Source organism: Mucilaginibacter celer, assembly GCF_003576455.2.
In the GTDB taxonomy this organism is placed as follows: domain Bacteria; phylum Bacteroidota; class Bacteroidia; order Sphingobacteriales; family Sphingobacteriaceae; genus Mucilaginibacter; species Mucilaginibacter celer.
In genome coordinates this window covers 5,243,304-5,358,646 of the sequence record NZ_CP032869.1, presented here as the reverse complement: position 1 = coordinate 5,358,646, position 115,343 = coordinate 5,243,304, and the positions used below count along the sequence as shown (strand labels likewise).

99 protein-coding genes, 2 tRNA genes, 1 pseudogene and 1 riboswitch (2 of these 103 cut by a window edge) are annotated in these 115,343 nt (G+C 44.3%); of the genes and pseudogenes, 50 read left to right on the top strand and 52 right to left on the bottom strand.

Features of this window, described 5'->3' with window-relative positions:
- From HYN43_RS22075 to HYN43_RS22055, 5 genes are all read left to right on the top strand, one after another.
- On the top strand, positions 1–150 hold the end of the coding sequence (locus HYN43_RS22075) for an ankyrin repeat domain-containing protein (protein WP_119406097.1). The gene continues 822 nt to the left of window position 1, outside the view; the window shows 150 of its 972 coding nt (coding positions 823–972); its start codon lies off the left edge, out of view; its stop codon occupies positions 148–150.
- Entirely contained in the window at positions 150–587 is a 438-nt protein-coding gene (locus tag HYN43_RS22070) for a VOC family protein (RefSeq protein WP_119406096.1), read from the top strand. The genes HYN43_RS22075 and HYN43_RS22070 overlap by 1 nt, the downstream gene beginning before the upstream one ends.
- Positions 588–1,062: 475 nt before the next feature.
- The gene (locus HYN43_RS22065) at positions 1,063–4,404 is read left to right on the top strand and encodes a transglutaminase family protein (protein ID WP_119406095.1); all 3,342 of its coding nucleotides are present in this window, start codon (positions 1,063–1,065) and stop codon (positions 4,402–4,404) included.
- Positions 4,405–4,533: 129 nt separating this feature from the next.
- Positions 4,534–7,086 carry a circularly permuted type 2 ATP-grasp protein gene (locus HYN43_RS22060; protein ID WP_119406094.1) on the top strand — a complete coding sequence of 851 codons (2,553 nt, stop codon included), beginning with the start codon at positions 4,534–4,536 and terminating at the stop codon, positions 7,084–7,086.
- Complete coding sequence (locus HYN43_RS22055; RefSeq protein ID WP_119406093.1) at positions 7,086–7,961, top strand: transglutaminase family protein; 876 nt, start codon at positions 7,086–7,088, stop codon at positions 7,959–7,961. The genes HYN43_RS22060 and HYN43_RS22055 overlap by 1 nt, the downstream gene beginning before the upstream one ends.
- A gap of 66 nt (positions 7,962–8,027) precedes the next feature.
- Here HYN43_RS22055 and HYN43_RS22050 read toward each other — a convergent pair whose 3' ends face one another.
- The 4 genes from HYN43_RS22050 to HYN43_RS22035 all read right to left on the bottom strand — a co-directional run bounded on the left by HYN43_RS22050 (position 8,028) and on the right by HYN43_RS22035 (position 12,583).
- Positions 8,028–9,122, bottom strand: coding sequence for a zinc-binding metallopeptidase family protein (locus HYN43_RS22050; protein ID WP_119406092.1), 1,095 nt, complete (start codon positions 9,120–9,122; stop codon positions 8,028–8,030).
- 177 nt (positions 9,123–9,299) lie between these two features.
- The gene (locus HYN43_RS22045) at positions 9,300–10,505 is read right to left on the bottom strand and encodes a bifunctional 3,4-dihydroxy-2-butanone-4-phosphate synthase/GTP cyclohydrolase II (protein ID WP_119406091.1); all 1,206 of its coding nucleotides are present in this window, start codon (positions 10,503–10,505) and stop codon (positions 9,300–9,302) included.
- A 138-nt stretch (positions 10,506–10,643) separates the two neighbouring features.
- Positions 10,644–12,095 (bottom strand): LptF/LptG family permease, encoded by a 1,452-nt coding sequence (locus HYN43_RS22040; RefSeq protein ID WP_119406090.1) that lies wholly within the window; start codon positions 12,093–12,095, stop codon positions 10,644–10,646.
- 107 nt (positions 12,096–12,202) lie between these two features.
- A complete protein-coding gene (locus tag HYN43_RS22035; RefSeq protein ID WP_119406089.1) occupies positions 12,203–12,583 on the bottom strand; it encodes an START-like domain-containing protein in 381 nt (126 codons plus the stop codon).
- Between the two features lie 280 nt (positions 12,584–12,863).
- Between HYN43_RS22035 and HYN43_RS22030 the strand changes: the two genes are divergently transcribed.
- A tRNA-Met gene (locus HYN43_RS22030) sits at positions 12,864–12,937 on the top strand.
- Between the two features lie 50 nt (positions 12,938–12,987).
- Positions 12,988–13,254, top strand: coding sequence for a GIY-YIG nuclease family protein (locus HYN43_RS22025; protein ID WP_119406088.1), 267 nt, complete (start codon positions 12,988–12,990; stop codon positions 13,252–13,254).
- Positions 13,255–13,407: 153 nt separating this feature from the next.
- On the opposite strand, the gene HYN43_RS22020 is transcribed toward HYN43_RS22025, so the two are convergent.
- The 5 genes and pseudogenes from HYN43_RS22020 to HYN43_RS22000 all read right to left on the bottom strand — a co-directional run bounded on the left by HYN43_RS22020 (position 13,408) and on the right by HYN43_RS22000 (position 21,282).
- A complete protein-coding gene (locus tag HYN43_RS22020) occupies positions 13,408–16,554 on the bottom strand; it encodes a type I restriction endonuclease subunit R (protein ID WP_119406087.1) in 3,147 nt (1,048 codons plus the stop codon).
- A 14-nt stretch (positions 16,555–16,568) separates the two neighbouring features.
- Positions 16,569–17,729 carry a restriction endonuclease subunit S gene (locus HYN43_RS22015; RefSeq protein WP_119406086.1) on the bottom strand — a complete coding sequence of 387 codons (1,161 nt, stop codon included), beginning with the start codon at positions 17,727–17,729 and terminating at the stop codon, positions 16,569–16,571.
- A pseudogene (locus tag HYN43_RS30825) lies at positions 17,716–20,309 on the bottom strand (type I restriction-modification system subunit M). Before HYN43_RS30825 ends, HYN43_RS22015 begins: the two are co-directional and overlap by 14 nt.
- 212 nt (positions 20,310–20,521) lie before the next feature.
- Positions 20,522–20,986: a hypothetical protein gene (locus HYN43_RS22005; protein WP_119406085.1), complete on the bottom strand. Its 465-nt coding sequence runs from the start codon at positions 20,984–20,986 to the stop codon at positions 20,522–20,524.
- A complete protein-coding gene (locus HYN43_RS22000; RefSeq protein WP_119406084.1) occupies positions 20,983–21,282 on the bottom strand; it encodes a hypothetical protein in 300 nt (99 codons plus the stop codon). Before HYN43_RS22000 ends, HYN43_RS22005 begins: the two co-directional genes overlap by 4 nt.
- 174 nt (positions 21,283–21,456) lie before the next feature.
- Here HYN43_RS22000 and HYN43_RS21995 point away from each other — a divergent pair, with 174 nt between their 5' ends.
- The 5 genes from HYN43_RS21995 to HYN43_RS21975 all read left to right on the top strand — a co-directional run bounded on the left by HYN43_RS21995 (position 21,457) and on the right by HYN43_RS21975 (position 27,566).
- On the top strand, positions 21,457–22,359 hold the full coding sequence (locus HYN43_RS21995; protein WP_119406083.1) for a DNA-3-methyladenine glycosylase family protein: 903 nt from the start codon (positions 21,457–21,459) through the stop codon (positions 22,357–22,359).
- A gap of 80 nt (positions 22,360–22,439) precedes the next feature.
- Positions 22,440–23,258 carry an AraC family transcriptional regulator gene (locus HYN43_RS21990; RefSeq protein WP_119406082.1) on the top strand — a complete coding sequence of 273 codons (819 nt, stop codon included), beginning with the start codon at positions 22,440–22,442 and terminating at the stop codon, positions 23,256–23,258.
- Positions 23,259–23,300: 42 nt separating this feature from the next.
- The gene (locus HYN43_RS21985) at positions 23,301–24,827 is read left to right on the top strand and encodes an FAD-dependent monooxygenase (protein WP_119406081.1); all 1,527 of its coding nucleotides are present in this window, start codon (positions 23,301–23,303) and stop codon (positions 24,825–24,827) included.
- 190 nt (positions 24,828–25,017) lie between these two features.
- Positions 25,018–26,808, top strand: a complete 1,791-nt coding sequence (locus HYN43_RS21980; protein ID WP_119406080.1) for a sensor histidine kinase — start codon at positions 25,018–25,020, stop codon at positions 26,806–26,808.
- 2 nt (positions 26,809–26,810) lie between these two features.
- Positions 26,811–27,566: a LytR/AlgR family response regulator transcription factor gene (locus HYN43_RS21975; RefSeq protein ID WP_119406079.1), complete on the top strand. Its 756-nt coding sequence runs from the start codon at positions 26,811–26,813 to the stop codon at positions 27,564–27,566.
- Here HYN43_RS21975 and HYN43_RS21970 read toward each other — a convergent pair.
- Together HYN43_RS21970 and HYN43_RS21965 are read right to left on the bottom strand one after the other, a co-directional pair.
- Positions 27,556–28,254 (bottom strand): alpha/beta fold hydrolase, encoded by a 699-nt coding sequence (locus HYN43_RS21970; protein WP_162996582.1) that lies wholly within the window; start codon positions 28,252–28,254, stop codon positions 27,556–27,558. The two genes, HYN43_RS21975 and HYN43_RS21970, sit on opposite strands and share 11 nt — an antisense overlap.
- Positions 28,255–28,324: 70 nt before the next feature.
- Positions 28,325–28,912, bottom strand: coding sequence for a Crp/Fnr family transcriptional regulator (locus tag HYN43_RS21965; RefSeq protein ID WP_119406078.1), 588 nt, complete (start codon positions 28,910–28,912; stop codon positions 28,325–28,327).
- Between the two features lie 206 nt (positions 28,913–29,118).
- Between HYN43_RS21965 and HYN43_RS21960 the strand changes: the two genes are divergently transcribed.
- On the top strand, positions 29,119–30,090 hold the full coding sequence (locus HYN43_RS21960) for an aldo/keto reductase (protein WP_119406077.1): 972 nt from the start codon (positions 29,119–29,121) through the stop codon (positions 30,088–30,090).
- Positions 30,091–30,139: 49 nt separating this feature from the next.
- Entirely contained in the window at positions 30,140–30,946 is an 807-nt protein-coding gene (locus HYN43_RS21955) for a helix-turn-helix domain-containing protein (RefSeq protein ID WP_119406076.1), read from the top strand.
- A gap of 22 nt (positions 30,947–30,968) precedes the next feature.
- Here the strand turns inward: HYN43_RS21955 and HYN43_RS21950 are convergent, their stop codons facing one another.
- Entirely contained in the window at positions 30,969–33,251 is a 2,283-nt protein-coding gene (locus tag HYN43_RS21950) for an nSTAND1 domain-containing NTPase (RefSeq protein WP_119406075.1), read from the bottom strand.
- 43 nt (positions 33,252–33,294) lie between these two features.
- Positions 33,295–34,965 (bottom strand): hypothetical protein, encoded by a 1,671-nt coding sequence (locus HYN43_RS21945; protein WP_119406074.1) that lies wholly within the window; start codon positions 34,963–34,965, stop codon positions 33,295–33,297.
- A 118-nt stretch (positions 34,966–35,083) separates the two neighbouring features.
- Here HYN43_RS21945 and HYN43_RS21940 point away from each other — a divergent pair, with 118 nt between their 5' ends.
- Positions 35,084–35,785, top strand: a complete 702-nt coding sequence (locus tag HYN43_RS21940; protein WP_119406073.1) for a DUF4231 domain-containing protein — start codon at positions 35,084–35,086, stop codon at positions 35,783–35,785.
- Between the two features lie 78 nt (positions 35,786–35,863).
- Here HYN43_RS21940 and HYN43_RS21935 read toward each other — a convergent pair whose 3' ends face one another.
- Positions 35,864–36,580 (bottom strand): hypothetical protein, encoded by a 717-nt coding sequence (locus HYN43_RS21935; RefSeq protein ID WP_162996581.1) that lies wholly within the window; start codon positions 36,578–36,580, stop codon positions 35,864–35,866.
- Between the two features lie 177 nt (positions 36,581–36,757).
- On the opposite strand from HYN43_RS21935, the gene HYN43_RS21930 reads away from it, so the two are divergent.
- The 8 genes from HYN43_RS21930 (at position 36,758) to lpxB (ending at position 44,343) form a co-directional block, all read left to right on the top strand.
- On the top strand, positions 36,758–37,174 hold the full coding sequence (locus HYN43_RS21930) for a nucleoside deaminase (protein ID WP_205589803.1): 417 nt from the start codon (positions 36,758–36,760) through the stop codon (positions 37,172–37,174).
- Positions 37,175–37,499: 325 nt separating this feature from the next.
- Positions 37,500–38,063 (top strand): Crp/Fnr family transcriptional regulator, encoded by a 564-nt coding sequence (locus HYN43_RS21925; RefSeq protein WP_119406070.1) that lies wholly within the window; start codon positions 37,500–37,502, stop codon positions 38,061–38,063.
- Between the two features lie 118 nt (positions 38,064–38,181).
- Positions 38,182–38,862 carry a type 1 glutamine amidotransferase domain-containing protein gene (locus tag HYN43_RS21920; RefSeq protein WP_119406069.1) on the top strand — a complete coding sequence of 227 codons (681 nt, stop codon included), beginning with the start codon at positions 38,182–38,184 and terminating at the stop codon, positions 38,860–38,862.
- A gap of 4 nt (positions 38,863–38,866) precedes the next feature.
- On the top strand, positions 38,867–39,172 hold the full coding sequence (locus HYN43_RS21915; protein ID WP_119406068.1) for a putative quinol monooxygenase: 306 nt from the start codon (positions 38,867–38,869) through the stop codon (positions 39,170–39,172).
- A gap of 344 nt (positions 39,173–39,516) precedes the next feature.
- On the top strand, positions 39,517–42,012 hold the full coding sequence (locus tag HYN43_RS21910; RefSeq protein WP_119406067.1) for a M1 family metallopeptidase: 2,496 nt from the start codon (positions 39,517–39,519) through the stop codon (positions 42,010–42,012).
- A 178-nt stretch (positions 42,013–42,190) separates the two neighbouring features.
- Positions 42,191–42,964, top strand: coding sequence for a 5'/3'-nucleotidase SurE (gene surE, locus HYN43_RS21905; protein ID WP_119406066.1), 774 nt, complete (start codon positions 42,191–42,193; stop codon positions 42,962–42,964).
- Between the two features lie 108 nt (positions 42,965–43,072).
- Complete coding sequence (locus tag HYN43_RS30495; protein WP_162996580.1) at positions 43,073–43,234, top strand: hypothetical protein; 162 nt, start codon at positions 43,073–43,075, stop codon at positions 43,232–43,234.
- The gene (gene lpxB / locus HYN43_RS21895) at positions 43,234–44,343 is read left to right on the top strand and encodes a lipid-A-disaccharide synthase (protein WP_119406064.1); all 1,110 of its coding nucleotides are present in this window, start codon (positions 43,234–43,236) and stop codon (positions 44,341–44,343) included. The genes HYN43_RS30495 and lpxB overlap by 1 nt, the downstream gene beginning before the upstream one ends.
- A 187-nt stretch (positions 44,344–44,530) precedes the next feature.
- On the opposite strand, the gene HYN43_RS21890 is transcribed toward lpxB, so the two are convergent.
- The 9 genes from HYN43_RS21890 to HYN43_RS21865 all read right to left on the bottom strand — a co-directional run bounded on the left by HYN43_RS21890 (position 44,531) and on the right by HYN43_RS21865 (position 52,825).
- The gene (locus tag HYN43_RS21890; RefSeq protein ID WP_119406063.1) at positions 44,531–45,850 is read right to left on the bottom strand and encodes an IS110 family RNA-guided transposase; all 1,320 of its coding nucleotides are present in this window, start codon (positions 45,848–45,850) and stop codon (positions 44,531–44,533) included.
- 478 nt (positions 45,851–46,328) lie between these two features.
- Complete coding sequence (locus tag HYN43_RS21885; RefSeq protein WP_119406063.1) at positions 46,329–47,648, bottom strand: IS110 family RNA-guided transposase; 1,320 nt, start codon at positions 47,646–47,648, stop codon at positions 46,329–46,331.
- A gap of 384 nt (positions 47,649–48,032) precedes the next feature.
- Positions 48,033–48,200 (bottom strand): hypothetical protein, encoded by a 168-nt coding sequence (locus tag HYN43_RS30490; RefSeq protein WP_162996579.1) that lies wholly within the window; start codon positions 48,198–48,200, stop codon positions 48,033–48,035.
- 17 nt (positions 48,201–48,217) lie between these two features.
- On the bottom strand, positions 48,218–49,039 hold the full coding sequence (locus HYN43_RS21880) for a universal stress protein (RefSeq protein WP_119406062.1): 822 nt from the start codon (positions 49,037–49,039) through the stop codon (positions 48,218–48,220).
- Positions 49,040–49,052: 13 nt separating this feature from the next.
- Positions 49,053–50,477: an inorganic phosphate transporter gene (locus tag HYN43_RS21875; protein ID WP_119406061.1), complete on the bottom strand. Its 1,425-nt coding sequence runs from the start codon at positions 50,475–50,477 to the stop codon at positions 49,053–49,055.
- A 386-nt stretch (positions 50,478–50,863) separates the two neighbouring features.
- A complete protein-coding gene (locus tag HYN43_RS30485; protein WP_162996578.1) occupies positions 50,864–51,025 on the bottom strand; it encodes a hypothetical protein in 162 nt (53 codons plus the stop codon).
- A 40-nt stretch (positions 51,026–51,065) separates the two neighbouring features.
- The gene (locus HYN43_RS30920; RefSeq protein WP_281024302.1) at positions 51,066–51,191 is read right to left on the bottom strand and encodes a hypothetical protein; all 126 of its coding nucleotides are present in this window, start codon (positions 51,189–51,191) and stop codon (positions 51,066–51,068) included.
- A gap of 42 nt (positions 51,192–51,233) precedes the next feature.
- Positions 51,234–51,413, bottom strand: coding sequence for a hypothetical protein (locus tag HYN43_RS21870; RefSeq protein ID WP_119406060.1), 180 nt, complete (start codon positions 51,411–51,413; stop codon positions 51,234–51,236).
- 200 nt (positions 51,414–51,613) lie between these two features.
- Positions 51,614–52,825 carry an MFS transporter gene (locus HYN43_RS21865; RefSeq protein WP_205589802.1) on the bottom strand — a complete coding sequence of 404 codons (1,212 nt, stop codon included), beginning with the start codon at positions 52,823–52,825 and terminating at the stop codon, positions 51,614–51,616.
- A gap of 827 nt (positions 52,826–53,652) precedes the next feature.
- Here HYN43_RS21865 and HYN43_RS21860 point away from each other — a divergent pair.
- Positions 53,653–55,425, top strand: a complete 1,773-nt coding sequence (locus tag HYN43_RS21860) for a T9SS type A sorting domain-containing protein (RefSeq protein WP_119406059.1) — start codon at positions 53,653–53,655, stop codon at positions 55,423–55,425.
- A gap of 77 nt (positions 55,426–55,502) precedes the next feature.
- Here the strand turns inward: HYN43_RS21860 and HYN43_RS21855 are convergent, their stop codons facing one another.
- The 6 genes from HYN43_RS21855 to HYN43_RS21830 all read right to left on the bottom strand — a co-directional run bounded on the left by HYN43_RS21855 (position 55,503) and on the right by HYN43_RS21830 (position 63,977).
- Positions 55,503–56,627: a DUF5074 domain-containing protein gene (locus HYN43_RS21855; protein ID WP_119406058.1), complete on the bottom strand. Its 1,125-nt coding sequence runs from the start codon at positions 56,625–56,627 to the stop codon at positions 55,503–55,505.
- 25 nt (positions 56,628–56,652) lie between these two features.
- Entirely contained in the window at positions 56,653–57,978 is a 1,326-nt protein-coding gene (locus HYN43_RS21850; protein ID WP_119406057.1) for a DUF5074 domain-containing protein, read from the bottom strand.
- Positions 57,979–58,010: 32 nt separating this feature from the next.
- Positions 58,011–58,898, bottom strand: coding sequence for a cell surface protein (locus HYN43_RS21845; protein WP_119406056.1), 888 nt, complete (start codon positions 58,896–58,898; stop codon positions 58,011–58,013).
- Between the two features lie 30 nt (positions 58,899–58,928).
- Positions 58,929–60,074 (bottom strand): YncE family protein, encoded by a 1,146-nt coding sequence (locus HYN43_RS21840; protein WP_119406055.1) that lies wholly within the window; start codon positions 60,072–60,074, stop codon positions 58,929–58,931.
- Position 60,075: 1 nt separating this feature from the next.
- Entirely contained in the window at positions 60,076–62,151 is a 2,076-nt protein-coding gene (locus HYN43_RS21835) for a TonB-dependent receptor plug domain-containing protein (protein ID WP_119406054.1), read from the bottom strand.
- Between the two features lie 105 nt (positions 62,152–62,256).
- A riboswitch (cobalamin riboswitch) is annotated at positions 62,257–62,458 on the bottom strand.
- A gap of 343 nt (positions 62,459–62,801) precedes the next feature.
- Complete coding sequence (locus tag HYN43_RS21830; protein WP_245446979.1) at positions 62,802–63,977, bottom strand: PQQ-dependent sugar dehydrogenase; 1,176 nt, start codon at positions 63,975–63,977, stop codon at positions 62,802–62,804.
- Positions 63,978–64,240: 263 nt separating this feature from the next.
- Here HYN43_RS21830 and HYN43_RS21825 point away from each other — a divergent pair.
- Positions 64,241–64,317 (top strand) — tRNA-Ala (locus HYN43_RS21825).
- 62 nt (positions 64,318–64,379) lie between these two features.
- Here HYN43_RS21825 and HYN43_RS21820 read toward each other — a convergent pair.
- Positions 64,380–68,795, bottom strand: a complete 4,416-nt coding sequence (locus HYN43_RS21820) for a translocation/assembly module TamB domain-containing protein (protein ID WP_162996577.1) — start codon at positions 68,793–68,795, stop codon at positions 64,380–64,382.
- 228 nt (positions 68,796–69,023) lie between these two features.
- On the opposite strand from HYN43_RS21820, the gene tsaD reads away from it, so the two are divergent.
- Both tsaD and HYN43_RS21810 read left to right on the top strand, forming a co-directional pair.
- Entirely contained in the window at positions 69,024–70,025 is a 1,002-nt protein-coding gene (gene tsaD, locus HYN43_RS21815; RefSeq protein WP_119406051.1) for a tRNA (adenosine(37)-N6)-threonylcarbamoyltransferase complex transferase subunit TsaD, read from the top strand.
- A 117-nt stretch (positions 70,026–70,142) separates the two neighbouring features.
- The gene (locus HYN43_RS21810) at positions 70,143–70,328 is read left to right on the top strand and encodes a hypothetical protein (RefSeq protein WP_119406050.1); all 186 of its coding nucleotides are present in this window, start codon (positions 70,143–70,145) and stop codon (positions 70,326–70,328) included.
- Between the two features lie 141 nt (positions 70,329–70,469).
- Here the strand turns inward: HYN43_RS21810 and bshC are convergent, their stop codons facing one another.
- From bshC to HYN43_RS21775, 7 genes are all read right to left on the bottom strand, one after another.
- Positions 70,470–72,086, bottom strand: coding sequence for a bacillithiol biosynthesis cysteine-adding enzyme BshC (gene bshC / locus HYN43_RS21805; RefSeq protein WP_119409068.1), 1,617 nt, complete (start codon positions 72,084–72,086; stop codon positions 70,470–70,472).
- Positions 72,087–72,221: 135 nt separating this feature from the next.
- Positions 72,222–73,559, bottom strand: coding sequence for a 30S ribosomal protein S12 methylthiotransferase RimO (gene rimO / locus HYN43_RS21800; protein WP_119406049.1), 1,338 nt, complete (start codon positions 73,557–73,559; stop codon positions 72,222–72,224).
- A 103-nt stretch (positions 73,560–73,662) separates the two neighbouring features.
- On the bottom strand, positions 73,663–74,628 hold the full coding sequence (gene ftsY, locus HYN43_RS21795) for a signal recognition particle-docking protein FtsY (protein ID WP_119406048.1): 966 nt from the start codon (positions 74,626–74,628) through the stop codon (positions 73,663–73,665).
- Between the two features lie 184 nt (positions 74,629–74,812).
- Complete coding sequence (locus HYN43_RS21790) at positions 74,813–74,977, bottom strand: DUF4295 domain-containing protein (RefSeq protein WP_022830074.1); 165 nt, start codon at positions 74,975–74,977, stop codon at positions 74,813–74,815.
- Between the two features lie 95 nt (positions 74,978–75,072).
- Entirely contained in the window at positions 75,073–75,255 is a 183-nt protein-coding gene (rpmG, locus tag HYN43_RS21785) for a 50S ribosomal protein L33 (RefSeq protein ID WP_022830075.1), read from the bottom strand.
- A gap of 82 nt (positions 75,256–75,337) precedes the next feature.
- Positions 75,338–75,571 (bottom strand): 50S ribosomal protein L28, encoded by a 234-nt coding sequence (rpmB, locus tag HYN43_RS21780; RefSeq protein WP_022830076.1) that lies wholly within the window; start codon positions 75,569–75,571, stop codon positions 75,338–75,340.
- 274 nt (positions 75,572–75,845) lie between these two features.
- Positions 75,846–76,031 carry a hypothetical protein gene (locus HYN43_RS21775; protein WP_119406047.1) on the bottom strand — a complete coding sequence of 62 codons (186 nt, stop codon included), beginning with the start codon at positions 76,029–76,031 and terminating at the stop codon, positions 75,846–75,848.
- A gap of 409 nt (positions 76,032–76,440) precedes the next feature.
- On the opposite strand from HYN43_RS21775, the gene acs reads away from it, so the two are divergent.
- From acs to HYN43_RS21755, 4 genes are all read left to right on the top strand, one after another.
- Entirely contained in the window at positions 76,441–78,369 is a 1,929-nt protein-coding gene (acs, locus tag HYN43_RS21770; RefSeq protein ID WP_281024326.1) for an acetate--CoA ligase, read from the top strand.
- A gap of 336 nt (positions 78,370–78,705) precedes the next feature.
- Complete coding sequence (locus HYN43_RS21765; protein WP_162996576.1) at positions 78,706–79,236, top strand: hypothetical protein; 531 nt, start codon at positions 78,706–78,708, stop codon at positions 79,234–79,236.
- A gap of 8 nt (positions 79,237–79,244) precedes the next feature.
- Positions 79,245–79,790: a hypothetical protein gene (locus tag HYN43_RS21760; RefSeq protein WP_119406044.1), complete on the top strand. Its 546-nt coding sequence runs from the start codon at positions 79,245–79,247 to the stop codon at positions 79,788–79,790.
- A gap of 111 nt (positions 79,791–79,901) precedes the next feature.
- Positions 79,902–80,087 carry a CsbD family protein gene (locus tag HYN43_RS21755; RefSeq protein WP_091208858.1) on the top strand — a complete coding sequence of 62 codons (186 nt, stop codon included), beginning with the start codon at positions 79,902–79,904 and terminating at the stop codon, positions 80,085–80,087.
- 32 nt (positions 80,088–80,119) lie between these two features.
- On the opposite strand, the gene HYN43_RS21750 is transcribed toward HYN43_RS21755, so the two are convergent.
- Positions 80,120–80,671, bottom strand: coding sequence for a Uma2 family endonuclease (locus HYN43_RS21750; RefSeq protein ID WP_119406043.1), 552 nt, complete (start codon positions 80,669–80,671; stop codon positions 80,120–80,122).
- Positions 80,672–80,798: 127 nt separating this feature from the next.
- Between HYN43_RS21750 and HYN43_RS21745 the strand changes: the two genes are divergently transcribed.
- The gene (locus HYN43_RS21745) at positions 80,799–82,133 is read left to right on the top strand and encodes a hypothetical protein (RefSeq protein ID WP_119406042.1); all 1,335 of its coding nucleotides are present in this window, start codon (positions 80,799–80,801) and stop codon (positions 82,131–82,133) included.
- Between the two features lie 238 nt (positions 82,134–82,371).
- Complete coding sequence (locus HYN43_RS21740) at positions 82,372–84,213, top strand: PAS domain-containing sensor histidine kinase (protein ID WP_119406041.1); 1,842 nt, start codon at positions 82,372–82,374, stop codon at positions 84,211–84,213.
- A 573-nt stretch (positions 84,214–84,786) separates the two neighbouring features.
- On the opposite strand, the gene HYN43_RS21735 is transcribed toward HYN43_RS21740, so the two are convergent.
- The gene (locus tag HYN43_RS21735) at positions 84,787–87,348 is read right to left on the bottom strand and encodes a polynucleotide kinase-phosphatase (RefSeq protein ID WP_119406040.1); all 2,562 of its coding nucleotides are present in this window, start codon (positions 87,346–87,348) and stop codon (positions 84,787–84,789) included.
- The gene (locus tag HYN43_RS21730) at positions 87,335–88,795 is read right to left on the bottom strand and encodes a 3' terminal RNA ribose 2'-O-methyltransferase Hen1 (protein ID WP_119406039.1); all 1,461 of its coding nucleotides are present in this window, start codon (positions 88,793–88,795) and stop codon (positions 87,335–87,337) included. The genes HYN43_RS21735 and HYN43_RS21730 overlap by 14 nt, the downstream gene beginning before the upstream one ends.
- A gap of 536 nt (positions 88,796–89,331) precedes the next feature.
- Between HYN43_RS21730 and HYN43_RS21725 the strand changes: the two genes are divergently transcribed.
- Together HYN43_RS21725 and prfH are read left to right on the top strand one after the other, a co-directional pair.
- The gene (locus HYN43_RS21725) at positions 89,332–90,732 is read left to right on the top strand and encodes an RtcB family protein (protein ID WP_119406038.1); all 1,401 of its coding nucleotides are present in this window, start codon (positions 89,332–89,334) and stop codon (positions 90,730–90,732) included.
- A gap of 2 nt (positions 90,733–90,734) precedes the next feature.
- The gene (prfH, locus tag HYN43_RS21720) at positions 90,735–91,352 is read left to right on the top strand and encodes a peptide chain release factor H (RefSeq protein WP_119406037.1); all 618 of its coding nucleotides are present in this window, start codon (positions 90,735–90,737) and stop codon (positions 91,350–91,352) included.
- Between the two features lie 154 nt (positions 91,353–91,506).
- Here prfH and HYN43_RS21715 read toward each other — a convergent pair whose 3' ends face one another.
- A complete protein-coding gene (locus tag HYN43_RS21715) occupies positions 91,507–91,926 on the bottom strand; it encodes a helix-turn-helix domain-containing protein (protein ID WP_281024301.1) in 420 nt (139 codons plus the stop codon).
- 19 nt (positions 91,927–91,945) lie between these two features.
- Between HYN43_RS21715 and HYN43_RS21710 the strand changes: the two genes are divergently transcribed.
- Together HYN43_RS21710 and HYN43_RS21705 are read left to right on the top strand one after the other, a co-directional pair.
- Positions 91,946–92,212, top strand: a complete 267-nt coding sequence (locus tag HYN43_RS21710) for an aldo/keto reductase (protein ID WP_119406036.1) — start codon at positions 91,946–91,948, stop codon at positions 92,210–92,212.
- Between the two features lie 237 nt (positions 92,213–92,449).
- On the top strand, positions 92,450–92,794 hold the full coding sequence (locus HYN43_RS21705; protein WP_119406035.1) for a mannan-binding protein: 345 nt from the start codon (positions 92,450–92,452) through the stop codon (positions 92,792–92,794).
- Positions 92,795–92,864: 70 nt separating this feature from the next.
- On the opposite strand, the gene HYN43_RS21700 is transcribed toward HYN43_RS21705, so the two are convergent.
- The 3 genes from HYN43_RS21700 to HYN43_RS21690 all read right to left on the bottom strand — a co-directional run bounded on the left by HYN43_RS21700 (position 92,865) and on the right by HYN43_RS21690 (position 94,422).
- A complete protein-coding gene (locus tag HYN43_RS21700) occupies positions 92,865–93,629 on the bottom strand; it encodes an SDR family NAD(P)-dependent oxidoreductase (protein ID WP_119406034.1) in 765 nt (254 codons plus the stop codon).
- A gap of 104 nt (positions 93,630–93,733) precedes the next feature.
- Complete coding sequence (locus tag HYN43_RS31010) at positions 93,734–94,156, bottom strand: outer membrane beta-barrel protein (protein WP_483466617.1); 423 nt, start codon at positions 94,154–94,156, stop codon at positions 93,734–93,736.
- A gap of 35 nt (positions 94,157–94,191) precedes the next feature.
- Positions 94,192–94,422: a hypothetical protein gene (locus tag HYN43_RS21690; protein ID WP_119406033.1), complete on the bottom strand. Its 231-nt coding sequence runs from the start codon at positions 94,420–94,422 to the stop codon at positions 94,192–94,194.
- 139 nt (positions 94,423–94,561) lie between these two features.
- Between HYN43_RS21690 and HYN43_RS21685 the strand changes: the two genes are divergently transcribed.
- Entirely contained in the window at positions 94,562–94,993 is a 432-nt protein-coding gene (locus HYN43_RS21685) for a hypothetical protein (RefSeq protein ID WP_162996575.1), read from the top strand.
- Between the two features lie 129 nt (positions 94,994–95,122).
- Here the strand turns inward: HYN43_RS21685 and HYN43_RS21680 are convergent, their stop codons facing one another.
- Positions 95,123–97,543 carry a TonB-dependent receptor gene (locus tag HYN43_RS21680; protein ID WP_119406031.1) on the bottom strand — a complete coding sequence of 807 codons (2,421 nt, stop codon included), beginning with the start codon at positions 97,541–97,543 and terminating at the stop codon, positions 95,123–95,125.
- Between the two features lie 366 nt (positions 97,544–97,909).
- Between HYN43_RS21680 and HYN43_RS21675 the strand changes: the two genes are divergently transcribed.
- The 4 genes from HYN43_RS21675 (at position 97,910) to HYN43_RS21660 (ending at position 101,922) form a co-directional block, all read left to right on the top strand.
- Positions 97,910–100,567: a COR domain-containing protein gene (locus HYN43_RS21675; protein WP_119406030.1), complete on the top strand. Its 2,658-nt coding sequence runs from the start codon at positions 97,910–97,912 to the stop codon at positions 100,565–100,567.
- A 95-nt stretch (positions 100,568–100,662) separates the two neighbouring features.
- A complete protein-coding gene (locus HYN43_RS21670; RefSeq protein WP_119406029.1) occupies positions 100,663–101,226 on the top strand; it encodes a thioredoxin family protein in 564 nt (187 codons plus the stop codon).
- Position 101,227: 1 nt separating this feature from the next.
- Complete coding sequence (locus HYN43_RS21665; protein WP_119406028.1) at positions 101,228–101,620, top strand: VOC family protein; 393 nt, start codon at positions 101,228–101,230, stop codon at positions 101,618–101,620.
- Positions 101,617–101,922, top strand: coding sequence for a hypothetical protein (locus HYN43_RS21660; protein ID WP_119406027.1), 306 nt, complete (start codon positions 101,617–101,619; stop codon positions 101,920–101,922). The genes HYN43_RS21665 and HYN43_RS21660 overlap by 4 nt, the downstream gene beginning before the upstream one ends.
- Before the next feature lie 11 nt (positions 101,923–101,933).
- Here the strand turns inward: HYN43_RS21660 and HYN43_RS21655 are convergent, their stop codons facing one another.
- Entirely contained in the window at positions 101,934–102,947 is a 1,014-nt protein-coding gene (locus HYN43_RS21655; RefSeq protein WP_162996574.1) for an SWIM zinc finger family protein, read from the bottom strand.
- Between the two features lie 65 nt (positions 102,948–103,012).
- Here HYN43_RS21655 and HYN43_RS21650 point away from each other — a divergent pair, with 65 nt between their 5' ends.
- On the top strand, positions 103,013–103,450 hold the full coding sequence (locus tag HYN43_RS21650; protein ID WP_342633835.1) for a UPF0158 family protein: 438 nt from the start codon (positions 103,013–103,015) through the stop codon (positions 103,448–103,450).
- 288 nt (positions 103,451–103,738) lie between these two features.
- Here HYN43_RS21650 and HYN43_RS21645 read toward each other — a convergent pair whose 3' ends face one another.
- From HYN43_RS21645 to HYN43_RS21635, 3 genes are all read right to left on the bottom strand, one after another.
- Entirely contained in the window at positions 103,739–104,587 is an 849-nt protein-coding gene (locus HYN43_RS21645; protein WP_119406024.1) for a sulfotransferase, read from the bottom strand.
- Positions 104,584–105,147, bottom strand: a complete 564-nt coding sequence (locus tag HYN43_RS21640) for an adenylyl-sulfate kinase (RefSeq protein ID WP_119406023.1) — start codon at positions 105,145–105,147, stop codon at positions 104,584–104,586. The genes HYN43_RS21645 and HYN43_RS21640 overlap by 4 nt, the downstream gene beginning before the upstream one ends.
- A 238-nt stretch (positions 105,148–105,385) precedes the next feature.
- A complete protein-coding gene (locus HYN43_RS21635) occupies positions 105,386–105,997 on the bottom strand; it encodes a class I SAM-dependent methyltransferase (RefSeq protein ID WP_119406022.1) in 612 nt (203 codons plus the stop codon).
- 141 nt (positions 105,998–106,138) lie between these two features.
- Between HYN43_RS21635 and HYN43_RS21630 the strand changes: the two genes are divergently transcribed.
- The 6 genes from HYN43_RS21630 (at position 106,139) to HYN43_RS21605 (ending at position 110,207) form a co-directional block, all read left to right on the top strand.
- Positions 106,139–107,098, top strand: a complete 960-nt coding sequence (locus HYN43_RS21630) for a zinc-binding dehydrogenase (RefSeq protein ID WP_119406021.1) — start codon at positions 106,139–106,141, stop codon at positions 107,096–107,098.
- A 90-nt stretch (positions 107,099–107,188) separates the two neighbouring features.
- Entirely contained in the window at positions 107,189–108,022 is an 834-nt protein-coding gene (locus HYN43_RS21625; RefSeq protein WP_119406020.1) for a universal stress protein, read from the top strand.
- Between the two features lie 131 nt (positions 108,023–108,153).
- Positions 108,154–108,522, top strand: coding sequence for a hypothetical protein (locus HYN43_RS21620; protein ID WP_162996573.1), 369 nt, complete (start codon positions 108,154–108,156; stop codon positions 108,520–108,522).
- A gap of 161 nt (positions 108,523–108,683) precedes the next feature.
- Positions 108,684–109,013, top strand: coding sequence for a hypothetical protein (locus tag HYN43_RS21615; protein ID WP_119406018.1), 330 nt, complete (start codon positions 108,684–108,686; stop codon positions 109,011–109,013).
- 50 nt (positions 109,014–109,063) lie between these two features.
- Entirely contained in the window at positions 109,064–109,357 is a 294-nt protein-coding gene (locus tag HYN43_RS21610) for a GNAT family N-acetyltransferase (protein WP_119406017.1), read from the top strand.
- Between the two features lie 4 nt (positions 109,358–109,361).
- Complete coding sequence (locus tag HYN43_RS21605; RefSeq protein WP_119406016.1) at positions 109,362–110,207, top strand: NAD-dependent epimerase/dehydratase family protein; 846 nt, start codon at positions 109,362–109,364, stop codon at positions 110,205–110,207.
- 104 nt (positions 110,208–110,311) lie between these two features.
- On the opposite strand, the gene HYN43_RS21600 is transcribed toward HYN43_RS21605, so the two are convergent.
- The 3 genes from HYN43_RS21600 to HYN43_RS21590 are packed head-to-tail and all read right to left on the bottom strand — an operon-like array spanning position 110,312 to position 113,284.
- On the bottom strand, positions 110,312–110,752 hold the full coding sequence (locus HYN43_RS21600; protein WP_119406015.1) for a hypothetical protein: 441 nt from the start codon (positions 110,750–110,752) through the stop codon (positions 110,312–110,314).
- A gap of 31 nt (positions 110,753–110,783) precedes the next feature.
- Positions 110,784–111,551 carry an SDR family NAD(P)-dependent oxidoreductase gene (locus HYN43_RS21595; RefSeq protein WP_119406014.1) on the bottom strand — a complete coding sequence of 256 codons (768 nt, stop codon included), beginning with the start codon at positions 111,549–111,551 and terminating at the stop codon, positions 110,784–110,786.
- 17 nt (positions 111,552–111,568) lie between these two features.
- A complete protein-coding gene (locus HYN43_RS21590) occupies positions 111,569–113,284 on the bottom strand; it encodes an IlvD/Edd family dehydratase (protein WP_119406013.1) in 1,716 nt (571 codons plus the stop codon).
- 272 nt (positions 113,285–113,556) lie between these two features.
- Between HYN43_RS21590 and HYN43_RS21585 the strand changes: the two genes are divergently transcribed.
- Positions 113,557–115,343, top strand: partial view of a glycoside hydrolase family 31 protein gene (locus tag HYN43_RS21585; protein WP_119406012.1) — the 5' portion only. It continues 631 nt past the right edge of the window; 1,787 of the gene's 2,418 nt are visible here — the first part of the coding sequence; the start codon lies at positions 113,557–113,559; its stop codon lies off the right edge, out of view.

Below are 115,343 nucleotides of genomic sequence, written 5' to 3'. Positions count from 1 at the left end.
GCAGCCCGCTGGGGCCGCGCAGAAATGGTTGATTACCTTTTGCAACAAGGAGCCGACCCCGAACTGGCCGGAGCCGATTGGGCCAGGCCATTGGTTTGGGCCCAACGAAAAGGCTATACCGGGATTGCAAACCGTTTAAAAAATGCCTGATGGAAACAATTCCGCAAAATATTAAACTATCCGTACCATTTTTTATGGTGACGGATATGGAAATCTCGCTAAAGTTTTACCTTGATGGCCTTGGTTTTAAACTCGCCAACCAATGGGCGCCCCGGGGTAAAATTGAGTGGTGCTGGCTCACGCGCGACGCCGTAGCCATTATGCTTCAACAGCCGCGTGTACCTAACGCAGAACAATCCGGGCCGCGGGGCGCAGGCGTCACTATTTGCCATCAGTGTGTCGACGCGCTGGCTTTGTATCATGAATTTAAGCAAAACGGATTAAGCCTTGCCGAGCCTTTTGTTGGCAATAACATGTGGGTTGTGAGTGTAAAAGATCCGGATGGATACCGCCTTGAATTTGAAAGCCCCACTGATGTGGCGGAGGAAACAGCTTATGGTGATTGGATAAAAGAAAATCAATTGTAGAAAGCTGTTTTTATTAAAATATCCCCTTTAATATAAAGCATAGCCGTTAAGTTAAGAAACAGGCTTTTAAATTCCCCTCTTGAGAGGGGGCGCGACGGGTAAAAGCGAGAGCAGGGGGTGTGTTATGCGAGCGATAACCTCGCGCAGAGTAACACACCCCTCCATCCCTCTCAAGAGGGGAATCGCACAATTCCACCGCTTTTTTGCTTAAGTTGAAGGCTATACCCCACGGAAGGAAATGAAGAAATCTTCCAAAACAAATGAACTTGCGGAACTTTAAAAGGCTTTAAATTTAAATTCAACAATGCTTCGCAAAAATCGAGGCCTGACAAAACTATATTTTTATCAATTATCGCCTCTTATTTTGCCATTTTTTTGCAATAATGGCATTTGTTTAAAAATTTCATAAAAAACAACTTCTTTTATTGAGCATTTTACCACAAATAGGATATTTTTATAACATAAAACCCCATTTATGTCGATAAAAGTAGCTATCCGTCACTTCACAAGTTACAAATACGATAAACACATCTCGCTTTCGCCGCACGTTATCCGCTTACGCCCGGCGGCGCATTCGCGTACCATGATTAAAGGCTACTCGCTAAAAATCCTGCCCGAAAAACATTTTATCAACTGGCAGCAGGATCCCTTTGGCAATTACCTGGCCCGTATCGTTTTCCCCGAAAAGGTAAATGAGTTTAGCGTTGATGTAGAGGTGATAGCCGATATGGTGGTGATCAACCCATTTGATTTTTTTGTGGAGGAATATGCCGTTCACTACCCTTTTGATTATGATGAGGCATTGCAAAAAAACCTTGTGCCTTATTTGGAAGTAACCGAAAATGGGCCGCTGCTGATGGACTTGACCGAGAAAGCAAGCGAGCTGCTCAATAAAAATACGGTTACCCAAAACTTTCTGGTAGATGTAAATCAACTCCTGTATAAGGAAATAGCTTACCAAATCCGCATGGAGCCGGGCATCCAATCGTGCGAGGAAACCCTGGAGCTTAAATCCGGTTCGTGCCGGGATACAGCCTGGCTGTTGGTACAATTGCTCAGGCACTTTGGGTTAGCTGCTCGTTTTGCATCGGGCTACCTGGTGCAACTGAAGCCCGATATCAAATCATTAGACGGCCCATCGGGCGCAGCCGAAGATTTTACCGATCTGCATGCCTGGGCCGAGGTTTACCTACCCGGCGCCGGTTGGGTGGGGCTCGATCCTACATCGGGTTTGTTTGCCGGAGAGGGGCATATCCCGCTGGCCTGCACGCCCGATCCGCAAAGTGCCGCCCCTATCAGTGGTCTGGCCGATCCGGCCGATACCGAATTTCACTTCGAAAATACCATCACCCGTATTGAAGAAAAACCACGGGTAACCAAACCATTCTCAGACGAGCAATGGGACGATATCATGGCCCTGGGCGATCAGGTTGATGCCGAATTTGAGGCCAATAACGTACGCCTCACCATGGGCGGCGAACCAACTTTTGTATCGATAGATAATTATGAAGCCCCCGAATGGAACTCGGCTGCCGATGGCGAGCATAAACGCCGCCTGTCAAACATCCTGTTCCACAAACTTAAAAACGAGTACGGCAGTGGGGCCCTGATGCAATACGGACAAGGCAAATGGTACCCCGGCGAACCGCTGCCCCGCTGGAAACTGGCCTGTTACTGGCGTAAGGATAACGTGCCGATGTGGCATAATGATGAGCTGATGGCCGATCTGTCCAAAGATTATGGCTTTGGCCCCGAAGAGGCTGATCAGTTTATGCAAACCCTGGCACACGAACTGCACATCGACAAAAAAAATATTACCCCAACTTATGAAGACCCTTTTTATTTTTTGTGGGAAGAAAGCAAAACGCCCATCAATGTCGATCCGCTGAAGGTTGATTTAAAATCGCCCCTGGAAAGGCAAAAGCTGGCCGAGTTGCTGAATACCGGGCTTAACGAGCCGGTTGGATATGTGGTGCCTGTTAAGTGGGATATTTTTCAAAACAACTGGCAAAGCTGTAAATGGGCTTTCCGGCGCAATAACCTGTTTTTGGTACCGGGTAACTCGCCGGTTGGTTTACGTTTGCCGTTGGATTCGATACAATATACCGACCCTGCCGAACAGGAAGAGCTGGCCGAACGAAGCCTGTTTGCTGATGTAGATGCACTGCCCGATGCTATTGAAGAAGCAGCCGATAATACCCCTTTTAACAACACCGACATTATATTTAAAACCGCTTTAGTGGTTGAGGCAAGGCAGGGTAAGCTATTCGTGTTTTTCCCGCCAACCAGTTATTTTGAGCATTACTTAAGCCTGGTTAACGCGGTTGAACGTACCGCCGAAAAACTGAAAATGCCTGTATTGATAGAGGGCTACGATCCGCCTACGGATAACCGGGTTACCAAAATGATGATCACGCCCGATCCCGGCGTTATTGAAGTAAACATCCACCCGGCCAAAAGCTGGCGCGAACTGGCTACCAACTACGAGATCCTGTACAAAAAAGCAGCAGAATCGCGCCTGGCTACCGAAAAGTTCAATATCGACGGCAGGCATACCGGTACGGGCGGTGGTAACCACGTAACGCTCGGTGGCGAAACCCCGGCCGATAGCCCGCTGTTGCGCAGGCCGGATGTGTTGCGTAGTTTTATTACCTTCTGGCAGCACCATCCTTGTTTATCGTACCTGTTTTCCACACAATTTATCGGCCCAACCAGCCAGGCCCCGCGTGTTGATGAGGGCCGGATGGAAACACTTTATGAACTGGAGATAGCTTTTCAACAAATCCCCGATTTGAAGGAGAATGAGGTGCCGTTTTGGTTGGTGGACAGGATTTTCCGCCACTTTTTAACAGATATCACCGGCAATACCCACCGCTCGGAGTTTTGCATCGATAAACTTTATTCGCCCGATTCATCGAGCGGCCGCCTGGGCATCCTCGAGTTCAGGGGTTTTGATATGCCGCCGCATTACCGCATGAGTATGGTGCAGTTCCTGCTCATCCGTACGTTGCTGGCCTGGTTTTGGAAAACGCCATACAACCATAAACTGGTACGTTGGGGAACTGAACTGCATGATCGTTTCCTGTTGCCGCACTACTGTTATAAGGATATGACCGAGGTGGTTAACAGTCTTCGCGATGCCGGTTACGGTTTTGATATTTCGTGGTTCGAACCGTTTTTCAGCTTCCGCTTCCCTTTCCTGGGCGAATTGCAGGTTGATGATATCAACATCGAAATAAAAATGGCTATCGAACCATGGCACGTACTGGGCGAAGAAATGTCGAGTTCGGGCACTTCCCGCTTTGTTGATTCATCGCTGGAGCGGGTGCAGGTAAAAATTTCGGGGCTTACCGATTCGCGCTATACCTTTTTGTGCAACGGCTTAAAAATCCCCCTAAAAAGCACCGGTATACAAGGCGAATATATTGCTGGGGTAAGGTACCGCGCCTGGCAGCCACCATCGGCACTGCATCCAACCATAGGCATTGATACGCCGCTGGTGTTTGATTTGTATGATAACTGGACGCAAAAATCAATAGCCGCCTGCCAGTACCATGTTTCGCATCCGGGCGGGCGAAGCTATGATACCTTCCCGGTAAACAGTTACGAGGCCGAAGCGAGGGTAATTTCGCGTTTCTTTGATTTTGGGCATTCGGTTAACCTGGTTGAGCCGGCCGCAAGCCAGCAAACAGCCGGGGGCAGGTTTGTTACCAAAATGAATATCCTGCCGCAATACACCATTACGCAACAGGTGGTAAACCCTGAGTACCCGTATACTATGGATTTGAGGCGGTATAAAAATGCTACGAATTTGTAGTCTGAATCAGAATTTACAGAATTTTAGAATGCTCAGAATTGGAAATCCGACAGCATTCTGTTAATTTAAAAATTCTGTAAATTCTGATTCAGACAAATTTTTATAGCCGAAAAATAAGAGATTTGGAACATGATTGAAACGTACCTGCAGCAGGCCGGTAATACTGCCAAACCTTTTTTTGATGAGCTTGCCGCTCCGGGCGGCGAGGTGCGTGAACATTGGAAAAAAATAGCGCATGCCTACGACGAGCTGGGCCTCGAAAAAATGGAGCAGCGCAGCAGGGAAATTAGCCAGGAACTGCGGGATAACGGTGTTACCTATAACGTGTACAGCGACCCGGACGGCATTAACCGCCCCTGGAAGCTTGACCCGGTACCCATGGTTTTCAGCCAGCAGGAATGGGAAACCATTGAGCGGGGGTTAACTCAACGTGCCGAGTTGCTGAATTTGATTTTAACCGATATTTATGGCGACCGCAGGCTGATTAAAGAAGGTTTTATCCCTTTTGACCTGGTATTTACCCACAAAGGTTTTCTGCGCCAGGCCGATAAGATCAAGATCCCCGGTAAATTTCAGCTCATTCAATATTCCGCCGATCTGGTTCGGGGGCCGTTAGGCAAAATGTGGGTGCTGCATGACCGTACCGACGCCCCATCCGGAGCGGGTTATACATTAGAGAACCGTGCCGCCATGACAAGGGTGTTTCCGGATCTGATCCGTGAAAACCAGGTACGCAAGATCTCATCCTATTATCAAACATTAAAAAACACCCTAACCAAACTCGCACTCCAAAATAAAGAGAACCCACGGGTGGTGCTTTTATCGCCGGGTACGGCAAACGAAACCTATTTTGAGCATGCTTACCTGGCCTCCTCATTGGGTATCACGCTTGTTTTTGGCCAGGATCTTACCGTGAGCGATGGCTACGTATGGCTTAAAACCCTGCGAGGCCTTGAAAAAGTTGATGTTATTGTAAGGCGTGTAGATGATATTTTTTGCGATCCGCTGGAGTTTTTCGGCAAATCGCAGTTGGGTGTTGTAGGCCTGATGGAGGCCGTGAGGCAAAAAAAGGTTACGGTGATTAACCCGCTGGGCTGCCGTGTGTTAGAAAACCCCGGTCTGATGGCCTTTTTGCCGCGGTTAAGCCGCCACCTGTTAAATGAAGAACTGATATTGCCATCAGTAGCTACGTGGTGGTGCGGGCACGAAAAAGAAAGGAAATACGTGTTTGATAACCTGCCTTTTTTAATCATCCGCTCTACCTATCGCAGCAACGAAAACCGGCCATACATAGGCAGCGAGCTGAGCAAAAAGCAGATAGAAGAACTTAAAAAAGAGATCAATACCCGCCCTTATTTATATGTGGCGCAGGAAGTGGTAAACCTGAGCACCACCCCATCGCTTATTGATAATAACCTGGAGGCGAGCAACGCCATTTTCAGGAGCTATGTGGTGGCCGATACCGAAAAACAGGCCTACCATGTAATGCAGGGCGGCTTATCGCGCAGCTTTCCGGCTAAGGATGGATTTATTATTTCCAACCAGTCGGGCGGCATCAGTAAGGATACCTGGGTGTTGGGGCCTTTGCCGCAAAACCCGCCTCAGCAGCCGGTAAGCCGGCAACCGCTAAGGCAGGTTAAAAACATTTTACCAAGCCGCACCGGCGAAAGCCTTTTCTGGCTGGGCCGATACCTGGACAGGGCGGTGAGTAATGTGCGGATGATGCGCATCGTACTAAAAATTTACAACGAGCGCGATGACGAGATCCACCCGGAAACCGACCAGACACTGGTGATCCTGTTAAAAAGCCTGAGCGCATTAACCGGCACCCTCCCCGGTTTTGCCGACGAAGACCAGGTTAAACTAACCCAGCCCGAAAAGGAACTGCTTTCGCTTGCTGTTGAAACCGGCAGGCCAGGCACACTGGCCCAATCGCTGCAATCGTTTTTAACCAATGGCTACGCCGTGCGCGACAGGCTAAGCCTCGATACCTGGCGGATCCTGGACAGTATATCAGAAGAGTTGGACTTGATGAAGGAGAATGGCGATAACCTGCACAAAATCTATCACAATCTCGATCAGTTTATCATAAAGCTGATGGCCTTCATCGGCCTTAATAATGATAACATGACCCGGGCTTCGAGCTGGCGTTTACTCAATACGGGCCGCTTTTTAGAGCAGGCCATGAACACCTGCACCATTTTACAGGCCGCTTTAGCCATCGATGTAAAACCAGATGTGGAAAAGCAATTAATGGAGCTGGTGCTGATGAGCCACGAAAGTTTGGTTACCTACCGCTACCTTTACCGATCGACACTGCAGATGCAGGGTGTGCTTAATTTACTGCTGATAAATGAGGATAACCCCAAATCGGTAGCATTTTTGGTATCAAAAATTGATGAACACCTGAAGCAACTGCCCGATGATAACAGCGAAGGCAGTTTAAGCCCGGCAAGGAAAAAACTATTGGAGGCTTTAACCATGATCAGGCTTTGCGATGTGAATAAGCTGGTAACCCCCGATGCTGATGATGAGCTGAGCAAAAAGAAACTGCACGATTTTCTGCACCATTTAATTACTACGCTGGGGCAGGCATCGGGCGCTATTTACGAAAGCTATTTCAGCCCCACCCAAAGCCAGTACAGTTTTGTAAAAAGTAACAACCCGCTACCCGAATTATAATGAAATACCAGGTTACCCATATTACCCGCTACGAGTACCAGCAAAGGGCCTCGTTATGCCATAACCTGGTTTACCAGGTGCCGGTTGATCATAGTTTTCAGGAAGTAAAAAAGATCAACTACCAGATTCACCCCGAGCCACGCCTGCTGGCTACCCGCGAAGATTTTTTTGGTAACAAGTTTATTTATTTTTCGATAGAGGAGTTTCACCGCAAACTGAGTGTTGAGATAAAAAGCAATGTAGAGATAGCCGAGCCCGTTTGGATCAAAGCCAACCCCAAGGATACCATGCCCTGGGAAAACGTGGTAATCTGGCTGCGAAGCGCCGAGGCTGATAATGATATCCGCCAGTTTTATCTTGAATCGGCCCATATTCGGTTTATAGATGAGATCCGCGATTACACATTACAATCCTTTACCCCCGGCAAGCCGATTATGGAAGCCATGCTCGATCTCAACTCGCGCATATTTAATGATTTTGATTTTACACCCGGCTTTACTGATACAAGTACCCGGGTAGAAGATGTTTTTATGCACAAAAAAGGCGTTTGCCAGGATTTTGCGCATTTTTCGCTGGCTTGTTTGCGATCTATCGGTTTGGCGGCAAGGTATGTGAGCGGTTATATTGAAACCATTCCGCCGCCAGGCAAGCCCAAACTTTTTGGTGCCGATGCTTCGCACGCCTGGATAGCACTGTACATTCCTGAAATTGGCTGGACAGAGTTTGATGCCACCAACAACCTATTGGTTAATGACAGGCACGTGCGTACAGCCTTCGGGCGGGATTTTGCTGATGTTACGCCATTGAAAGGGATTGTGTATAGCGGCGCAGGGCAGCGGATGATTGTGAATGTGGATGTGCGGAGGGTGGAGTAAAAAATAAAAATCTTAAACCTTGCGCTCGTTTGTAACGAGCGCAAGAAAAAATTCATTTAATTGCGTTTACCCTACCTTCGATGCAAAACAAACCCTATGTATAAAACTCAGCTTCTCCACAACTTTAGGCGGAATAACAAAAGGGTACATATCGGCATTACCCATGCTGCGGTTCATGCTGTTCATGGCAAAGGTTAACGGAAGCCACAGGTCAAGCAGGCGCTCAAAATTTTGTTCCTGGTAAGGGCTTACATTGATGGCTGCTTTTAAGCCGCTGTCTTTATCGGCAACGCGGGGCGAAACTTTCATGCCGAAGGCATCGGCAGTTTCCAGCGTATCCATAATGTGCAGGTAGTGTGCCCAGGTTTCGGCCCAATCTTCCCATGGGTGCGAGCTGGCGTAGGTGCTGATGTAGTTCTGGTTCCAATCGGCAGGAGGGCCTTCGTTGTAGTTGCGTTGCAGGGCCTGGCTGTAATCTTCCCGCTCATCGCCAAATAGCCGGCGGTATTCATCAATAAACCCGCTGTTGTCAATCAACCTGTCCCAATAATAGTGGCCTACCTCATGCCTGAAATGGCCGAGCAGTGTACGATATGGTTCATTCATCTGCAGGCGCGATTGCTCGCGCTTGTCATCATCCGCTTCCTCTACATTTAAAGTAATCAAACCATTCTCATGCCCCGTTAACACTCTTTGCGAAGGATCAGCGTCGCTTAAAAAATCAAAACTCAGGCCTTTTTCGATGTCCTGTATTTTGCTTACCAACGGGAGTTTAAGCTGTAAAAGCGAGTAAATAAGCCGGTGCTTGGCAATTTCAATTAATCGCCACTGCCTTAAATGTTCCGGATCGGCAAGGTTGGGTACGATATGGTTCAATTCGCAAGCCTTGCAAAAAACAGCCGGGTCATTGGCCGGGATGAGCCAGTTGCAAACATCAAACTCGTGGTTTTTACAGTATTTGAACTTAGGCGGCTGATTTTTACCCGAACCAAAGAATGGTTTTTTATAACCGTGCAGGCTGTAAGTGCCATCGTCTCCGCCAACAAGGGTATGGAGGGTCATGTCTTCCGGGGTAAAGCCCAGTACATGTTTACAGCATTCGCATAAGCTGTTTTCAAAATATAATAGTTGCCCGCAATTGGTGCATTTAAATAGTTTCATAACCTGTTTCAGGCTATCTGGTTGTTATAGCCTGTGAGTTAACAGATTATATAGCCGCGGGTTTTAGGAGATTGAAAAATACACGGCAAATTGCAAAAGGGATATAATTAAACATTTCTACCATTAACATAGGCTATGTTAATGGTAGAAATGTTATCCCGGATAGTTTCCGGTAGTTTAATGATCACGCATAATGGCATGATCCATCCTGTCGCGTTTGGTACGCAGGTAAGCCTCGTTATGCGGGTTTGATGCTATTTCGATAGGTACGTTCTCAACCACTTCCAGGCCGTAACCAATAAGTCCGGCGCGTTTTTTGGGGTTGTTGCTCATCAGGCGCATTTTGGTGATGCCAAGGTTGCGTAAAATTTGGGCGCCAATGCCGTAATCGCGCTGATCCATCGGGAAACCCAGCTTAAGGTTGGCATCAACCGTATCATAGCCGTTCTCCTGCAGATGATAGGCACGCAGCTTATTGATAATACCTATGCCGCGGCCTTCCTGGTTCATGTACACAATAGCGCCTTTGCCCTCCTTGCTGATCATTTCCATAGCTTTATGCAACTGCGGACCGCAATCGCAGCGGCAGGAGCCAAAAATATCGCCCGTCATACATGAGCTATGAACACGTACTAAAACCGGTTCGCCGGGCTCCCAGCTGCCTTTAACCAAGGCAAGGTGGTTTTCGCCGGTATCCAGCTGGGTGTAGGCTGTCATATCAAAATCGCCCCACTCGGTAGGCATTTTTACCGTTACCTCACGTTTCACCATCGATTCGTGTTCCAGGCGATAAGCGATGAGGTCTTTTATAGAGATAATCTTAAGATCGAAATCTTTGGCAATTTGCAGCAGATCGGGCAGGCGGGCCATTTCGCCGTCTTCCTTCATAATTTCGCAAATCACACCGGCCGGTTCGTGCCCGGCTAATATGGCCAGGTCGATAGCTGCTTCGGTATGGCCGGCACGGCGCAGTACGCCGCCGTCTTTGGCTATTAAAGGAAAAATATGTCCCGGGCGGCCCAAATCTTCAGGCCGGGTATCCGGATCAATCAGGGCAAGCGTGGTTTTTGATCTGTCGCTTGCCGAAATGCCTGTTGTACAACCATGACCAAGCAAATCAACCGAAACAGTAAAATTTGTTTCGTGCGAGGTGGTGTTGTGGCTTACCATCGGCATCAGTTCAAGCTCTTTTGCCCTTTGTGCGGTAATTGGCGCACAAACCAGGCCGCGACCGTGCTTAACCATAAAGTTGATGGTTTCGGGAGTACCGTTGCGGGCGGAGGTTAAAAAATCGCCCTCATTTTCGCGATCTTCATCATCAACAACGATGATGGTTTTGCCGGCTTTAAGCTCGTCGATCGCTTCTTGTATGGTGTTTAACATTATATACTTGTTGGTTGGCGCCCTTAAACGCCTTTTAGTTTTAATCTGTATCAAATTTAATGCTTAATAGCATCACTTGGGTCGGCCTTGTGTAAAATGATTATGCCGCTATACTACAGGCTTGCTTAATAAATACCGTTAATGAAGATGCCGGGTTGCTTTGGGCTTAAACTTTTGTATCATGCGGTTTATAAAGCGTTTATAAACTTCCATATCAAATAAAGCCGAATCGGTAGCTGCCTTGTACGACAGGAACAGGCCGATAGGCAGCAGGGTGATAATAGAAATCCACATGCCCAGGTAATTATTGATCTCGCCGCCCTTTACTGCTTTTTCGCCAATGGTGGTGATGATATAGTAGATGAGGAAAAATACGACTGAAACCACCACAGGCAGGCCCAACCCGCCTTTACGGATGATGGAGCCCAGCGGGGCACCTATTAAAAACAATACCAGGCAGGCTACAGAAAGGTTGTATTTTTTTTGATACTCAACAAAATAGCGGCGGATGTTTTCAGAATCGTTACGGTATATGTCTGACCGGTTTTTGATAAAATCTTTAATTGACCGTACTTCCGACGAAGCGGTATTGAGCGCCATCTGCTGCTCGGGTGTTTTAAGGCCCTGCAGGGCTCCTTTCTTCGCATCGTAGGCAATAGGTTGTTTAATAACCTTTGATTGTGTTGGAATAGAATAGTATTTGATATATGATGAAACCATTTTATGGTTAGATGCGGCAACGCTATCAACCGAGCGCTGGGCCGAATCGAGGTAATGCGTAAGCTGCTTGATGTTCATCATTTGCGATGCCGACTTAAATTCGTTCTCGTCGGTACGGCTGATTTTAAAAGTTGAAAGATCAAACTTGGTTTCGGTTTCCTTAAAACGCTGCCGGTACAGCATCTGGCGGGTATTGTAGCTGGCATTCTGGCCGGGTGCCTCCTCATAACGTACGCCATCCTTCAGCTTCAGCACCAGGTATTTATCGCCCATGGTACGGAACATGGTACCCTCGCGCGCCAAAATTACGATGGTATTATTATCGCTTGGCGTTTTTGAGTAGATCATGATATCGTACAGGCGCTGCCCATCCGGATCTTTTCGTTTTACGCGGATGGTATAGCCCGGAAAGCTGGTGCTGAACACTCCCTCGGGCAATAAATCGGCCGATTTTTGCTTGCGGGCATCATACAGCAACGAAAAATACTTAAGGTTAGCCACCGGCAGCATATAATCCGAAAAAAAGAAAGCCGCTACGCTGAGTATGGTAACAATCACAATCATGGGGTACATAGCCCGGCGCAGGGAGATACCGGCGGCTTTGATGGCCACCAGTTCGTAATTTTCGCCAAGTGAGCCGTAAGTCATAATAGTGGATAGCAGCACCGAAAGCGGCAGGGCCATAGATACGTTGGTGGCCGAGTTGTACATCATCAGCTCGAGGATGGTGTACCAGGCAAAGCCCTTGCCAATCAAATCATCAATGTATTTAAACAAAAACAACATCAGCAACACAAACATCACAATGAAAAGCGTAACCAAAAAAGGCCTTATAAATGATTTAAGGAGTAAAAGGTGGATCTTTTTCATTAGTGCTATTTGTAATTAACCGGGGCAAAGCAGGGCTTGTGCACAGTTAAATCCATTAACGTGCAAACCATGGTTTGGCGTACAAAATTAGCTAAAATAAAGTTTTATCAGGCGCCTAATACGCTGATGAGGTAATCGATAGAGTTATCCCAGATCTGTTTACGTTCGGTAATGGTGTCTTCGACGGCAAAATCGGTAATGGCCAGGGCCACATCATTGGTGAGCTCATCCTGCATTATTTCCATTTCAAAATAATACTGAGCATCATCATCAAGCCATTTAAAACGTACGGATTTATTTTCTTTAACTGAACACAGTTTGGCCTTTTGCGACTCATCATCCCAGGTGAAAGTATAAACATGATCCCGGATACTAACCTCATCAGCAAACCATTGAGACAAGCCGTTAGGCTCGCTTAAGAATGAAAACAGGATACGTGGAGATGACTTAATCTCGTACTCAATGGTAAATTTTTTCTTTTCGGACATTTGGGTTTATACTATAAAAAGCAGGTCAGCACTAAATTTTGTAACATTTTTTCTAAAGAAAACGAATTTCTACTATATTTGCAAACCTTTTTAGGGACGGCCACTTGTTTTACAACGAAGCCACTCTTTTAAATAACCATTAAAAGAGGAAGATACACTAAAAAACGGCGGGGTAGCTCAGATGGTTAGAGCGTAGGATTCATATCCGTTAATTAACGGACGGCAGTCCTTAAAGATAAAATTAAAGTTCTCTTGCGATAAGAGATATAAAATAAAGAACGGCGGGGTAGCTCAGATGGTTAGAGCGTAGGATTCATAACCCTAAGGTCGGCAGTTCGATCCTGCTCCCCGCTACATTGGCAGAAAGCCCCTTGAAAAAGGGGCTTTTCTTGTATATTGTGGTTATGTTTACGGTATACGTTTTATATTCTCCAACCTTTGATCAAATCTATATCGGTTACACATCTGATTTAGAGAATCGTTTTCTCTCTCATAATCAACTGGCAACTAAGGGACATACTGTTAAATATCGCCCCTGGGTAATTGCATATACAGAAGAGTTCCCAACGAAATCGGAAGCTTTGATACGGGAAAAACAACTTAAATCGTCGAATGGAAGACAGTTTATTCGGAATATGATTAGCAAGAAATTTAATGCATCAAATGTTTAGAGCGATCGATTCATATCCGTTAGCCAACGGACGGCAGTTCGATCCTGCTCCCCGCTACTTGAAGCAAAATCCCTTTACGATTAGAATCGTAAAGGGATTTTTTGTTGCCGATGGTGTTTTTCACCTTATTAAATCAGTACAAATAACAAGTTATTACTCACCCAATTCAAACCCATCCTTTGTTATAAAATCCTTTAGTAGTTTGTCTATTTTAATGCTCACCCTAAAATCAGGCAATGGGTTACCTTCAATCTTTTCAAAATAAGCTTTTGCTTTAACTCTGTCTACCGTGGCTTTTAATTCATCAAAGCGGCCATATTCGTTAATGTTTAGCTCTGTGATATCGGCGCGCATTAAAATTTGAAGCTTGTTTTTATCAACGCCCAAAATACTTGTGAGCTTTAAAATTTGGCCGTATTTGGCCTGATATAAATAATCGGTAATATAGTCTCTTAAGGTTTTATCAGCTTTTAGCTCGGCATTGCCGCTCATTACATCATTAAGGAAGATGTTGGCAAATTTCTGCTCTTCCTGGGTTAAGGTAGCAAATGATTTGTGCAATTCGTCTAAAATTACCTTACGCTGCTCGTCGGTGATATTTGTTTGTTCTAACGATTTGATGTACTTCACAAACCGGGAGTTCATGTAATCGGCATCAATTTTACCGGTGTCAATTTCAACAATATAAGGCTCTATTTCAAAAGGCACATCTGGTAAACCGCCGCCGCCCGCACCGGGCACAAACATTTCTTTATAACGAGCAAGCAGGCTGTTATAATTATTCTCGTCAAACAGCAGTTCTATAACAAGTTTCGGCTTTCGGTCTTTAAACTCGTAGATGGATTTATTCCATTGAAAGCCCTGTACCTTTGCTGCTTCAAGGTATTGGTTAAGTACTTTAAAAAGTTTGGCAAAGCGCCCGCGTACGCCTAACTCATCAGGTAGCTTTTCAAAATTATCAATACCGGCGTTGGTAAACAGATCCGCTATCTGCATATAGGTGAAGTTTAGGTGTTGCAATTGCTTATCTAAGCGATCAACAAACAAACCATAGGGCCTATCGCCCGAGTAAAGTTTTACGGCCCTTTCTACATTTTGATGCATGGTATGCGGAAAGCGGTAATATTTTACAACGCCAAAGGGTTTTTCGGGGCCAAACAAGCGGTTGGTACGCGAAAATGCCTGGATTATATTTTCGTAGCGCAATACCTTATCAAGATATAAAGTATTTACCCATTTCGAGTCGAAGCCGGTTAGCATCTGGTCGACAACAATTAGCAGATCGATTTGCTTTTCGGGCGATTTCTCTAAGCGCTCGTAAGGCCTTTTATGAGCCAAACGATTGGAGATATCTTTTTTGAACCTGGCATGCGAGGCGAAAGTAAAATCCTGCTGGTAACGCTCGTTATAATCCTGCATCAGCTCAAGCAAGCCCTCTTCTTTAAATACAAAGCCTGCATTATTATCAATATGCGGATCAAACAAGGCGGTGGTTTTTAACGCCGGGAATTCCGCTTTTAGCAGCCGGTAATATTCAATAGCTTCGGCAATGCTGCTGGTGGCCAGCAGGGCGTGAAATTTTCCGTTATGGCTTAAGCGCAGCCAGTTATCTTTAATATCGGTAACTACGGCCTGCTGATGTTCCACCCGTTCGTACTGCGACCGGTTCAGGTAATCTTCTATACCTTTTACATACAGGCCGGCCTTGTCAAGCCCGCCAGCCATCGATACCTCGGCCGAATTCATAAAATGGTAATAGATGGCACTTTTATCCGCATCGGCAATAGCTTCGGCTTCGGTGGCGGCTTTGGCTTCCTGCAGGGCTACCGCTTTTCTGATATCCTTATCGCGATAGGTGAGCACTTTATAAGGGTCAAAACCCAGCACGTTTTTATCGCGGATGCCATCTGCCAGGCTGTAGCGGTGTAGTTCGTTACCAAAAATGGTGGCTGTAGTGGCGTCTTTACGCTGATTTTCGTCTTGTATGGGCGTACCGGTAAACCCAAAAAATACAGCGCGGGGAAACGCTTTGCGGATGGCGGGCAACATGGTTTCGCCAAAAACGGTGCGGTGTGCTTCATCTATAATGATTACCATTCGTTTGCGGCGCATCTGCTCCAGGTCTTTGGCGTTCAGGCCATCCTCTTCGGCTTCAATATTGCTCATTTTTTGGATAGAGGTAACAATCAGCGTATCGGCCGGATCATTGCTCTTAAGCTTGGTAACCAGTACGTAAGTATCTTCGGTTGCTTGCACCGATTGGTTATCATCGGCAAAACCCCGGTATTCGCGTAATGATTGTGTGCCCAGTTCAATCCTATCCATCAGGAAAATTACTTTATCGGCATCTTTGGAGTTGGCTATCAACTGGGCCGATTTAAAGCTGGTCATGGTTTTGCCCGAGCCGGTGGTATGCCATATATAACCGCCGCGCACGTCGGGGCTTTTCCAATCGGTTTTGGCTACACGATCGGATATCGCGTTAGCCGTGTAATATTGATAGCTTCGCATCACTTTCAGCACCCCGTCGGAGTTATCGGCCACCGTGTAAAAACCGATAAGTTGGTGGGCCATGGGTATGGAGATGAGCGAACTACAGATCTGCCGCCAATCGTTAACGGGTTCGTTATTAAAATCGGCCCAGTGAAAAAAGTAGTCTTTGTTAAATTTTCCTTCCGGGCCGGGATTGGCAAAGTAAATGCTTTCTTCGGGTGTGATGGCTACAAAAATCTGGATGAGTGAAAAGATGCCCGAAAAAATACCTTCGTAAGCGTATTTTTCAATTTGGGTACTTGCCTGGCTAATGTGCACGCCCGAGCGTTTAAGTTCGAGGTGGATAACGGGCATGCCGTTAATGAGCAGCACCAGATCGCCCCGGCGATCGTTCAGTATTTTTGATTTGCTTTTGTACCGGGGTTGCTGTGCTATTTGGTAGCGGCTTTGGCCGGCGGCAATCTCCAGCCTATCGTATATTTTTAAGCTTACTTCTTTACCAAAATGCAGGGCATCGGCAGGGTTATCGCGGGTAATGGCTACGCTTTTGCCGTTAATAAAACCGTTTAATTTAAGCGGCGTGCGCAGGGCCGTAATCTGCTCCAATACCTGCTGCATCTCGCCGGGGGTGAGCGGCGTATCATTAAGGCGGTCAATTTCCCGGTTGTTTTGAAAAAGGATGCCAGCCCAGTTGCTCAGCAAATCCTCTTCCGTTGGGTTTTTAAGTACCTCCGACTCCCATCCCTTGGTAGACAGGAGTTTTATCAACGCGTTTTCAAAATCTGCTTCACCGGTAAATGTAGTCATGGCTTAGGTTATTTTTAGATAAACATTTTTTGGAGCAAGGCCTGTTTGAGATGCTTTAGCTGCTGTATTTTTTGTTGGGATTGGTTGATTAGTTGATCGAGGTTTTGGAAATATATTGCAATTTTGTGTTGCTCTCCTATCTTTGGATATACAATTGCGACCTCTTCCAAATCAGAATTATGTAAATGCACTACAGATTTTCCTTTTGCTCTTTTAGATAAATCACTTTTTGATTTTCCATTTGTTAAACAAAGTGCTAAAAAAATTGGATATAGTTGAGAATTTGCATAAACGATATTTAAATCCCCGCCTAAAATAACACCAGCTTTTAGCACGGCTGAAGCCCTGGAGATATCCTCAGAAGTCTCACCTGAAGCAGGTACAATTACTTCGTTGCCTTTGCTCAAAATAGCATCCTTCTTGCTTTCAGCAAACGTATCCACATGATTTATTACCGTTTCATATTTTGTATATAATCTACCATAAAGAATAATTGGATAACCACTTTGGCTCAAGTCGTTTTTTGTATATCCTCTCCCTTTCGAAAAAGCTGCTACTTGGCCAAGCAAACTCTTTTCCCATTTCTCCGTAAACCCTTTAAAACGAATCTCAGGAACATCTTCTCCCTCTTTAGGAAACATTTTTTCGAGCATCGCTTTTTTTAGGTTGGTTACCTTTTCCAGTTTTTGCTCTTGTAGTTGAATTAAACTATCTAATTGTTTGAAATAGGTTCCGATTTGGGTTTGTTCCTCTTTGGAAGCGATAGCTATATTTAAGTTATTTATGGAGTTTTTTGATAAACTGGGAACTCCAGTCGATTCATCCTTTTGTTTCCAATTTATTCGTTGAAAAACGGGGTAGATAAACTCTAAATCATTGTTTTGTTTAGGTATCGCAAAAAACAGTGTATCAACCGTCCAAAAGGGTGCACGTAAAATATATGGTTTATCAATAGTTCCTTTTCTACCTATTCCGATCGCATCTTCTTTGTATGACAGTGCTTTATTCACATTAAGCATATAACCACCTGTCCCATAAACTGGAATATTTCCCAGAGATAAATGTTTATAATCTCTACCACTATTTAAATCTAAAATTTCCTCTAAGTTCTTCTCCTCCCATTCCTCCTCAAACCCTTTAAACCGAATCCCCGGCACCTTTTTAATCATTCCCATCACCTTCCCCTCTTAAAAGCTTTTGCCATTCGTTCAACCCCAACATGTCGTGTTCGCTGCCCGTTAGTTCACTCATCATTTGGGCTAATGCCAGCTCTGTATCCTGTAACTGGCTGCTCACATTATGCAAAGTAACGGTGTACTTCCCGGCCAGGTAGTTTACTTTTTGTGTAAGCGTAGCAACAGTATTGGCAGGTAACTCATGCAAAGTGCTTACCAGGGGGCTTATCCATTTGCGTTCAAGCAATGCTTTTACCTGCTCATCTGTCAATGCCTCAATAGTTTTTTTGGTGAGGATATGCAGGGCGTCCGCTTCTTCTTTAATATCTTTTTTAAGGGTTTTCTCCTCGGTTATCAGGTTGCTTACTTTCCAAATTTTGGTTTCGTCGTCGTCTTCGGTGTATTTCCCTTTTTTAATATCAGAGGCAATTTCTTTGGCGGCTTTAATAATTTCGGCGTTTACAAAGGCGTCTTTGGCTTCGTTGGTCAAATCGCTGTCTTTCGCTTCTTCGCTTAAAGCTTCTAACAGTTCGTCGTATTGGGCGGTAATTTCGGCCAGGCGGTTCTCTTTATCTAAAAGGCTTTGCAGTTGGGCGGTTAAATGCACCTGCTGTACCAGTTCAAAAGGTAAAATATGCCCTTTCCAGCCTTCCTGCACTTCAGTATCTTTACCTTTTTGTTTTTTAATTACCATGTTGGCATCTACCTGTTTAGCCGCTTCAAAGCCTTCGGTTTGCAGCATTTCCAAATCGCCGGAGATGCCTTGCCAACTGTTATCAAGCAATTGATAGGCTTCATACCTGTCAATGAGGGCTACCGGCTTTAAGCGGCTAAAAATATCGGCGCTCAATACGCTTTTTTCTTTAGGGATACTGAGCGTAGGCATTTCGTCTATCAGCCGTTTTTTGAGCGTTACATTAAAATTGGCAAAGGCATCTGTAAAAGTTGTTACAAAGGCCTTAACATCCGGGTGCGTTTGGATGCTGCCCGTAACATCTTCGGTTTTTAAAGCTGCCATATCGGCCGAGGTATTGGTAAACAGGCTTTCTTTCAGCCCCGGGAAAGCTTCCCAGTAAACCGAGAGCTCCCCAATTTCGCTGATGGGGATGCCGCCAAACATGGTGGCATAAATATCCCAGTTTTCGGCAGCCTCCGCGCTATCTACATACCGCGGGATATTGAGGTTGTAATCATTTTCCCTGATCTCGTTACGGCTTACCACTGCGGCGTATTTGGGGATGCTTTGGCGCCCGGCAACGGCGTCGGCTATGCGTTTAATATCCGATGCGCGGAGTTTGTTATTTTTCCCCTCTTTAACAAAACCCTTCGATGCATCAATGATCAATACATCGGTATTGGGGCGTTTTTGTTTCAACACCATTACAATGGTTGGGATGCCGGTGCCAAAAAATATATTGGCAGGCAAACCAATAATGGCATCAATGTGATTTTGCTCGATGAGGTTGCGGCGGATGGCCCCTTCTTCGCCTCCCTAAACAATACACCATGCGGCAATACAATGGTCATGATGCCATCAGGCTTTAAATGGTATAAATCGTGCAGTAAAAACGCGAAATCGGCCTTTGATTTTGGAGCCAGGCCAAAACGGGCATATCGCGGGTCGGCCTCCTTATCCGCCGGGTCCCATTGTTGCGAATAGGGCGGGTTGGATACCACGGCATCCAGGTATAGGGGATTGTATGAGTTTACCGGATCGTTTTCATCAAAATATGGCCAGTCCTCTTCTAAGGTATCGGCATTACGGGTTTGAATGTTTTCTATTTTAATGCCCCGCATAATCAGGTTCATGCGGGTAAGGTTATAAGTGTTTTGCTTAAGCTCCTGGGCGTAGTATTTAATTTTATTTTCGCCATCCATGTGCTTGGCCACACTTTTACCAATATTGATCAATAAAGATCCCGAACCGCTTGTGGGGTCATATATCTGAATTTCAGAGCGATCTTTAAGATGCCAGGCTATAATTTCCGACATTAAAACCGAAACCTCGTGCGGGGTATAAAACTCGCCGGCTTTTTTGCCTGCATTGGCGGCAAACTTTTCAATCAGGTATTCGTAAATAAAGCCCAGCACATCATAATCCTGCCGGCCATCCATCGGGATATCTTTAATAAGCTGTAGCAAATCGCTGATAGCTTTGGTTTGCTGTGCAGCGGTTTCGCCCAGTTTGCTCAGTCCGGTTTGTAAGGTATCAAAAACGCCGTCGAATAATTTCTTATGGGCCGGGTTAATTAAACGGCTAAAGGCCGATAACGCGTCGCGAACATTCGATACTTCAAAATCACTTTGTTTATCTATCCAGGTAGAAAACAAATCTTTGTGGGCAATAAAGTATCCTATACCCTTCCTGATAAAATCTACTACTTCGGTATCTGTTTCGGCAAGTTGTTTAATCTCGGCCTCCGTAATCCCCTCCTTTTTAGCAAACTTCAATTGGTTTTCTGAAAGGTATTTATAAAAAATAAATCCCAGTATATAATCTTTATATTCATTCGCCTCAATTTTGGAACGCATTTGATTTGCTGATTCCCATATTTTAGCGGCCAGTTGTTGTTTGTTCATTTATTTTATAGTATGATCTGATAGTATGCAATTTTATTAAAAAAAGATAGCCTGGTTGTATGCTGAAACTATCCAGACAAAAATGCAGGAATAATATTACTTTATTTCAAGTTATATTCAGTTGAAGCTGTTTATTCTTTTAAAATGTATTTTACTGTAAAATGTGGGGTATTTGAAATAAGGCATAACACGGAAGAAGACACTTAATCATACTACTTAATAGTAGTCCGGCCCCGGTAATTCTGAATAAGCCCGGGATTATAAAAGTTTATAAAAGATTTAACTGAAGCAACTATCGACTTCAAATTCAGATCAAGAATATCCTGATAAACATTATCATACGATGTAAAGCCATTTTTTCTTCTCTCTTTCAAATGTGTTAGTTCATCGCGAAGCATTTTTAGCTTTGATATCCTTCCCATCTTTTTTGGATATTTCAGCCCAAAATCTTTATTGGTTAATTTGGGAATGATACTATTTATTTTATCCTCAAATGACGCCCACCGTTGAATACGATCCTTTTCTACCAGTTTGCCGTTATAATTAATTAGCGCATAATCTGGCAGCATCTGATTCATGAAAGCCTCTAAAGCCAGGAAGGAAAATATAACGCCTATCGATGACACTTTGAATACATAGCTAAATGCTACGGTTTTAGAAGCTGAGCTTTCGTTCAATGCCACAGTGAGCCATTCCTTGCATCCTCTAATTGAGGTACAACATCAAACGCTAACGAAAAATAAAAGGTGACCGGATTGGGTTCCAGCATTAAAAAATGTTTCTGTTTAAATTTTAGCCTGTTAATTCCATAAAGTTCCTTATAGCCTATTTGTAGGAATACAAGACTTTTATCCCGAAGAATTTTTTTTAACTGTTTTTCAGAGGTTACTTTTGGGACATCATTTAGCTGTACCGGGCGATCTCCATCAGTGTTATATTCGTGACCCTTGAAATTTATTTTTGTGCCTTTCATCTATTCTCTTTTTTTAAAATTAAGAAATAGTACAGCATATGTATTGATAATCAATCTACTCTATAAATTAGATGAGAGAAAGGAAATGAAGCTTTTCTATAAATAGCCCTGCATTCAGGTGTTACCATTATTTTTGAAAAACAATAGTAGTTTAAAATATCGCCCCCAACCTCCATGCTATCCCCCTCCATCAATATCCCCGCCCATCGTCCATTCAACTGGTCCGAGTGCCTCTGGTACCTCGATCGTGAATTTGATGATTGCATATACCGCGTTTATCCTTATAAAGTACGAAGAGCGTTCCATGTGAATGGGCAAAACCTGCTTGTTGATATCCTGTTTACAGGTGAGGCCTTAGAAGTTGAATGGCTTACCGGCGAGCCAGGGCCTGGCCAAATCAACCATATAAAAAACTTTATTGCAGATTGGTTTGATGTTGAAACCGATCTGGCTCCATTTTATAAACTGCTCGGCAACCAAAAAGAATTATCTTATATGCCGGAAGCTTTTGCCGGTTTACGTTTTATCGGGATGCCAGATTTATTTGAAGCATTGGTGTGGGCTATTACCGGGCAGCAGATCAACCTTAGGTTTGCGTATAAAATAAAAAGGCGCATGGTTGAAGCTTATGGTTCAGCCATCGGGTTTGAAGGAGATAAATATTGGATTTTTCCACCGCCTGAAGTTATAGCCTCGCTTTCGGTTGCCGAACTGAAAGACTTACAATTATCGGCCAAAAAAGCCGAATATATTTTGAATATAGCCAACGCTTTTTTAGATAGAACCTTAAGTAAACAAATTCTGCAAAATTTGCCAACTTTCGAAGCCCGGTTAAGTTTGCTAACCGGCATAAAAGGCATTGGCGTTTGGACGGCAAACTACGTGCTGATGAAAAGTTTAAACGAACAGTCGGCCGTTCCGTATGGCGACGCAGGTTTGCAGAAAGCCCTGGTAAATCACAATATAATCATAGATAAAAACGACAAGGAAGGGATCAGCCGTTTTTATAAAAGCGTTGGCGGATGGGAGTCATACACTTCGTTGTATTTATGGAGAAGCATGGCCGGGCGGGTCTGATCTGTTTTGTGAAGAATAAGGAAATGCCGGTAATGATAGTGCTTTTGGCTATTAACCCGCAAACATCCTATATTTAAATTATGTACCATCAGGAGTTTCTGCCGCCGGATGAACTGCGCGATATCATCAAATGCTTTTGGCATAACAGGAGGGATGCCGATGAGCAGCAACGCACATTTGAGGTGCAGCCCGATGGTTATGCCGAAATAATTTTTTATTTCGGAGATCTGCACAGGCTTGCTGCCGGCGGAGAGCTACAATCATTACCTTCTCCTTTTATGATGGGCCTGCTTAACCAGCCCGTTATTTTTCACACGCAAAGCCTCCTGGAAATTATCGGCATCAGGTGTTATCCCTGGACGATTTTTGATTTGCTGAATCTCTCCTCCGGAAATAACGGCGTGCAAACATTTCAACACCCTATAGCCGGGCTTCAATCCTCATTAACAAAATCCGTCGAAGCGGGAAATATAACAGAGGCTATGGCTCAACTGAAGCAATACTTTCTTTCGGCACAAACCGGTATTGCGGCAAACAGCATGTTGTTTAAAGCCGGGCTTGCCATGCGCCGGGCAAAAGGCACTATGCCGGTAAGCCAGGTAGCTGAGGCCGCGCATGCAACCGTGCGTACGCTTGAGCGCAATTTTAAGCAGTCATCAGGCCATACGGTTAAAGATGTATCGGCGCTGATGCGTTTTGAACAGGTACGCAACCGGTTGTGGCATAGCCCGGAGGTTAACCTGGCTGGTTTGGCGCACGAACTGGGCTATACCGATCAATCGCATTTAAGCCGTGAGTTTAAGCGTTTCAGTGGTACTACGCCGGCCGCGTTTGCACGGGAGGCTAAAAAAGGCAGGCGAATTTTACCCGGCGATTTTGTCGCGTTTGTACAATCCTAAGGCCATGGCATTCCTCAATTTTGTGTATCAAATTATTATAATATGAAAGCTACACAAAATCAAAATACTTACGATGTAATTATTGCAGGTGCCGGCCCGGTGGGCCTTTTCCTGGCCTGCGAACTGGCTTTGGCCAAATGTTCGGTGTTAATACTTGAAAAAGCGGCAGATCCTCATTCTCCCATAAAGCAACTGCCCTTCGGGTTGCGCGGCCTTTCGGCTCCATCCATCGAAGCACTGTATCGTCGCGGACTGCTCGAGCAGCTCGAAGTGCATAAAAAACTTAAAAATCCTCATCAAAATGCCAAACAGGGAGCGGAGCGCCAGGTTGGCCATTTCGCGGGGATCCCTTTTACCGAGGGTAACGTAGATCAATCGCGATGGGAGCACCGCTTACCGGGATCGCCCGGGCCCAGCCTTATGACTACCATGGATGAGATGGAAACCGTATTAACCCGCCGCGCCGAAGCACTTGGCGTTGAAATTAAACGCGGATTAGCCATTACCGGTTTTGAGCAGAACGATAGCGGCGTAACGGTTCTGTGGGATAGTTATTCCTTTAACAGCAAATGGCTGGTAGGGTGCGACGGTGCCCGCAGTGCAGTACGCAAGCTGGGCGGCTTTGAATTTGCCGGTACCGAACCCGAGTTTACCGGCTACTCTACCCGGATAGATCTTGCCGATCCGGAGAAGCTGAACCCCGGTCGTAATGTAACCTCCCGGGGCATGTACCTGCAATCGCAGCCGGGTTATGTGTTGATGCAGGATTTTGACGGCGGTGCTTTTCACAGCTCAGAGCAGCCTGTTACCCTGCAACACATACAGGAGGTATTGCGCCGCGTTTCAGGTACCGATGTTACCGTAACAGCCCTGCACATGGCTACCACCTGGACCGACCGTGCCCGCCAGGCAACTACCTATCGCAACGGCCGCATATTTTTAGCGGGTGATGCTGCGCACATCCACGCCCCGCTGGGTGGCCAGGGCCTTAACCTTGGCCTGGGCGATGCCATGAACCTGGGCTGGAAACTGGCTGCAGCCATTCATCAGCAAGCACCCGGGAGTTTGCTGGATACTTATTATGATGAGCGTTATCCGGTAGGCATGCAAGTGCTGGATTGGTCGCGGGCGCAGGTGGCCATTATGAAGCCCGATGCATCAAGCCGCGCCCTCTATGCCATCATCAGCGATTTGATGAACACCAACGATGGGGCTACCTATTTTGCAGGGCGTGTATGGGGTATCCATACGCATTACAATCTGGGTGATGACCAACCATTACTGGGTTACAGCGTGCCGGATTTTGAGCTGGCAGATGGCACAAGGATAGGTAAATTGATGAGCGACGGCCGGGGATTATTGATTGATTTTGGCGGAGATGCATCCCTTAAAGCTTTAGCAGCCACCTACAGCCATCAGCTTAAATACGTTTCAGGCCCTGCCAAAGATCAGTTGGGTTTAAGCGCGGTATTAGTCCGTCCGGATGGTATTATCGCGTGGGTTGCCGGCAATGAACCAGATTTTTCCAAGCTTCAGAAAGCCGCAGAGCGATGGTTTGTACGTAATTGATTATTGAAGCCGCTTGCCGGGGTAATCTCATTTTTCACCGTTAAGCCGGCATACGTTGTTCCTGGTTTAACGGTTATTTGAGCTAAATACTAAGCCATTAATGCCGCCTGCTGTTTGATGATTGTTTAATGATGTAAACCAACACAAATTTATACCAGATAACACAATCAAAGTATAATTTTAAAACATCATGAAAACCTTTATCAAATCATTACCGGTAACCTTGTTTTGCACGCTTATTTGTATAGTTCAACCCGGTTGGGCGCAATCCTGGCGAAATGACCCTAACGTTGTTTTTTACAAAGGCATGCCCGTTGATACCACCAAAGAAACTTTAACACCGCAAATGCGCGCGTTTATTACCCGCGCCGGCCGTATAAAACAATTGGGGCACGAGCACTTTTTAGTAAGTAATTTGGGGGCTCAAAACATTGGTGTTCGTTTTGATAAAAAGAGTGAGCTTTATGAGGGGCTGGAAACCATTACTCCAAACAATGATTTTACAAGTATTTTAGTTGACGGCGAGGCCGGCATAGAACTAATAGCCCAGGATGTAAACCCACAAAACGCTAAAAATTACCTCTTCCGCGTAATCCAAAATGACAGGCGTGAGCTGGTTGGATGGACCATGCCAAACCAGTTTAAAACTACCACAGATGGCAGATATACTTATGCTTACTTAGGCAAATTCGGCTATCAACCCAACCAGGTTTTACGGGTTGAAATATACAATGTTAAAAATTTCAGAGAGCAGGATGCTGTAACTATCGATTGGCGTAAAGTTGTTAAGCCAAATGTTACAGCATACGCCGAATTCTGGAGCCGCATGTATCCCACAGTTGATAATGGTGTTGTTGACAGATCTTTTTATCCTAAGGACAAAAATACACGCCTGATAAAGGGCAAGGAAGTGCCGATGACCCCACCCGAACTGGATTTTATCAAATCGCCATCATCGCAGGATTTAAAGATCAGGCTTGCCGATTCGGTGCAGCGGCTCTGGTTCATGATTGGTAACGCGAAGAGGATCTATAACTACAAAGTATCATTAAAACGAGATGCAGACGGCTTGAAAGACAGCATCAATCTTGGTGAAACCAACTATGATTTTTATCTGTACAAAGAGTTTTGGAAAACGCCCGGTAAATATCAAATAACCTTCACCCCAAAAATACACCGTCACGGCGGCAGGCCGGTTTACCTGTTACGAGGTTTAGCCACCAGCATCCCTTTTACGGTTTTGCCGGCTGTTAATGTACCGCTTACCGTATCTGCAACGGTATTAATAACTATAGTTGCCGGTGTAGTTTTAGCAGCCCTGCTCATTCTCGTTTTTTATCGCCGAAGGCAAAAGCGCAAATTGTTTCAGCAGGCTCAGGGTAAAGAGATCATTAACCTGCAATTAGCGTCGGTAAGGGCGCAGCTAAACCCGCATTTTGTGTTTAACGCGCTGGCCGGGATCCAAAACCTGGTTAATAAAAACGAGATGGAAAATGCCAATAAGTATCTTGTACGTTTTGCCCGCATCACCCGTAATGTATTGGATGAGGGTAACCGCGAACTAACGTCCATACAGCACGAAATGGCCTTGTTAAATGATTACCTGGAGATGGAGCAGATGCGTTTCGGCTTTGCGTTTAATATTAACACCAATCACGATGTGATTGATCAGCAAATTGAAATACCTGCCATGCTGCTACAGCCTTTTGCCGAAAATGCGGTTAAACACGGCGTATCAGCCCTGCAGCAGGCAGGCGCTATCCGGATAGGCGTTGACCAGGTTGATAATACCTTGCTATTAACAGTATGGGACAATGGCAAAGGATTTGACCAAACCGTTAAAGCAGGTATCGGGATTGAACTGTGCGAAAAAAGGATCCGCCTACTCAATAGCATCTATAAAAATACCACTATATTGCTGCATAAAGGCCGCGAAAACAATGGTACGTTAATTACCATCGAGCTAAAAAACTGGTTGTAAAAATGAAAGCGTTGCTTATTGATGATGAACCGTCAAACCTCGAAAACCTGCAACAACTGTTGGGTGCTTATACTCATGGCATAGAAGTTTGCGCCATAGCAACCAATGTTGATGAGGCTATTGATGCAATTGCCAAACATAAACCTCAACTGGTGTTTTTAGATATCCAGCTGCACCAGCAAACAGGTTTTGATTTACTGAAACAACTGGGCCGGATTGATTTCGAGATTATATTTGTAACCGCGTATAACCAATATGGCATACAGGCTATCAAATTTTCGGCCTTAGATTATCTGCTTAAACCAATAGACCCTGATGAGCTGAAAGCCGCCGTTGATAAAGCCCGGAAAGCGATAAGTTTAAAATGGGATAATGAGCGAATAGCTTACATGCTCGGGTACCTGAAGGATGGCAATAAAAACCAGGGCCGCATAGCCTTGCCGCTTTTTGGCGAAACCCGCTTTGTTGACATTAAAGATATTGTGCGCTGCATGGCCGAAAACTCATACACCCGTTTCGCCCTACGAGGCGGCGAGCAGGTACTGGTATCCAAAACGTTGAAAGAATACGCGGACCTGCTATCCGATCACGGCTTTCTGCGGGCGCATCAATCGCACCTGGTAAACGTGGCATTTATAAAAAGTTTGTTGAAAGAAGATGGCGGAACCCTGCTGCTTACAGATAACACCAAAATACCGGTATCAAAACTTAACCGGGATAAAGTGAAAGAAAGGATTATGGTCGAGTTTAAACTGTAATAAACGGCTCTAATCCTTTATTAAACTCATCCGGTTTTTCCATCATCGGCGCGTGCCCGCATTGATTCAGCATAATGAGTTGCGATTTTGGCAACAGGCTTTTAAACTCAACTGCAACTTCAGGGGGAGTGATGCGATCGTCATTTCCCCAAATCAATAAAACGGGCGTTGATATTTCAGGGAGCCGGGCAGCAACATTATCCCGCTGTGCCGATTTTGCAGCTTTTATAGCGCACAAGCATTTATAATTATCGGTAGTAACGCGCATTACTTCATCAACCAATTCATCTGTAGCGATAGCCGGATCGTAAAATGTATAGGCCACACGCTCGTGGATGTATTTGCGGTTGCCGCGTTTAAGGAAACTGCCAAACTGTGTATTTTCATACAGGCCCGAGCTGCCGGTAAGCACCAATTTTGAAACTTTCTGCGGATACCTGTGGGCATAGCGGATAGCCAGGTGCCCACCAAGTGAGTTACCAATAAGGATGGGGTTTTGCAAATTGCCCGAAGTAATCAGGTTGTCAAGAAATTCCATCAGGTATTCTAAAGTGTCGCCTTTATATTTCTCATAAAGTGGCAACTGCGGCACAATGATATTAAACCGGTTTTCAAAATACCGGATAACGCCGTTCCAGTTGCTCAGGCTACCAAACAGCCCGTGAAGTAAAATGATGCTTTGTTTCATTGTTTTAATAAAACAAAGCTATCACGCCACACAATTTGAGGTTGTGACTTCAGTCACAAAACGCAACGGGCTATTTTAGTAGTAACAACCGCGCCCTGCTAAGCGCTTCACGGCTAATGTAAAGGTAACGGGCAATATTGGTGAGTGATATTTTACGGATAATAACCGGGCGGCGCTCCATCAGGTACCGGTAACGCTGCAAGGGGCTTTTTAACGAAAGCATGTACTGATGCTCTGATTGTTGCTCAGAAATTTCCTGGTACAACTGCAGATTAACGTGCAGCAAATTCATATGCAGGCCGTACAGTGGTTGTAGTTTTTTGATGTTGATGCGGAGTATAACAGCATCCTCAAGTGCAACGATATTAACTGCTGATGGCGTTTTTTTATTATAGCTTTCGCAATTGGCCAAAAAGTCATCGGCGAAGGCAAATTTGATGATCTTTTCCTGCCCGTCCTCATCCGGAATGTTGTACTTGAATGATCCTGATATCACAAAAGCCGAAAAACGGGCAACTTTACCATATTTTAAAAAAGTATCCCCCTTTTTTATGTGCTTTACAACAGCCATTACATCCAGCAAGCGCCATTCATCATCGGTTACTATGGGATACTTGTTTTTTAGCTGGTTATACCAGTAAGGCAGTTCTTGCTTCATCGGGCTGATTAAGTATAAATTATAGGCGATACCAAAATCTAAGATAAATGATAGCCGAATATTTGCGGTTACATGATGTAAACTTTACGTGTTGCTGATAATAACAAAAGTTTGAGCTATGCAGACAACAAAATTGAGCCATACAAGAAAACGGCACCCCCGCAAACACCCTGATTTTTGTATCGTTAAACTTTTAAAAAACAATTATGACAACCATATCAAAAATACAACTCGGCAATAATGGTCCGCTGGTTTCTAAGCTGGGCTTAGGCTGCATGCGCATGTCGTCTGTTTGGGGGAGTAAAGCTAACGATGAAAATGAAAGCATCGCCACTATTCAGGCGGCATTAGATAACGGTATCAATTTTTTAAACACCGGCGATTTTTATGGTGCCGGTCATAACGAGCTGCTGGTTGGTAAGGCCATTAAAGGCAGGCGCGATGACGCTTTTATCAGCGTAAAATTTGGTGCCATTTTTCATAACGGGCAGTGGCTGGGGCTTGATCTGCGTCCCATAGCCATTAAAAATTTCATTAACTATTCGCTGGTGCGTTTGGGTGTAGATACCATAGATCTTTATCAACCCTGCCGCATGGATAACAGTGTTCCGGTAGAAGATATAGTGGGCACCGTAGCCGACCTGATTAAAGAAGGCAAAGTGCGCCACCTCGGCGTATCCGAAATCACACCCGATCAGTTGCGCAAAGCCAATAACGAATACCCCGTATCGGCACTTGAAATAGGTTACTCCCTGGCCGACCGCCAGATAGAGTCCGACCTGTTGCCAACTGCTAAAGAACTGGGCATCGCTGTTGTCGCATTTGCCAATACAGCCGAAGGCCTGCTAACCGGCGATATGAAAGCACCCCTGCCTGCCGATAGCTACCACAACCACTTCTCCCGTTTTCAGGGAGATAACCTGGTAAAAAACCTTGAAAAGGTGGAGGTACTGAAACAGATGGCAAGTGATAAAGGCTTTACACCAACCCAACTGGCTATTGCCTGGGTAAATGCACAGGGCGATCATATTATGCCATTGGTAAGCATGAGCCGCCGCACAAGGCTGCCCGAAAATATGAAAGCCATGGAAATTGAATTTACAGCCGCCGAAATGGATGTACTCAATACCCAATTTGCCCCCGGAGCTATATTAGGAGGTACATACCTGCAACGATAACAGGAGAGGGGCTTGCGGCTAAGCCCCTCCTGTTTTTTATATTTACATAATGATCAACCCAACCGAAATAGTTCCGGGAGTTATTTTTTACTCATACCTCTCGGCCATGCGAAAAGATAAAGTAGGCTTTCTGAATCACAACACGCTGGTGATGCAGGTTTCGGGATTGTTCACGATGGAAACATCGGGCCAAACCATATCCATGCGGGGCGGGCAAATGCTGCTGATAGGCAAAAACCAGCTGGCGCAGATCATTAAAACGCCATTGCCCGGCGAGAATTATGAAACCATCGTAATTTCGTTGCAGGAAGATCTGCTCAGGAAGATAGCCCTTGAAGAGCAGATAGAAATAAAGGAAAAATACGTTGGTTCGCCAAATATACTGATACCGCGGGATGCTTTTTTGCAGGGATATTTTCAATCGGTAATTCCATACGTACGTAACCCGGCCGAAAAAATAACGAGCGAGATGGGGATGCTAAAAGTGAGGGAAGGAGTAAAGCTGCTGTTGAATGCGATGCCCGAGCTTAGCACGTTTCTGTTCGATTTTTCGGATCCTTACAAAATTGATCTCGAAAAATTTATGCTCAGCAATTTTCATTTCAACCTGCCGGTCGAGAAATTTGCACAGCTTACCGGCCGTAGCCTTGCCGGCTTTAAGCGCGATTTTCAAAAAACCTTTGGCTCCTCGCCCCGGCATTGGCTGCAGGAACGCAGGTTAATCGAGGCGCTGCATCTCATCGAACATAAAAACAAAAAGCCATCGGCCATTTATCTCGACCTGGGTTTTGAAAGTCTTTCGCATTTTTCGCATTCGTTTAAAAAGCGGTTTGGTAAAGCGCCTACGGCGTTTTGATAGTACCACTCTGTCAAAACCATTAATAGGCCTGGTTCCCTTTCCATATAATTTTGCATTTTGGGTTAGCTGCCAACAGCGTTTTAATGCCTGTATCTGTTTCTTTCACCCCTGTACCCGATACATCAAGCCATCGCAGCGATTTTATATTGCTGAGATCGGGCGGGAGTTTTTTCAGCTTGTCGTTCCAATATAGCTGCAGTTCGCGCAGTTTTTGAAGCTGGTCAATATCTTTCGGGATCTCTGTAAGATCGTTACCCGATATGTTTAATGACACTAAATTATTTAACTTCAAAACAGCAGAGGGGATTTTGCTAAAGTAATTTTGAGCCAGATCCAGTAGTTTCAGGTTGGTTAGCTTTTTTATATCCGGAGGTAATTCATAAAGGTTACAATCGGATAAAATCAGTACTTTCAAATTAGCATGATCAAAAATCTGTTCAGGAAACGTTTTAAAATCCTGATCGCTTAAAAAAAGTGCTTCGGTATTATCTGTCAATGAATCTACGCTGGTACTTGCAAGGTATTCATTGCCTTCAACATCAACCAGGTATTGTTTTCCGTTTCGTTTAACTTTGGCAAAGCCGGTATCGTCAAAGGTTTCGGCTTCGGTGTATTTATAGGGAATTACCAGCTTTAAATCTTTATTTATAAAGCCGTATAGTAATTTGCCGTTTTTCTCCACCTTTGACAGGCCTATCTTATCCCGGTAAAAATATACGGATGCAATCAGCTTTTTGGTGTTCTCCTGCGAGATTTTGGCTTTTTGGTAAAGACTTGCATTTTTTTTTGCTACAGCACGTGCCTGCTTTTCGGCCTGATAAGCTTCATACCCCAGGAAACAGGCTACAAAACACGATACCACCGAAGCCAAAAGCATCATCCTTAACCGGTTATTATATTTGCGCAGCCGTAATTCTTCCGATTTTCTTTGCTGTTGTACGGCATCCTTGCTCTCCGTAAAAAGGCGAATTTCTGTGTCCGAGAGTTTCAAATCTTTTAGAAGCGGTTCGATAAAAAAAAGATCGCTTTCAGATAGCGCTTCGCCCATTCCGTTACTACGTGCCGCTTTAAATTTTAAAATGCTTTTTGCCTCCAGTAAATCCTTTTCCTTTTTGCTCCGTTTTTCGGCAATGCGTTTGGCAAGCGAATCATGCATCAGTTCGTACATGTCGGTGTCTTCGTCATAGCGGATTATACGGCTGTTATCAAATTCTTTAATCACGATCTCTATAGATGCCGGCTTACAATTGGGAAACCGGCCATAAAGATTGCTTTTGCTGATTGGCTCTTTGGTGCCCTCAAGTGTGGCGAAAGGCGACATGATGCTCCATATCATTTCCTGTGTGAAATCACTATAGTCAGGAAGCATTTTTTCGCTGATGCGGGCCACTTGTTCTTCCAAAAACTTTTGAAGTATATCTCCAATTTTACCTTGTGAGTTAAGTTTCTCTAAATCAAAAACAACTTCTGTTTCCCTTGACTCATCGCCCGTAGCAGCCATGTAAAATCTATCCAAAAATACGTGCAGATAAGGCAACTGGATGGTTTTAGCCCGTTCGGTGATTTTTAGTTTTTCAAAAATTGCCTTCGCCACTTTTGCTTCCTCGCCCGGTTTGATGGTTACCAGTGATGTTTCTGCACAGGTAGCGCTCTCAATCACCTGTTTAACTTTGGCGTCATTCATCGGCTCCACCCTTAGCTTTTTACGGGTAAGTTGCGGTACCGCCCGCTCAAACTCATCCAAATAACCCAAAAACTCTTCACGTATGGAGAAGATCATTTTAACAGGCTGCTCAACCAAAAGGATTTGTTGTACCGTACGGATAAATTTGGTTTGCTCCTCTTTCGAACCCAAAATATAAAGCTCTTCAAATTGATCGAAAATAAGGTATAGTGGCTTAAAGCAGTTGAGGTAAATATTTTTAATGGCACCGGTAACCCCGCTATCGGCTTCTTCAATGCTTGCAGGTGTGTGCTTCTCCCTAAAATTACTAAGCCAGTCTGGTTCTGTCACACTGGTGTTCTTCTGCCCGCCGGCATCGGTAAGTACCTTTTGCAAACTCTGATTTATGTCTTTGCCACGCCTTACGGGAAGATCCATCCAATCGTGCGCTGCAAATTTGCTGGCAAGACCGCATTGAATTAAGCTGGTTTTGCCTGTGCCAGATGCACCATAAACCAATAAAACGGGCGATTGGAAAACCATTTCATAAAGCCGGGCTATCTCCTCGTCTCTGCCCGAAAAAAAAGCCACCTCGTTTTTGTTATAAGGACGTAAAAATTTAAATGGGTATTGTTTCATTTGGCAATAACGGTTTAATCAGGATTTGATTTAGGCGTGTTTATTAGGCTACCTGCGGCGCTGTACCTGTGATAGCTTGCAGTGCGTCTTTAAATAAAGTAACAACATCTAACGAGCGGCTGGCGTCAAAATGTTTTGAACCCTGGTTATAGTCATTTTCGGCAGATGGCTGGTTTATAACAATGGTTTTATCCTTATCTTCCCAAAAACTGTATTTTAAGCTCCCATCAGTATTGGCCGACGAGTAAAAATAAATCTGCGCACCTTGCTCTGATGTCAGCGCATTGGCATCAATGATAAACGGAAACAGGTTTAATTTAGGCTGATACGTTATTTTGGTATTTTTTAGTAAAACCGCGTAAGTGTTAAGTGGTACATCCTGCTGTTTAACCAGGTCGATGAGGGTGTTTTCATCACATCCCAGCGCGGTGTATTTATGTATATAGTATTGCCTGATGTTACGTAATCCAAAATACTCCACGTTTTTAATAGATTCCATGGTGTAATTTGTTAAAAAACTTAAATGCTCCAGCACAATCGTGAGGCTATTCTCTGCCTCAACGCAATCAGTTTCGGTATATGCTGAGCCCGGGAGGGAATTTAAAAAATTGCACGCCTTAACAAAATCGCTTTCAGGCTGCATTTTGTCCGAAATGCCTTTTAGCTCACTGATGGGATATTCCAGGTTGTTTTCGTCAAACATAAGCAGCAGCGTTGATAACAAATTTCTATAAGCGGTAAGCGACATCTCCAGGGGGCTGTTAAAAAAAAGCCTGATCTTGTTAATCTGTGTCTCATCATAGTGGCGCTCACTGTTTTTTTCATCCCATAACTTAGAGAGCAGTGCAAAACACAGCAGCTGCAAAGCCCGCAGTGCTGTAAGATGGCAGATAACGATGTAGTTTTTTTTATTTTCGGCCACGTCGCCCTGCACACCTATGGCCATTAACTTGCGCAATTTTACGCCCAGTACGCCATAGGCACTAATGATAATAGCCTTGGCCTCTTTGCGGTAACCGGCATCATTTTCCCAAAGTGCGCCGTTCATTTCGGCGGCGCCAAACAATGCCCTGGCCCGCTCGTTGGTTTTTTTTATCGTTTCAAACAGTCTGAAACTGAGTACTTCATTGTACGCTGTTTTTTGTTCGGAACTCGGCAGCTGTGTTTTTTCATCATTTTGTATAGGTACCGGAGTTGTAGTTTCTTCAGTTTCTTCGCGGGCGGGCATATTAGGGAAGCAGCGGTCAAGCTCGGTTTTAAACTGGTATTTTAAATGATCGATGTTATTGTAACGGGTAGGGTAGTGTTGCAACTGCCGCAGCTTTCTTTTAAAATCAAAGAGGGATTTGATGTCGTCCTCTTCTACCGCATCAAGATAAACGGCCTCGTTTTTTAAGTAAGTCCATATTTTGGGGGCCTGCCCTGTCGAGAAAGCATCCATGGCCACATCAAACTCCTGGTTGGTGTATTTACCAACTTTCGAGAATACCAGGAAAACGGCCATATCACAACCCCGCAATGCGTTATTGTACTCGGCCTGTAAGCCCGCTGCCGACATGGCGTTGGGAAAATTTTCCCAGCATACTACTTTCAAAAATATGCCGGCTGCATTAAGCCTGATATTTTCATCGTTAATGAACAGCATAAACTGTTCCCGGTCGGCTTTTAATTCTGATGATGATGCCAGGAAAATCTGTATAGTTTGTCGTGACATAAGCTTAAAGGTTAGGAATTACAACAGAGGGAATAAATGTCAGATTTTTTTTAAACTTATATATAAATAGCTAATTGACAAATATTTATTTTTTTATATTTATCAAAAATCTAAACCAATGGACAAAGAGCTTTTTGACAAATATGTAGAGGAACGCTACCAGGGGCAAATGAAATTTTACAGCGATTCTTCCAGGAAGAACCAAGGTAAATACCGGAAATTTCAATGGGCGCTCATCATCCTCTCGGCATTAACGCCTGTTTTTGCAGCGTTAAGCAATTTTAAATTTGATTTTTTATGTGCTGACTCTAAAGCAATACTAAACATGCTGGTAATTATCGTATCGGTGATAGTGGCAATTTTAACAACCGGTTTAAAAACCTTTAGTTACCAGGAACTTTGGGTTACCTACAGATCGACCAACGAGCTGCTTAAGCCCGAAATATATTATTACCGTTTTAATGTTGGGCCTTATGGAGTAGCGGGAGTTGACAAAGAATCGCTTTTTGTTACCCGTGTAGAGAAAATTTTAGGTGCCGAGCATGTAAACTGGCCACCGGCCAAACAACAAACCGAAGGAGACGGAAAGCAGAAGCCGGGCGAGGGTGGGCAGCAAGCAGGAGCAGAGGCCGGCGGGCAGGAAGTTAAACCTGAAAGCCAGGCCGGCGATAATGCAAACCCAACTACAGGAGAAGAAAAGCCTGGTACCGGCGAAACCGAACAACAGTCAACAACCGGAGCTGATGAATCGCAAACTAAGGGCGAAGATTCAACAAGTGATAGTGGCGAAAAGCCGGCGGAACCTGAAGGAGGTGCTTAAGTTTTGGTGCCTGTTATTCTACAGGCACGCGAGCTTCCGGTTAATGGGCATTTGCATTGCCTTTAGGTTTGGTACGTATTAATAGGTATACTCTTTTAATGGGCGATAATTTTTAAAACGACTAAAGTTATCCCGGTCGGTTGGTTTTTTTGATATCACTTTTCTGTTTCCGGTTTTATCATAAACAGATACAACAAGGCTATCGCATTGATCAACACCGGCAAATTGGCGTAAACTGTCTGCTTCAAGTTTCAGGAAAACCGTGGTATTGCAGCCGGATACAAGCAAAGCGTCGATGCAGTTTAATTCCTGGTTATATAGCATATTTGGAAAATTTGCTGAATTTTTGATATATACCAGGGCATCGGTTTTTTTATTGTAGATTAAAAGCGTTCGTATTTCATTGGCGCCACGCGCTGCTACGGCCGAAACATAAGTGATATCGTTCAAGCCATCCTTGTTAAAATCTGATATCTGAGGGTCGCAATCGGCAAATCCATCCTTAGGGAAATGGAATTCATTTTTTATTATCCATTTATTGTTTTGTTTCGCGCTAAACCGGATAATTACGTAGTTGCTATCAGTAATAGTGTATCTGTTCAGCTCAAATTTATTGCGTCCTTTTCGCCCTATATTTAAACTATCGGTAAACGACTCGAGCAGTTCGGGCTGTACATGAAGTTGCCCGGCTTTTATTGATGATTTGGTTGTTTCTCCGTTTTGTAATACAGGTGCAGGGTGGTTTGGTCCACAGGCAGTTATCACCAATGCTATTGGTACAATATACTTGTGCATAGGTTTGGTTTTTTTAACTTTAGGCAAAGGTAGTTCAAAATATAAGCAAACTGAAATAGCTCTGCGTCTGAATTTTTTTGTAAAAAAACGGGGCGATAAAAATTAAATTGGTGCCAATCCGGTCGCCGGTAATAACAAACCGTGGCGGGCTTTTGCTATTTTGCACCTTTATTACCGATGATGGATACAGATTTACATAAACCATTTATGGATCGCTGCCTGGAGCTGGCAATGGTGGCCATGCTGGAAGGTGAAAGCCCGGTTGGCAGCGTTGTAGTGAACAATGGCCGCATTATTGGCGAGGGCTGCGAAAAAAGCCGCCAGCTTAAGGATGTTACCCGCCATGCCGAAGTAGTTGCCATTTTAGATGCCCTGCAAAAAAACGAAAGCTGTGAAGGAGCTATACTGTATTCAAATGTTGAGCCCTGCATCTTGTGCTCGTACGTGCTGAGGCATCATAAAATAGCCAAAGTAGTATTCAGTAAATATTGCGGTGAGCTTGGCGGCACTAATGAGGAATTTAATATTATAACTACGGATAAGATAACCAAATGGGCAGAGCCTCCCGCTATTATTGTTTACGGTGGCAAATAGCATAATTGCCGAACGTAAAAAAAGTGCGTAGGGCTGACAGAAAATCGGGCCGGGAGTATGGCCCGCGATGGGCATCGGGGCAGGCTCTGTGGGGGGAAGCTTTTTTCTGTCTTGGGTTTTTGGTTACTTTTGGGCCAAGCCAAAAGTAACAGCCTCCGCGGCAAATGAGCGGCCAATGCTGTTATGTTAGCACAAACATCCGTTAAATAATGAGAATAGCGAATGCCTTATGCACGGGCTGCTTTCGCCCGATGACTGACAACGTTGAATCATACCATCATCTGTAATCAATCTTTTCTCTATTTTTAATCGCCGCTACATACCCATGGATAAACTAAGAAAACATATTGAAGAAGTTACTCCCCTTACTGATGACGAGTTTGAGCATATAAAAACTTTCTTTACCCTAAAAAGGGTTAAAAAACATCAGTACCTGAGCCAGGAGGGCGACGAGGCTAAATTTGAATATCTTATTCTCTCGGGCATCTTCAGGATGTTTCACCTGGATGGCGATGGCAAAGAGCACATTGTGCAGTTTGCAGGCGAAAACTGGTGGATGGCCGATTACCAGGCCTATTTTAAAGCAAAAAAGGCCGATTTGTATATAACCTGTATGGAAGATGCCGAAGTACTTTGCCTCACCCTTGAAGGCCGCGAAAAACTATCGGCCGAAATGCATAAAATGGAACACTTTTTCAGGGTAAAACTTACGAACGGTTTTGTGGCATTGCAGCGCCGCATTATCTCATTACTTGCCGGTAATCCCCAACAGCGATATGAGGAGTTTGGGCGCCTGTACCCGCACCTTATGCAGCAAATTCCTAAAAAATATATTGCCGAATACCTCGGCGTAAGCCGCGAAACCCTGAGCCGACTATACGCTAAATAAAGGAGTGTGATTTGCATCACACTTTTTTTGTGATTTGCCTCCTCGGCAGGAGGGACCCTGATTTCCGAAATTTGAAGTATCAAAACAAAAAAAAACAACACTTTAAATTTTAGAAATCATGAAAAAGAATATTTTAATCATCGTATCAAACGCTAACGCCATCGGCCCAAATAACAGGAGAACAGGTACCTTTTTACCCGAAGTAGCACATCCCTATGCCGAATTTGATAAAGCAGGTTACCAGGTTGATTTTGCCAGCCTGACAGGCGATACCCCATACCTCGACGCCCTTAACCTTGCCGCCGACCCCGATAACCTTGCATTTTTAACCGGTAAAGGCTGGGCCGATATGCAGAAAGCCAAAAAACTTGCCGATGTTGATGTAAAAGCCTATGATGCCGTTTTTGTTCCCGGCGGTTTGGCCCCAATGGTGGATATGCCCGAAGCCCCGCTGCTTAAAAAAGTAATTGCCGAAACCTACGAGCGTAATGCCGTGGTAGGCGCCGTTTGTCACGGTCCGGTATCGTTACTCAATGTAAAACTAAACGATGGCTCATACATAGTAAAGGGCAAAAATATAGCCTCGTTTACCACTGCCGAAGAGGATCATTATGCAAGGCCCGATGTGCCCTTTGATTTACAGGCGGCTTTAACGGCCCAGGGCGCTATATTCCACGCAGCCGAACCATGGGCAGCCAACAGCATTGCCGATGGTAATTTGGTAACAGGCCAAAACCCTGCATCAGCCAAAGGTGTTGGTGAAAAAATGATCGCTATTTTAGAAAACGCTAAAGCTTAATATCATGGAACAACAACCAGTTTATGTATTTGCCAAATGGACGGTAAAACAAGGCGAATTAAATACAGTACTCAGCCTGCTTGCCGAAGTAGCACAAAAAAGCACCGCCGAAGAAGGCAACCTGTTTTATAACATTCATCAAAGTAATACCGGGCCGGATACCCTGATACTGGCAGAGGCTTATAAAGATGAGGCTGCGGTAGCAGCACATCGTGAAACGGCGCACTTTCAAAATATTGTTGTTGGAAAAATCGTTCCGCTGCTGGCGGAACGGGAGGTGATTTTAACTACCCGGATTGATTTGGGGTAATGATGATTGGTGGTTGATTGAGTGGACCGCGTTGTTAATTAACAGCGCGGTTTTTGTTTTTGGGATTACACCGATTTTGACCGTTGATTTTTTTGATTACGTTGATTTCGCTGATTGTTTTCTGAACCTGAATTAAACGAATTAAAGAATTTATAGAATTTGCTTAGCATTCTGTTAATTCCTGAATTCGACAAATTCCGGTTCAGACAAAATAAAATCCTGTCCATATCAAAAATCTACCCAAATCCCGGTTCAGACAACATTTATTGATTATTCAGATAAAACTAATGAACGGAAAATCCCACAAGATGCTTATTTTTACAATTGATAAAACGTTTTACTAAATGAAGAAAATTTACACCGCCTTTTTTTATACCTTACTCGCGGCTGTTGGCTTTACAGGCACGGCAACAGCCCAGCTTAATCATCATCCGGCAAACCAACCATACTATCACGCTACTGCCGAAAAGGTCAGTGATTTGATAGATACCCGGCTTGATGTGAAGTTTGATTTTCAGCACGCTTATTTGAATGGAAAAGAGTGGGCTACCTTTAAACCTCATTTTTATCCTACCGATTCGATAAGGCTTGATGCCAAGGGGATGGATATTAAAACCGTAGGCATTATGCAGCAGGGCAAGGTGCTCCCGCTTAAATACCGCTATGAGGATAGCCTGCAGTTGGTTATCAACCTAAATAAAACTTATACAGCAAAAGAGCAGTACACTTTATTTATCGAATACACCGCCAAACCCGATTTGCTGCACGATAAACCGGGTTTTAAACTGGATGGCAAAGGCTTGTATTTTGTAAACCCACAGGGCAAAGAGGCCGGCAAACCAACCCAGGTGTGGACGCAGGGCGAAGCCGAAAGCTCATCGTGCTGGTTCCCCACCATTGATAAACCCGACCAGAAAACAACCGAGCAGATCAGCATGACGGTGCCGGCTAAATATACCACGCTATCAAACGGTTTACTCATCAGCCAAAAAAATAACGCAGATGGTACCCGCACCGATACCTGGAAACAATCGCTGCCGCATTGCCCGTATTTGTTTATGATGGCCGTTGGCGAGTTTAAAGTGTATAAAGATAAATGGCGTAACAAAGAGGTTTCGTACTATCTGGAACCTGCTTACGCGCCTTATGCCAAACAAATTTTCGGGCAAACGCCAGAAATGATGGAGCTGTATTCGAAAGCGCTTGGTGTTGATTTCCCCTGGGAGAAATACGCGCAGGTAGTTGTTCGCGATTATCCGTTGGGCGCTATGGAAAACAGTTCGGCCACTTTGCACGGCGAATATGTGCAGAAAACTCCATGGGATTTAATCGACGACCCGAACGGATCGGGTGGTACAACCATCGCCCACGAACTTTTTCACCAATGGTTTGGCGACCTGGTAACCTGCGAAAGCTGGAGCAACGAAACGCTTAATGAGTCGTTCGCTGTGTTTGGCGAAAAATATTGGAACGAGCGCAAATACGGCAAAGACGATGGTGATGCCAAACGTTATGATGAACTGCAGGCCTATCTTAACAATGGCACTGCCTATAAGCAACCCCTTGTTGCCTTTGTTTATGCCGATGAAGATGGCATTAACGGCGCCAATATTTATGATAAAGGCGGCCTGGTTTTAAATATGCTACGCCATTACCTTGGCGATGATGCCTTTTTTAAAGGATTAGGCCTATATCTGAAAAGCAATGCTTTTAAAAACGGCGAAGTACATCAGCTAAGGCTGGCCATGGAAGAGATTTCGGGCAAAGACCTGAACTGGTTTTTTAACCAATGGTATTACGGTGCCGGTCATCCTGTGCTTGATCTCAGTTATCAATGGGATGCTGCCGCTCATCAGCAAAAAGTATTTATCAGCCAGAAACAGGACGGGCAGATATTTAAAGTACCTGTTGAAATTGATTTATATATCAACGGAAAAGCTACCCGCAAACAAGTTTGGCTTTCAGGTAAAAACGATACACTAAGCTTTGATTGTGCCGCTAAACCAGAGTTGGTTAATGTGGATGCCGATAAGGTATTGCTTGCCAAAAAAACAGATCATAAAACGCTTGATGAGTTTAATTATCAATACCACCACGCCCCGCTTTACCTGGATAGATTAGAGGCATTGAATGTGGCTATAGGCCAGCAAACCACAAAGGCAGGGATGGATATTGTACTCTCAGCATTAAAAGATAAGTACCACGGCTTACAGATAAAAGCCATCAGGGCACTTAAAATGGATAGCGTTGAGATCAGGAAACCGGCGCAATCAATTCTGGCCGACCTGGCTATGCATGATGTAAACTATCCGGTACGTGCGGCTGCTATCAACGCTTTGGGTAAAACCAAAACGGTAGCTTATATTGATATTTACCAGTCATCGCTGGCCAGCCCTTCATATACAGTTAAAGGGGCTGCACTGAATGCGTTAAATGCATTTTCGCCAACAGATGCTTTCATAGCAGCTAAAACTTTAGCCGCTGATAGTAAAGGGCAGCTGCAACAGGCGGTTATCAATGTATATGCCAACAGTGGTTCGGACGCAGAATGGCCTTTTGTAATTGATGCTTACAAAAAAGGTTCGGTACAAAACAAATTTGATCTGGTGGTTCGCGGGCCCTTGGCGCAAATGATAGGCCGCCTTAAAAATAGTCAATACGCGCAGGACGGCATTACAGCCATTCGCGATCTGGCCGTCAGTTATAAAAGATATGGCATAGCGCCAAAGCTGATCACTGCTTTGCAGCAAATTGCCGAAGATCGTAAAAAGCTTGGCGATAACGACTCGGCCAAAGCTGCCGAAGATGCTGTTAAAGCAATCAACGAAGCCAAAGGATAATAGTATAGCTCCAATTGCATTTAAACAAAAGGTCATACCAGAAGGTGTGGCCTTTTGTTTTTTTCGTTTTGGGCAGCGTAAAAACTATCGTACGTTAGCATATAAATAACATCCCGGTTAAATTAAAAGTAACATAAAGCACCCGCTTTACATGCTTGCTTATTGTTAACTTTGCCCGATGAAAGTTAACAAACCAACCATACTTGTTGTTAATGACGATGGCATTACCGCACCGGGCATCAAAGCCCTGATGGATGCCATGGCCGTAATAGGCCGCGTAGTTGTGGTTGCTCCGGATAGCCCGCAATCGGGCATGGGGCATGCCATTACCATAGGCAAACCGTTAAGGCTGGATAAGGTGGATATTTACGAGGGCATTGAAATGTACCGTTGCTCGGGTACCCCGGTTGATTGCGTTAAACTGGCCGTTAACAAAATTTTTAAAGGGCAAAAGCCCGATCTGTGTGTATCAGGCATTAATCATGGTTTAAATAATTCAATCAATGTGCTGTATTCCGGCACCATGTCGGCAGCGGTTGAGGGAGCTATCGAGGGAATCCCATCGATAGGTTTTTCGTTAGATGATTATACTTTACAGGCCGATTTTGAGCCTTGTATTAAATATGTAAAAGAAGTTGCCCTGCAGGTACTGGCTAATGGTTTACCGCAGGCCACCTTGCTTAATGTAAACTTCCCCAATGCTAAGGCAATAAAAGGCCTTAAAATATGCCGCCAGGCCGCCGCCAAATGGGCCGAAGAATTTGATGAGCGCGTTGATCCGCATAAGCGCCCGTATTACTGGCTCACCGGTGTATTCCAGTTGAACGACGGCGGCGAGGATACCGATGTTTGGGCTTTGGAGCACGGCTATGCCTCGGTTGTACCGGTGCAGTTTGATATGACTGCCCACCACGCCATCCCGTATTTAAACAACTGGAAGTTTAACGTATAATTTATGCTTAACAAAAACGATATTGCTGCGGGTTTGCTAATTGGGGCTTTATTACCCTGCATTAGCCTGTTTATTTTTTGGTTTTTGCTTAAAAATCAACTTGTTTTAATGAACAAGCCAGGCATTCCATACCTTACGGCCTTTGCAATTAACCTGTTTATTATCCGCTATTTTTATGGTAGGGGAGCCGATAAAACAGGTAACGGCGTTGCCATGATCTCGTTTTTGTTTTTACTGGCCATTTTTATTTTTAAACTGCAACCGCTATAATGAAATACTACCTGGTAGCCGGCGAAGCTTCGGGCGATTTGCACGGGGCTAACCTCATGAAAGCCCTCAAAACCCTCGACGCGCAGGCCGATTTCCGTTTTTTTGGCGGCGACCTGATGCAGGCCGAAGGCGGCACGCTGGTAAAGCATTATGCCGATATGGCCTTTATGGGTTTTGTGGAGGTAATTGCCAACTTGCAAACCATTCTTAAAAACCTGAAATCGTGCAAGCAGGATCTCTCGGCATACCAACCGGATGTGTTGATCCTGATAGATTTTCCCGGCTTCAACCTTAAAATAGCCGAATATGCCAAGGCGCAGGGCATTTTGGTTTGCTACTATATCTCGCCCAAAGTTTGGGCCTGGAACCAGAAGCGGGTATTAAAAATTAAACGGATTGTTGATCACCTGTTCTGCATTTTGCCTTTTGAGGTAGCTTTTTATAAAGAGTGGGGCATGGATGTTGATTATGTTGGCAATCCGCTGCTTGATGCTGTTTCGGCATTTGTCCCGGACCCGGATTTTCTACAAAAAAACAACCTTGCCGGTAAAAACATTATAGCCTTGTTGCCCGGCAGCCGTAAACAGGAAATAAGCCGCCTGTTGCCGGATATGGTACAGGCCGCAGCAAAATTCCCCGAATATCAATTTGTAATTGCCGGTGCGCCGTCGTTTCAGCCTGATTACTACATTCAATATTTAAACGGAGCTGCTATCCCGGTGGTTTTTAACGCAACGTACAACTTGTTAAATCATGCCCGGGCGGCAGTAGTAGCTTCGGGCACAGCAACACTCGAAACAGCCTTGCTGAATGTGCCGCAGGTAGTTGTTTATAAAGGCGGCACTATAAGCATTGCCATAGCCCGTATGCTGGTGAAGCTGAAATTTATATCGCTGGTAAACCTGATTATGGATAAGGCAGTGGTGAAAGAGTTGATCCAGGAAGATTGCACGGCCGAAAAAATTGGTAAAGAACTTGATCTGCTGCTCAATGATGCTGCCTATCGCCAAACTATGCTGGCCGGTTACGATGAGCTTGATATACGGATGGGGCAACCGGGGGCATCGGCAAAAACCGCAGGGCTGATTGTGAAGTACATGACTAAATAAAACGTCGTTACTTCGTATCTACCTATAACATATAAAACTAAAGCCATGTTGAGTAATAAAATCGGGTGACCTGAAGGTGAAATGTCATTTTCCCCTTTGTCATGCTGAGGAACGAAGCATCTTCTTCGCCCTGTATAGCGGCCATGCTTGTTGAAGAAGATCCTTCGCTATCGCTGCCATTGACACATTATGCAGCTATTTGGTTTTCAGAAAGTTGCATATTGTATTTTTTAGCCATTTTTTTCAACAATGCCATTTCTCTTCTCTGCAATTGATCTTCGTAGCGTTTAGTTCCTTCCTCAACATATGCGGTTCCTTTGGTTAATGTATTATAGTAAGCAATGGCCAACTTTCTGGCACCGGCTTTTATAGCAATCCGCGAATCTTTACGGCCACGGAGCTTTCTCATGAAACTACCGATAGCATTATTCTTACTATTCAATAATGACTGGGCACATTGTTTAAAGATCTGCCCGGCAACATTGCAAGGCATACCCCTGACATTCTTTTTCATTTTTCCGCTCCGATGACTTTTAGGGGATAAGGTTAACCAGTTTACAAAGCTTTTAACTGTAGGAAAACGGCTCATATCCACACCAGTTTCCCCAATCAGCCGCAATGCCGTATAATCATTTATCCCGGGAATGCTGGTAAGGTCAACACCGTATAAGCGCGCCATAGTGGCGTGAAGCCCCGGTATTTTTGGGGCATGATGCCGTACTGCTTTGGCTTTTCCTGTAACTACCTCTTCTTTATCTACACTTAGTTCGTCCAACAGGCGGCTAATCTCCCCGTCTATCTTTTTTATTTGGTTTTGGTGTATATCCCAAAGCTGCATGTTCTGCTCAAGCATGAATAAATAGGTATCATTATACCGGCCTTCCAATGCTTTTAATACTTTTTCACCTTTATATTTTTGAATGCGTTCATCACAAAGGCTAAGTAAATAGTTGCTGTCCCGGTTCCCGGATAATATAGCTTTGATCATATTAATGCCGCTGGTACCATGGATCTGGCTAAGTACCTCCGGAAGTTTGATGTTCATCAACTCCAGGCATTTCTGCATCTTGTTAACATAGGTACTGCCCATACTGATGATATCCAGGCGTTCCCGCACCAAATGACGAAGTTCCATGAACTTGCCCTGGGGGATAAAGCTATGTCTGAGGATGCCGGCAGAAAACAGCTTCTGGATCCACTGGCAATCCCTTACATCAGTTTTTCTGCCTTTCACCTGTTTGGTTTCTTTAGGGTTGACCAGGCAAACCAATATGCCAAGTTCTTCTAACAGAAAGTATAAAGCGATCCAGTAAACACCTGTGGCTTCCATTGCTACCTTTTTTACGCCTCTCTCTTTCAGATACACTGCACAAGCATAATAACTTGATGTGAAGGTTTCAAAGCTGACCACCTCTTTCCCATCAGGGGATACAAAAATCTGCTCAGCACCGATATCAATACCTGCAACATTTTGGTGGACTGTTTCAAAAGTCGTTTCTTTTGCCATAACTTTACTTTAGATTTTAAAATCAAGCAACTTATGGCTCAGGAAAGCGATAAATAAAAGGCACGCTGCCATACGGGAATACTGCAGGTAACAGTATCACCAAAATGCTTACGCTATTTCCTAAAGCAAATCTCAGGGGCGGGTAAATAACACCAAGAGCTAAACTGCTACTCTGCCATAAGTTGCTTTTGCAAAGTTCAGCATTCGCTTGTCATCTGCAATGCTATTATTTGTGCGCAAATAAACCCTACTCAGGATGACAAACTTTTTTAATTATGTCATGGTAGCTTGTCGAAAGGTCGCGCGCAGAGGCCCGCCCCATTATGCTTCGACAAGCTCAGCATGACACCCATTTTATAGGTGCTAATAAAATTTCGGGATCAACTACCTCTTATCTTCCCCCTTGTCATGCTTCTCAGGCTTAATTTCTGATTGCATGGTTTCTTTTTCATAATCGTTTTCGTCTGCCATTGACACATTATGCAGCTATTTGGTTTTCAGAAAGTTGCATATTGTATTTTTTAGCCATTTTTTTCAACAATGCCATTTCTCTTCTCTGCAATTGATCTTCGTAGCGTTTAGTTCCTTCCTCAACATATGCGGTTCCTTTGGTTAATGTATTATAGTAAGCAATGGCCAACTTTCTGGCACCGGCTTTTATAGCAATCCGCGAATCTTTACGGCCACGGAGCTTTCTCATGAAACTACCGATAGCATTATTCTTACTATTCAATAATGACTGGGCACATTGTTTAAAGATCTGCCCGGCAACATTGCAAGGCATACCCCTGACATTCTTTTTCATTTTTCCGCTCCGATGACTTTTAGGGGATAAGGTTAACCAGTTTACAAAGCTTTTAACTGTAGGAAAACGGCTCATATCCACACCAGTTTCCCCAATCAGCCGCAATGCCGTATAATCATTTATCCCGGGAATGCTGGTAAGGTCAACACCGTATAAGCGCGCCATAGTGGCGTGAAGCCCCGGTATTTTTGGGGCATGATGCCGTACTGCTTTGGCTTTTCCTGTAACTACCTCTTCTTTATCTACACTTAGTTCGTCCAACAGGCGGCTAATCTCCCCGTCTATCTTTTTTATTTGGTTTTGGTGTATATCCCAAAGCTGCATGTTCTGCTCAAGCATGAATAAATAGGTATCATTATACCGGCCTTCCAATGCTTTTAATACTTTTTCACCTTTATATTTTTGAATGCGTTCATCACAAAGGCTAAGTAAATAGTTGCTGTCCCGGTTCCCGGATAATATAGCTTTGATCATATTAATGCCGCTGGTACCATGGATCTGGCTAAGTACCTCCGGAAGTTTGATGTTCATCAACTCCAGGCATTTCTGCATCTTGTTAACATAGGTACTGCCCATACTGATGATATCCAGGCGTTCCCGCACCAAATGACGAAGTTCCATGAACTTGCCCTGGGGGATAAAGCTATGTCTGAGGATGCCGGCAGAAAACAGCTTCTGGATCCACTGGCAATCCCTTACATCAGTTTTTCTGCCTTTCACCTGTTTGGTTTCTTTAGGGTTGACCAGGCAAACCAATATGCCAAGTTCTTCTAACAGAAAGTATAAAGCGATCCAGTAAACACCTGTGGCTTCCATTGCTACCTTTTTTACGCCTCTCTCTTTCAGATACACTGCACAAGCATAATAACTTGATGTGAAGGTTTCAAAGCTGACCACCTCTTTCCCATCAGGGGATACAAAAATCTGCTCAGCACCGATATCAATACCTGCAACATTTTGGTGGACTGTTTCAAAAGTCGTTTCTTTTGCCATAACTTTACTTTAGATTTTAAAATCAAGCAACTTATGGCTCAGGAAAGCGATAAATAAAAGGCACGCTGCCATACGGGAATACTGCAGGTAACAGTATCACCAAAATGCTTACGCTATTTCCTAAAGCAAATCTCAGGGGCGGGTAAATAACACCAAGAGCTAAACTGCTACTCTGCCATAAGTTGCTTTTGCAAAGTTCAGCATTCGCTTGTCATCTGCAATGCTATTATTTGTGCGCAAATAAACCCTACTCAGGATGACAAACTTTTTTAATTATGTCATGGTAGCTTGTCGAAAGGTCGCGCGCAGAGGCCCGCCCCATTATGCTTCGACAAGCTCAGCATGACACCCATTTTATAGGTGCTAATAAAATTTCGGGATCAACTACCTCTTATCTTCCCCCTTGTCATGCTTCTCAGGCTTAATTTCTGATTGCATGGTTTCTTTTTCATAATCGTTTTCGTCTTTCCGGTTACGACGGATGAGCCATACCAGCAAAATCACCGCTGCAATAACAACAATGATGATAACGGGATAATTAACCTGTTCCATAATACTATTATTTAAGGTTATTCGTGCAAAACCAAAATCGCTTTTACCGATTTGTTCATCACCTGGTTAACCGTACTGCGGGTAAACAGGCGGTAAACAATATTGTGGTGGTGTTTCACTAAACACAACATATCCGTTTCGTGCGATTGAATAAAGTTCATGATGCCGTTAAGCGCGCTGCTATCCTGGATGTAGTTAAATTCCAGCTCGGTATGCTTAATCAACTCGGCCAGGCGGGCTTCCCTCATTTCGGCCTGCTTAGGTTCGGCATTTTCAGATACGTACAGCACCTGCATTTTGGCCGAGCCAAATGCTTTAATCATCTCATTTAAAGCATTTACATCAGTTGCTGAAAGGCGGGTTTCAAAATCGGTAGCCAATGTAACCATCGGCACTTTGGCAAACTTACTTTCAAGCGGTACAATCAGCGTTGGTATTTTAACTTTGGTAACCATCATACTGGCGTTGCTGCCTACAATGCCGGTTATGCCGGTGGCACCCATAATGCCCATCACCAGCAAATCAACCGGGTTATTATCAATATGTTTGGTTATCACCGCCTTTAAAAAGCCCACGTCGCAAAGCGTGGTGACTTTCACGTTGTTATAAGCTTCATTGCCTGTAAATGGAGTTACCCATTCCTTCAATGCCTCGCGTTTGGCGTTATAGTAATCGTCAATAAATATGGCGTTATAGGTGCTGTTGTTAATGCCTTCGGTTGGGTGTATGGCATGGATAGCACACACTTCGCGGCCCAATATGCTGGCCAGTTCCATAGCGTAAGCCATGGCATTGGCAGCGCATTTTGAAAAATCGGTTGCAACCAAAATCTGTTTCATTTTTCGCTATATATCAGATAAATAAATGAAAAAGCATGAATAATAAAAATGCTAAAATTATAGCTACCGGCAAAGTAAGTACCCAGGCCAATGCAATATTTTTAAGGGTTTTGTTATTTAAATTACCCTTACCGCCCGATGCCACCATGGCGCCGGCAATCCCGCTTGATAGCACGTGCGTTGTACTTACCGGCAGGCCCAGGCCGGTACTTAAACCAATGGTTGATGCCGCTACAATTTCGGATGTGGCACCCTGGGCATAGTTCAGGTGCTCGTTACCTATCTTTTCGCCAATGGTAACCACTATTCTTTTCCAGCCTATCATGGTACCAATACCCAGCGATATGGATATAATGGCAATAACCCAAACCGGCGCAAAATCGGTTACATGTTCAAGCTCGTTGGCAGCAGTTGTGAGTTTTTCTTTTTCCTGCTGATTTAGCGGCACGCGGTTATCTTTAATCACAGCGCGGATATCTTTAATCAGGCCCTCCACCTGTTTACGGTAACGGTAGGTTTTGGCCACCTCTTTTTCGTTTTTTGCAGCCAGCGATTGTTTGGTTTGATTGATAGCCGCAGCCAGCCCGGTAATAACCGGTTTTTTATCGGGGTTGGTACTTAACCGGCTGTTAACAACCTGTTCGGTTTGGTTTAGGGCGGCCATTACCTTATCATTAGATACGGCATGGTTAACCGCAAAACGTGCCGGCATAAAAGCTATCAATATCAGCATAAACAAACCAACACCTTTTTGACCGTCATTACTGCCATGAAAAAAGCTTACCAGCGTACAGGTGGTTACCAACAGCAAACGGATGTGTATTGGCGGCCGGTCGTTTTCGCCGCTGGGGATATGAAACAGTGCGTGCGATTTGGTAACATGTTTCAAAAACAACATCAATAAAGCAGCTGCACCAAAACCGATAAGCGGCGATAAGATTAATGATGCGCCGATTTCGCCGGCTTTATCCCAGTTTACACCGGGGCCTTTATAAAACCAGGTAAATGCCAGTCCGCCGCCAATCATGGCACCTATCATGGTGTGCGAGCTTGAGCAGGGGATGCCGAGGTACCAGGTGCCGAGGTTCCAGATAATGGATGCCAGCAGCACAGCTAAAACCAGGCAGGCACCTACGCTTACCGGCAGGGTCATCAAACTATCTAACGGAACCAGCTTTAAAATACCCATAGCCACGGTAACGCCGCCCAAGCAAACACCCAAAAAATTCCAGGTGCCCGACCATGGTATAGCATAAACCGGCTTCAGGGCCTTGGTATAAATAACCGTAGCTACGGCATTGGCGGTATCATGAAAACCATTTACAAATTCAAACCCAACAACGGCAAGTACACAAAGTAAAAAAACAACCAGCAGCGATCCGCTAAGATCAACCTGGCCTATAAAAGGGAGGATAGTGGCGGGGATACAAAAATGCATAGAACAGCGTTTATCACCGGCTTATTTCATTTAACCCGGCCTTTATCAAATAACCGATTCAGGCGTTTAGTTAACGCAATCACAGTGTTAACATATTGTTAGGTAACAATGCCGAAATTCGGATGTTTGTCTGAACCGGGATTTGGGGGGATTAAGTGATTTATTGGATTTTGAAAGTTGTGTGAACCTGATTTGGGGGAATTAAAGAATTAACAGAATAAAGCTTATTCGAAAATTCAAATAATTCACCCAAATCCGAGCTCAGACATTATCCTGTTAATCCTGAAAATCTACCCAAATCCCGGTTCAGACAAACAAATAAAGCCCTGCTTTTGGCAGGGCTTTATCGTTTTCATAGGATGATGTTGTACTGTATATATGATTGATCAGGCGGCAGTAAGCGTTTGCTGTGCTGCCAACTGCTTGTTGTTTTTGAAGCGGTTGCGTTCGTGGTAGTTTTTAAGCTCGTCTTTTAACAACTCCATTAATTCGGCGTCAAAACGGGCAATCAGTTTAGTAATGGCTGGGGTTGGTTGATATGCTTTCATAGGTAGATGTAGGTAGTGGTGATGTTTTATATTGTGTTGATTATGCTGCCGAATTAAGGTATTGTTTAGCTTTTACAGCTTTAAGGTCGCTCATGATAATTGCTTTTAGGGCGTTATCAAAACTTGCAATCAGTTTAGTGGTTGAAGGTTGTTTTTGCGTTTTCATTGTTTTCAGGTATTAGTGTTTTTAATATTTTAATTTCCTTTATTAATCTTCCTTTTCTTCGGCCTCTTTGTTTTCGCTGAGGTTATCATGGCGGCGTTTCGCTTCTTTGTACTGCCTTACTATTTGTTCCTCGTCGCGGGCATCTGATGTTTTGGTTGGCTCAACCGGGTTATCCCATTCTTTCTCGTTTTCAACCCTCTCCGTTTTGTTTTTAGCTTCCATAACAGTTGCGTTTGATAGGGTACAAACCAATACAATGCCAAAGTTTCAAACTGAAGCAAAAAATGTCATCAAAAACTCAGATATTTTTTACAGTAGTGTGTAAATGCCTGTTTTTTAGGTGTTTTTAATTTTGATTTTTTTTCGATTTTTTTCGCAAGGAAGTTCAAATAGCATAAAAACCGCTGTACGGAATTGATTTGTTACCGGACATCAGGTTCGGTAGCGGACGCTTTTTTGTAGTTTAACATATGCACTGCAAGTACAATAACCGAAAGGATAATACCGATAACGCATACGCCGCTCCACTGGTAGGTTTTCCAAACCTGGCTGGCGAAGAAAGTGCCCAGCGCGCCGCCTATAAAATAAGACACCATGTACACCGTATTGATACGGTTGCGCGCCTCGGGGATTAACGCAAAGATGATGGATTGGTTGGATATGTGCGTAGCCTGCACGCCCATATCCAGCAAAATAACCCCTATAATAAGGCCCGCCATGCTATGGCTCGAAAAATAAAATACAATAAACGAGATGAGGATAAGCCCCAGCGTATAACCTGATAATTTATAAGCATTCATTTTATCGCTCAGCCGCCCCATTAAGCCGGCAGCTACCGCACCGAAAGCGCCAACCAGGCCAAACATACCGGCTGCTGCGCTACCTTCATTAAACTGGGGCTGCTTTAGCAGGAAAACAAGGGTGGTCCAAAAGGCGCTGAAGCCCGCAAAGCAAAGGCCGCCTCTAAAAGCCGCCAACCGTAATTTAGGCTGTGTTTTAATTAGTTGGATTAGTGATTTCATTAATTTAGCATAGTTGCCTTTGTAGTCCGGCTCCACCTCGGGTAAAAACAAAAAGATCATCAGCCAGATGAGCACCATTAGCCCGGCTGCTATATAATACATGCTTCGCCAGCCAAAATGTTCGCCTATAAAGCCACTTAGTGTGCGCGATAGCAGGATACCTATTAACAACCCGCTCATTACAAAGCCAATTTTTTTACCGCGTTCATGAGGCCTGGCCAAATGGGCAGCCATAGGGATTAATAACTGGGGGATAACCGACGAAACGCCTACTAAAAACCCGGCTATCATCATTAAAATTATGGATTGCGCCATGGCGCTTGCCACCAGGGCAATGATCACCAGCACCAGATCAATCAGGATAAGGCGTTTGCGTTTCAGCATATCGGCCAGCGGGATGATAAATAACAGCCCTGTGGCATAGCCTATCTGTGTAAAAAGTGAAATCTGCTGTGCTTTTTTGTCGCTTACACCAAAGGTATGCGCCATATCGGCCAGCAGGGGTTGGTTATAATATATGTTGGCAACCACCAAACCAGTGGCAATGGTCATGATCCATAGCGTTAAAGTGGTAAGATGCGGGTGCTGCTTTTGGGTAGTTGTTGTTGACATGCTTTTAAAGAAGATGTATTTTCGCGGCAAAAATGTTAAAGCATATTTAAAAAATTGCAGTTGTAAAGTAATTTTTGATAGTTTATCCCGTTTAGGAGATAAATTGATTTAGCAATCATTAGTTCTTTTAAGAAGCTTAAAAAGCATTATTTAACAAAAAAATAACATCGATTTTTAGTTTTCTTTAATAAAAATCATCCATAAAATGGTTTTTGCCTGTTTTTCGTCCGAAAAAATGACTTAAACTGCGTTTTGGTGCCCTGTTTTATCTTAAAAATCATTTAAAGTTATCTTTTTGTGAATTTTAAAAACAAAATTCCGGATAAAACATTGTTAAAATAGACTATTATTTAAACCAGGTGTATTTTTTTAAAAAATTAGTAAATTAATAATGATTTATTCTTATTTTTGACAATAAGATATCGGATAAGGAAGTAATTAGTAAAACTTACAAAAAAATTACAAATAAAAATTTCCGAATATCAAAACTTAGTGTTATTTTTACACCGTGTTAAAGATAGCACCACATAAAATAGTCTTCTCATAATTTAGGTTTATAATTGGTTAGTAAAGGCCCCTGCCCATCAGGGGCTTTACTTTTTTATATCCCTCTGGTCTTCAGGCTTTATTCCTTTTGCTTCGATTTTATCATTGGTTAATATTTTGTCGTTTAAAAAATTATTTTTTTCTCTAAAATAAATGTCTAAACCCATAAATAACTGATTAGCAAATAATTAACCGCAATTTATTGCAAAAGTGCGATACCCTTTCCTAACTTTATATATCACAAAACCAGCTTACGCCCCTTAAGCGCAAAATTTAACCTTATGAAAAAGTTTTTCCTGCAAGGCTTACTGATTCTTTGTATGTCTGGATCAGCATTGTATACCCATGCGCAGACCCGCAGCGCCATTATTGTTGGCGATACCTGCGAGGGTAGTACCCTAACCGGCTCGCTTACATCGGGCACCATTGGCGAGGTAAAATGGTATAAAGATACCACCCTGCTTGTTGCCCGTGGCCGCTATGATCCTAACGGCGTAATTGTAGCCGGCGGAAACGGTTCGGGTACCGGCCCCAACCAGATGTACGATACCAGGGGATTGTACCTGTATCACAATCAAATTTATGTTGTAACGGGGCAAAGCGTACAAAAATGGGTACAGGGGGCTACTTCGGGTGTTGTAGTTGCCGGGGGCAATGGTAAAGGATCGGCCCTTAATCAGTTTTATTCGCCACAGGATGTTGTGGTGGATGATGCCGGAAATATTTATGTTTCTGATTACCTTTCATCAAGCGTGCGCAAATGGGCACCGGGTGCAACAAGCGGCACCATTGTGGTAGGCGGCAACGGTTACGGCGCAGCAGCCAACCAGCTCAGCAATCCGCAATCGTTATGTATGGACCGCTTCGGGAATATCTATGTATCTGACCGGTGGAATGCCCGTGTGCAAAAATGGGCTCCGGGTGCTACCAGCGGTACCACTGTTGCCGGCGGCAATGGTAAAGGCAGCGCGGCCAACCAGCTTTATGAAACATCGGGCGTTGCTGTTGATTATGCCGGCAATGTTTATGTAGCAGATACCTATAATTACCGGGTGCAGAAATGGGCTCCGGGTGCTACCACCGGGGTTACCGTAGCCGGCGGCAATGGTAACGGCACAAATGCCAATCAGTTGTCATTCCCGCAGGAGTTAAGTGTCGACTCGGCAGGGAATCTTTACGTACTTGATGCCGGTCGTGTACAACGATGGGCTGTTGGCGCCACTTACGGTGTAACGGTTGCCGGTGGCCTTGGTGTTCCTTCAAATGGTACTGAAATGAGTAAGATCAGTACCTCATTCGGGATGTATTTCGATCCGGTTTCGAGCCAGATCTATGTATCCGATTTGTTTGAGGCCCGCGTACGCAAGTTTAAGGTTGCCAACATCGCCAACTCACAACTTACCAATGTTGCGCCGGCCGTTTATAAGGTGCAGATTAAAATGGTTAATAATGTTGAGTATACCAGCGCGCCAATAAAGATTACTGCAAAACCGGTATTCCCGGGCGCTATTACCGGTCCCGATCAACTGGCCAGCCAGGCAGTGGGGCGGTATAAACTTAACCCTGTGCAGAAGGATGTTACCTACAGCTGGACAGTGCCTGATGATGCCACCATCCAATCGGGCCAGGGTACCTCCATTATTTATGTAAAATGGGGCAATACCACCGGACCGATTACTGTAACCGCTTTCAATACCTGCGGAACCTCGGCAACACGCACGCGGTACATCAATGTGCAAACAGGCCCGATGGTTTTAAAGGCTAAAGATGTTTTGAGCAAAGCACCCGAGCAGCAAAGCCAGCCGCTTGCTACCATTTATCCAAACCCAACGGCAAGCAGTGCTTCGGTGGCTTTTACAACGCAAAAAAACCTGGGTTACGAGCTTACCGTAACCAATATGGCCGGTAAAGCTATGTTAAAGCAAAAAGGGCAGGCGCAGGCAGGCAAAAACAGCGCTCCGCTCGATATCAGTAATTTTAACCGGGGTGTTTACATTGTAAATATCAGGTATGCTGATAATACAACCCAGGTACTTAAAATAAGCAAGCAGTAAGTTTAATAGTTTATACAAACAACAAAGCCCCTATCAGTTAAGATTAAGGGGCTTTGTTGTTTAACAGGGGTATGTTATTAATGAAATACCGGGATAGCCGGGAAATAATAGCCCGAATAAGGCAGATCGCTTACCTGGTTGCCATTTAAATCGTAAAAATAAAGGTCGTTAACGCCATAATTGGTACCAAAGCCCGATTTTACCGTAGTAACTGCCAATTGATTGGTTTGCGGAATATATCCTATCCCTGAACCATAAAGTTCTTTACCCGCCGGGATTGTTATAAACGGATTTGTTAACGAAGCTGCATTGCCATCAATATACCTGTAAATGGTAGTTGCACCGCTAAAAGTGCCGTTATTGGCAATGTAAACCGTATTGTTTTGGGTTGATGCCGTGATAGAGCCCGGATGCCATGCAAACCAGGTACTGTTTGCCGTAAAAGGCAAAGTAATGGTAGTTACCGCCAATGTAGATGGATTGATTTTGATAAGCGATGTACCGCCCGCTGCCCAAACAGAACCATCGGGAGTTTTGGTGAACGCAACCACCATGCCGGATATGGTTTTGGCCACCGAATAATCGGCTGCATTAAGTATCACCACGCCTTTACTCTGCGATAATACAAAAATGTAATTTCCCGATTTAATCATATCGCCAACGCTGCCGGTAACACTGGTTAGTTTGGTACCCGTAGTGTATGTTGTTAAATTAAAGGGATAAACACCATTAGCCGAACTTAACAACCCTTTGGTAGCATCAATCCCAACAAAAGCCTGCCAGTTATTGCTGCCCACAGCGGCAATGCGACCAAGCTCAACCAGCGAATATGGATCAGTAATCACCACCGGGCCGCCAACTTTTGATACCAGGAACAGTTTATTATTAAAGATGGTTCCATACTCGAGTGTTGAGGTTGCCGGGTTTAAATTTTTGCCGGGGTTCTCTTTGGTAAAAATGCTATCCTGTTTGGTGCCGGTTGCAAAGCTGTAAAAACTTACGCTGCCCGTGCCATGGCCGTACCAGCCTTCGTTTATTAAAAAGAAACCGTTATCATATTTGCCTAACGATTGTGCCTTCAGGCTTTTCCCGTTAGCTAAGTTTTGCTGCTGATTAACGGCCTGATCTTTTTTACAGGAGCTTGCTGCCAATATGAAAGCAGCAAGCGCCAATGCCCCAAACCGGGTTGTAATTAGTTTCATGGTAGATGTTTATTTTTTTAGATGATTAATAAGTAAAAGGTGTTGCCGGGAAGTAATAGCCCGAATAAGTAAGATTACGCGCAAGCGTACCCGAAGTATTATAAAAATAAAGATTGTTGGCAGCGAAGTGGGCCCCAAATCCCGACTCGACAGTGGTTACCGCCAGCTGATTTGTTTGAGGGATATATTTAACACCTGCACCATAAAGCTCTTTACCTGCCGGAATAGTAATTAACGGTGTTTGTACAGAGGCAGCGGTACCATCATATTTATAAATGGTAGTAGCACCGCTAAACATACCGTTGTTGGCAATATAAACCGTATTGTTTTTGGTTGATGCGGTAATTGAACCCGGATGCCATGCAAACCAGGTGCCGTAAGCGGTAAAAGGTAAGGCAACAGTAGTAACAGCCAGTGTTGAGGGGTTAATTTTAATGAGCGATGTACTGCCGGCAGCCCAAACAGAGCCATCCGGAGTTTTGGCAAATGCCACATCCATCCCGGCAATTTTTTTAACTACTGCATTGGTAGCCGCGTTTATCACAACAACACCATCAGTTTCTGATAAAGCAAACACGTAATTTCCGGCTTTAATCATATCGCCAACGGTGCCACTGATGCCTGCTAATTTGGTGCCTGTTGTATAGGTTGTTAAATTGAATGGATAAATACCATCGCCAGAGCTTAACAATCCTTTGGTATCGCTCACGCCAACAAATGCCATCCAGTTTTTACCACCGGCTGCAGGGATGCGGCCCAGCTGTTTTAACGAGTAAGCATCGGTTACAACAACCGGCCCGCCCGATTTGGATACCAGTACCAGTTTGTTGTTAAAGATGGTTCCATACTCCAAAGAGGATGTTTTTGGTTCGAGGTTTTTGCCGGGATTTTCCTTTTCAAAAATGCTGTCTTCTTTTGCGCGGGTGTTAAAGCGGTAAAAGCTCAGGGTGCCTGTGCCATGGCCAAACCAGCCTTCGTTAGCTATAAAAAAGCCATTTTCGTATTTAGCGTAAACGTGAACCTTGTAATTAATAACATCCGAGCTAAGGGCAGCAATAACTTTAAAAGCAATTTGGTAATCTCCGCGGGCTTCAGGCCTGTAGGTAAATGTAGCGCCGGTTCCTTTTACAATGCCGTTTACCGTCCAGCTATAGGTAACGCCTGTTTTAGTACTTACGGTTGGGGTAAATGTAATAGCGCTGCCAACGCTGGTGGTATCATTGCCGCCGGCCGATGTGATGGCCAGTTTGGTTACCAGGCCTTCGGTGTTATCTTTTTTGCAGGATGCCAAAGCCATTAAAGAAAGGGCCAACACGCCGATTCCTAATTTAAGAGTACTTGTTTTTTTCATTATAATATTGAGTTTAAACTATTAGTGCGTAATTATTTAAGCAGGCTCAGATCGGCAGCACCGGTAAACTCGGTTGATTGCTCGCCCAGCCAGCCCATATTGGCCAGGATGCCGGTTTGTACTTTAATAAAGTCGATACCTTTAAGGCTTACTTTATTGCCTTTATCATCAATGGCGCTGCTGATATCAATCTTGTCGCCACCACCTGTATTATCGGCATAACCATAATCAAATGATGCGCTGGTGATAAAAGTTGGGTCATCCATATTGATATTGCTTGATGGCAGCAGGCTTCCGGTTAAAGTGTAGGTATTTGCTTTAATGCCGATAGGGTAGTAGGCTTGTGTGTGGAATATGTTGGTTTGTACCACGCCGGTATTGCCTTTATTATCTTTCCATGGTACGCTGCAGGTATCGCAGGCCGGGCGGGTGTAGGTTACCGAGTAGTTACGTATGTAGCCATCCTTGTGCGATGCACTTCCTTCAATCTCGTACCAGGTATCATCGGGTTTGCCGTTGCCGTTTTTATCCTGCATTACCCAGATCACGCCGGGTTCGGCAAATTTTTCGAAGGCGTTGCCGTAAACCACAAAATCTGTTTTGCCATCGGCGTTCAATACGGTATGATCAAAGCCTACAACAATGTAACCACCCCAGCCGCCAAGGCTTACCAAACCCTGATCTGTTTTAAGGGTTGCTTTAGCCGCCGCAGTATCACCTAAGCCGGTATTAGTAAACTGCCCCGGTGCAGGGTTGAAATCAAACAAAGTGGTTACGTAAGCATTACTTGAGGGGGAAACCGGGCGGATCGGAGCTTCCTGCGGTTTAACTTCGGTAGTTTTATCCTTTGTGCAGGATGCCCAGGTAAAGGCGGACAACGCGCCGAGAAGTATCAGTAGTTTAAGTTGTTGTTTTTTCATAAAAGCTGGTTGTATTTAAAATGAACTGGATTAATAAACAAAGGCCATGTGCGCCGGGATATCGCCCCCTACTACCTGCCATTTTTTGCGGCCGTTTTTGTCGAAACAATAAAGCGTACCCGATGCCACGTAATTGCCGGCATCGGTAACAAAAACATCTTTGGTTAGGGGGTTAACGGCAATGCCGTAGGGTACTACAATTTTCTGGTCGGTACCATCGGTAATAAATTTGCTGCTCAGCACGGTTTCGTCCTTGACGTTGAGCATCGAATAACTGATAGTATTTTTTTGTTGCGGATAACTCCATTCGGTACTGTAGATGTAGGCGATATCATCATCAATCCACAGGTTGCTGGCAGCTATGTCAAATACCTTTTTTACTGCATCCGTATGGGTATCTATTACAAATAATTTGGATGGGATAGTATAGTAGTCGCCGCGGGAGGTTACGTACAGGTCGCCGTATTTATCGGCTTTTACCCTGTCCAGGTTAATGGCTACATCAATGCGCTTGGTTTCGGTAAACGAAGCCAGATCAATCACTGAAACAGTACGTTCGTAATCGGTAGGACTATAGCCGCCCGAATTGGCTATATATAATTTCTCGCCTACAATAGCCATTTCTTCCGGCTGCCTGCCAACGGTTACCCTGTGGGTGATCTGTAAGGTGGTAGTATCAATTTCGGCAACGATACCATTGGGCGCTTTAGGATCGCCAACTTTACCCAGATAGGCGCTTACATAGGCTTTGTTGTTATGAAAAGTTACATAGCGGCAGTTTACAATATCTATCTGCCCTAATTTTTTGGCAGTTTTAACATCCAACACCTCTACCTTATTAGAGATATTGACCACCACATACATTTTTGAGCCATAGATGCCAATATCATTACCTACATCCCCCAACCCTTTAGTTACTGCCGGGTTGGCTTTATTATAAATATTGCGCTCGTAAATACCGGTGCGGAAGTTCACAAAATCCAACGAGGCTTTGTTCATGTTCATGTTGCCCTCGTTAAGCAGGTACATACCCTTGATGGTGCTTGAGGCATCACCGGTAAAAATTTGTTCAACCTGCCCGGGTATTACCTGCGGGGCCTTGCGGCACGATACCGCAAGTAATACCACAAACAGTGCAACGGGTAGATGTAGGGCTATTTTAAATTTCTTTATCATATCAAATGCTATAACTTAGTTTAAAGCGGTAAAAGCGCCGCGGCATCGGGAAGTTGGCAATGATCTCCCTGTCCTGGTTCAGGATGTTATTTACCTCGATACTGAACCGGGTTTTATGCCTGTAAATTTTGGTGAGGTAGTTTACAGCCAAATCATGTGTATACCATGGCTGTAAGTAGTTATAAATATGGTTTTGATCATCGCTCAGCTGGCTGTAGCGCGAACCGGTGTACAGGTAGCTATAATTAAAGCCGAAACTTTTATAATCTGCCGATGCCGTAAACGACACACTGTTGGTTGGCACGTAAGGGATGTTATAGTGATAGGTTATCCCGTTATCGGTATAAAAAGCCTGCTGCCAGGTATAGTTGATGGTAGCATTCAAGCTAAGATCCCGCGAAACCTGTTTGGCAAGCTGCATATTTACTTCAGCGCCTTTGATATTAACATCGCCCAGGTTATACATAGTCCACCTGAACAGGTTTAGGCCGGGGGCGGCGATGATCTTGTCTTTTACTTTGTTATAATAAGCATCGGCCTGGATGGAGAATGAAGAGATAAATCCATCAACAAAATGGCGGTTATAGGTAGCGCCGATATCGTACTGCTTTGCATATTCGGGTTTAAGCAGCGTATTGCCAACAAAGGTGTAATAAAGCTCATTAAGGGTAGGCAGGCGGAAAATGTTTTTATAAAAGGCGCGCAACATCAAATCAGGCGAGACCTGCAATGATGCCGTCACCGCCGGAGTGTATTCTGTTTTATTACCGGCACCTTCATACAACTTTACCCGATCATCAACAAAAGTGCCCAATACAGATGCCTGAAGGTTAAAGCGTTTTAACTTAAGCTGCGAGGCTAAAGAAACCAGCTCCTGGTTGCGTGTTGGATATGGGAAACGATACAGGTTTGCATCGAGGGTATTGCGCAGATAATCAGTAGATAGATCAACATCCCAAACCGGCAAAATACGATAACGGTTGGCTACTGAAAAGTAAAGCTCGTGCTGATTGAAACGGTTATCTAAAAAGCCAGTGGTAGTAACAAATTCGGGGTCGAGATAGCGCAGATAATCATCAGCATATTTTGCAATGAGGCCTATGGTGTAACGCTTGTGCGAATTACTTTCATAGTTGGCCTGGATAAACTGGTTGCGGTCCCACTGGCGCTGAGTATAGTTAAATTTATTAGATACGATAGCGCCCGGCAGCCCGCGGTTTGAGGTATAGCTGTACACCTTAACATTCCATTCGCCGCTTTCCGAATAGCTGTTGATACCACCTTCAACCCGGTATGATTCTACATCAGTATTGTTACGTACCGCCGTGGTGTCATAAACGCCGTTGGTATACCTGAACTTGTAACGGCCGTTGGCTTTTATCCATTCGGTACTGAAATAGGCAGAGGTGTTTTTATTGATCTTTTGCTGCCACAGTACAGAAGGATTATTAAGCCCGAACGAACCTGTTTTATAGCCGAAGCGGATATGCGTATGCTCGTCTGGCTCAAATTTAGGCTTAGCACTTTGCAGGTAGATGGAACTGGCCGCCGAGAAACCTTTGGCCGCCTGGAACGTTTCGCTTTTCTGGCCGTTGTAAAGATCAACCTCGTCCATATTATCGAGCGAGAAACGACCAAGGTCAACCTGCCCGTTCTGGGCGTTTTGCAGTTCTACACCATCGTAAAATATAGCTACGTGACTGCTGCCAAGGCTTCGGATGTTAACTGTCTTCAAACCACCAACGCCGCCATAATCTTTCAACTGCACACCACTAAAAAGCCGGAGCGCATCGGCAACCGAAAGGCTATTGAGCCTTTGCAGCTGCTCGCCTTTTAAAACCTGAACCGGTGTGGGGGAAATATTACGAACATCGGCTTTGGCACCTTTTATCTCTACCTGTTTAAGCTGATGAATTTTGGCTGAATCTTTCTGAGTGGTATCTTTTTTTACAACCCGGTTTTGTGCCGAAACCTGCGCACAACAAAAAACGCTTGCCATCCCGAAGGAAACAAGCCATACGATGCCTTGAATACAGCCATTACGCTTTGCGGGCGTTTGGCGCACAGTTAAATCCATGAGTGTTGTGGGTTAAAAAAACCTCACAGCAAACAGAACGACGAATAACAAAAAATGAAATACACGAAAGGTATCCTCATTCCAGCTTCAATCCCCGAAAGCTATGAATCAATATGTGCTATGGCAGGTATTCTGACTTACTCCCCCCGGCCCTGTCTTCCCATCAGCCAAACGGCTAACAGTGACAATAAGAATGGGCTTTGGTGTTATGGAGCTTACAGCTGCGGGACAGTCCCGGATTTACACCGGGTTCCCTTTTAATCACGGGTGTTAATTGTATCCGTGAACCAAAAGCAAGGCAAAGGTATGTATTAAAGTTTTAATTAAATAATGGGGAATGTAAAATGACCATTTGGGAGGGGTGGGGTGTGTTGGGGAGGGATAAAACAGAAATGTCATTGAGGTAAGTAAAAGCCAGGCCTATGAAAGAGAATATGAGATTAGGCGGGCGGGCCTGTCACTCTGAGCCTGTCGAAGAGTCGCGCGTAAAGGCCCTGCCCACCATGCCTCGACGCGCTCAGCATGACACCCATTTTAAACGTCATGCTGAACTTGTTTCAACATCCCACTTGCTAAGCAACCATGCTAAGCAGCGCGGCTACCTTTCCTGTGGGATGCCGAAATAAATCGGCATGACGTTAAAGCAAATATTACTTCCCTATCCTATATAAATTACCATTATCAGTAACACCGTACAAAGCGCCATCCTTCCCGGTAACTAATGATCGCCAGCGTTCGTTTTTATCTTTAAGCAAGCGTTCTTCGGCCACTACTTTGTTGTTTTTAATCACCAGGCGGGCAATATGCGAGCCGCCGAGGGCACCAACAAACAAATTGTTTTTCCATTCGGGAATGAGGTTGCCGGTGTAAAAAGTGATGCCACAGGGCGAGATGCTCGGATCCCAATAATATATTGGCTGTGTAACGCCCTCCTTTTGCTGGATGCCGTCCCCTACCTGTTTCCCGCTGTACTCAATGCCATAAGTAACCACCGGCCAGCCATAATTTTTACCCGGCCGGATGATATTGATCTCATCGCCACCCCGCGGGCCAAATTCTGCTTCCCATAACTCGTCGGTTAAAGGGTTCATGGTCATGCCTTCGGGATTACGTAAACCATAGGCATAAATTTCGGGTAACACACCACTCTTGCCGGCAAATGGTCCGCCGGGAACAGGTTTGCCATCGCGGGTAATGTGTACAACCTTGCCTACTGCGGCACCCAGATCCTGGGCTTTCATGCGGATATCCTCGGCACCGTGCTCGCCGGTACTTACAAATAAATTGCCCTGCTTATCAAACACCACGCGCGAACCGAACTGCAAATGACCATTATAAGCCGGTTTGGCATGGTAAATTACCTGTACATTTTCAAGCTTGCTGTCATCGGCAGAGAGTTGTCCTTTAGCTACGGCCAGTTGAAAACCGCCATCAGCCTGCTCAGAGTAAGTCCAGAATAAGGTGCGGTTTTTAGCGAATGCCGAATCGAAATTAACATCCAGCAAACCGCCCTGGCCGCCAACGGCAATGGCAGGCAGGCCCGTAATGTTTTTATCAAAGCTGCCATCGGCCTTTAATATCTTCATGGCACCGCCTTTCTCGGTAATTAAAAAGCGGCCATCAGGCAAACAACGCAAAGCCCATGGCGATTTAAGTTGTTTATTGATCACCATAACATTTAGTTTGGTTTGGGTTTGCGTACCGCCTATGCGGGTTTGGCCCGCAACGGCAGGTTTATAATCGCTGTTTGCTTTCTGGGTTTCAACCGGCGGCAACGACTGCGCTTTTACCTGCCCGATGAAAGCGCCCGCGCATAAAGCAGCCATTAAAATAGATTTGTTGGTTATTGGCATGATGATTAACTGTTAACAATACAGATGTCGGACTCAAATATAACCAACAAAATAAAATGCAGGGTGGTTTTTGTGTATGGGTTTCGTTACACGGGGGTGTTAGTGATTAGAGGGTGGAGATTAGAGGTTAGGTTTTAAAAAACTAATGATTAAGAGGATGTTAAATTGCGCCTGCTAAAAAAAATAAATTATATTTTAGATATGTGCAACTTATACTATATTTGCAGCCCACCAACGGGGGATTAGCTCAGCTGGCTAGAGCGCTTGCATGGCATGCAAGAGGTCATCGGTTCGACTCCGATATTCTCCACCACAAAATATCAGGCACCTGCAAAAGCAGGTGCTTTTTTTTATCAAATCTTTTAATCTGAATGTTTACTGATCCTCATCCTCATCATGCTTTACTGCCGGGGTTGATGAATTAGGGTTTGGAACCGGGTTAGGGTTAATTGGGGCATTCTTCCGGCGGCCCTGCCTGAAAATATTGCGGATAAACTCGCCGAAAGTGTCAAAATCCCGTTGATATACCAGGCCAAAACCATTTACATACTGGGTAAGTGAGGCATCGGTTAAACTACTTAGCGTTACGTTGTTTAGTGCCCGGTATGAATAGCGCGCGGTAAGGTTGCCATCCCGCCGGATTTTATATAGGATCTCAAAATCCCGTGTCAGGGTATTGAATTTTTGGTTAAACAGGTTGTTGTTATTGCTGTTGAACAAATCGTTCGAGCCATTGTTGCTGTACAAGCTGCCGCTAAAGGATAAGCGGTTATCATAAAAACGCGCTGCAATACTGGCATCACTAAACGACCGGATATTTAAATCGAAGTTACGGATGTTTGATTGTGCAATCAGGTTGTTCAGCTTATTAAATGCAAACTCGCTTGCCGCCTCGCCGGCCGTTCCTAATACCTGGTTTGTTAAATCGTTGCTGTTAGCCGTAAAGTTACGACGTACTATAATGCTGATGGCCTGCTGGCTGCGGTTATTGGCGTCGGCAAGATAGGTGGCAAGATCATCCTTAACCGATGGATCTGTAGGGAAGTTAAAGTCGAAATCAATGGTTGGTTGCAAGAGCGATTTGGTCAGGATCAGTTCGGCCTGTACCAGGGTTTGCTGTCCGGCAGATGGTGCCTGTAAACCCGCGGCTGCATACAGCGGCGCTTTGGTAGTACGCACCTCGTATAGTGCACGCAGGTTAATCTCTGCGTTTGACGGGTTGCCTGTCCACCTGATGGTACCTCCCTGGCTTACCGTAAAGTTTTTGCTGATAAAGTTTTTGGCCGTGAACTCAAACTTGCCCGACGAGATGAGGTAATCGCCGTACATTTCAAAATCGCCCAGGCTGTTGATGTTCAGTTTCAGGTTGTGCGCAACGCCGCTGCCTTCCAGTCTGCCGTAATCAGTTGCTATCCGTACAGTGGTTTGTTCGTCGGCGCTTAAATCAAAATTAAGGGTAACGCCGTTAAATGCCTTTTCTTTGGGGGCAACTTTGGCGGTATCGCTATGGCTTACAAAGGTTATAAAATCATAATTGCTGGCAGTTGATGAGGTATTGAGCGGGATGTTAAATACCGTGCCCGCATTGGTGCTGGCCGTGATATCAATTTTCATGTTATCAACCGGGCCTTTAAAACTGAAAGTGCCTGTACCATAAGCCGTACCATAATAAAGGTGGTTGTCCTTAAAGCTGGTATTCAGCGCCATCAGGTTTTCGGCTTTCAAGGTAACATCAATATCCGGGTTAGATAGGTTATTCAAATTCACCGTGCCATTAGCGGTGCCTATGCCTTTTTTAATATCGTGCAACACCACATCCTTAAGGCTGATAATGCTGTTATTAACATCAAGCCTGTTATTAATAGTGTAGGCCGTTTTTAAATAGTTAACCGTAAGCCCGGTGTTAACCAGGGTAAGGTTACCGTTAAGTTGCGGGTTGGAGAGTTTGCCGGTAAGCTTCAAATCGGTTGAGATATGACCCTTGAGGTTTGATACCAGGTCTTTTACAAAAGGCTCAAATATAATGGCCTCGGTCTGGTTCATTTTTACATCAAAATCAAGATTGTTTTCAACGCTGTCGCGGGCAAAATAATATGAACCGCCGATGTTCATTGTCTCGAGGCCACGGTTAATAATATTCATGCTGATATCGGCCTTTTTACGATCATTACCCAGGCTTGAAGTAAGCTTTACATTGCCCACCAGCGTTTTGTTCATGGTAAGCGAATCGATGGTGAGATGTGAATCAACGCCGGGCGATTTCAGTACCGATGTGGCCTTAATATCCCCGTCAAGATATCCGTGTAAAAATATGCCCGATGTTTTGGTAAGCTGGTTAAGCGTACGCATGTTAAACTTCTGGAAGGTAAGCTTCAGCTCATCGGCCGGGTTATCAGATATAAAACCATCGATAAACACTTTTTGCGGTCCGTTTGACAGCTCGAAGCCCGAGATCTGCGTTTTGCCATCCAGCAAACGGATGCGCACCTTATCTTCTATTTTCCATTTCTCTTTTTCCAGTATCACATCCGATGGCAGCAGTGCAAGTTTGGCCGTTGTATCGCGCCCAAACTCCACAAGGCCGTACAAATCCAGCTGGTTTACGGCGTTTTTATCCGAAAGCTTGATGTTGAAGTTAAGGCTATCATGTTTCAAAAAGTTGGTAATGTTGATGTCTTTTATAAAAAGGCTATCAGTTATATCAATCCTTTTGAGCGAGAGGTTGACACCGAGCATATCATCGGTAGTGTTTTCATCCAGGATAACATCGTGAAACACTATTTTACCATATTTAAGTGTTTTGATATAGCCAGATAGGGTAGCGGTTTTATTGTCCGAGTCAAACTGCCCTACCAGGTTACCTTGCTCCGGAATTTTGATATCGGGTGCAAAAACTGCCAGCAATGGGTCGAGATTTTTAAGTGTGAGGTTAAAATCAAACTTCTCGGGCTTTGGCGGCACAATAGTAGTTTTGATGGATGGGATATACTTTTTAACGATGGTTTTAAAGTACGATGGCAAGGTAGCCAGATCATACTTACCTTTAATGCTGCCATCTGCGAAGTCTGAACGTAAGGTAATAGCCCGGTTGGTACCCTGGCCTACAGCCGAGAGGTATAATGAATCAACTACATAGTTATGGTTTACATCAACTATCCTTGCAGGCGAAAACAGGATTTCTCCCTCCAGGTCGTGCAGGTCATTACCCCTGAATTTGGTTTTAAGTTGAGTACTGATGCTGATGGTATCTTTGCTAAAGCCAAGCTTGTTAAGATTGGCTTCCTTGATGTTGGCAGCCAGATCATAAGTTGGTAATGCCGGGTTGAGGTTTACTTTGCCTTTTAAATCAAGCTTAATATTCTTGTCGTTAACGGTAATATGGGCGTCGGCCAGTTGCCTTATAAAAGTACCTTTAACCTTTAGGTTGTTATAGGTGTATTTGTTATAAGTAACATTGGCAATTTTGGCATCCACATCTTCAACCAGCGTTTTTATTTCGCTGCCGCTGCCTTTTATGTTAGCCGCAAAAGTAGCCCGACCGAGGTCTTTTTCATCAATCAGGCTGCCCAGGTCAAAGGCATAGGCATTAACCCGGCCACTATAACTTGGGCGGTCATTTTTATCAATTTTCAGGTTGATATCCGAATCAAACCTGCCGAGCGCGGTTTTGAACACGCCATAGGCCACAAAGTCATTTTGCGAACCGGTAAACCTGCCACTGAAATTGAAGTTGCCGAATTTTGAAACCACAGATGGCGCTTTGTTGGTAGCATCGCCCGAAAACCGGCCGATCAAATAATCCAGATCTTTTTTGTTGGATGCCACCTGGTCAAATTTCAGTTCGAGGAAGGCATTATCCCAATCAGTAAGGTTATGCAGCTTGAAATCGCCTTTTAAAAATGTAGCCTGCCCGCCGGTAATGGTAACATGTTTGGCGTTAAGGTTATTCACTATGCCTTTGGCCTGCCCGTCGATACCCAGATCAAAACTCACTTTTTCGAGCGCGCTTGTAAAATATGCGATATCTGATGATGAAATGCGCGACGATTTAAAGTTTGCATCCATGCGCACCTTATTTTCAAAATCATCAAAATCATCAAATGATTTAAATTTCATCCAGAAAAAATCTTTCAGGTCCGACCGAGGGGTTTGGATCGCCAGCCGGTTCAGTTTAATCTGGTTGGTATCGATAACGGCATCCGATGAAAAGTGTTTAACCGTGAAACCACTCTTTTCGTGCAGACTCAGGCTTTGGATATTACCCTTAAACAGGTGGCTCTTCAAATCCATGCCCAATATCACGGTGCTGAAATGTTGCACATCCAGGTCGTTAAAATTAACACCTGCCATTACGGTATCGCGCAGGTGATTTTTGTAACGGAAATGGAAATTATTGATGGCGATCCTGTCGAAATTCAGCGTCCAGGGTTTGCTCGCTGTTTTTGCGGGTTCCGGCTTTTTGGTAGTATCGCCCGAGTTAAAATAATCGATAATAAACTGAAGGTTGGTGGTGCTGTCCTTTTGTTTTTTGAGGTAGAAAGAGCCATTATCCAACTCGATATTAGAAAAATTGATGGTACGCTGCTTGATACTGCTGAACAGGTAAAAATCCTTAATATCAACCGCAAGCTTGGGCGTGCTTAAAATAGTGTCCTTTTGCTTATCAATAATGTAAAGCCCTTCGATAACAACCGAACTGAACGGCCTTAAATACAAACTCTGGATGCCTACCTTGGTATGCAATTCACCAGCCAGGTACGCCGCCGCTTTTTTTGCGGCCCAGGTTTGCACCGGTTTAAACTGAAACGTAAGTAAAAGTATGCTCAGTGTCAATAAAATGAACAATACCAGCCCGAGGAATATATTGAGTACTTTTTTAATAACTTTGCGGTTTAATTAGCGAATTAATGAATTAGTGATTTCAGTACTATCCCTTTACAATTTTATCGGGAGATAGTTTGCCGCTAATTGATAAATCACTAATTCACTAACTCAATAAATCAATAATTAATATAAAACGTGCCCGTAATATTAGCAATCGAATCATCATGTGACGAAACCTCGGCGTCGGTTTGTGCCGATGGCGCGATTTTGAGCAATGTTATTGCCAATCAAACCATCCACGAAGCTTACGGAGGTGTTGTACCCGAGCTCGCCTCGAGGGTTCATCAACAAAATATTGTTCCGGCTGTGCAACAGGCATTAGCGAAGGCAAAAGTAAGCAAAAATGATATTGATGCGGTAGCTTTTACGCGCGGACCAGGACTTTTAGGTTCACTTTTGGTAGGCGTATCATTTGCCAAGGCCTTTGCGCTGGCCAAACAGATCCCCCTAATCGAAATTAACCACATGCAGGCCCATATCCTGGCCCATTTTATTGCCGAAAAAAAGCCGTCGTTCCCATTCCTGTGCCTTACCGTATCTGGTGGTCATACCCAAATTGTATTGGTGAAAGATTATTTTGACATGGAGATAGTTGGCCAAACGCTTGACGATGCGGCGGGCGAAGCCATGGATAAAACCAGCAAAATTTTAGGCCTGCCCTATCCAGGCGGACCACTCATCGATAAATACGCACGCCAGGGCAATCCGGACGCTTATCAATTTCCTGAGCCACAAATCCCCGGTTACGATTTCAGCTTTAGCGGTTTAAAAACCTCTATCCTCTATTTTATCCGCGATAACGTAGCTAAAAACCCGGATTTCATTGAGCAAAATCTGCCTGATATCTGCGCTTCGGTAGAAAAACGTATTGCCACCATATTGCTCAATAAACTGCAAAAAGCGGCAAAGGCGTACGGTATAAAAGATGTAGCTTTGGCGGGAGGTGTATCGGCCAATACTGGTTTAAGATTGGCCCTGCAGGAGATGGCCGAAAAGAACGGCTGGAACAGTTTTATCCCCAAAATGGAATACTGCACCGATAATGCTGCCATGATTGCTATTGCGGGCTACCACAAATATTTAAAAGGCGAATTTGTAGGGCAGGATGTGGCGCCAATGGCGAGGATGGCATTTTAGGCTAATTAGTGATTTGGTGAGTTAGTGAATGATTGAATTTTTATGGACTTGCTAAATACACTCAACCGCCATCCCAAAATCACTAACTCATTAATTCACTAACTCACTAATTGACACATGAACGCAGCAGGATATATATTTTACATCATTTTTGTTATACCGCTTATTGCCGCCATGGCGTGGCTTATACGCCAGGACAAAAAAAAGGGCAAAGTAGGGCTTTGGGTACTCGCCGCATTAGTTGTTGGCGTATTGATATACGTGTACATTAAGCGCGATGCTTTGAATGGGGTGAGGCCGTAAAATAAAGAGATTATAAATATTATTAAAGTATTAAAGCCGTCATTGCGAGGAACGAAGCAATCGCGAACTGTGCAAGACGAACTTGCTTCCGTGCGATTGCTTCGTTCCTCGCAATGACGTGTTGGCGAACGCAGTGGACTCTTACTTCTCCGTCAAAACCGTAAACTTAAAATCAAGCGGTTCAAACAGGCGGATCAGCTCATCGATAAAAACCTGTCCCCATTTCACATACATCAGGCCGAAGTTTTCAGTGCGCTCTTGCAAACTGTCTTTTGGGAATAACTCGGCCTTTACCGTAATAAGCTGTTCTAACCGCACACTGTAGTTACGTTTCTCGGCTTTAACCAGTTTCTTTTCCAGGTTATCCATCGCTTTTTTTAGCCTTACCTGCACGGCTGTAGCCGATGGCGATAGGGTAGGGTCGATTTTATAGGCCCGAAGTTTTATTTTCTCGAACAGGCTTTCCATCTCGCGCCATTCTTCGGCTATGCTGAGGTTATGTTCGCTGTGTTTTTTGATCCAGTAGGTTTGCAGGGCATCGCTTTGCTTAAACAGGTCGATGGCTTTAAGATCCATCCGTTCTACTTTAGCTGCCTGCTCTTTTTTAATAACTAAGGCTGAGTTACGGAGGATGAGGATAGGGAAATCAATTTGATAATGATCGAAATTGGATTTCAACTCCAGCCAGTAAACCACTTCGGCACCACCGCCAATGTAGGCGATGTTAGGCAAAATACACTCCTGATATAGCGGGCGCATCACTACGTTAGGGCTAAAGCGTTCGGGGTATTCTGCTATCTCCTGTTTTAACTCCGCTTCGGTAAACCTAATCTCCGTGTTTAAAACGTGATAGCTGTCGTTTTCAAAAACAATGCGCTCGCGCAAATGCTCTTTCAGGTAGAAAAAGTTGATCTCGCGCGGGTTAACCTGGATATGTACACCAAGCTCATGAAGCTTATGGTTGGTTTCGGTAATGTTTTTAAAACTGTACTGACCAATAATGTCCTGCTCAATTATTGGCGCGAACTCTTTTTTAAACTCATGGTCATCGGCATCGATAATTACTAAACCGTATTGCCCGAACAGCGAGTTAACCAAATAACGGGTAGCATCGGCCAGTTTATCAAATTTGGTGTAGGCAGTCTCCACAATCTCGGCCAGATCAGCAGCGTGGCCCTCCATGCCCAATACTCCTTTGTACTGGTTAAGCGCCTGGCGCATACTCACCGGATCAATACGGCCGGTCGCGCCCGAAGCCTCGTACCACCAGTGCACTTTTTTGCCGCCAATGTTGGTGTAGTTGATCTCGGCAAAATCATGGTCTTCGCTGGCCATCCAGTAAACAGGTACAAAGTTTTTACCGGGATGGGCAGCTTTTAGTTGCTGAGCCAGTTTAATGGCAGTGGCAATTTTATAAAGAAAATACAACGGCCCGGCAAAGATATTGAGCTGGTGACCGGTTGTGATGGTATATGTATTATCCTGCTTTAAAAGTTCCAGGTTTTGAGCGGTAAGCTCGGTAGAATAAGAGCATAGCTTATCCGCTTCCTTGCCTAAACACTCATACTGCTTGGTTAAAACACGCACCAGCACTTCGCGATCAGCAACCACCTTCTTGTTTTTTAGAAACTCGGCAAAGCCAGCCATGTCCGGTCGGTAACCGTAAAAAGGTTGCAACTCGGGTTTATTGTCGATGTAATCGGCAATGGTGTTGGAGAAAAAACCGGTGTCTTTATAACTTATACAGGAAGCGTCCATTTTGTTGATTTCGGATTTGGGGTGTTCGATCTCAGATTTTGATCTAAAATAAAACACCAGCAATTAAATAAAATTGCTGGTGTCGAAATTAGATTATATATCGCAAATCGCTTAACAGCAAGCTGCAAATTACTATTATTTTACAATTTGTCCATAAAGGTCAAAGTCCTCGGCGCTGTTAATCTGTACGTTAACAAAGCTTCCAATGGTTGCATAATCAACGCTGGCATCAATTAACACTTCATTATCTACCTCTGGCGAATCAAATTCGGTGCGGCCAACAAAATAACCGCCGTCTTTTTTATCGATCAGCACTTTATAGGTGTTGCCAATCTTCTCCTGGTTTTTATCAAACGAAATGCCTTGCTGAATTTCCATGATGGCATCGGCACGTTCCTGTTTCACTTCTTCAGGTACGTCATCAACCAAACTATGGGCATGCGTTTTTTCTTCGTGGGAGTAGGTGAAGCAGCCCAAACGGTCAAATTTGGTATCCTCAACCCATTGCGCCATCTCTTCAAAATCCTGCTGGGTTTCGCCAGGGTAGCCGGTGATCAGCGTAGTACGCATGGCAATACCCGGTACACGATCGCGAATTTCGTTCACAATATCGATGGTTTTTTGCTTGGTGATACCACGGCGCATCGATTTCAGCATATTATCGGTAATGTGCTGTAATGGCATATCCAGGTATTTGCAGATGTTTTCACGCTCGTTCATCACATCCAGAATCTCCATCGGGAAACCTGAAGGGTAAGCATATTGCAACCTGATCCACTCGATACCATTCACATCAGATAAACGGCGAAGCAACTCATCCAAATTACGTTTGCCATAAAGATCAAGACCGTAGTAGGTTAAATCCTGAGCTATCAAAATCAACTCCTTAGTGCCGTTCTTAGCCAGTTTCTTAGCATCCTCCACCAATTGCTCCATCGGCGAGCTCAGGTGTTTACCACGCATCAACGGGATAGCACAAAACGAGCACGGACGGTTACACCCTTCGGCAATTTTAAAGTAAGCAAAATGCGATGGGGTGGTTAGTAAACGCTCACCGATTAACTCGTGCTTGTAATTTGCCCCTACAGTAGCCAACAAATTTTGCAGATCGTTAGTGCCGAAGTAAGCATCAACATTGGTGATCTCGGCTTCAAGCTCGGGTTTGTAACGTTCGCTTAAGCAGCCGGTTACAATTACCTTACCTACTTTACCCTGCTCTTTAAGCTCGCTGTATTGCAGAATAGTATCTATCGATTCCTGCTTGGCATTATCAATAAAGCCACAGGTATTAATTACTATAATATCATTTTTGCCTACCTTCTCGGCCTCATGCACCACATCAAACTGGTTGCCCTTCAACTGCCCCATCAATATCTCCGAATCGTAGATGTTTTTTGAGCAGCCTAACGTAACCACGTTTACACGGGGTTTGACTTGCTTTACCGAAGGGCGTGAAATTTCCTTTGTCTTCATATCTCTCAACCCGTCATTGCGAGGAACGAAGCAATCCCAAGCTGTACAGGGCGGACCTGCCTGTCGGGGATTGCTTCGTTCCTCGCAATGACGTCTTTTTACTTTATTGTTTAAATAGTGAGTCAACGAATGCCTGCCTGTCAAACAACTGCAGGTGGTCCATTCCTTCGCCAACACCTATATATTTTACCGGGATCTTAAACTGATCCGAAATACCTATTACAACACCACCTTTAGCCGTACCATCAAGCTTAGTAAGCGCCAACGCATTTACGTTGGTAGCCTCTGTAAACTGCTTGCATTGCTCAATAGCGTTTTGCCCTGTAGATGCATCCAGCACCAGCAAAATCTCGTGCGGAGCACCGGGGATTACCTTTTGCATTACGTTTTTAATTTTGGTAAGCTCGTTCATCAGGCCTACTTTGTTGTGCAAGCGGCCCGCGGTATCTATAATAACCACATCATCCTCATTAGCCACTGCCGAACGCAGGGTATCATAAGCAACCGAAGCCGGATCTGAACCCATGGCCTGGGCTACAACCTTTACACCAACACGTTCGCCCCAAAGTTTGATCTGGTCTACCGCAGCAGCGCGGAAGGTATCGGCAGCGCCTAATACTACTTTATTGCCGGCCTGTTTTAGCTTGTGGGCCAGTTTGCCTATGGTGGTGGTTTTGCCTACGCCATTTACCCCTACTACCATAATTACATATGGTTTATGGTCGCCGTATTCAAAGTTGCGGAAATCGTTGCTGTTGTTTTCGGCAAGCAGCTGCTGAATTTCATCTTTTAGCAAGGTGTTCAGCTCGCTGGTGCTTACGTATTTATCGCGGGCAACACGGGCCTGAATACGGTCGATAATTTTGAGGGTGGTGGTTACACCCACATCCGATGTTACCAGGATCTCTTCCAGCTCATCAAGCACATCATCATCAACGGTTGATTTACCGGCGATGGCCTTGGTGATCTTCGAAAAAAAGTTATCCTTGGTTTTTTCTAAACCGGTATCAAGCGCCTGCTGTTCCTGCTGCGTATTTTCCTTTTTCTTAAAAAAATCAAATAATCCCATGTTCGTTGATATGCAAATGTGCTAATTTCAGATGTGCAGATTTCAAATGTGCAAATGTGCGGATTTCAGATGTGCAAATTGAAAATCCTCATCTGCATATCTGCACATTTGAAATCTGCACATCAAACAAAAAAAGCCCTCTCGTAAAAACAAGACGGCTTCTTATATTTTAATCAAAGAGTGATTAGATAGTTTTACCAGCAATTGCATCCTTAACTAAATCGTTAGGGACAATTTGGGTTTTGAATGAATAAGCACCGGTTTTAGGTGATTTATTCATGGTGATCACTTTTGAATATTCTTTGCCTTTACCTGCTACTTTCAGGGTTGCAACTACTTTCTTTGCCATTTCTTGTTAATTTATTGAATTAGTGACTTATTGAATAGTAAGTTAATTTGTTGTTAGCATGTTAACCTAATCAACCAATCAACTTCATCAACCAATTATTTTATCTCTTTGTGAACAGTTACTTTACGTAAAACAGGGTTGAATTTTTTCAACTCTAATCTTTCGGTAGTGTTTTTCTTGTTCTTAGTGGTGATATAGCGAGACATGCCTGGCATACCGCTTGTTTTGTGTTCGGTGCACTCTAAAATCACCTGAACCCTGTTGCCTTTTTTTGCCATTTTATTTTTATGTTGTACGTGTCACCTCACGGCTTACGTAATTTTTCAATTTTATTATACTGCTAAACTTGCAAGCCAACTACTAAATGTAGCCTTTTTTAACAAATTTATTGATGCAGGCGGTAATACCGTTTTTGCTGATAGTTTTAACCGCCGAAGTAGATACCTTTAAGGTAATCCATTTATCCTCTTCAGGGATATAAAACTTTTTAAGTTTCAAGTTAGGATGAAACCTGCGTTTTGTTTTAACGTTTGAGTTTGAAACGTTGTTACCAACGATAGATCCTTTTCCTGTTAGATCACAAATTCTTGACATGACAAATATTTTTAATTATCAACCCTTTATCCAAAAAGAGTTTGCAAATATCAGACTTTTAAATCAAATATTCAAGGGTGATTTCAAAAATTTTTAAAAAAGATTTTTGGAGGAGGCTGGTAGTTATGTTATTAGGCAGTAGTAGGTTATTTTGTCTGAACCGGAATTTGGGGGAATTTAATAACTAATAGAATTAGAAAAGCAAATTCGATAAATTCTTTAATTAGTTTAATTCGAGTTCAGACAAAAAAATTCCTGATTACCGCTATTTTGATCATATCACCGATAAATAGTCGTCAATACCCCGCTCTTTGAGGATTTCTTTATATGCAATAACGATTTCATTAGTCTTATTGAAATTAGTTAATCGCAACACAATAACTTCCGTACTTAAATGGCGAAATCTTTCTTTAAGTAAAAATATCCGTTCAAGTTCTTGTTGAGTTTTGTTTTTTCTCATGAAAAGATTCGGTTAGGGTTAGGCTGTTAAGATAATCAAATCCGGCACAAAAAATCAAACCGAAGGGGAATCTAAGTTTTCTATATCAGTAACCAAGACCAACCTTTTTATACAACCTTCATTGTAGATGGCTTTGTGCCCGTTTAGTTTCTGTAGCCGACTACTTTCCTTAACGCGGCCTGCGCTCAGCCCAGAATACATCTCAACCTTTAATTTAGGTTTAGGCAAAACCTAACCTCTAATCTCCAACCTCTAATCACCCTAAACCACTTCTTAAAATATTTTAAAAAGATGCAATTTTAATTTACACATCACACATAATTTATTAAATTACGGCCGCCATTTAAACCAGTATGAAACGGTTACCGGCCTGTGTTTACAGAAATAATTCAGGCCCGGCAGCAGCTTCATCTACCAACCAAACACCAACCAACCAATGAAAATTACATCGTTTGAAGAGTACAAAAAAGTTTACCAGCAAAGCGTTGAGCAGCCCGAACAATTCTGGGCCGGCATTGCCGATAATTTTTTATGGAAAAAGAAGTGGGATACCGTACTCGACTGGAATTTTAAAGAACCGAAAATAAAATGGTTCCAGGGGGCGCAGCTTAACATTACCGAAAACTGCCTCGATCGCCACCTCGAAACCCTTGGCGATAAACCGGCCATCATCTGGGAACCTAACGACCCCGAAGAAGACCATCGCATACTAAGCTATCGCCAGCTGCACGATAAAGTTTGCCAGTTTGCCAACGTACTTAAAAACAACGGCGCTAAAAAAGGCGACCGGGTATGTATTTATATGCCCATGATCCCCGAGCTGGCCATAGCTGTTTTAGCTTGTGCCCGCATCGGTGCAATCCACTCGGTAGTGTTTGGCGGTTTTTCGGCCCAATCCATAGCCGACAGGATAAACGATGCCGAGTGCAGCATTGTAATTACCTGCGATGGTGGTAAACGCGGCAATAAGGAAGTGCCGCTTAAAACCGTTATTGATGATGCTTTGGTACAATGCCGTTCGGTTAAAAAAGTAATTGTGCTTACCCGCAGCCGTACGCCGGTTTCGATGATAAAAGGCCGTGATGTTTGGTGGGAAGATGAAATTAAAAAGGTAGAAACACAAGGCAATCCCGAGTGCCCGGCCGAGGTAATGGATGCCGAGGATATGCTGTTTATCCTGTACACTTCAGGTTCAACCGGCAAACCTAAAGGCGTGGTGCATACCTGCGGTGGTTATATGGTTTACGCCGGTTATACTTTTGCCAACGTGTTTCAGTACAACCAGGGCGAGGTTTATTTTTGTACTGCCGATATCGGCTGGATTACCGGTCACTCGTACATTGTTTACGGTCCGCTTTCGCAGGGGGCTACTACACTGATGTTTGAGGGGATCCCTACCTACCCGGATTGCGGCCGTTTCTGGGAGATTGTTGATAAGTTTAAAGTAAATATATTATATACCGCGCCAACGGCCATCCGCTCGTTAATGAGTTTCGGACTGGATAACGTAAATAACAAAGACCTCAGCTCGCTTAAAAAATTAGGTTCGGTAGGCGAACCTATTAATGAGGAGGCCTGGCACTGGTTTGATGATAACATCGGCAAAAACCGCTGCCCAATTGTTGATACCTGGTGGCAAACCGAAAACGGTGGTATTATGATCTCGCCTATCGCGGGCATCACCCCTACCAAACCGGGCTATGCCACCTTACCGCTGCCGGGCGTACAACCTGTACTGGTTGATGAAAACGGTAAAGTGATTGAAGGCAACGGCGTAAGCGGAAACCTTTGTATCAAATTCCCGTGGCCGGGCATGCTGCGCACCACTTATGGCGATCATGAGCGCTGCCGTACCACCTACTTCGCCACTTACGAAAACATGTATTTTACCGGCGATGGTTGCCTGCGCGATGAGGATGGTTATTACCGCATCACCGGCCGTGTTGATGACGTGCTGAACGTATCAGGTCACCGCATCGGCACTGCCGAGGTGGAAAACGCCATCAATATGCACAGCAGCGTGGTTGAATCGGCAGTGGTGGGTTATCCGCACGATATTAAAGGCCAGGGTGTTTATGCTTACGTGGTTAGCCCTGATAAACATGGTGACGAGGATATTACCCGCAAGGATATCATCATGACGGTATCGCGCATTATTGGCCCGATTGCCAAACCGGATAAAATTCAGTTTGTAACCGGTTTGCCAAAAACACGTTCGGGCAAAATTATGCGCCGTATTTTGCGTAAGATTGCCGAGGGCGATACCTCGAACCTGGGCGATACCAGCACACTGCTTGATCCGGCTGTGGTTGATGAGATTAAGGCAGGAGCTTTGTAATTAAAATACTTTAGCTAATTTTAACGCTAAGTATAATATCCCTCGTCATTGCGAGGCACGAAGCAATCCCCGATTAGCAGGTCCGCCCTGTATAGTTTGCGATTGCTTCGTTCCTCGCAATGACGTTTGTTTTAAAACACGTTGTCATGCCCAGGAACGAAGCATCTTCTACAATTTGCATGGCGGCTATACAGGGTGAAGAAGATACTTCGTTCCTCAGGATGACAAGATGAAGATGTTATATTTCCTTCAGATGTCGCGGCTTTTGTTACTCGCAATGGTGTTTTTTAAATATCTCAGTAGAAAATGAGCAAGATAGGAAACAATAAGTCTAAAATGAGGAAGATAACGCCGCTTCTTGTCTCTTTACTCTTGATCTCCTGTCTATGTTTTTCACAAACTAAACACAACCTCGATTTTTTTACCACCCACAACCAGTTTTACCTCTGCGATTCGGCATTTACCGGCACTACCGGCGATACCACCTTTTGGAATAACGATGCACAAACTGCCCGCTTAGGTACTACCGAAGATATTATCGGCATAAAAGTAGCCAGCTTTGGCCACGTAAAAGCCGAGCTGAATGTTTTGCACACGGCCGATACAGAAAAAGATTTCGGCAAATATGACCATGTGGTTGAGGGTAGTGTAAAACTAACTTCGGGCATTATGGAGATCCTGAACTTTCCGGATACCAAAATCATCCTGAAAGCTATTGTTACACCAGGCCGGTACCGGGTACGCATATACTCGTATGCTATTAAAAATGTAAACCCCGAGGATGATGAGGGGACAGATCATTACAAGATTACCCTTTGGCCTGGTGAGGGTTTGGACAGAAAGGTACTGAAAGCCTTTAAAGAATAGAAATTGGTATGGACTTAAAAGAAGATTGGATCGCACTATTTGATAAAGACTTGTTATCAAAAACATTTTTATGGCCAGGGAATTCTAACCAAATTCTTTACTGGATAAAACGGTATGAAAATGGCAAGTACCACTATCCACGTACGACAAATAATAAATACAAGTTACGAAGTTTCGAGTTTTTTGATTCGCAACTTAAGCCAACGGCACTTGAATATGGTGGTTTGAATAAATGGGAGTGTGTTAGACTTGAAGAAAAGGCATTGGATGCAAGCGGAAGTTATTGTTTCTGTTCAATTAAAGACCCATTAGAGAACAGCCTAAGCGTTCGTATGCACGGTCGTTGGAACACCAGCCACGGAGGATTTGTCACATCTATAAGTCAAGATTTATATATTAGTTGCTTAATGCTATTTTTAAAGGAACTATCTGTATACAAAAACTGGGAGGACTTAAAAGTTAACAATTTAGAAATGTTTACTGACATCACAAAACTGAACGGCGTCCCTCAATCAATATTTGAAAGAGTTGAAAAAGGCACATATAAATTTTAATAATTTAATCACTGGTCGAGGTTAGCGATAGCATAACTTCGACCAGTGCAAGGGTTTCGCAAACCATCCCCTCTCCTATACGTTATCCATATACATTTAAATAAAAACATCATGGATAAATTAGAAATAAAAGGCGGCTGGAACGAACTGAAAGGCAAAATTAAACAAGCCTACGGCGACCTTACCGACGATGACCTTACCTGGCAGGAAGGCAAAGACGATGAAACATTAGGAAAACTTCAGCAAAAAACGGGCAAAACCCGCGATGAGCTGGTGAAGTGGATAAACAGTTTGTAAGAATGAGAAAAAGCTCCGGGAACGGGGCTTTTTTATTTGAAAAACTTTGATAATTCGATACCCAGACCTTGTAAGATCACCGATTTTAAAGTTTCATTCTTCTGAGCTTTCTGATGAAGATAATAAGCCCCATCCTGCAATAAATAGAGATCGGCATTCTCCTGTACCGGATCTATTATAATGTACTCTTTAACACCAAACTTTTCGTATATATCTTTCTTTTGCCGAAGATCGTAATAAGCGTTTGACGGTGATAATATTTCGATAACGATATCAGGCGCACCCTCAACCCGGTCCTTCACCAATTCAGTAACCCTATCCGCAGATATAAATAGAATATCTGGCTGTAAAATATTACCCTCATCAAATTTCACGTCCATCGGTGCACTTACCAAAAAACCGTAGTTATTTGTCTGGTCCATGAAGTTGGCAATTGCCTGGGTGATTTTAACGGATATTACCTGATGGATAGGAATAGGTGAAGGCGACATAATTAAATCATAATTGATCAGCTGAAATGGCGCACCTTCCTCCAGCATCAAATAATCCTCTGCGGTGTATTTTTTCTTATCAGCAATCAGCATAAATCAAATATAACTAAAATCTGTTTGGCGTTCAAATACATAGCTGTCGCGTTAAATAATTTCAATCGAAATTTACTTTATAGTGCAACTTGTGGTTTTTGAGTATGTCTTTTGATAAACAGCCTACATGAAACCAAACCTCAAAAAATTATCCCTTGTTTTATCATTTATCACAACTGCATTAAGGTTATCGGCTCAAGATAACCAACTATCCAATTCGGTTGTCAATGCCAATAAACAACTGAAAGAGATCCAAAACAATAAAAAGATTAATGCAGATTCAACTTTTAAACTCCTTAGTCATTGGAAAAAATATCCTGTAATTGACGCCGGCAAGGATTACGTTTTTTATTATACCGATTCCGTTTTCGGTAAAGTTCCTTTTCGGGTATTTGTGCCCCCAAATTATAACAATATACGTAAGTCGGCTTGTATTCTGTTGCTTCATGGCGCCGTTGGGCAATTTACTTTTGCCGATATTGATAGCTTGAAAAAATTTAATGATGACATTTTGTTTAATACCATCAGCAAACAGCGATACATTGTTATCAGGCCAATTGGCGATGAGCGTAATAAAAAATTCACCTGGGTTGTCAATAAATTCGGAAATGTTAATCCAACCTTCAAAACGCTCACAGCAATTTTAACTTCGGTAAAAACGATGGTAAATATTGATGATAACAAGGTATTTGCCGTAGGGCATTCTGATGGCTCGGATGGTAGTATCGGGCTTGGTGTTTATGCTCCGGATCAACTTGCCGGAATAATGGCTTATAACTCAATGCTCACCAATATCTTCGCTTCAGATTTTTATATCCGTAATATCATCAATACTCCGCTGTACCTCGTTCACTCCGATCTTGATGACCTGCGCCCTATTCAGCAAACCCGCGTTATTGTAGATTCTTTAAAGAAGATAGATAAGCAAATTACCTACAAAGAGTACATTGGTTACCAGCATTATGATAAACACCTGGACCAGGAATTGCCGCTTGTGCCCCAATTTGTGAATAGTATAAATAGAAACATCTTCAAAGATTCTGTTTATTGGGAATTAAAAAGAGCCGACGTTTATAATGCATGTAGTTGGTTAAAAGTAACAGGAGTAAATACTGAGCTACGTGTAGCACTATGGCATACCTTTTTTAATGTAAAGGCATACAATAAATTAAATAGAACATGGATACATGATTATTACTACAATGAGCCAAGCGCGGCAATTAAAGCTACATTCCTCAACAATACGTTCGATATTAAAACATCGGGTATTACCTCGGTCGAGGTGTTGATCAGCCCGCAAATGGTTAACCCGGCAAAACCGGTTATAATCAATATCAATGGCATGCGGGCTTTCACCGGAGTGATAAATGCCGATAAAAATTTCATGATTAATCAATTCAAAAATAGTTTCGACAGGGAAGCAATCTGGGTAAATTCAATTAAATTAAAAGTTGAGAGGTAATTGGGGGGGAGGACTGACGGTAATTGCTGTTTATAGTTTGCATTGATTATTTCACTGAGCCAAATTAACCATGCGTCTGGTTTTACTTATCATGAAAATTACGATGGAGGTTTCAAAAGCCAGAGCAAGGAATATATATTGGGTTGTGCCAAACAAATATGTTTAATACAGGGTTTATTTTACGGCTTATCACGCAATCACATTAGTAAATCAAACCTAATCCATCTACCAAAATATAATGAAGCAAGACCCGAACAGCTTGACAGATAGCGAAAAGCGTTACCGTGCCCTGGTCATAGCCACATCAGATGTGATGTATACTATGAGTGCCGACTGGCAGGTGATGTACCAGCTGCATGGCGGTGATTTTTTATCAGATACGGGCGAGCCCATGGTTGACTGGATGGACAAATACATTCATCCAAAAGATCGCGAACGCGTACAATCTGCAATTGCACATGCTATCCGCACTAAAACTATGTTTCAGTTGGAGCACCAGGTTGTACTGCCCGATGGCTCACTTGGCTGGACCTACTCGCGGGCGGTGCCTATACTGGATGAACACGGCGAAATTACCCAATGGTTTGGAGCAGCTAATGATGTTACCAACCGGAAGCGCACCGAAGACGCTTTACGTATAGCCAAAGAGGCAGCCGAGCAGCAAAAACGCCTGTACGAAACCATTACCTCCAATACGCCCGACCTGATCTACGTTTTCGACCTGGATTACCGCTTTACTTATGCAAACGATGCGCTGCTTACCATGTGGGGCAAAACCTGGGATAATGCTATAGGAAAAAACCTGCTGGAAAACGGTTATGAACCATGGCACGCCGAGATGCACGAAAGGGAGATTGATAAGGTGGTGGCTACCCGGCAACCCATCCGGGGCGAGGTGTCTTTTCCACATGCTACACTGGGCAGGCGGGTGTACGATTATATTTTTAGCCCGGTGGTTAATGAACTTGATAAAGTGGTGGCGATAGCCGGCACCACCCGCGATATTACCGACATCAGGCTGGCCGAACGAACGCTTACCGAAAGCGAAGCCCGCTTCCGTACCATGGCCGAGGGTACCAATATTTATATCTCCATGGGCGATGAAACCGGTAATGCTATTTATTTTAACCAGGCCTGGAGCAGGCTCACAGGCCGCTCGATGAGCGAATTGATAGGCTTTGATTGGGTTGAAATGCTGCATCCCGACGACAGGGAAAATTATCTTGCTGTGTACAATGAGGCTTTTAAAGCCCGGGTACCTTTTCATACCGGTTTTCGCGTGCTTGCCGCCGAAGGAGATTACCGGTGGCTGTTAACCGATGGATCGGTAAGGCGCTATAACGATGGTTCGTTTGCCGGTTTTATTGGCGCTGCGGTAGATATTACCGAGCTAAAACAGGATGAGCAGCGCAAAAACGATTTTATCAGTATGGTGAGCCATGAGTTAAAAACGCCGCTTACCTCGGCCCTGGCTTATGTGCAGGTATCAAAAAAACGAACGGAGGAAGCGGGCGATGCCGTATCTGCAGGGATGTTGGATCGAACAGAAAAGCAACTTACTAAAATGGCCAGGATGATCAATGGCTTTTTAAATGTTTCGCGCCTCGAATCGGGTAAGATCCAGATCGATTGCCGGCGCTTCGACCTTGCCGGGCTGATGAAAGAAACCGAAGATGAAACCCTTGCTTCCGTCTCTACGCACCGGTTATTGTTTGCGTCGGTATCGCAGATTTGGGTAAACGCCGACCGTGAAAAGATTGGCCAGGTGATCCAGAACCTTATCAGCAACGCCGTTAAATATTCCCAGCCAAATTCAACCATCCGCGTATCGGCAGATGTGGTTGACGGCAAAGTGCAGATCAGCGTAAGCGATGAAGGCATTGGCATCAGCCAACAAGATCTGCCCCGGTTGTTTGAACGTTTTTACCGGGTTAAAGATGCCGAGACCCGCCACATCGCAGGCTTTGGTATAGGCCTGTACTTATGTTCTGAAATTGTTAAACAACATGGCGGCAGGATCAGAGTTGAAAGTACGGTAGGAGAAGGGAGTACTTTTTATTTTACTTTGCCGGTGGTGTAAGAAGGGCCTGTTAAAAAGCAAAGCCGCCTTAAACGGACAACCTTGCTTGTATTATTTTATAACCTCGGGCGCACGCGTGCCGCGTGTGTCGTTTCTCGCCGTTGTTGGTGTTGTCACCATAGGTGTTCGGAAGAAATAAAAAAGCGGGGGATTGTGCGATTCCCTCCCTTGGGAGGGTGTAGGGAGGGGTTTCTACACCCTGCATATTCGTCGGGCAAGGCGTAAAAACCCCTCCCTGCCATTGCGCAATCCATCACACCCCTCCCAAGGGAGGGAATGAAAAAATCTTCCGAACACCTATGGTGACAACACCATAGGTGTTCGGAAGAAATAAAAAAGCGGGGGAATTGTGCGATTCCCTCCCTTGGGAGGGTGTAGGGAGGGGTTTCTACACCCTGCATATTCGTCGGGCAAGGTGTAAAAACCCCTCCCTGCCACTGCGCAATCCATCACACCCCTCCCAAGGGAGGGAATCAAAAAATCTTCCGAACAGCCATGGTGACAACACCAACAACGGCGGTGGGATCGCTTCTATATTTGATGTGATTTTTATTGTCCTGAACTCACATTAAATTACAGCCTCGGATCCACCGCCTCACTTTCCATAGCCAAAACCCCAAACACACATTTATGCACCCGCCTTAAAGGTTCCTTATCAGTAAAACGCTGCAAGCCTTCAATACCCAAGGCGAATTCGCGCATGGCCATGCCGCGTTTGGCGTTTAGGCCGCGTTGTTTAAGGCGTTCCAGGTTTTCGGGTGCCGTATATTCCGGACCGTAAATGATCCGCAGATACTCGCGCCCCCTGATCTTTATTGCAGGCTGAATTAAGCCTTTACCATCCTTTTCAATAAAATTATAAGGTTTCACAACCATGCCCTCGCCGCCTTTACCGGTTAAGTTTAGCCACCATTCGGTGGCGTTCTGCACATCGGCGGCATTATCCAGTTCTACTATTTTATAAGGAGTTGCCAGCAGTATTGCAGTATCGGCATTGCAGATCTTTTTGATCTGTTCCATGTGCCACTCGTGGTTTTCGCTTGTCCATAGTTTACCTTCGGATGCCAGGATGTGGAAAGGGGCCAGTTTATAATCATCAATGCTTTTAACCTCCCAGCAATATTGCTGGTAAGCGGCGACAAACTGTCCGGCTTCCTGCGCCCTTGAACTATATTCATCTAACAGGGCCTGCCCGTTAGCATCACGTTCGGCTAATTGTTTCAACGCCGCGTTCACATCATTCAGAGCGTTTACAGCCGCGCTGCCCACCGATGCATATTGCGATTGTAACAGTGTTTGCGCTTTAGCATTCCATGGCATTAGTTCGGTATCCAGACAAACCCAATCGGTTTTAAACTGATCATAAAAGCCGGATGTATTGAGAGCCCCATTAAGCCGCTGTAACAAAGCCTGCTCGGTTTCTTTATCATTAAAAAACGCCCTGCCGGTGCGGGTGTAAACAGTGCCAATACCTTCACCGGTAATACCGAATGCTTTACTGATGGCATTTTCATCGCGCCCAACAATAACTACTGCCCTTGAGCCCATGTGTTTTTCCTGGCAAACTACTTTGTTAATCCCCGCGGCTTTGTAATAATCAAAAGCCTCATCCGGAAACTCGAGGTAATCATCCAGGATACTTGTTTTTGAAGGACTCATGGTTGGCGGCAAATACATCAGCCATTTTGGATTGATAGCAAAGCGGCTCATTACCTCCAAGGCGGCAATGGCGTTTTCTTCGCGAATGGTAATGTTATTGCCCAGCCTTGTTTCAACTATCTGCCTGCCGGTAAATTCGGCAATGTCGAGCACTACATCATTTTCCTGTTGCAGGGTGAGATTAGCTGCTGTTGCTTTGCCATGATCTAAAGGTTTTACAGGTACGCAATAAACTTTTGCGGCCTTTACCCCAACCAACTCACGTTCGGGATAACGCAGGGCAGTTAATGAACCGCCAAATACGCAGCCGGTATCAATATCGATAGTATTGTTGAGCCATTGCGCTTCGGGCACCGGCGTATGCCCGTAAACTACCATAGCCTTGCCGGTGTACTCGCTTGCCCAGTTAAGGCGCACGGGTAAGCCAAATTCATCAATCTCGCCCGTGGTTTCGCCATAATAACAAAACTCCCGAACTGCGCCTGAACCGCGGCCATGCATGTTTTCCTTCAACCCGGCATGGGCAACCACCAGCTTGCCGCCGTCAAAAACATAATGGCTCACAAGGTTATCTAAAAATCGCTTTACCTCATCCCTAAACTCAGGAGTTTCGAGGCTGAGCTGATCAATGGTTTCCTGCAGGCCGTGCTTTACCTGCACGTTTTTACCGTTAAGCCAGCGCACCAGTTTAATATCGTGGTTGCCGGGTACGCAGTAAGCATTGCCTGACGCTGTCATGTCCATAACCAGTTTCAGCACTTCGGGTGTTTTAGGACCCCGGTCAACCAAATCGCCAACAAAAACAGCCTTTCTGCCTTCTGGATGCGCCCAGGTGGTAGCATTATTCTGATAACCAAGTTTGGTTAAAAGTTGGGCCAGTTCATCATAACAGCCATGCACGTCGCCAATAATATCCAGCGGACCGGCCTCCTGCTTTTTGTTGTTGTATAGCGGATCGCGCACAATGCCGGTTATGGCCTCCACCTCTTCGGGCGATCGCAACTCAATGATATGACGGAAACCCTCAGACTTCAGTTTTTTAAAACTGCGCTTTAATTGAGAGATATGCTGGGGGATTACGTGTGCGCCAAAATTACGGTCGGGCCGCAGGGCGTTGCGCTGGGCGCATACCTTTTCGGGCATGTTGAGTATAATGGCTACCGGAAGGCAATGGTATTCGCGGGCCAGGTTTATCCAGTCTTTCCGGGCATCTTCCTGAACGTTGGTGGCATCAACAACGGTTAGCAAACCGTTTTTTAAGCGCATCCCGGCAATATACCGGGCCAACGCGAAGGCATCGGCCGATGCGGCCTGGTTATTTTCATCGTCGCTAACCAAACCGCGGCAGGTATCGGACGATACTATCTCCGTAGCCTTAAAATGTCTGCGTGCGAATGATGATTTGCCCGAACCGGTGGCTCCCATCAGTATTACCAATGATAGTTCGGGTATTTGTATAGTTTTATTGGTCGACATTTTTGATCTCTGAATTTAAATTAAACTGTTCGGTGCCTTTTACGCGGAGGCCAAACACCGCCATCTGGCTTAAAGCGCCAACTTCCGGGTCCGATTCACCTATCGGTTTAAATATTACATCATAATTGTGCTTTAAGGCTACATCTGTTGCCCATGCTTCAAACTGTTTGCGCGTCCACTCAAAACGGTGGTCGGCGTGGCGCATTTTTCCGCCTTCCAGGTTTTCAAACTTTACGTTGTACTCGGCATTGGGCGTGGTAACAACCACTACTTCGGGCCGGGCATATTCAAAAACCGATAGTTCAAGGGCTGCAAGCCTTGGTTGGTCGAGGTGCTCAATTACTTCAACCAGCGCGGCGCCGTCAAAACCTTCCAGCCGCTTATCGCGGTAAGTAAGCGATCCCTGGATCAGTTGTACGCGTTCGCGCTGTTTTTCGGGCAGGCGATCCAATTTTAAACGTTCCTGAGCAATCTCCAGCGAGCGGTAGCTCACATCCATCCCCAGTAAAAACTCAAATTGTTTTTCGGCCATCAGCAGCTTCATGAGCTTGCCTTCGCCGCAGCCCAGGTCGGCTACGCGCTTTGCCCCGGCGGCTAAAAGTTCATCGCGTGCAGCCAGCAGGCGCAGGTCATGGATGCGGGGTTTGGGTTCGATGAGCACCGCAAGGGTATCTTCGGTTACCGTTTTTTCATCGGCATCCTCTTCTGTTTCGTCCTTGCTTACCAAAACCTCAAAAGCTTTATTAGCCAGCGCGCGTTGGTTTTTTAAATAACGGCGTACAATAAGCTCCTGAGCCGTATGCGTTTCGAGCCAGGCTTTCCCCTTATCAAGCAGTTTTTCGATCTCATCTCTGGCAATCCAGTAATGCTTATCGTTATCACAAACCGGGATCAGTACATATAAATGTGATAGCAGTTGTTGCAGGGTGATGGTATTGCTTAGTTCGACAGTAAAATAACGGCTCATGCCCCAATCAGGAAAAGCCGGGTCGAGTGGGTGCTGCGTTGCGGTGATGGCGTAGCCCAATGGCTCGAACAGCGTTTTAAGCAATTGTTCGCCGCCACGCACGGGCAGTACCGAAAGTTTTACCACAAAAGGCATGGCAACGTCAACCAGTTCGGGCTTGTCTTTACAACGACCATTTAGTGCCGATGAATAGGCTTTGGCAATAGCCGCGCTCATGAACGAGCTGCATACATACGGGCGATCATTCACATATTGTTCGAGGGCGAAATCATTGCCTTTAGGGCCGGCGTTCCTTACCAAACCTACCGGGTCGAGATCGAGCAGCAGGGCCGCAGTGCATAGCCGCGCGTTCACTTCGGGATAAAAGATATGTGCCTTACCGGCCGATAGCTCCACCTGTTGGATCCTGCCCGGATGCTTATGCAGCAAAAAGCTCAGATCATCTGCCGGGATATGCGTTGTGGTTATAGTGAGTAACATTTTTTGTATAAATTATTTTTGCCAGGTATAGTACGGAATTATTAACGGCTATGCCTGCGATGGTACAAAGATGTGGCATTGCTGCGCAGTGTATTTGCGCAGGGGAAAATTATTTTAAAAATATCATCAAACAAAATCCTATCTTTGCCTCAATTCCTGATTTATTAACCTTTTAAATATCAAGGAACCATGACAGAGCAACGCTACATATCGCCCCTTTCGCTCATTGCCTGATAAGGCAGGCAAACATTGTATTTTCTGTTTAGATAATTGCATGGGTGTATGCTTATGCCTGTAAATATTTTGCCTGTCGCCATTATTGGGTTTCCTGAGCACTTTTAACAAGGGTATATCCTCATCTCCGGGGACGAACGGAAACCAAAAAACAATTCAAAAAAATTAATGCATTGCTAAAACGTGTGAATGGCTGTGCCATAACTAATCGGCGCTGGTTTACATCGCGTTGGCAAAATTTAAAACAGCTCCGGCATGGCTTAGGAAAAATCGCCGGCCGGAATCAAAAAACATAACCCTCCATGGGCAATTTAAGAACAAAAGATTTAAGTAAAATAGGCTATCATAATGACCAGCTGCGAAGCCTGGTGATTGGCATCGCCTCAAAAAACTTTAAACACCACAGCAAGCAGCAACTGCTTGACCTGTTGGTGGAAATAAAAAACAACCCGGAAGCTTTTCTGGATGATGAGCTTACCGCCAAAATTGCGCAGAAAGTAATTGGCAAGGTAGATGGACCTGCGTTTAAAGCGTATGAACTGCGTGATGAGCCCGTATTTTGCAAAACCTACGGCGGCAAAGGCATCGAAACATCGGCCAAAAAACAAATGGAACTGGCCAACCTTTTGCCGGTAAGCGTACAGGGCGCGTTGATGCCCGATGCACATATGGGTTTCGGGCTGCCTATAGGCGGTGTACTGGCTACTGATAACTCGGTGATCCCGTACGCGGTAGGGATGGATATTGGCTGCAGGATGGCGTTATCTATTATTGATGAAAGCGATGGCTTTTTGAAACGTTTCGATTATCAGATTAAGCAGGCCCTGAAAAATCATACCCATTTCGGTATGGAAGGAGGCCTGGATGCAAGACAGGAGCATGAGGTGCTGGATAATAAGTTATTTTACGAAATGCAATTATTAAGGCCCCTGCACAGCAAGGCGGTAAGGCAGTTAGGTACATCAGGCAATGGCAATCATTTTGTTGAGTTTGGTGAGATAGAACTGTTGGCAGATAATACTTTAGGCTTACCTGCTAAAAAGTATACAGCATTATTAAGCCACTCGGGTAGCCGGGGATTAGGCTCGGCCATAGCAAGGCATTTTACGCAAATAGCCATGAACACCTGTAAACTGCCCCGCCATGCGCAGCAACTGGCCTGGCTTGATTTAAACACCGAGGCGGGCCAGGAATACTGGCTGGCGATGACCCTGGCCGGCGATTATGCCAAAGCCTGCCACGAGCGTATCCACGCCAACCTGCTAAAAGCGCTGGGTCTACAGGCTTTGCACACGGTTGAAAACCATCACAATTTTGCTTGGAAGGATACATTGGCTAACGGTAAAGAAGTGATAGTGCACCGCAAGGGAGCAACCCCGGCACACCAGGGCGAGCTGGGCATTATTCCCGGCAGCATGACCACATCGGCTTACCTTGTAGCGGGCAAGGGAGTGGGCGATGCTTTGTATTCGGCGTCGCATGGCGCGGGCCGGGCCATGAGCAGGCAGAAGGCTAAGGACAGCATGACCGTTTCGGCCATGAAAAAGCTGCTGAGCGGCGCGGGAGTTACGCTGATTGGTGGCACTGTTGAGGAAAACCCATTAGCCTATAAGGATATCGAAACTGTAATTGCCGCCCAGCACGACTTGATTGACATACAAGGCAAATTTTTTCCGCGGATTGTACGAATGAATAAGGAGTAGTGATGAAAAAGATGATGATCCAGATTACATCAGGCAAAGGCCCGGCAGAGTGCTGCCGGGTTGTTGCCTGCGTACAAAGCCTGATGATGAAACAGGCTAAAAAGCAAAATATCAACCTGCAGGTATTGGAAAACAAACCCGCCGAACTGAATGGCACACTACTTTCTGCAACCATGATGGCCGAGGGCGATAGCCTTGATGCTTTTATTACCGAATGGACAGGCACCATCCAATGGATAGCGCAAAGCCCTTACCGCAAATACCACAAGCGTAAAAACTGGTTTGTAGGCATAGCTGCTTTTGATATAAAAGAGCTGATGCAATGGAACCCCAAAGATGTAAAGCTGGAAACCTGCCGGGCATCGGGCCCAGGAGGGCAAAATGTTAACAAGGTGGAGACAGCGGTTAGGGGCACGCACATCCCATCGGGTTTACAGGTGCTGGCAATGGATAGCCGCTCGCAACTGGAAAATAAAAAGCTGTGCCTGGCCCGGTTGGAGGCTAAGATCATGGTTTGGCAAACGGAGCAGTTGATGGTGCAACAGCAAAGCCAATGGCAGGAGCACAATATGTTGGAGCGGGGAAACCCGGTTAAAACTATTAAGGCAGAGTTGTATTAGGGTGAGATTACTGAACCTATTCCTTTAATGCATGCTATAAACCCACGTCATTGCGAGGTACGAAGCAATCGCGAACTATGAAGAGCGACCCTGCTTCCGTGCGATTGCTTCGTACCTCGCAATGACGTGGTTGGTAAAATTCGATCCTGACCTCCTAATTCAAAACCCTATACTCATTAGGCGCATACCCCACACATTGCTTAAACAGCCTGCTAAAATGCTGCGGATATTTAAAGCCAAGCTCATAAGCTATCTGGCTTACCGATTTACTGTTATCAAAAATCTTTTCTTTGGCCATATCAATCACTTTGGCCTGGATGTATTCATGAGCTGATTTGCCTGTTTCTTTTTTCACCAGGTCGCCGAAGTAGTTGGCCGAGATATTGAACTGATCGGCACAGTAAGCTACCGATGGCAGGCCGATGGTTTGAGGTTTGTCCGACTGGAAATATTCATTGAGCAGGGTTTCAAATTTTTCGAGGATGCCTTTGTTTACATTGTCGCGGGTAATGAACTGGCGTTCGTAAAAGCGCTGGCAGTAATCCAGGAACAACTCGATATTGGTTGTGATCAACTTTTTGCTGTGTTTATCTATGGCGTGTTCCAGCTCGAAATGTATTTTCAAAAGGCAATCTAAAATAAGCCCCGCACAGGTTGCATTAGCCTGGCTGCTTGCACAAAAGCCATGGATAGCGCCTATCCCGGGTACAACCAAACTTCATCGTTTAGAAGAAAACCTGGCAGCTGTTGATCTGGAACTTACCGCTGATGATTTGGCTCAGATTGAAGAAGCTGCAGCTAAAATCACCATTACCGGTGATCGCTATCCGGCGCAGATGCAGAAAATGGTAAACAGGTAATTAAATAACAATTCTTGTTTCCGCAGGCATAAATCCTTTTAAGGAGAAAGATATAATTTAATCCTATTGGTTATAAAACGGCGTATAAATACGGTTTTATTAAAGCACGTATTTATAAGCTATAACAGCGTTTTTAATACCGCTTACTTTGTTCTTGTTAACAGCAAGCTTCTGAAAAACAAACGGCGGATCCGAAAAGCCGGAACAGAGTAGGACTAAACCAAAATAAAATAAATTATGTCAACCTTTAAAGTTAATGTACCTGCAGGCCCAATCTGGAACCAACAGGATGCCGCAGTAAAAGCACCTGTTGTTGCAGCCGCTCACCAGGGTAAATGGACAGGCCAATGGAGCACTGTAGTGCCAAGCCAAATGAGTGTTGTTGAAGTTGAACTGAATGTTCAGAATACCGGCAGCAACGAGTTTAAAACAAACGTTTTGGCCGGCCCTATCTGGAGTAATGACGAAGCCCAGAGCGTGGGTGCAGCCATTGCCGCATCATACGGCGCTACTTTCACCGGTCAATGGAGTACCATTGTTGAAGGAGTAATGAGCGTGGTTGAAATAAAATATACCTTTTAATACGTTACAGCTAAACGTTTAAAAATGACAAAAGCCCGGGAAGAGAAAAACCTCCCGGGCTTTCTGTTATTTATACCAGCATCCCGCCCGATACCTCTATACGCTGGCCGTTAACCCAACGCGCGTCTTCAGTACATAAAAAAGCAACTACGCCGCCAATATCTTCGGCTACGCCCGGGCGACCAAGGGCCGTCATGCTGCTCACTATTTTTTGCAGGTTTTCATCATTGCGCAGGTGCCCTCCGCCAAAATCAGTTAACACGGCTCCGGGGGCAACAGTATTGGCCCTGATGCCTTTTGCACCCAGTTCTTTGGCCAGGTAACGGGTAAACACTTCAACCGCACCTTTTAATGAGGCATAAACTGATGAGTTAGGTACACTAACACGGGTTAAGCCAGATGAAATATTAACAATTCCGCCATTATTATTTAAAAGCGGCAGCATTTTCTGGGTTAAAAAATAAACGCCTTTAAAGTGAATGTTCAATAGCTCATCAAATGTTTCTTCGCTAACATCGGCAATAGGGGTATAGCCACCAATCCCTGCGTTATTAACCAGGTAATCAAAATGATCGGTACCGAAAGTGTTTTGCAGCACATCTTTCAATTGATCTGAAAAAGCGGAAAAGCTTTTTAAATCGCCTACGTTTAACTGCAGGGCCGCGGCTTTTTGGTCGCCTTGCTGTATCTCCGCTACCACCTTTTCGGCCTCGCCTTGCTGGCTGTTATAGGTAACAATTACATCCAATCCTTTTTTGGCCAGGTTTAATGCCATGTCTTTACCCAGGCCGCGGCTGCCGCCGGTTACCAGGGCTATTTTATTTTTAGTTTCCATCTTTGTCTTTTTATTTTTTATACAAAGATGGGGCGGATTGGATTGCAGGTGTTTGCAAATATCAATCGGTTGTTTATCAAATTCAAATCAGGGGGATAACATTATTAAAATTTATACCCCAGCGAGATTCCCAAACTGCGTGTTTTGGTGCTGTCGTACAAATATTTATCTGTTTGGATATTGGAAAGCCCCGCGTTGTAAACCGCGTTGATGATTATGCCATTGCTAAATTCAAACCCGGCCAGGGCGTTAATGCCGGAATCAAAGGCTTTGAAATTTTTGCCCGGTTCCGAACCAAATTTGGCATCGATATCAGGATCGGTTGCTGAGAATTGTGAAGATGCAGGTGAGGGGTGATCAGGAGGAGTTGTGAAACGCCCCGATAAAGGTTTTGAAATATAAGGCCCGGCACCAATAAAAAGCTTACCGCCCTGTACCTTGAAGTGATAAATAAAATTAACAGGTACCTGGATATAATTTAACCGCCATGTGCCATACTTATCATAAACAATGTCGCCAACTATTATCTCGTCGGTAGTTTTACCTGCTATTGAATTATAGATTACCGCAGGCTGAATGGAAAGTTGCCGATATTAAAATCAACAAAGCCACCTGCAAAATATCCAAAAGCATTTTTTTCAGGGTTGTCAATTTGAATATCAGTTGCGGGTTTACGCGAAAGTGATGTGGTGCTGATACCGGCCTTCAGGCCAAATTGTACAGGTTTTGTTTGTGCTGATAATTGAAAGCCTATGAAAATTAAAAGCAATGAGAAGGTTAGTGATAATTTCATTTGTGTTGGTATGGTTTACCGAATAATACGGCAATGCTATGCCGAATGCTACATCGCAAAAAAATAATTCAGAAATCATCCGGAATCACGCCAAATAATTCACAGAATGGCCATCTATCTTGATGAAAAATTTATCACCATGAAAAAAATTATTTTAAGCATTCCTGCATTAATGTTAATGGCAACCTGCGTTGCCCATGCGCAAAAAGTTAAAAGCACGGCTGTGCCCGTCGCAGCTAAAGAAGCTTTGTTAAAAAAGTACCCTAAGGCTGTTGGTATTACCTGGGAAAAAGAGAAAGCCAACTATGAAGCCAACTGGGGCGGAAAATCGGGCGAGGATATGTCAGTGCAATTTACGCCCGCAGGTGTATTTGTTGAAGAAGTGGTGGCGATAAGCCCATCGGCCCTGCCTGTCGGAGTTGCAGCCTACGTGAAGGAAAAGTATAAGGTTACCAAAATTAAAGAAGCCGGGAAAGTTACAGATGCAGCCGGTGTTGTTACTTACGAAGCCGAAGTTAAAGGCCGCGATTTGGTTTTTGATGGTAACGGGAAGTTTTTGAAGGAGGATTAAAAGACACTTAAATACTTGCGCTCGTTTGCAACGAATGCTTAACGTGGCTGTGCGTTTGCAACGCATGGGCGATACAATCGCCAAACCATATTAAGCACTCGTTGCAAACGAGCGCAAGCTATTGCTTACTTAAAACTTCACACTCATGCTCAGCGTGCCTCTTGTTGGATTTTGCGGTGCCAACCTGAAGCTCCAGTATTTTTCGTTGGTTAAGTTATCCAGCTTAAAGCCGATACGGTATTTAGGCTGATCGTAAAATACCGTAGCATCAACCGTGGTGTACGATGGTATGGTGAATTTGAATGTTTTGGTATTGGTTTGATACGAATCAGAACCATAGTTACCGCCCACGCCAAATCCCAGGCCCTGTACCGCGCCATGAGTAATACGATAGCTCATCCAAAGGTTGGCTAAACGCGCCGGACCCGCGTTGGCCGGGCGTAAACCTTCAACACTGGCATCGCCTTTGGTTATTTTGCTGTTGTTGTAGGCAAAGCCTGCAATGATGTTAAAGCCGCTAACCGGGTTGGCAATTAATTCGGCTTCAAAACCTTTGCTCAATTGGGTACCTGCCTGGATGTTAAAAGCCGGGTGATCCGGATCCACCATAGTGGTGTTGGTTACCGAAATATCATAATAGCTCAGGGTTGAGCTGATCTTATGATCCCAGGCGTCAATTTTTATACCCGCTTCCCATTGGTTGGCGTATTGCGGTTTAAAGGGAGTGTTATCAAAACTGCTGCCGGTAACGTTATTTAAGCCGTTCATGTAGTTGCCAAACAGTGAGATCTGGTCTTTAGCCACCTGGTAAACCAAACCAAATTTGGGCGACCATGCCGTTTGACTAAAGTTACCCGTAGTTTTGCCATCGGCAGGCGTATAAGCGCCTTTGTTTACAAACCTATCTAAACGGATGCTGGCCATTGCATTCAACCGATCTGTGATATTAAACACATCAGATACGTAGGCTGCGTACGAACTTTGGTTGTTTTGCACATAATCGCCGGCTTTTGGTGCAGCAGCATTTACAAGGGTCGAAACTTTATCGGCAGTAAAGCTATTATAAGCCGCGCCGGGGTCGAGGTAGTTGATGGCGGGTGTATTTACCGTTACGTTGGTATTATTACTTTTTTGGTTGTAGTACTCAACACCGGCAACAATGCGGTTACGGAAGTGGCCTATCTTAAAATCGCCTATAAAGTTTTGCTGCACGTTGGTGATGTAATAAGGATAGTCTTCCTGCGTAACCTGGCGTTTTATTTGTTTGGTGCTATCAACCAGGGTAAAAGCTGTAACCATGCCTTTGGTGGTTGAAAACGTTTTATTAAACATGGTTTGTGATTTCCAGCTTTCAGAGATCTTGTAGTTTACCAACGAGTAAAGGTCTATCTGCCTGCTCAGGTAATCAACGCCATTATTGGCAAACGAGCGCTTATAATCAATCCCCAGGTCTTTTACATTGTAAGTTTTTCCTTTGGCATCCGGGGCAAGACGATAGGCCGATGTAGCATTCGAGTTACCGATCTCGGCATCGATATCAACAGTAAGCCGGTCGCTAACATGATAGGTAAGGCTTGGTGCTACAAAAAAGCCGCGGTTAAAACCCGCATCCTGAAAGCTGTGTTCATTATGCAATGCCGCATTAACACGGAATAGTATGGTGCGCTCTTTGTTTAAGGGCTGGTTAATATCGGCAGTGAGGCGGTTAAGATCAAAACTACCGGTTTGGTAGGCAATTTCGGTTTTGGCCCACTCATTTGGTTGTTTGGTAACACGGTTAAACAAACCGCCAAATGAAGCCAGACTGCTGTTGTAAAGCGTACCGGTAGGGCCTTTTATAGCCTCTATCTTCTCAATATCTGCCGGATCGATGCTGTTAAAATTATAACCTGCCACGCTGTTGCGGATAAAGTTGCCGGTAACAAAACCGCGCGACAGCAGGGTTGTACGCCCGTTATTATAAACCAACGGTACGCCTGTACCGGGGATATTTTTAAAGCCATCTACATAGCAGGTTACTACCTGCTCTTTCATCAGCTCGCTGGTTACCACGCTGTAAACCTGCGGGTTCTCGAGGTTTTTAAGCGGAAGGCGGGCAACATCTTCGGTTTCTTTTTTCAGAAATTTATTGTGTTTGGCGCTTTTAACGTAAACCTCCTGCAAATCTTTAGCGCCCTCGGTTAAAACAAAGTTAACGGTGGCGGTTTCGCCGGCTGTAACGGTTACCGTTTTGGTTTGCGTTTGCAGGCCGATATAACTGGCCACAATGGTATACGTACCAGCCGGAACATTTTTAATAGTGAAGTGCCCGGTTTGGCCTGCAGTAGCACCCAGTTTGGTATCGGTTAAAACAATGTTTACAAACTCGGCGGGGTTACCGTCGGATGTTTTTACTGTGCCTTTGATGGTGCCGTTGGTGCTTTGGGCGGTGGCATTGAGGCTAAAAAACAAAACGGCCGATAGTGTTAAAAGTAATGTTGTTTTGACGCTGTGGAGCGCATGTTTTGAGGCGTAGAGTACCTTGTGAATAGGGGTAAATACAAATTGCATAATTTGTTAAATAGCTAAATACGATTAAAGGATCTTTCTGCATCAATCCGGTGGCAATTACTGCCGCTCTTCATAATACGGCGGCAAAGTTATTTTTATTTAGATTGATTACAAATAAAAATAAGCTTTAGGTTGAAATAACTGAGGGTTTTGCTGATGCTGGATGCTTTGGAAGGGAAGTGGGGTTACTAATGAGTATTTATTAAGGCAGGGTTATAAAAAGAGTTTATTGGAATATATTTAAACCAAATATCATACAAGTTATAAAGAATTTTTATTGACAGATTTTTTATATAATCTTATTTTGTGTTAATAATACTTAATCAAATAGTCTATTTTAGGTCTGAGATACCTGAAAATTATTATATGAAAAATGATTTAGAATTAATCCTGGACTTACGGATATTACTGAAAACGGTGGATCAAGACAGCCATTTCGTTCAGACTGATTTGTTTGCAATAGCGCCCATAGGGCTATCCGGATATTCTCTTAATAAAAACCAACAAGTAAATGGCATAAAAATAGGACTTGGGGAACAGGAGACTGAAATTCCATTAATGGAGATAATAGCACGATTTAAATTTTTAGAGCGCCTAGTTTTTTATGTCGGCTTTACTTTCGATTTTCCAGAGACTTTAGCAACTCTTTCAACTTTAAAATATATATCGTTACTTAAAATTAGAAAGATCCCTGAAGTTATTTTCGAACGTGGTTTATTTCCTGAGAAAAAACTTCCTTACTATTTTGAGGAGTTTACTTTGAACGAGAAAAGCATTTTGAATAGGCTTAAACTTTTTCGGAAAATCAATCCTGTAATGAGAATTCCAGATAAGTTTATCAAAATGTTAATTGAAAAAAATGAGGCTGAAACAGCTTCATTTAACAGAGACGTTGCTGAAGATGCTACTCCTGGATTAATTGGGTTAAATGAAGAATTAAGGTTTTTTTGTTCTCTGACAAAAAAATCTCGCCAAGATCTGCTCCTTCAGTCTGGGTTATTTATAGACAGCATTGAAGAAATTGAAGAGCCCCCATTCGAACTAATTAATCAAGGATATGATGCAGTTAATGAATATTTTATTCAAAAAAAGAAACAAGGGACGGGCAGACTTTACGAGGCAAAAATAGTTATAGTTGGTGCTGGCGAATCAGGCAAAACCACGCTTATTAGAAAATTAAATAATCCTAATCATCCCGTTCCTAATATAGAAGATAAGAGAACTGAGGGTATACGGGTAACCACTTATCCCTTTCAGGCAACAACGAAATATGGTGTAAAATCTATTCAGGCGCATATTTGGGATTTTGGAGGCCAGGAACTTTATCATACAACACATCAATTATTTCTTACGCCGGACACGCTTTATATTCTTTTAAATGATAATCGAAAAAATGATACTGATTTTTACTATTGGCTTAACATTGTGACGATAAGGGCTGGCGAAGAAAGTCCGATTCTTATGATATTTAATGCTAAAGATAATGCAGCACGGCAAATTATTCCGGGACAAGAAATCTATTCAGCCTTCCCAAACCTGATCAGAACCAGTATAGACGTAAATTTTGCCGATAAAGATATCACTGCCATACAGAAAATGAAGGATACGATAGAGCATTACTTCACTAATCTGGATGTATTAGGAAAGCCCTTCCCTGCCTATTGGGTAAAAGTGCGGGACGATTTATCAGTATTAACTGAAGAGCATATCAACTGGAATCGATTTGCCGAAGTATGCATGCAAAATGAGGTTAACGATGTTTTGCAAATGCAGATACTTGCGAAAACACTTCATAACCTGGGGGTATTGCTTTATTTCTCAGAGGTGTTTGGGCTTGATGATTTGATTATTTTAAAACCGCAGTGGTGCATAGATGCGATATATGCTGCTTTAGATACCAAAGAGATTATTGATAATGGGGGCAGATTCAGTGAAAACACATTAGCTCGGAAATGGTCTGATAGGCGTTTTATGGGTAACCACTTACAGTTGCTGAAGTTAATGCAGCATTTTGACCTCTGTTACAAAATAGATGGCACTCATGATTACATAGCGCCGCAATTACTACCAATTGAAGAGAATATATTGACGGGAGTACGTAGTTGGGCGATAGTTTTTTATTTTGATTATGTTTTTATGCCTGCGGGATTGATAACTCGTTTAATAGCAAGATTAAGTCTCTATATAAAATCAACTCATGCATGGCGCGCCGGTGTTGTACTTGAGTGGGAAGACGGAACAGTTGCCGAAATAATTGAGCATCACTTAACGCATAGGATAGTGATTAAAATTAATGGCCCGGAGAGAAAACGAAGGCTACTTGATATCCGTAAGTGTCTTTATGATTTACAAAGGGACTTTAAGGGAATAAAATTTAAAGAAACAATAGCTTGTAATTGTGCTGATTGTATTAAAGGGGGCGAAACTACAATCTATGAATTGAAAGATCTTGAAGACTACGCGAAACACGGAGACAATGTTAGATGTAAAAATGGCACCCGAAAATGGCTTTCGGCGCAACATGTACTTGAAGGTATAGCTTACGAAGAAAAACCAAGAATATTTATCTCCTACTCTCACCGCAACGAGTCCTTTAAAGATGAGTTTCGTACAATGATAAGTCCTATGGAAAAAGCAGGCCATTGGAAAATTTGGGATGATAGATGGCTATTACCGGGCGACAGTTGGAATAAAGAAATAATCAGGCATTTAAATGAATCGAACATTATTGTATTGATGATAACCGCCGACTTTTTCAAGTCGAACTTTATCTATGATATAGAACTTACGAGAGCCATTCAAAGGCATGAATCGGGCGATGCCTTAGTTATAGGAATAATAGTAAGCGATTGCATGTGGGAAGAAACACCGCTTTCCAAAATACAAATACTGCCCAAAGATGGTGTAGCTATCGAGAGACATCCTAATAGAAATGGAATATGGAAAGAGGTAGCCAATAAAATAAAGGAGACAATATTAGTTAAGCAGGGAGCGCGAAGCAGAGTTGGAGGCTGGGATCAGTAATTATCAGATTGGGAGTCTCTCTCTAATTTTTACACCCACCCCACCAAAATCCCCCGCGCATTCCCTACCTTGCATCCAGGTAAACAAAAATGCCCATGGATTTCGAAACCTATCAGCAGTTATTTTTCGATACGCTAAACAGCCCTGCCCCGGCGGCACCTTATGATAACCCGGATTATTTAAATTATACCCGCTTAAACTGGTCGCGCCAGCAGCGTTGGCTGAAGGTTGGGGTATTGAATACAACGCTAACCGATGCAATTGAAAACATAGTTAACGAACAGCAATGGACGGTAATTACTGAACTTTGGTGCGGCGACGCTTCTCATACCATACCTTTTATACACCGCCTGTCGGAGTTGAACCCGCTGATTAAAGTTGATTACCAGCTGCGCGACAGCCCGCCGTTTTTAATTGAGCAATACCTCACCAACGGCACCCGCTCCATCCCTAAGTTCATTATTGCCGATGGCAACCATAACGATCTGGCAACCTGGGGCCCACGCCCGGCCGAGTGCCAGAAACTATACCTGCAAATGGTTAAAGACCATGTGGATATGGCCGAAAAGAAAATAGCCCTGCAAAAATGGTATAACGAAGATAAGGGCGAAAGTTTTCAGCGGGAGTTGCTGGCTATCTTAAAAAACTTGCCTGCTTAACATGAAGCAATCAATAGCCCATATCGCTTTATTGGTTAAAGATTATGACGAGGCCCTTAATTTTTATGTAACCAAACTTGGGTTTGAGGTTATAGAAGATACCCCGTTAGCTGATAATAAGCGTTGGGTATTGATCCGGCCTCCCGGCAATACCGGGTGCTGCCTGTTGTTGGCAAAAGCCGCCAACCAGCAACAATTGTTGGCTGTTGGCAATCAAACGGGAGGCAGGGTATTTCTGTTTCTTGAAACCGATGATTTTTATCGCGATTATAACAATATGTTGGCCGTTAATATATCGTTTGTGCGCCAGCCTGTAGTAGAAAGTTATGGGATTGTTGCTGTATTTGAGGATTTGTATGGAAATTTATGGGACCTTATCCAACACACTACATGAAACAAGCGGGATACATTTTTTTTAACATCATTTATCAGCTGGTTGCAATCTGGTTCCTGGTAGTTGCCAATGCTTATTTGAATATTTGGGTAATTCCGTACAAGGGATATACATTTTTTAAAATTCTGTTGCTGCTTGCCGAGGCCGCTGTGGTTATTATAATGATCAATATGATTAACCGGCTTGCCTTGCATAATAGTGAAGGGAGGGAAGGGAGTATTAAAATTGCCGGGCGTACATCTAAAATAAATTCGGTTATCGTGTTTTTACTTGTAGTGATGGTTTATTGGGATGTATTTTAAACCTGAAGATCCTAAATTTTTCTTTCGTGTATTTTTTTAAGAAGCTCATCTTTCCACGCTATAAACATATTCCTGCGGTAACTGTAGATGTCTTTTGAGGCGGCTTCAATCATCCTGTCCAGAAAATCAAAAGCTGCCTTTTCCCGGTTTAGATTAAGCGCCACTTTCTCGAAAATGTAGTACAGATCGTCTCCAAGATCGGCATCAAAATATCGTTCGTTTTTAAGCTGTTTAGCTAAAAAGGAAAAAATTTCTTCCTTAAGTTTATCAGTTAACCCGCTTAGTTCGGTAAACTCGCTGATCAGTTGGATCGAATCAGAAATCCGCTCGCTGATAGCCCCGTCCGAATCATCGGCATAGAGCCACACTTCCATCATTTCTTCCAAAATCGCGGCCCCCATATTGAAGGCTGCAGAAAGCTTATTCTTTTCTATTAAATGATGGGTGTCTCCAATTAATTTATCAACTTCACGCATAAATGTCCTCTGCCCGCGATAATCATAAGCCTGCATGCTAAACTTTCTGAAGGCATTTTTAACCGTTTGTACATATTTTTGCCCGGCATCATCGTTATCATCCTTATCGGCAAAAAACAGTTCAAAGGCTGCTTTAAAGTTCTTGTCCTTTTTAGCGTGGTGAGCTATGAAATTCCGGTACTCATCAGCAGTTATTTTATTAAGCAGTACCTCGAATTTTTGTTTGTTTGATATTTTTTGAGGTGCCGATAAGAGGATTTTGATTTCATCGCGCAGCTGAAACAGTACTGCTACCACGTGTTTGCAAATTTTGCCATCATACGGACAATCGCAAAAATAACTATTGATGTCCTGATGGCCGGTCAGGCTTACCGTTACTTCATAATTTTCGGTGCCCTCAACTTCGGCAGTCCAGGTGCCTCGGTCTTCATCAAGGTTCAGTACGGCACCGTTTTCATAATATCCTTCGCCGCGCTGAAGTATTTTGGCATTGATCTGCCGGTCGAAATTATAGATTGTAAACCCTTCGTTATTTTCAACTATTTTCACGGTAACTTTGTTAAAGCTTAAGCAAATATGCTAATCGTTAGCGAAAAACTCATACAAAAACCTACATAGTAATTGAAGTAAAATCAGAAACAATAAAGGAAATAGCCGAATGGCTTGACGCCGGCATGCTGGTATTTTTACATAAAACAACCGGAGAGGTAGTAAATTACCCCGACGAGCTGGAGTTTTCGGATGTTGAAGATATGTGGGAAGATGTAACCGGCAAGATTGAGGCCGACCGCGACAGCTACATCGCTTTCGAACCGATGCCCAGTTCGCAGGCTTTCAGAATTATGGAAAGTTTTATAGCTGGGATAGATGACGTGCGCACAGGGGGCGTATTTACCACGGCTATTTCACAACGCAAACTTTTCAGGCATTTTAATGATCTGCTGCATTCATACCCCGGCTTGCGCCAGGAATGGTTTGTTTATAAAGCAGAGCGGTATTTTGAATATGTAAAGGATGAGATTGATTTTGCCTTCGGTAGTGACGATGATTAAAATACCGGCCCTACAGGTTGTAAGTGTAAATTTTTTTCAGGACGAGACAGTTCCAAATTTAAAAAAGCAGTGTTCCAATTTTAAAATCGGGTGTTCCAGTTTTGTTTTTTGAAAAATGTAAATTGCTGATTATCAATAGCAAGGTGTTCCAGTTTTACTTTTAGCGATTATTCGTAAAACACAACATGTTGATTATCAGGTGTTCCATTTTTTGAATTTACTCAAAGTGTTCCACCTTTTAAAATTGGAACACTTTGTTTTTGATGGCAGATTTTTGCTTACAATCCATCAATCATGCTCGCCAAAACTCTCGGCGCCCCGCATGTGGCTGTTTAACCTTTTAACCAGGTAGGTGGCTTTAATCAGGAGTGATTTATCAGGCACATAGTCGCTTATATCTTCGGCTTTACCCATTAGCTCCTGTTTGTACACATCTTTAAAATCAAAGTAATTAAGGCTCAGGTTCCATTTGCCGGTTAAAAAGTTGAAAACATCGCTGTCGTTTTCAAGCAGCTGGGCATAGTTGGTAACCAGGTACTCGTCGGGCTTTAGTTTTTTTATGGTACGCAGAATCTCTTCATTATAACTGATCCATATTTTTAAAAACGCCCCGGCATGATCATGCCAAAATGCCTCGCGGCGGCGTTTACGGCGAAATTTAGTCCAGGCCAGGCGCTGAATATAATTACGCGCCATATACTTTTTGTCGATATACGCAAACTCCCGCCTCAGCAGTGAACTTACTACCGATTGAAAATTGCGGGTGATCACCAGATACTTTGCATCGGGCAGCAATTCGGTATACGTATCCAAAAACAGGCAGGTACGCGGATCTTTCCAGGCCCATTGCTCATACAACTCCTGCTTAATCCCAATAACAGCTTTCAGCTTTTCGAGCTGGTACAGCGGTATTTTAATGTGCTTATTTTCAACCAGGCCCGAGATATCCAGGCTGTTGCAGTTCAGGATCTCTTCGTGCAGTTTTAAAAACTCCACATCTTCAAAATGGCCTTCAACATTGCCTGCGTTGCCAACGCAAAGGCGCTCGCCAATCTGCATACCGCAGCGGCTAAGCCAGTTGGTAATAAGCGATGTGCCCGAGCGATGCATGCCCGCTATGATTAAAGTTTGGGTCATGATGCTTTATGTTGATAAACGTACTGGTTTTGTTGGTGCTGGTATTGATCCATAATAAAGGCAGCAAGAGTTTCAGTGCCTTCGGCAAGCGGGGTAATATGAGTATTGATATACACATCGGGCGAAGATGGGATCTGGAAGGGATCATTCACACCGCTTAGGTTACCTACCTTGTCGGGATGGTTTTCGGGCAGCAATGCCCGGCGGTATAAGCCCTTGGTATCGCGCTGCATCAGGGTTTTAACCGGGCAATCTACATGAACCAGTTTTACATTGGGATAGGAGGCGATCAGTTCGCGGCGGATCACATCGTAGGGGTTAATGGCGCTGATAATGGTTACCAGGCCATGGCCCGATAGCTTACCGGCAATAAAACCCAGGCGGCGGATATTTTCAAACCTGTCTTCCTTAGTGTAGCCAAGGTTGGGGAACAGTTTTTGCCGGTATACATCGGCATCAATTATTTCGACGGGGATGTCGGTATCCGACAAACGCATTTTAACACTTTGTGCAAGGGTAGTTTTTCCCGAACCGGATAACCCGCATATTAATAGGATCATAGGTGTTTAAATTAAGCTGTTAATGATAACTGTTGTTTAAACCTGTGTTGTTTTACAAAGTAACGCAGCCTTTTCAGTTTAAATTATAGTTAACACTTGGTGTATCGACACATAGGGGGTTTGTGTCGATGAACAGCAAAATGACATAGACGGGAGAGGAGCTCCCGAAATGGTTTTCGGCGTTTTCAGTGCATGAACACGGATTTTGCCAGCGCCGCAATGTATCTGTTAATAGTGTTTAAAGTTTGTGCATGCACCAGGTTGTCATACAACGCAGGTTTTGCACATTGGTGGTTTTTAAAGGTTCAAACAGTTTGCCGCCCAGGGTTTCGGTGTACTCCATCAGCACGTCTTCGCTTACCAAAAAACGCTCAGAACCATCAGGCAGCAGGTAGCGGAAATTGCCCAGGGGTTTAACCAGTTCTTCAATGCCGATATCAGAAGCCAGCCTTGCAAAAAAATGACCGCCGGGTTTAAGCACGCGCCACAGTGAACGTACCATGTTATCAAAATGCTCAGCATCCTGTGCAAAATGGAGCACTGCGCTGCAAATCACCACGTCAAACTGATCATCATCAAAAGGCAGATCCTCAACCGGGGCAACCGAAAAATTATTCAGAGGGTTGGCAGGAGCCAGGCTTGCCGAGATTTGCCTTACTGCTTCAATGGCTTCGGTGCTTTGGTCAACGCCGTACACCTCAAAGCCATTGTTTAAAAAGTAAACGATATTGCGCCCGCCACCGCAGCCGGCATCAAGCACTGTAGTGCAGTTATCAAAACGCCCTTTCAGTAACTGATCAAACAGGTAGATATCAATATTGCCGTATAGTTGTTGAAGGTTATTGCCCATGGTGTTTATAAAAATCTAAATTACGGTTTTAGGCTTGCCGTTAATATTAATATCCAAAAAAATACACTGCGGTTAGCCGAAAATACCGGCGCGGGTACCTGCCCATAAAACCTTAATCACCTGCCAATTGTATCATTATGTATGAAAGCACTGGTATTTGAACAGGCCGGCAATGCTGCCGATGTAATTCAGGTAAAATATTTGGCCTTTCCCAAACCAGGGCCGGGGCAGTTACTTATACGTGTAAAAGCCAGTCCGATACATCCGGCCGATTTACTTTTTGTTGCCGGCAAATACCGGTATCAGCCGGTTTTTCCGCAGGTTGCAGGGCTTGAAGGTGCAGGCTATGTTGAAGACGCCGGACACGACAGCATTGTTACTAAAGGCAGTTTTGTAGCATTCAGTAAAATTGGTGCATGGGCCGAATATGTGGTAGTTGATGAGCAGGATGTTGTTGTGTTGCCCGATGAATTTCCGTTAGAGAAAGCCGCCCAACTGTTGCTTAACTCGTATACCGCCTATGGTTTGATACAGGAAGCCAAAGTAAAAAGCGGCGACTGGCTGCTGCTTACCGCCGGAAACTCCACCGTATCGCGCATAGTGATTCAACTGGCTGCCGAAAAGGGGATTTGCGTTATTGCTGCCGTAAGGGATGAAAAACAAAAGGATGAACTGCTTGCCCTCAAAGCCGAGGCTGTTATTGCCCCTCCACCCGGCACACTTAAATCAACTATCGATACCATTACCAAAGGCAGAGGATTAACAGCTGCCATTGACGCCGTGGGGGGGAGCCTTGCCTCTGAAGTAATTACTGCGTTGGCTCCCGCCGGGCATTTAATGGTGTACGGCATGCTTGAGCAACAGGCAACTGCTTATTTTAATGCCGAAGTGGTGCTCAAAAATTTGGTTATTAAAGGTTTTGGAGTGAGGGGATATGTTGCAGGCCTGTCGCACGAGGAAAAAACACAGATGATAAGCCATTTGGTACACTCTATCGGCCGGACAGAATTTCAGCTGGCAGCATCGGCTGTTTACAAACCGGAGGAGTTTGCGGAGGCTTTTGCCTGCAACATAGGTGGAAAAGTACTGTTTGGATTTTGATTAACCTAAAGGTTTGGGCTATGATAATCAAATTTTAATTACGTAAATTTAATATCATATTAACTTGCCAATTAGCCAAACCTCTTTGTTATGAAAACCATACTGATACCGGTAGATTTTTCGGAAACAAGTTCGAATGCCATCAAGTACGCTACCGACCTGAGCCGGGATGCGGCCGTAAAAAAAATCATCCTGCTTAAAAGTTTTTATACATCAGTATATGAACAGATTTTACCCACGCCCGATTTTTTGCAGCTAAGCGCCGATGATATTGAAACCGAGCGCCAGGAAATAGAAAGCCAGCTAACCTTTTTGGGCCAGAAACTCCAAAACCGCTGTGGCGAAACCATCGAGGTGGAAACCACCATAAGTAACGAACCGGTTTTAAGGGCCATATACCAGGTAATTCAGGATAAACACCCCGATTTGCTTATAGTAGGCAGCGATGCCACGGGCGAAGTGAGCATGATAGGCGAACAGATTATTGAAATAGCTAAAAGCAGCCCGGTTAAAGTGCTCATCATTCCGGCAAACTCGGTCTACAAAAGAATTGAGCAGGCCGTGGTTCCCTGCGATTTTGAAGCCGTAGCCCGTTTGGGCTTGTTGCAGGGTTTAAATAATTCGCATGGTTGGTTAAACCCCAAGCTGATGATTTTATATGTCGATCCGAAGAAGAAACACATCGGGCGCGAGGATGAGTATGAGGCCGCGGTTAAACAATTGGTAAATTGTTACGAATGTAAGCTTTACTATTCGGAGGATAAGAATGTGGTAAAAGGGATACTTGATTTTGCCGGCGGTAACAACGTGCAACTGATTATTGCATTACCCGGCAGGCATAGCTTTTTTTACAATTTAACCCATAGCAGTATTACCGATGCCCTTTCGTTTAATGCCCGGCTCCCGGTATTGATACTGAAATAGCTATGCATTTTATAACAATAATTAAACACAGCTTTTTTATTGACAAAAGTTAAATACCGTTTGTTAACTTTATATTTGTAAGCCCTGCCTTTAGTAATAAAAAGGTTAATAAATTAATAGCTTTACGGCTAATGAAACCACAACGTAAACTCAGGATATTTTTATTTATCGCGACAGTAATGTTTGTGGCCAAGCCTTTTATCGGCTTTATGCAGTTTAACAGGCAGCACCCGCCTGCTAAAATTAATATGTTCGCCTTGCAAAAGGCATTCAGCAAACGTATTATCCAATACCGCGACGGCGGGCTTAATGCTATGGCTTCGGTACAGAAGCACCTTGCCAATCCCCGGCTTCAACTGCGTGTAACATTTCTGTCGTTGTTGCTGTTGTTATTTGGCTTTCCACCTATCTTTGGCTCATACTTTCTATCGTACTTCAAAGCGTACCGGGAGCTACACCCCTTGCCGGCTTACCTGCTAAACCGGCAGCTGATAGTTTGATTGGATAGTTTACCTGTCATGTTTCCTGCCCGGCACAATTAAACCGCCGGGATAACCGTTTAATTTTTAAATAACATTAGCATGATGTGCTATCAGGCTATATGTATCATTTCGTACCCGGCAGCCGTATGGCTAACAGGTACGATCAATAACATGCTGTTATGCCACTATCTTATTCATATTCAAATTTCGACGAGGGTGATAAAGAACTATCCAATTTTGCAAAGGCGCTGGCTCTCCCGGTAAGGATTGCCATCATCCGCATTATTATGGAAAACAACAATGCCGTTAATCGTGAAGCCCTTTGGGAAATCCCTTTCAATATAGAAACCATTAACAAACACGTAGCCGAACTTAAAAATTTGGGCATACTAAAAGCACAGGGCTTTAAAGGCCATATCACCTATAGCATTGATCAAAGCCTTTTTGAGCATATGGCCTATCGCTTTGCTGAATTGTTTAAGCACACCCGCATATTTTCGACCAATTAGCACATGCGGGGAATGTTAAGTTTATAAATTTGTTTTTCAATAATACTGCTATGAAATACGACGATATTCCCCTGGTAAATAACGAAGCCATTCACAACTTTGAATTAACGGTTGATGGATACCGTGCTTTTATCGACTATAAGCGAAAAGATGATAAAATTTACCTGATCCATACCGAGGTGCCGGTTGAGCTTGAGGGTAAAGGTGTGGCTTCGGCCATTGTTGAAAAGGCTTTTACTTATATCGAAGAAAATCACTTAAAACTGATTCCGCTTTGTGTTTATGTGGCCAGTTATCTGAAAAGGCACCCGGAATGGTCGCGGATTTTGGCAATTCATAACTAATTTAATGCGGGTTTTGGTAACAGGGGCATCGGGCAGATTGGGCTCGGTAACCTTAGATCATTTGCGGAAGCATGGCTATGAAGTGCTTGGGCTGGATATCGTGCCCTCGGCCACGACAGATCTGCTGATCGATATTTTGGATGAGGGTACAGTGCTATCGGCAACAAAAAATATAGATGCCATTATTCATACAGCAGCCATCCACGGAAAACATTTTGAGCTTAACTACCCCCGCAGGGCATTTATTGATGTAAATATTTACGGCACGCTTAATTTGCTCAATGCCTGCATTGCCAATAAGGTACCCCGGTTTTTATACACCAGTACCACATCTATTTATGGAGATGCTATGGTGGATACTGAAAAGGCGATTTGGGTTGACGAAGAGTTGCCTGTTAAGCCAAGAGATATTTACGACATCACCAAGCAAACCGCCGAACAGCTTTGTAGAGATTTTTTCTACCGCGAAGGCTTGCAAGCCTCAGTTTACCGTGTTGGCCGTTTTTTGCCCGAGGATGAAAACCTGAAGCTGAATCATCGTTTATACCGCGGCCTTGATGAAAGGGATGGAGCCAGGGGATTACAATTAGCCCTGGATAAAACCTTTGATGAATTTGAGATTTTTAATATTGCAAGTACCTCATCGTTTGGCAAGGATGATCTGGTTGAGTTGAAGCATAATCCGGTAGCCCTGATCAGGAAATATTATCCGCAAGCCGAAGCCGTTTATCAATTAAAAGGCTGGGAGTTTCCGGAAAGCATTGATAGGGTATATGTGTGCGATAAAGCCAGAAGATATTTGGGTTATGAACCCAGGTTTACGTTTGATTATTTATTAGATAGGCTATGACTATGGCGTTAACGGGAGAAATATCTCAATACTTGACTCCGGGCAGAGACGAGCAGCGGCAGAAAATGTAGATAACGATGATTTTTTTAATTTTCATGTATCGCTCAAAAATTTGAAAGCAGTTTGGCCGCTACATTTTTAACCGAGTAAATGCGAAGCAACAATAGAAGGCCCATGCCCACGGCAAGTATCAGTGGTTCCCAACTGGTGGTAATACAAGCGCAAAATATACATAATAATATAAGCGCGATATCGGCAGTCATATCCACATAATATATCAGCTTGATGATACTTTTGTTCTCTGTAGATGATACTTCAAATACTCCCTCCTCTAACATTTTAAAGGGCTGAATCCTATCATTAAACCTGTAATTGCCATTGTAATCAAATTTGATGATATTATCGGTTTGACTTGTGATGCGATAACCGGACGCAATCAGCTCACCGGTTATGTTTTCGAGTATAACTTCCGGAGGTAACAGTGTCCAGGTCCCGGCCCGAAATGTTTGGACGGTATAGTCAAAGAGGTCTAAGTTATTAAACATTTATATAGTGTAGTAAGGCAGTTGCTGAAAATTAATACGGCGACGTGCTCACCGCTGTCCATCCTCCATCAACAATCAGGTTTTGGCCGGTAATATGCCTTGCCTGCGGCGAAACTAAAAATAAAACAGCATTGGCAACATCCTCGACAGTAGCTGCACGCCCCATGGGCGTAATGCGTGACCAGGTGTTTTGATAACCGGCATCTTCCATGGTGCGCTCAGTTAAAGTAGCGCCGGGGGCTACGGTATTTACCGTGATTTGGTGTTGGCTCAGCTCCACAACTAAACTTTTGGCCAGCATCTCCAAAGCGGCCTTGGTCATCCCGTAGGCGGCCAAATCCTGATGAGCCTGGTGCCCGGTAACTGATGACATGAACAGGATGCTGCCGCCACTTTTTTGTGTGATGATTTGTCTTGCCACCCTTTGCGCCAGGAAGAAACTGCCTTGCAGGTTAAGATTCATTACGCTTTGCAGAGATTGCTGCGGATAATTTAAAAAATCGCCAAAAAGTGTGATGCCGGCATTGGCGATGGCAATGGTAACTTTGCCAAAGCGATGTACTGCTTCATCAACCATTTGCTGTATAAAATCAATGTCGGATGCATCGCCGACAAGTGGATGGCAATTGCCGCCAAGTGCATTTATTGCCGATGAAGCCTGCACTGCCAGGTCGTAACTTAAATCATTCAGTAAAACATCGGCGCCGCCAAGACTTAATTGTTTAGCTATTTCAAAGCCTATCCCTTGCCCGGCACCCGTTACTATGGCTACCTGACCTGTAAATTTATCAGTTGTCATTTAGATGGTTTTATTTATCAATGCGAATCCCTCGCCACCTCACTGCCTGAACTGCCCTTTAAAAAGTCCAGATCGGCACCAAGGTGAGCCTGTTCCACATGGGTTTGATATAAATAAGTATACCCCCGTTTGCTTACCTGGTGATCCAATACCAGTGCGGCTTTGCGTGTTGCTATTTCCTCGTCGCTTACGTGCAGGTGTAAAATACCCGCTGCAACGTCCAGCGAAATCATATCACCGTCCTGCACTATGGCCAGTGTTCCGCCAACAGCGGCTTCGGGCGATACATGCAGTACTACGGTTCCGAAACCAGTGCCGCTCATGCGCCCGTCCGAGATGCGTACCATATCCGTAACACCCTGGTCCATCAGTTTTTTGGGGATGAGCATATTACCTACTTCGGGCATGCCCGGATAGCCTTTGGGGCCGGCGTTTTTTAATACCAATACACTATTCTTGTCCACATCCAAATCCGGATGGTTAACCCTGTGGTTAAAATCCTCTATATTTTCAAACACCACCGCCTTGCCGGTGTGCTGCATTAAAGCCGGGCTTGCTGCTGATGGTTTTAGTACCGCGCCGTTTTCGCAAAGATTACCCTTTAGCACAACTATCCCGGCAACCGGGTTAAACGGAGTTTCGACAGGTGCGATGAGTTCACGATTAAAACACTCCGCGTTTTGATAATTGCTTGATAACGGATTTCCGCTTACGGTAATAGCTTTGCTGTTAAGCTGGTTATGAAGCTCCTTCATCAGTGCGGGCAAACCACCGGCATAATAAAAATCTTCCATAAAATACTTGCCCGAGGGTTGCAGGTTAGCCAGCAGGGGTATATTGCGGGCGGAGGTATTAAAATCATCCATGTTAAGATCAACCCCGATACGGCCTGCAATAGCCAGCAAATGAATAATAAAATTGGTTGAACCTCCGATAGCCGCGTTTACAGTAATAGCATTTTCAAAAGCCTGGCGGGTGAGGATGTCTGATAGTTTCAGATCTTCCTTTACCATTTCAACAATACGGTTGCCCGATAGGTGAGCCAATGCCTTGCGCCGCGAATCGGCCGCGGGGATAGCCGCATTTCCGGCCAGCGAAAGCCCCAGCGACTCAACCATACAGGCCATGGTTGATGCCGTACCCATTACGGCGCAATGCCCCTGGCTGCGGGCCATGCAGGCTTCGGCTGCATATAGGTCTTCATCGTTCATTTGCCCGGTTTGATGATCGGCAAAAAAGCGCCAGATATCTGAAGTGCCGATGTCCCTGCCGCGGTATTTGCCGGTAAGCATCGGTCCGCCCGATACTACTATGGTAGGGATATTTACGCTGCAGGCGCCCATTACCAGGGCCGGCGTTGTTTTATCGCAGCCGCAAAGCAGTACCACGCCATCAACCGGGTTGGCGCGAATGCTTTCTTCCACATCCATACTCACCAGGTTGCGATACAGCATGGCGGTAGGTTTTATCAGCGTTTCACCTAACGACATCACCGGGAATTCGACCGGGTAACCGCCGGCCTCATAAATTCCGTTTTTTACCGATTGCGCCAGTTCGCGGAAATGCGCATTGCAGGGCGTAAGTTCTGACCACGTATTGCAGATGCCTATCACCGGCTTGCCCTGCAATTGGTGCGCCGGGATGCCCTGATTTTTCATCCAGGCCCGATATATAAAACCGTCTTTGCCCTGCTTGCCAAACCATTGCCGGCTGCGTAGCGGTTTATCCTCCATAAAGTTTATGCTATTGGTGTTTAACAAATATAGATTTCTGTAAATCGTTTTGGCTATTGTAAAATGATTTTACACAGATAAGTTTTGAGGCATAACCCGATAAATGCAAACAAAATTTTCGTGATTGTACTTTTTCAACTTTTTATAATACTAAAAAATCAATTTACGGGCGGCGTTCACTTTTTCTTTTCCAATTACTAAAACAACGCTATATTCACACTAACAATTAGGTGTATATCTCACACCCAATATAAACCAGATCAGTGATAGTCATGATGTTTAAACAATTATCTCACCAAAGCGCAAAAATAAAACAATCGATTGCGTTAATTATTTTGCTGATAGCAGGCATACCGGTTATGCAGGCTTCAGCAACCATTAAATCATTCAAAAAAGCTGCCGATGGCGTTACCTTTACTTTAGATAAAGGCCTGATGAAGGTGCTTATCCGTAAGGATGATATCATCGAAGTAAAATATACCGTTTTTGATGCTTTTGAAACAAAGCCATCGCTGGTAGTTAATAACAAATGGCTGCAGCACCCGGCTTACCAGGTTACCGATACCAAAACCGAGGTGGTCATCACCACAGCGAAGCTTAAAGTAAGGGTTAGTAAAGCTACTAATGCCATTACCTATACCGATTTAAAAGGCAATATTATCACTGCCGAAGACAGCGATAACAAATCAGTTACCCCGGCAACTGTTGCGGGCATCAGCACCAATGCTATCACTACGCAATTTGTATCTCCGCAGGACGAGGCCCTGTTTGGTTTAGGCTGCCACCCGCTCGATTCGATGTCTATCAACTACAAAGGCCGCAACCAGGATCTGGCTATTAAATACCTTACCGGTGCTATCCCGGTGCTGCTGTCAACCAAAGGTTATGGTTTGATGTGGGATAACTACTCGGCAAGTAATTTTTATGGTGCCGAGGCAGGTAATACCAAATTTAAATATGTATCAGAAAGTGGCAAACAGGTGGATTACTACTTTTTCTACGGCCCGGGTTTTGATCACATCATAGATCTGTACCGTACGGCTACCGGCAAAGCCCCGATGTTTGGCAAATGGGCTTATGGCTTGTTCCAATCGCAGGATAGGTATCTGAGCGAAGACGAGATTCTGACCGTAAAAGATAACTACCGCAACAACCATATCCCGGTGGATGCCATTGTGCAGGATTGGTATTACTGGGATCCGTTGCCCATCGGTTCGCACGTAATGAAGCCCGAGCGCTACCCGCATCCGCAAAAACTGGTTGATGCCCTGCATAAAGCAAACCTGCATGCCATGATCTCGATATGGCCCGTGTTTGGGAAGGGTACACCTAACTATGATGCGTTAGAAAAAATGGGCGGCTTAACCGATATTACCTGGGATAACGTAGTTACCCACACTTTTGATACCTATTACGATGCCCACAATCCCAAAGCCCGCGAACTGTACTGGGACCAGGCCCGCGATAGTCTTATAAAACGTTACGGCTGGGATGCCTGGTGGATTGATCAGTGCGAACCGGATAACGGCGCTTTGCTGGATGCCCGCCGCCAAAGTAATTTTGCCATAGGCAAGGGGATTGATTATTTTAACACTTACTCGCTGCAGCATACCAAAGGTGTGTATGAAGGCTGGCGCAGGGATATTCCCGGCAAGCGTGCCTTCTTTTTGGTAAGGCAGTCATTTGCCGGCGAACAGCGCAATGCCGCCACACTATGGTCAAGCGACATTGAGTGTACTTTTCATGATTTTAAAGACCAGGTACCCCAGGGCATTAATGCCTGTACCTCGGGCATCCCATACTGGACATCTGATATCGGCGGCTATCACTACCATTGGAAACCTGCCGACTGGTCGCAGCCCGACAAGCGTGAGTTATTTACCCGCTGGTTTCAATTTGGAACCTTTTGCCCGATATTCCGGATTCATGGTAAAGGCGAGCGCGCCATCTTCAGCAAAAACTGGGATGAAAATACAAGGGCCATCCTGTTAAATTTTGATAAACTGCGGTACCGCCTGATGCCATACATTTACTCGCTGGCGGGCCGGGTAACCAACGA

Excerpts from the sequence above, each read along its gene's own strand:
- HYN43_RS22070 (WP_119406096.1), top strand. The coding sequence starts at position 150 with ATGGAAACAATTCCGCAAAATATTAAACTATCCGTACCATTTTTTATG.
- HYN43_RS22065 (WP_119406095.1), top strand. The coding sequence starts at position 1,063 with ATGTCGATAAAAGTAGCTATCCGTCACTTCACAAGTTACAAATACGAT.
- HYN43_RS22060 (WP_119406094.1), top strand. The coding sequence starts at position 4,534 with ATGATTGAAACGTACCTGCAGCAGGCCGGTAATACTGCCAAACCTTTT.
- HYN43_RS22055 (WP_119406093.1), top strand. The coding sequence starts at position 7,086 with ATGAAATACCAGGTTACCCATATTACCCGCTACGAGTACCAGCAAAGG.
- HYN43_RS22050 (WP_119406092.1), bottom strand. The coding sequence starts at position 9,122 with ATGAAACTATTTAAATGCACCAATTGCGGGCAACTATTATATTTTGAA.
- HYN43_RS22045 (WP_119406091.1), bottom strand. The coding sequence starts at position 10,505 with ATGTTAAACACCATACAAGAAGCGATCGACGAGCTTAAAGCCGGCAAA.
- HYN43_RS22040 (WP_119406090.1), bottom strand. The coding sequence starts at position 12,095 with ATGAAAAAGATCCACCTTTTACTCCTTAAATCATTTATAAGGCCTTTT.
- HYN43_RS22035 (WP_119406089.1), bottom strand. The coding sequence starts at position 12,583 with ATGTCCGAAAAGAAAAAATTTACCATTGAGTACGAGATTAAGTCATCT.
- HYN43_RS22025 (WP_119406088.1), top strand. The coding sequence starts at position 12,988 with ATGTTTACGGTATACGTTTTATATTCTCCAACCTTTGATCAAATCTAT.
- HYN43_RS22020 (WP_119406087.1), bottom strand. The coding sequence starts at position 16,554 with ATGACTACATTTACCGGTGAAGCAGATTTTGAAAACGCGTTGATAAAA.
- HYN43_RS22015 (WP_119406086.1), bottom strand. The coding sequence starts at position 17,729 with ATGGGAATGATTAAAAAGGTGCCGGGGATTCGGTTTAAAGGGTTTGAG.
- HYN43_RS22000 (WP_119406084.1), bottom strand. The coding sequence starts at position 21,282 with ATGAAAGGCACAAAAATAAATTTCAAGGGTCACGAATATAACACTGAT.
- HYN43_RS21995 (WP_119406083.1), top strand. The coding sequence starts at position 21,457 with ATGCTATCCCCCTCCATCAATATCCCCGCCCATCGTCCATTCAACTGG.
- HYN43_RS21990 (WP_119406082.1), top strand. The coding sequence starts at position 22,440 with ATGTACCATCAGGAGTTTCTGCCGCCGGATGAACTGCGCGATATCATC.
- HYN43_RS21985 (WP_119406081.1), top strand. The coding sequence starts at position 23,301 with ATGAAAGCTACACAAAATCAAAATACTTACGATGTAATTATTGCAGGT.
- HYN43_RS21980 (WP_119406080.1), top strand. The coding sequence starts at position 25,018 with ATGAAAACCTTTATCAAATCATTACCGGTAACCTTGTTTTGCACGCTT.
- HYN43_RS21975 (WP_119406079.1), top strand. The coding sequence starts at position 26,811 with ATGAAAGCGTTGCTTATTGATGATGAACCGTCAAACCTCGAAAACCTG.
- HYN43_RS21970 (WP_162996582.1), bottom strand. The coding sequence starts at position 28,254 with ATGAAACAAAGCATCATTTTACTTCACGGGCTGTTTGGTAGCCTGAGC.
- HYN43_RS21965 (WP_119406078.1), bottom strand. The coding sequence starts at position 28,912 with ATGAAGCAAGAACTGCCTTACTGGTATAACCAGCTAAAAAACAAGTAT.
- HYN43_RS21960 (WP_119406077.1), top strand. The coding sequence starts at position 29,119 with ATGACAACCATATCAAAAATACAACTCGGCAATAATGGTCCGCTGGTT.
- HYN43_RS21955 (WP_119406076.1), top strand. The coding sequence starts at position 30,140 with ATGATCAACCCAACCGAAATAGTTCCGGGAGTTATTTTTTACTCATAC.
- HYN43_RS21950 (WP_119406075.1), bottom strand. The coding sequence starts at position 33,251 with ATGAAACAATACCCATTTAAATTTTTACGTCCTTATAACAAAAACGAG.
- HYN43_RS21945 (WP_119406074.1), bottom strand. The coding sequence starts at position 34,965 with ATGTCACGACAAACTATACAGATTTTCCTGGCATCATCATCAGAATTA.
- HYN43_RS21940 (WP_119406073.1), top strand. The coding sequence starts at position 35,084 with ATGGACAAAGAGCTTTTTGACAAATATGTAGAGGAACGCTACCAGGGG.
- HYN43_RS21935 (WP_162996581.1), bottom strand. The coding sequence starts at position 36,580 with ATGCACAAGTATATTGTACCAATAGCATTGGTGATAACTGCCTGTGGA.
- HYN43_RS21930 (WP_205589803.1), top strand. The coding sequence starts at position 36,758 with ATGATGGATACAGATTTACATAAACCATTTATGGATCGCTGCCTGGAG.
- HYN43_RS21925 (WP_119406070.1), top strand. The coding sequence starts at position 37,500 with ATGGATAAACTAAGAAAACATATTGAAGAAGTTACTCCCCTTACTGAT.
- HYN43_RS21920 (WP_119406069.1), top strand. The coding sequence starts at position 38,182 with ATGAAAAAGAATATTTTAATCATCGTATCAAACGCTAACGCCATCGGC.
- HYN43_RS21915 (WP_119406068.1), top strand. The coding sequence starts at position 38,867 with ATGGAACAACAACCAGTTTATGTATTTGCCAAATGGACGGTAAAACAA.
- HYN43_RS21910 (WP_119406067.1), top strand. The coding sequence starts at position 39,517 with ATGAAGAAAATTTACACCGCCTTTTTTTATACCTTACTCGCGGCTGTT.
- surE (WP_119406066.1), top strand. The coding sequence starts at position 42,191 with ATGAAAGTTAACAAACCAACCATACTTGTTGTTAATGACGATGGCATT.
- HYN43_RS30495 (WP_162996580.1), top strand. The coding sequence starts at position 43,073 with ATGAACAAGCCAGGCATTCCATACCTTACGGCCTTTGCAATTAACCTG.
- lpxB (WP_119406064.1), top strand. The coding sequence starts at position 43,234 with ATGAAATACTACCTGGTAGCCGGCGAAGCTTCGGGCGATTTGCACGGG.
- HYN43_RS21890 (WP_119406063.1), bottom strand. The coding sequence starts at position 45,850 with ATGGCAAAAGAAACGACTTTTGAAACAGTCCACCAAAATGTTGCAGGT.
- HYN43_RS21885 (WP_119406063.1), bottom strand. The coding sequence starts at position 47,648 with ATGGCAAAAGAAACGACTTTTGAAACAGTCCACCAAAATGTTGCAGGT.
- HYN43_RS30490 (WP_162996579.1), bottom strand. The coding sequence starts at position 48,200 with ATGGAACAGGTTAATTATCCCGTTATCATCATTGTTGTTATTGCAGCG.
- HYN43_RS21880 (WP_119406062.1), bottom strand. The coding sequence starts at position 49,039 with ATGAAACAGATTTTGGTTGCAACCGATTTTTCAAAATGCGCTGCCAAT.
- HYN43_RS21875 (WP_119406061.1), bottom strand. The coding sequence starts at position 50,477 with ATGCATTTTTGTATCCCCGCCACTATCCTCCCTTTTATAGGCCAGGTT.
- HYN43_RS30485 (WP_162996578.1), bottom strand. The coding sequence starts at position 51,025 with ATGAAAGCATATCAACCAACCCCAGCCATTACTAAACTGATTGCCCGT.
- HYN43_RS30920 (WP_281024302.1), bottom strand. The coding sequence starts at position 51,191 with ATGAAAACGCAAAAACAACCTTCAACCACTAAACTGATTGCAAGTTTT.
- HYN43_RS21870 (WP_119406060.1), bottom strand. The coding sequence starts at position 51,413 with ATGGAAGCTAAAAACAAAACGGAGAGGGTTGAAAACGAGAAAGAATGG.
- HYN43_RS21865 (WP_205589802.1), bottom strand. The coding sequence starts at position 52,825 with ATGTCAACAACAACTACCCAAAAGCAGCACCCGCATCTTACCACTTTA.
- HYN43_RS21860 (WP_119406059.1), top strand. The coding sequence starts at position 53,653 with ATGAAAAAGTTTTTCCTGCAAGGCTTACTGATTCTTTGTATGTCTGGA.
- HYN43_RS21855 (WP_119406058.1), bottom strand. The coding sequence starts at position 56,627 with ATGAAACTAATTACAACCCGGTTTGGGGCATTGGCGCTTGCTGCTTTC.
- HYN43_RS21850 (WP_119406057.1), bottom strand. The coding sequence starts at position 57,978 with ATGAAAAAAACAAGTACTCTTAAATTAGGAATCGGCGTGTTGGCCCTT.
- HYN43_RS21845 (WP_119406056.1), bottom strand. The coding sequence starts at position 58,898 with ATGAAAAAACAACAACTTAAACTACTGATACTTCTCGGCGCGTTGTCC.
- HYN43_RS21840 (WP_119406055.1), bottom strand. The coding sequence starts at position 60,074 with ATGATAAAGAAATTTAAAATAGCCCTACATCTACCCGTTGCACTGTTT.
- HYN43_RS21835 (WP_119406054.1), bottom strand. The coding sequence starts at position 62,151 with ATGGATTTAACTGTGCGCCAAACGCCCGCAAAGCGTAATGGCTGTATT.
- HYN43_RS21830 (WP_245446979.1), bottom strand. The coding sequence starts at position 63,977 with ATGGCTGCTTTATGCGCGGGCGCTTTCATCGGGCAGGTAAAAGCGCAG.
- HYN43_RS21810 (WP_119406050.1), top strand. The coding sequence starts at position 70,143 with ATGAACGCAGCAGGATATATATTTTACATCATTTTTGTTATACCGCTT.
- bshC (WP_119409068.1), bottom strand. The coding sequence starts at position 72,086 with ATGGACGCTTCCTGTATAAGTTATAAAGACACCGGTTTTTTCTCCAAC.
- rimO (WP_119406049.1), bottom strand. The coding sequence starts at position 73,559 with ATGAAGACAAAGGAAATTTCACGCCCTTCGGTAAAGCAAGTCAAACCC.
- ftsY (WP_119406048.1), bottom strand. The coding sequence starts at position 74,628 with ATGGGATTATTTGATTTTTTTAAGAAAAAGGAAAATACGCAGCAGGAA.
- HYN43_RS21790 (WP_022830074.1), bottom strand. The coding sequence starts at position 74,977 with ATGGCAAAGAAAGTAGTTGCAACCCTGAAAGTAGCAGGTAAAGGCAAA.
- rpmG (WP_022830075.1), bottom strand. The coding sequence starts at position 75,255 with ATGGCAAAAAAAGGCAACAGGGTTCAGGTGATTTTAGAGTGCACCGAA.
- rpmB (WP_022830076.1), bottom strand. The coding sequence starts at position 75,571 with ATGTCAAGAATTTGTGATCTAACAGGAAAAGGATCTATCGTTGGTAAC.
- HYN43_RS21775 (WP_119406047.1), bottom strand. The coding sequence starts at position 76,031 with ATGAGAAAAAACAAAACTCAACAAGAACTTGAACGGATATTTTTACTT.
- HYN43_RS21765 (WP_162996576.1), top strand. The coding sequence starts at position 78,706 with ATGAGGAAGATAACGCCGCTTCTTGTCTCTTTACTCTTGATCTCCTGT.
- HYN43_RS21760 (WP_119406044.1), top strand. The coding sequence starts at position 79,245 with ATGGACTTAAAAGAAGATTGGATCGCACTATTTGATAAAGACTTGTTA.
- HYN43_RS21755 (WP_091208858.1), top strand. The coding sequence starts at position 79,902 with ATGGATAAATTAGAAATAAAAGGCGGCTGGAACGAACTGAAAGGCAAA.
- HYN43_RS21750 (WP_119406043.1), bottom strand. The coding sequence starts at position 80,671 with ATGCTGATTGCTGATAAGAAAAAATACACCGCAGAGGATTATTTGATG.
- HYN43_RS21745 (WP_119406042.1), top strand. The coding sequence starts at position 80,799 with ATGAAACCAAACCTCAAAAAATTATCCCTTGTTTTATCATTTATCACA.
- HYN43_RS21740 (WP_119406041.1), top strand. The coding sequence starts at position 82,372 with ATGAAGCAAGACCCGAACAGCTTGACAGATAGCGAAAAGCGTTACCGT.
- HYN43_RS21735 (WP_119406040.1), bottom strand. The coding sequence starts at position 87,348 with ATGTCGACCAATAAAACTATACAAATACCCGAACTATCATTGGTAATA.
- HYN43_RS21730 (WP_119406039.1), bottom strand. The coding sequence starts at position 88,795 with ATGTTACTCACTATAACCACAACGCATATCCCGGCAGATGATCTGAGC.
- HYN43_RS21725 (WP_119406038.1), top strand. The coding sequence starts at position 89,332 with ATGGGCAATTTAAGAACAAAAGATTTAAGTAAAATAGGCTATCATAAT.
- prfH (WP_119406037.1), top strand. The coding sequence starts at position 90,735 with ATGAAAAAGATGATGATCCAGATTACATCAGGCAAAGGCCCGGCAGAG.
- HYN43_RS21710 (WP_119406036.1), top strand. The coding sequence starts at position 91,946 with ATGGCGTGTTCCAGCTCGAAATGTATTTTCAAAAGGCAATCTAAAATA.
- HYN43_RS21705 (WP_119406035.1), top strand. The coding sequence starts at position 92,450 with ATGTCAACCTTTAAAGTTAATGTACCTGCAGGCCCAATCTGGAACCAA.
- HYN43_RS21700 (WP_119406034.1), bottom strand. The coding sequence starts at position 93,629 with ATGGAAACTAAAAATAAAATAGCCCTGGTAACCGGCGGCAGCCGCGGC.
- HYN43_RS21690 (WP_119406033.1), bottom strand. The coding sequence starts at position 94,422 with ATGAAATTATCACTAACCTTCTCATTGCTTTTAATTTTCATAGGCTTT.
- HYN43_RS21685 (WP_162996575.1), top strand. The coding sequence starts at position 94,562 with ATGAAAAAAATTATTTTAAGCATTCCTGCATTAATGTTAATGGCAACC.
- HYN43_RS21680 (WP_119406031.1), bottom strand. The coding sequence starts at position 97,543 with ATGCAATTTGTATTTACCCCTATTCACAAGGTACTCTACGCCTCAAAA.
- HYN43_RS21675 (WP_119406030.1), top strand. The coding sequence starts at position 97,910 with ATGAAAAATGATTTAGAATTAATCCTGGACTTACGGATATTACTGAAA.
- HYN43_RS21670 (WP_119406029.1), top strand. The coding sequence starts at position 100,663 with ATGGATTTCGAAACCTATCAGCAGTTATTTTTCGATACGCTAAACAGC.
- HYN43_RS21665 (WP_119406028.1), top strand. The coding sequence starts at position 101,228 with ATGAAGCAATCAATAGCCCATATCGCTTTATTGGTTAAAGATTATGAC.
- HYN43_RS21660 (WP_119406027.1), top strand. The coding sequence starts at position 101,617 with ATGAAACAAGCGGGATACATTTTTTTTAACATCATTTATCAGCTGGTT.
- HYN43_RS21645 (WP_119406024.1), bottom strand. The coding sequence starts at position 104,587 with ATGACCCAAACTTTAATCATAGCGGGCATGCATCGCTCGGGCACATCG.
- HYN43_RS21640 (WP_119406023.1), bottom strand. The coding sequence starts at position 105,147 with ATGATCCTATTAATATGCGGGTTATCCGGTTCGGGAAAAACTACCCTT.
- HYN43_RS21635 (WP_119406022.1), bottom strand. The coding sequence starts at position 105,997 with ATGGGCAATAACCTTCAACAACTATACGGCAATATTGATATCTACCTG.
- HYN43_RS21630 (WP_119406021.1), top strand. The coding sequence starts at position 106,139 with ATGAAAGCACTGGTATTTGAACAGGCCGGCAATGCTGCCGATGTAATT.
- HYN43_RS21625 (WP_119406020.1), top strand. The coding sequence starts at position 107,189 with ATGAAAACCATACTGATACCGGTAGATTTTTCGGAAACAAGTTCGAAT.
- HYN43_RS21620 (WP_162996573.1), top strand. The coding sequence starts at position 108,154 with ATGAAACCACAACGTAAACTCAGGATATTTTTATTTATCGCGACAGTA.
- HYN43_RS21615 (WP_119406018.1), top strand. The coding sequence starts at position 108,684 with ATGCCACTATCTTATTCATATTCAAATTTCGACGAGGGTGATAAAGAA.
- HYN43_RS21610 (WP_119406017.1), top strand. The coding sequence starts at position 109,064 with ATGAAATACGACGATATTCCCCTGGTAAATAACGAAGCCATTCACAAC.
- HYN43_RS21605 (WP_119406016.1), top strand. The coding sequence starts at position 109,362 with ATGCGGGTTTTGGTAACAGGGGCATCGGGCAGATTGGGCTCGGTAACC.
- HYN43_RS21600 (WP_119406015.1), bottom strand. The coding sequence starts at position 110,752 with ATGTTTAATAACTTAGACCTCTTTGACTATACCGTCCAAACATTTCGG.
- HYN43_RS21595 (WP_119406014.1), bottom strand. The coding sequence starts at position 111,551 with ATGACAACTGATAAATTTACAGGTCAGGTAGCCATAGTAACGGGTGCC.
- HYN43_RS21590 (WP_119406013.1), bottom strand. The coding sequence starts at position 113,284 with ATGGAGGATAAACCGCTACGCAGCCGGCAATGGTTTGGCAAGCAGGGC.